Genomic DNA, 86,325 nt, shown 5'->3' on the forward strand with positions numbered 1-86,325 from the left:
TGGAGTGCCGGGGCGCCCGGCACCGGATCGGCCTGGTCGGCGGGGTGCTCGCCCCGCTGGACCACGACCCGGCCGAGATCCGCCGGGAAGAACTCCTGGCCGAGCTGACCGGCACGCCACTGCCCTGTCTGCAAGCCATCGACGAGGCCCACCGTCACCCGGACTGCCTCACCGGCGTCCGTGAACGCCTGGACCACGGCGACATCGCCGGTGCGCTGGCCGTCGTAGAAGGTCTGCTCGGCCCCGACGCGGTGCTGCGCGGCGGCGCCTTGCGCGACGAGCTGGAAAGTGCCGCCCAGCGGCGGATCACCTACGGCCTGTTCAGGGCGGGCCTGACCGGACCCGGCCCCGGTCCGGGATTCGGTGGCTACCGCCCGGACCCCGTCCGTACTCGTGACCACCGTTCCCGCCCGCGCCAGGCGACCTTCCGCTGACCTGGGGACGTTCGCCCCCCCAAAAAAAAGCACCCACTCATGACCAACCCAAAGGTGATCAATCATGGCCCCAGGCATCTCCTTCGCCGTCCCCGAGACCTCCGCCCCCGAGACCTCCGCCCCCGAGACCCCCGCCCCGAAGACCCTCACGGCCCCACCCCACACGCCCCAACTCGACATCGCTGCCCAGCTGTTGACCCTGCTGCGCGACACCACCACCGAACCCCGCCCCGACACCCAACTGGAGGCCCTGACACTTGCCGTGGCCGCCGACCTGCCCGTGCTTCTGTGGGGTGAGCCGGGGATCGGCAAGACCGCGGCCCTGACACAGCTGGCCGCGGCCCTCGACCTTCCCCTCACCACGGTGATCGCGAGTGTCCACGAGCCGTCCGACTTCTCCGGGCTGCCCGTCATCGGCGACGATCCCACGACGCACGGCGTCCCGATGGCCCCGCCGGACTGGGCGGTACGACTCGTACGGGCCGGCCGGGGGCTGCTGTTCCTCGACGAACTGTCCACCGCGCCGCCGGCCGTTCAGGCCGCCCTGCTCCGACTGGTCCTGGAGCGGCGGATCGGCGCCCTCCAACTGCCGCCCGGGGTAAGGATCGTGGCCGCCGCCAACCCCCGGTCCTCGGCTGCCGACGGCTGGGAGCTGAGCCCGCCGCTCGCCAACCGGTTCGTCCATCTCCAGTGGACCCACGACCACGAGGTCGTCGTACGCGGCCTCGGTGGGACCTGGCCGCGGGCCACCCTGCCACGGCTCGCGCCCGAGAAGCTGACGGAGGCCGTGGCCTTCGCCCGCCGCGCGGTGTGCGGGCTGCTCGACGCCCGCCCCAAGCTCGTGCACCTACTGCCGAGCAACGAGACGCGCCGGGGCGGCGCCTGGCCGTCGCCCCGGAGCTGGGACATGACCCTGAGCCTGATCGCCTTCGCGACCGCCGCCGGCTCCTCCCGGGAGGTCCTCTCGCTGCTGGTGAGGGGCGCGGTCGGGGACGGTCCGGGGCTCGAACTGCTGGCGAGCCTGGACCGGATGGACCTCCCGGACCCCGAGTCGCTGCTCGCCGACCCGGCGAGTGCCGTCCTGCCCGAGCGGGGCGACCTGCGCCAGGCCGTGCTGGACGGCGTGGTGGCGGCGGTCCGCGGGCGCCCGGAGAGAGCCCGCTGGGACGCGGCGTGGGCACTGCTGGTCCGGGCGCTGGAGACCGGGGCCCCGGACCTGGTGGTCGTCCCGGCGACCACCCTGGCCTCGCTGCGCCAGGAGGACTGGGACGTGCCGGCGGAGATCGAGAAACTCGCCGGAGTCGTGTCGCTCTCCCGGCGGGCGGACCGGGCGGCGGGCCGCGTGGCCGCTCGGGCAGGGGCAGGGGCAGGGGCGGGAACGAGGGGCGGCCGATGAACGCCGACGCGCCAGGGACCCTGGACCTCGACAAACTCTTCGCCGCCCGGCTGCACGCCGTCCGGGCCCGCCCGTACCTGGCCACGGCACTGTTCGCCCTGCACCCCGTCGAGTCACGGCAGGTCCCGACGATGGCCGTCGACCGGCACTGGCGGTGCTACGTCTCACCGGCGTTCGTGGACCGGACCCCGGTCGAGGAGCTCGCCGGGGTGTGGGTGCACGAGGTGTCGCACCTGCTGCGCGACCACCACGGGCGCAGCGACCGCTTCGCCAGGGAACACGGGCTGACCGGCCCCGGGGAACGGCTGCGGATGAACATCGCCGCGGACTGCGAGATCAACGACGACGTGTTCGGCGACGGGCTCGTATGCCCCGAAGGCGCTGTCGAGCCCGAGGCGTTGGGACTTCCGACGGGGGAGCTCATGGAGGAGTACCTGCGCCGGTTCCGGCTCGGGCCCAACACACTGAGCCTGTCCTGGCTGGACTGCGGCAGCGGCGCCGACGGACTGGGACGGGCATGGGACCTGGGGCCGGACGGCGCGCACGGCCTGAGCGAGCAGGAACGGGACTCGGTCCGGTTCCGGGTCGCGCAGGGCATCGACGGCCGCCCCGGGAACGCCTCGAAGGGGTGGCGGCGATGGGCGGAGGAGGCGTTCCATCCGCCGCTGCCATGGCGGGAGTTGCTGGGAGCGGCGGTCCGCTCGGCGGCCTCCGGCAGCGGCGTGGGCGAGGACTACACCTACGGCCGGCCGGCGCGCCGCTCGGCCGCCCTCCCCGGTGTCGTCCTGCCGAGCCTGCGGCGCCGGCCACCGAGGGTCTGCGTGGTCATCGACACCTCCGGGTCGGTCAGCGACGCCGAACTGGGCAGCGCCCTCCTGGAGGTCGCGGCGATCTCCCGCGCGGTGGGCGGTCGACGGGACCTGGTCACCGTACTGCCGTGCGACGCGTCGGCCCACCTCGTGCACACGCTGTGCCGGGCCGAGGGGATTCCCCTGATGGGCGGCGGGGGTACGGACCTGCGCACCGGCTTCGCCAAGGCGCTGCGGGCGACCCCGCGCCCCGATGTCGTCGTGGTCCTGACCGACGGCCAGACACCCTGGCCGGACACCCGGCCACCGTGCCGGACCGTGGTGGGCCTGTTTCCCCGGCAGCACACGGGCCGGCGGCGCCCCTCGGTCCGTTCGTGGGACGGAGGCGATGACGATGACGACGATCAGTATGTGCCGGACTCGCCGCCCGCCTGGGCGCGAGTGGTCGACATCGGGTCGGCATCCACGAGCCAACAGCACTGAAAGAATGGGCCGATGCGCACCCCCTCATCGCTTCTGTCGGCCTTTCGGCCCCAAGTCCAAGAGCGGCTCTACGACTTCTACGAAGAGCTCCGGAGCGCCGACGACCTCTTCTGGGACCGCCGTACGGGCGCCTGGATCGCCACCGGGCACGCGGTGGTCAGCAGCGCGGCGAGTCACCCGGGACTGTCCTCGGTGCGCTACCCCGACATCGAGGCCGTCCCGGAGGAACTGCGGCCGCTGGCCCGGGTCCTGAGCCGGCAGATGCTCTACAACGACGTCCCCGACCACCCCCGGCTCCGCGCCCTGATCAGCAAGGCGTTCGCTCCGCGCGCGGTGGCGACACTCCGCGCCCGGATCGTCGAAGCCGTCGACCGGATCATCACCGGGGTGGCGCCGGCCGGCCGGATGGACATTGTCGCGGACCTCGCCCGCCCCCTGCCGCTCACCATCATCTGCGACCTCCTCGACGTGCCGGAGGCGGACCGCTCCGCCGTCGCCGCCTGGTCCGAGCCGGTAGCCGAGGCCATCGGCAACTCCCGGCTGGACGCGGACCGCAACCGCGAGGCCTCGCAGAGCATGGCGGACATGCTCGCCCACCTCCGCGAGCTCCTCACCCGCCAGGACACCCCGCCGGCCCCCGGCACCCTGCGTGCGACGGTGACCGCGCAGGCCGGCAACACCGGCCAGGACCTCGACGAACTCCTCGCCAACTGCGCCCTGTTGCTGATCGCCGGCCACGAGACGACCACCCACTTCATCGGCAACGCCACCCTCGCCCTGCTCCGCCACCCGGACGCGGCCGGTCAACTGCGCCGCAGGCCCGAGCTGATGCCCGCCGCGGTCGAGGAACTCCTGCGCTACGACGCTCCGGTACAGCTGATGCTGCGCCGGGCTCGGCACGACCTGGACCTGGCGGGCCGCAAGATCGCCGAAGGGCAGACGGTGCTGTTGGTGTGCGGCGCCGCCAACCGGGATCCGGCCGTGTTTCCCGATCCCCATGTGCTGGACTTCGAGCGGACCGGCTCCGGCGGACGGCACATGGCGTTCGGCCACGGTCCGCACTTCTGCCTCGGCGCGGCGCTGGCCCGGCTGGAGGGCGAGATCGTTCTGGAGGCGCTCCTCACCCGCCTCCCCGACCTGAGGCTCGACGGCACCGAGCCACCGCGATGGCAGCGCAGCCTCAACTTCCGTGGCCTCACCCGCCTGGACGTCGCCTTCACCCCGGCCTCTGACAGCCACACCGGCGCCACGCCCGCCGACGCTGCCGCCTCCGGCCTCGCCCCCGCGCCACACGTCGGCGGCTGCCCGGTCCGGTCTGGGGCCGGCGAAGTCGCGGGCGCGTGACCGCTCGGGAACGGCGTCCCGTGCCGGTTCCGCGCACGGTGAGGGGGGAGCCCGGTTCCTCGGTCGGCTTGATCGCGCCGCTGCGCCGTTGACCGGCGGAAACGTCTGTCACGTCTCGGGGGCTGTGGCCCCGCCCCACCGTCCGACCAGGAATCAGGGTGTGTGGAAGGGGCGGGGCGGGGGACTTGGTTGGTAGGTCAGGTTCGGCGTCCCATGGGGCTGAGCCTGCTCAGGTTCCTCTGGTTCGGACTTTGTGCCGGGGGAGCCGCCTGCCCGGGGTCACGGAAGCTCGCCCTGTTCGCAGACCCGCCGGGCGACCTCGTGGAGCTTGGTGTTGTTCTGCTGCGAGTAGCGGCGCAGCACGTCGAAGGCCTGCTCTTCGGTGATGTGGTGGCGGCCCATGAGGATACCCATCGCCTCGCCGATGACGTGGCGGGTGGCGACGGCCCGTTCCATCTGGGCATGGGTTCGGGCGCTGGAGAAGGCGACCGCCGCGTGGGAGGCCAGCAGCCACCCGGCCAGCTCGCTGGCCTCGGTGAAGGCGCCGGGTCTGCGGGAGTAGAAGTTCAGCGCGCCGAGATCCTCCTCGCTGGTGAACAGCAGGAAACCCATCATGCTGCCCACGCCGAGCGCCTGGGCCTGTGGGGCGTAGGCGGGCCAGCGCGACTGCTCGGCGGTGACGTCGGCGATGCGGAAGACCCGCTCTCCCCGGGAAGTGTGGGCGGTGTCGAAGCACGGCCCTTCACTCAACCGCTCCTGCAGTTGATCGCTGTCCACGACCAGCTGGTCGGTCGGGGCGAGGGTCTCCACCTTGTTGCCCCGCAGCACCAGGATGCCGGCCGCGTCGCAGCCCTCCACCAGTTCGGTGGCCGACTTGGTGATCCGCTGGAGTGTGGCATTGACCGACTCCTGCGCCAGAAGATCCCGCGCCATCGACGCCATCTGCTGTGCGAAGCGTCCCCAGTCCACTTCCTCCGCCTCTCGTCCGGCCCGGACCAGCCTCATACCCAGTTTTTCACGCGCGTCCCGGAGCCGGTCCCGCCGCTCGAAGACGACGTACGGACCCCGTGCCGTGCGGAGCGTGTCCGTTGGCTGGATCTGGCTGGATCCAGCTGGATCTGGTGGGGCGCACGCGGTGTTGTTCGGGCGGGTGGGAGGCGCGCGAACGGGAGTGCGGCATGCGCTCTGTTGGCACACGCCTGGATGGTCCTACAATCACATAACATTTGTTGATCTTCGCGGTGATCCTTCAGAGCGGATGCCGGAGCGGTCCGGGGGAGGGTCGCCGGTCCGCTCGACGGCAGCAGACGCGGAGCGGCGGTGCCGTTCCGGTGGGAGGGGTCCCTGATGCTCACCGATCGGTCGCACAGACGCCTGTGGCGGAAAGTTCGCACCCTTTCGGAGGGGCTCGAACTGCCGGAGCCCTTCGACGCCGAGACCTTCCTGGCCCTCCTGGCCGAACGGCGGGGCCGCCCGATCGAGGTCCTGCCCGTCGCGGTGGACGCGGGGGTCCCGTGCGGTCTGCTGGTGACGACCGACCGCGCCGACTACATCCTGTGCACCCCGGGGACCAGCGCACTGCACCGGCAGCACATCCTCGTGCACGAGGCGGCCCACCTGCTCTGCGGGCACGACCGGTCGCCCGCGCCCGAGGCACCGGGCGTACGCGCGCTGCTGCCCGGACTCTCCCCCGACCTGGTGCGCCGGGTCCTGGGCCGCACCGTGTACGCCGAGCCCGCCGAGCAGGAGGCGGAACTGCTCGCCTCTCTCATCCTGCACCGCGTGCTGAGGGAGGTGTCCGTGCCGGTACGGGATCACGGACGGGCCGGATCCCTCGTCGGGGCGCCCGCCCGCCGCCCCGAGCGGCCACGTGTCTGACCTGCTCGCGTACCTCCCGGCCGTCGCCGCGCTGTGGCTGGGCTGCTACGAACTGCGCCTGCTGCGCACCGGAAGCGACTCGCCCTTCGCGGTGCGCTGCCTGTGCCGCTTCGGATTCTGCATGGCCGCGGCGATGACCCTGCTGGCCGCTCCGACGGTCTACCTGGAGTGGCTGTGGCCGTGGTTCCCGCGGCTGACCCACCTCCTGGGCCGTGAGACGGAGATGGCCGCCCTCGCCTTCCTCCCGCTGACCGTCATCGAGATCGGCCTGCCCCGGCCCCGCCTGCTGACCGGACGGCTGCACATCGGCGTCACCCTGTCGGCCATCGCGCTGTACGCGGTGCTGTTCCTCTCCTCCGGCGTACGCACCCGGGACGGCTCGCTTCTCGCGGAGGGGACCGGAGCGGTGCTGCTCGCCTCCTGCGACGCGGTCTTCACCGCCTACAGCCTGTGGTGCCTGGCCGTGTTCCTGGTCCCGGTGCACCGGTTCACCCGCGGGCTGCGTCCGGGGGCTCTGCGCACGGGCCTGCGGCTGATCACGGCCAGTGTCGCGGTGGGCCTCGTCTGGGCCCTGTGGGGCGTGTCGTCGATCGTCACCATGGCCGTGGACCACCGGCAGGGCGCCGGGCTGGACCTGGTGGGCCGGGTGCTCGGTCTGTGCTGTCTGGTGCTGGGCGTCCTGGGCGGCACCGCCGCGAGCCGGCTCTCCGTCACGACCGCGGTCGGACGGCGGCTGCGGGCCTACCGGACCTACCGTGCCCTGGAGCCGCTGTGGTCGGCGTTGCGGGCCGTCTCCCCCGGGACGGCCCTGGACCTGGGCTGGCCGGCGGTGCGTCTGTTCCCCCTGCACCGCTCCGAGTTCGCCCTCTACCGCCGGGTGATCGAGATCCGGGACGGCTACCTGGAACTCCGCTCCTTCGTTCCCCCCGACGCTCGCGCACTGTCGGCCGCGGCGCTGGACCGGTTCCCCGTGCCCCCCGCGGGCCGCGCGGCGATGGCCGAGGCCGCCGTCATCGCCGCCGCGCTGGAGTCCGCCAGGATCGGCCCCGGCGGCCACGCTTCCCCGGGTGACCGGGACGTCGTGCTCGCCTACCCGGACGACTGCTCGGTCGAGGAGGAGGCGGCGTGGCTGGTCCAGGTGGCCGAGGCGTTCACCGTGGCCGGGCTGGTGGAGCACATGCGCGACCGGGTGGCGCGCTAGGACGGGATGAGCGTCGGCCCGGACAGGGAGGGGGCGGACGGAGGCAGGGCCGTGCGGCGGAACAGGGGCGGTTCCGGTGACGGGCGCAGGCCGGAGTGGTGCATCCAGCCCGCTATCTCCACTCGGGAGGAACAGCCCAGCTTCTTCATCGTGTCCCGGATGTGGTTGACCACGGTCCACTCCGAGATCGCCAGCCGGTGGGCGATCTGCCGGTTGCTCAGACCGGCCGTCACCAGGCGCGAGACCTCGGTCTGGCGTGGCGTCAGCGGCCCGATCCGGGTGCGGGTGTCCGGGGACAGAGGGCCGGCCGGTGTGGCGGCGGGAGGGGCGGGGGCCGGGACGAGGGAAGCCAGGAGCTCCGGGAGCGAGGCCCTGGAGCCCTCGACCAGGGCGCGGGTGAAGGCGGCCTCGCCCAGCAGCTCCCGCACCGGCTCCTCCAGCCGGGCCATGGCGAAGTCGGGCGTGCCCGCGTCCTCCGGGAACGCGCCGCGCCAGGTGTGGAAGGCCCCCAGGCCGCGCGCGGTGCCGGTGGCGCGGTCGACGATGTCGGGCAGGGCGGGGCTGCCCAGGGTGGTGGCGATGGCACCCAGGACGGCCGTCGGGCCCAGGGCGCGCAGGGCCGACACGCCCCGCTCGCAGTAGTGGGCCGTGGCCTGCGCGCGTCCCTCCGCGGCCGCGAAGACGGCCAGGTGGAGCAGGGCGGCACCGGCGACGAGCGTGTCGCGCTCCTGCTGGGCCGCGGCCAGCACCTCCAGTGCGGTGGTCGCCGCGGCCACCGTGTCGCCGAGACGGAATCCCGCGAGTGCGGCCTCCAGCGACACATAGCGGGCCTCGTGGCGGTCGCCGTCGGACCGGTGTCGCTCGGCAGCCCCGACGAGCAGGGCGGTGCCGCGACCGGGGTCGGCGGCCAGGACGCACAGGGCCCGCAGCCGCGTCACCCGCGCGGACAGCCCGGCGGCCTGGGCGGCATCCGCCGTGATCCGGTCCAGCAGGTCCGTGGCGGCCTCGGGCTGGCCCGCCAGGATGCCCGCCTCGGCGAGCAGCAGGTCGGTGCGGATCCGGTCGCGCCGGCCGGCCTGAGTCCACGACGGGTCGAGAAGAGGGAGCCCCTCGGCCCAGGTGCTCCAGCCGCCCGTGGCACGCCAGTGGACGCGGATGCCGTCGACGAGGTCGAGCGCCTCGCCGGTTCGCCCGTGGCGGAGCAGCGTCTCCAGTGCCGTACGGAGGTTGCGTTCCTCGCTCCAGAAGGCGATCAGGCCCGAGCGCTGGCGTCCCGAGACGATCCGCTCGGCGGCGGCGCGGACCAGGTCCCCGTAGTACCGGGCGTGCGCCAGCCGGGCCGCGGTGTCCTCGGGCGGCGGGAGACGGCGCACGGATCTGTCCGGCGGTAACCGCAGCCTGAACCGGGCTGTGCCGTCCAGGCGGCCGGACGGCAGGGTGGAGGCGGTGAGCAGATGGCCGCGCAGCAGGGTTTCCAGCGCCGACGAGAACTCCTCCGGCGCGACGGCCGCGATGTGGCGCAGCGCCTCGGGGCCGAAGCCGCCGCTGAACACCTGGCAGTGCGTCAGCAGCCGGATCGGCGCCCCGTCGGCGTCCCCGGGAGGGCCGCCGCGCCGATCGCCACCCGACACCGCGACGGGGTCGCCGTCCCCGGTGTGGATCGGGTGCGGGACGGTCCGGCCGCCCAGCGAGGCCCACGCCGCCTCGGGGCCCTCCAGCGCGGCGACCCGCGCGGTGCGGCAGAGCGCGCCGGGGTGACCGCCCACCTCCACGCAGCTGCGGGCGATGGCCTGCTGGTTGTGCGGCTGCAGGGAGAACGCGGGGTTGATCGTGCGCAGGCAGGCGAGGTACAGCCGCACCGAGGGAACGCGCGCCAGTGCGCCGAGATCCAGTGCCGAGCAGTCGAGCGGCACGGGCAGCGGGTCCACCGGGAAGGGGACGAGGCCGTGGGCCGCGGGGGGCTGGCGGGCTGTGCCGAGGACCACGACGGACGCGACCGCGCAGGCCCGCAGCAGCCGGGGGTGGTCCGAGCGGTCGAGGTCGTCGACGAGCAGGACCGGCCGGGCCTCTTCCGCGTCCCGGTCGGCGGTGAGGGCGGCGAGGAGTTCGAGCGCGCTGTCCGTGCTGTCCCCGGACTGCTCGGCCGCGGCCTCCACCCGCACGGTGGTGGCGCCGGTCGACGCGCTGTACGCGGCGGCAGCCTCGGCCGCGAGCCGCGTCTTGCCCACACCGGGGACACCGGTCAGCAGCACTCCGGGGGTCGACGGATCCGTCAGCAGCGCCGACAGCGCGGCGAGCTCGCTGTCCCGTCCGACCATGTCGGCGGGGAACTCGGTGGGCCGGCGCGGAGCGGTCGGGCGGGCGTTCTTCACAGGTGAGTGCGCGGGGATCGTCAAGGACGGCTCCGGGAGGTGGACCCAGGCGGGCGGGGGGCGGCCAGGCGGTTCAGCTGAGATGAACGACTGTTTCGCGGTTTTCATATCCGTTGACCGACTCAGCATGGCTGCCGACTCCGGGGGTGTCAACTACAGTGAAAATCAACGGACTTGCTTTCACCTGTGCGGACAGACGTACTGGAGGGCGGCGACAGAAAGGGGTAGGCGGTGGCCGAAACGGAACCCACGCCGTCGTCACTGAGCCGGAAGATCGACGGACTTCTCCGGCTCGCCCGCAGGCCCGACGGCCTGCCGTTCAGCAATGAGGAGGTCGCCGCCGCGTGCCGGGAGGCCACCGGGGTGTCCTTCTCGACCACGTACCTGTGGCAGTTGCGTACCGGGCGCAGGAACAACCCGACCAAGCGCCATCTGGAGGCCCTGGCCGACTACTTCGAGGTCCCGGTCGCCTACTTCTTCGACGACGAGCACGGTGCGAAGATCGCCGCGGAGATCGAACTCCTCGGCGCCCTGCGGGACGCCGGGGTGCGCAGTGTGGCACTGCGCGCGGTGGGGCTCTCCTCCGAGGCGCTAGGCACCGTCAGCGACCTCATCGACGTGATCGCCGTCCGTGAGGCCGCCGCCCGGCGCGCCCGGGGCGCCGGGGAGGAACCGCCCGCGGCGGAACCCGGCGACGACGACCGGGCCTGAGGGACGGACCGTACTGCGCGGACGGCCCGTCCCGGCGGCGGACGGGTGCCGCCGCGGCCCGGTCACTGCGGCAGCTCGGCCGGGCGGCGCAGGAAGAAACCCGCGACGGAGCCGCGGACCCGGTCCCCGGCGTGCGGCTCCACCTTCTTGATCATGTGCGGTACGCCCGACCGCAGGACGACCAGCCGGTTGGGGCGCGGGGCGACGTAGTGTCCGACCCGCGAGGTGAGGTGGGCGTTCTGGTCTTCCGGCCGGGCCCCGGGCGTTCCGCCGGAAATGAGCAGCTCGGCGCCCCAGGGCGCCTGCCACTCGGGGTGCGCGTACAGCACGAACGAGGCCGCCCGGTCGCCGGAGTCGTCGTGCCAGGCCAGCCCGGAGCCCTGCGGGTAGAGGAAGGCGCGGCAGGTGAAGGCGTGCCAGTCCGTTCCGAACCGCCCGGTCCACGGCTCGATACGGGTCGCCTCCTCGGCCAGTTGCTTCACCACGGCGTCGGTCGCCCCGCCGGACGGGTGCAGGGCGTGGTCGGCGAAGCGTCCCGTGAAGTGGCCTTCCGGGTCGTTCAGCGTGCCGGGCCCGCTGAGGGGACTGCCGTCCAGCAGCCCGTAGACCTTGTTCCACGACCCGTCCCGGCGGCCGTGCACGAAGTGGTAGTCCTCGGTGCGCAGTTGCTCCCACAGCGAGGCCGCGGCCCCAGGGGCGAGGAAGTCGTCGAAGACGGCGAAGTCGTCCGTGCTCCAGGTGAGTTCCATGGTGTCCTCCGTGGACGGGGAAGGTGGTACGACAGGGGAGGGGGCGGGGGTACGAAGGCGGGTACGGCCCGGTCAGACGGTGACGGTCCGGACGCCCCCGGTGGCCACCGGGACGGGTGGCCGCGCGCCCGCCTCCTGGAGCAGCCGCCGCGTCATGCCCGCCGCCCGGCTGTCGCCCGAACCCAGAACCAGCCGAAGCATCTCGGCTGCGGGCCCCGAACGCCCGTGCGCGAGGTGCACGGTGGCCACGTTGAGGGGGCGCAGCCAGTCCGGCTGCCGGGCCTCCTTCACCGCCCCTTCGTCGATGAAGGTCACTCCGGGGCAGTCGGACAGCCGGTCCGCGAGGTGGGCCGCCAACTCGCGGGGCGGCATCGGCTCGCAGTACACCAGGGGTGTCAGCAGGTCGGCCGCGGGGACGGTGCGGGCTTCGGCGGTTCCGGTCGTGGAGAGCGGCCCGGCCGCCCGGTACAGGTGCCGGGGGTCGAGAGGTGTGCGGGCCAGCGGGGTGTGCGGGTAGACTCGTAGCCCGCAGGAGTAGCCCACCGACACGCCCCGGTCGGCCAGTCGGCGGATGTGGTCGATCGCGTTCTTCAGGGTGCCGGCCGTCTCGCCGGGCTGGCCGAACAGCACCCCGATCTGTACGTCCATCCACTCCGGCCGACGGCGCAGCAGCAGACCGAAGGTGTCCTCGACGTCGGACATCCGGTAGTTCTTGCGATGACCGCGCAGCATCCGGTCGTCGAAGGCGTCCACCGAGAAACTCGGGCGCACACAGCGGGACCGGATCAGGGCGTCCATCAGCCGCTCGGAGAACGGCCTGACGTTGAAGTAGCCGTGCCAGCTGATCAGTTCGCCGTGACGGCTGCCGGCCAGTGCCTCGCACACCTCGGTCAGCGCGCCTTCGTAGGGCAGGTTGACCTCCGGGGCGGCCAGGTGGAAGTGGGTCAGCGCGTACCGCTCGACGTAGTGCTCCGCCTCGGCGGCGACGGCCTGGGCGGGGCGCGCGTCCACCCGGCCGACGTTCAGCGGATCGACGCAGTACGAGCAGCGCAGCGGGCAGCCCGCGTGGCTGCGCAGCGCGGTGGGGATGGACCGGGCCTTGGCGAACAGCACGTACTCCGGTGCGATCTGCGGCAGCGCGGTGGTGGGCCGGGACACCACGTCGGGCCGTGGCCGCAGGCCGGGTCCCAGGACTCCGTCGGCGGTGCGCACCAGCCCGCCGGGGAGCGTCGACAGCGTCTCGGCGACCGCCCGCCGCCCGCCCCGGGCACCGCCGGCGGCGACCATGCGCGCCAGCAGGGCGGTGAACGCGGCCTCACCGGGACCGGCGAGGCCTAGGTCCAGGCCGAGCCGGTCCATCACCTCCACCGGGCAGGAGGTGAACGCCGCACCGCCCGCCACCACCGGCAGTCCGGGGTCCCAGGCGCGCAGCGTCCCGGTCAGCTCGGCGATCGGCGCCAGGTAGTCCACCACGTCGATCCACCGCCCGTCCGCGCCGGGCACCGTGTCGCAGGCGACCACGGCGTTGTCGATGTTGCGGATCGACAGGGCGACGAGGTCGGGCCGCGTCCGGTCGAGCACCTCCGTCAACAGGCCGGTGTGGTCGAGCGATTCGAGGAACGGGTTGCACACGAACAGCTCGACCGGCAGTCCGGCTTCGGCGACCGCGGCCCGCAGGATCTCCAGGCCGTACGGGCCGACCGGCAGGACCTGGTGGGGGTTGGCGTAGAGGAGGAGGACGCGCACGGGCGGCTGCTTTCTCGAAAGTTCGCTCGCGGGGACAGGTCGTGCGGTGAGGCGGGGTGTGCGGTGGGGTGGCGCGTGTCGCTAGGCCTACGGGGCGCGCACCCCCAGGTCCTGTTTGGCCTTGATCGCCCGCCGCAGCGCGGTGAGCGCCCGCCCGGCCACCGGGAGGCCGGTACGACGGGCGAGGACGGCGCTGCAGAGCAGCGGTGTGATCACCGCGCCACTGCCGCGCACGGTGCCCAGATGACGGACCACGGCGTCCAGGTGCGTCGCGGCCGACTCCGGGTCGTCGGCCCTCAACGCCCGTACGGCTAGGGCCTGCAGGGCGACCGTGTGCTCCGCCCAGGCCTCGGCGGGTGGCACGGCCACCTCGTCGAGCGCCGACCCGCCCCGCGCGCCGCCGGACCGCCCTTCGCCGGACGCCTCCCGGGCCAGCTCGGCCTGCAGGCCGGACAGCGACGCCTGGCGGGCCATGCCGAGGGCGGCGCAGCGGTCGCCCTGGACGGTCCACCAGTCGGCCGCGGCGCCCCAGTCGCCGGACCGGGCCGCCAGGACGGCACGCCAGCCCGCGATGGTCGCGGCCCCGGTGCCCTGCCCCAGGTCGCGCAGTCCTCCCTCGGCCTCGTCCATCGCGGAGTCGGCCGCCGCCCGGTCGCCGGACATGTGGCGCACCAGCGCCAGCGCGACACCGGTGGCCGAGCCCAGCAGCCGGGAACCGGCGACCTCCTGGTGCAGCCGCTCGCAGTCGGCGAGTGCGGCGGGAACCGGGGTGTCGCCGTTGACCAGGGCCATCGCCAGGTTGGCGTAGACCTCGGTCAGGCCCAGGCAGGTCCCGGCGCCGTCGGCCGACCGCAGCGCGGAGCGCAGCGCCCGCTCGGCGGCGGGGTGGTCGCCCGCCCGCAGCGACTGGAGCCCGGCGTACAGGTGCGCCCCGACCCGGGCCTCGGGATCCGGGGAGGCGACCGCGGCGAGGTAGTGCGGATCGTCCGGTACGGCGGGCGCGTCGCCGGTCAGATAGGTGCGGGAGTACAGCGAGTTGAGGCGGGCGTGGATCCGGGCGGCCGGGGCGGCCCGGCCCGGGTCCGACAGCACGCGCTCCACGCGTTCGAGGGCGGCCCGCGGCATTCCCTGGCTGCCTAGGGCGTACGCCTCCAGGACGTCCAGGTCGGCGCCCTGCGCGCGGTCCGCCTCCGCCAGTGCGCGGGCACGGCCGGTGTGCGTCAGCACCAGTTCGGGCCGCCCACGGGAGAGGGCGAAGCGGGCGGCGACTCCGAACGCCGTCACGGCGGACTCGGCGGCCCGGGCCGTCCGGTCGGAGCCGGGCTCCACCCCGCGCAACGCGGTGTGCGCCGCCTCCCAGTGCCCGGCCAGCAACTCGGCGACAGCGGGGCGCCGTTCGGCCACCGGTTCCAGGGAGCGCGCGAGCCTCGCGTGCACGTCGGCGGTCTCGGAGCGTGTCAGCCGCCGCAGTGCGACCTCGGCCACCACCGGGAAGGCGGGGGCCAGCCGGCCCTTGTGGGCGTCGGCGGACTCCACCAGCCCGGCTTCGAGGAGGTCGGCCGCGGCCACGGCGACCCTGTCGGGGGCCATCAGGGTGCCCAGGTCCTCCAGGGACAGGTCCCGGCCGGCGGCGGCGAGCAGCACCAGGAGGTCCCGTGAGCCGGTGTCCAGCCGGTCCAGCCGGGCACCGAGCGCGGCGTGCGCACTGGGCGGCGCCCAGTCGTCGCCGGGCTGGGCGAAACGCCGCAGGACGACCATCTGCTCGATGTAGCGGGGGATGCCGCCGGCCCGCAGGGCGATCTCGTCGGCGGCGGAGTCGGGGGCGAGGGAGGCGGTAGGGGCGGGAGCGGTGGGAGGGGCCGGGTCGTGACCAGGGACCCCGGTGCCGGTGGGCCGGGACGGGGAGTGGTCGGCGGCGGACGTGTCGTGCTGCGCCGCGAGCAGCCGATGGGCCAGCCGCCGCGCGTCGGCCCGTCCGAGCGGCGGCACGGTGAGCCGGTGGTCCCCCCGGTCGGCCAGCGCCTCGGGCGCGGAGACCCCGACCAGGAGCACCACGACCGGCCGCCCCGGCGTAGTGGTCAGCTCGTCGAGCAGGTCCGCCAGTGCCCCGGGGGTCCACTCGCTGTGCTCGACCACCAGAAGCAGGGGCCCCGGACCCCGTAGGCGGTCCAGTGCCGCGGTGAGCGCGCGGCCCAGCTCGCCGCGGTCCTGGGCCGGGGCCTGCTCGGCGCGGGTGGAGGCGCCGGTCAGCTGCACCGTCACGTCCACCCTGTCGCGGCCCTGCCGCGCGGCGTTCTCGATCTCCTCCAGGAACAGGAAGCAGGCCAGCAGGCCGAGTCCGGTCCCGGCGGGTGGACAGCGCAGGACGGCTGTGGCCAGGCCGGTGCAGTGATCGAGAACCTCGGCGACCAACCGGGACTTGCCCACCCCGGAGGGGCCCCCGACCAGGATCAGGGTCGGGCCGGTGGCAGCGGCGGCCGTGCCGATACGGGCGGCCAGCTCGCCGACCAGGCCGGTCCGTCCGACGGTGCCCGTCCCGGGGGCCGGGGCGCCGGCCGGACCGACGATCCAGGCCGGGACGGACTGGGCGAAACCCTTGGCCGTGACCGGTTCGATCGCCCGCAGCGGGAAGTGGTCCTGCAGTTGGAGCCGGGTGGCCAGGTCCACGATCACCCCGTCGTCGGGGGCGTACTGCTGGAGCCGGGCGGCCCGGTTGAGCACCGAGCCGATGACGAAGCTCGACGTCCGGCCGCTGACCGCGACATGGCCGGAGGCGACCGCGGACCGCACCGGGAAGTCGCCGAGCAGCAGCTCGCCCAGGCCCCGCGCGTACTCGCCGGTGCGGTGCCCGATGGCGGTGGCGGCGGAGACGGCCGCGGCGGCGGCCGACTCACCGTGCCCCTCGACGCCGAACACGGCGACGACCGCGTCGCCGATGAACTTCTCCACCTTGCCGCCGTACTGCTCCACCAGCGAGCCGACCAGGGAGAAGTAGCCGTCCAGGACGGCCGCCCACCGGTCGGGTTCGAGCGAGGTGGCCAGTCCGGTGGAGCCGACCACATCGCAGAAGATGACGGAGACGAAACGCAGACCGCTGGCGGGAGTGACAGGTGGGCCGATCCCGGCCCCGCAGGCCATGCAGAAGCGGGCCACCGACGGGTTGTCGACACCGCAGCCGGTGCAGGGGCTCGCGGTGGTTACGATGGGACCGGTGGGCTTGCTCATGCTGTCCTCCCCGTTCACTGAGCGGCAACCGGGTGGTTCACGACGCTTGCTCCGTCGTGAACCACCCGGTCTGTGCTACGGCCCGGACGTCACCGGTCCGGTTGGGTGACCCGGTTCGGGACCGATCTCCGGACGAGGGCCGGCACTACCAGAGGTAGCCGCCGCTGGGGTCGGAGACCGAGTGGCCCTCGACGTCCGAACCCGCGGCCTCGACCCGGGACTTGACGCTCAGCAGGACATTGACCTCGTCCTCGGTGAGGGACTTGAGCACCGCCTGCTGGGCGTCGTTGGCGTCGGTCACGGAGAAACCGGCCTCGGCCAGCTTGTCGATCTTGTCTGCCATGGTGATCTCCTCGGTTGACGAGCCCGCGCGTCTCACACGCGAGGCTCTGGTTTCCCGGTGCGGCGCACCGGAGTTCAGGGGGGCGAGGCCGGACGTCGGCTCCTCGGCCCGGCCGGCACCGTCGTCGTCCGTACCTTCGTCCGCGCCGGACGGCGGTGCCGTGTGCGGTACGTCGCCGAGCCGGACGGCGACCACGACAGCGGTGAGCAGCAGGGCGGCACCCGCCATCAGCAGCAGGTTCCCGAGCCCGGTCCACGCGACCACGGCCGCCGCCAGCGCGGGGGCCAGTACGTTCAGCACGGCGGGCACGGAATTCATCAGTGCCCATACGCGGCCGGTCAGTTCGACCGGCGTCTCGGAATGCACGACGCTGGGGAAAGTGACAAGGATTCCGGCACTCGCTATTCCCAGAAGGAAAATAACACACAGCCATACGGCGGAGTCAATACGTATTTCCCGGACAATGGCGAATCCGATGACGACGATGATGCAGCCGATCACCAGGACCGACCCCGCCATGGTGAGGAAAGGCCGCAGTCGCGCCGCGAAACGCCCCATGAGCAGGGAACCGGCGACCCCGCCCAATCCGACGGCGGACACCATGTAGCCGATGTAGGACGTGCCCATTCCGAGTGCCGGCACGATCAGGGCGGCCATCGAATCATAAAGGAAGACGACGAACATCAGGCTGCACATGACGAACAACAGGGAACGCAGAAGGCGTGATCCGAAAACGTGCTGGAATCCTTCTCCCAGCTCTTTGAGATAGTGCAGGTCCGTATTCTTCGAAGGCGAAGAAGTGGTGCGCAGAGCGCGGGCGGTGATCACCCCGACGAGAAACGTGCACGCGTTGGCCGCGAACACGGCCCGGGGCGACATGAGGGCGACCAGCAGACCACCGAGCGCGGGCCCGAGGATCTTCACCGACTGCATAGCGGTCTGGAGCAGCACGGTGGCGGCCTGGACACCGTCGGGCGGCACCGAGACCCGTAACTGGATCTGGCCCGCGAGTCCGCCGACCGAGCCCAGCGCCGAACGGACCAGCACCAGCCCGGCCGCCCAGTACACCCCGGGGGCGACCACCAGGCCCAGGGTGAGCCCCGCCTGCACGAGGTCGGTGAGGATCAGCACCCGGCGCGACTGCCGGCGGTCCACCAGCACCGCCAGGAAGGGGGTCGCCAGCAGCGGCAGCATGCTCGCGGCCACCACCAGCGCCAGGTCGCCCGCGCCGCCGTGCCAGACCGTGGTGACCAGCACCAGCAGCGCCACCTGGTCCAGCCAGTCGCCCAGACCGGAGACCACCGTGCTGGTGTACAGCAGCCGGAAGTCGCGGCCCGCCAGCGGACCCGGAACCCGCGCGCCGCTCATCCGGCCAGAGCCACCGGGGAGCGGCGGCCGACCCGGCCGAGCACGTCCTCCATCACCTCGATCAGCCCCCTCAGGGAGTGCAGCGCGCTCACCCCGAGCAGTTCCTCCTGCGCCGGGTCGAGCGGCAGCCGGTCGATCAGCCGGTGCACGTCGTCGCGGTGCTGCACGTCCAGCTGGGCGTGCCGGGCGATGGTCCGGAACGACTCGTCCGGCAGGCCGGTCCTGGCCGCCAGGTCACCGGCCAGCCCGGGACCGGGCGGGTTGCCCTCCAGCACCGCGATGTGCCCCACGAGCGCCACCGGATGCACATGGCGCAGCCAGTAGTACTGCGAGCCGACCAGCGAGGCGATGGCCGCCCCCGGCAGCGTCGTGCGCAGCGCCTCGGGATCACCCCCGGCCACCACGTAGTCGTCGGCCACCCACTGGTCGTGCCCGTACTCCTCACGGACGTGCTTGGCCAGGTAGCGGCCCACCAGATCGGCCACCGGGTCGCCCTGACGGACCGTGCACTGCTCGACGGCCGCCAGCATCAGCGGCACCGTGGCCCGGATCGTCCCGTGCAGCGCCTTGAGCCACTCCAGATACACCTGGTCGCTGCGCGGATGGGTCCACATCTGCCGGGACGCGGCGTCCACCGCCGGCATCAGCAGCCCGATCTTGTGGCGCAGCGCCCGCGACCTCGTCTGCTCCTCCACCGTCATCCGCCTTCCCTCAGAGCCGCACCCAGTGCCGTCACGGAGTCCGCGGCCCGCCCCGGGCGGCCCGCGATGTCGTACGCCTTCCAGCAGCCGCCGCAGACGTTCTCGAAACGTTCCTCGCGCAGGGCCTCGAAACCGGGTAGGTCGGCCACCACCCCCGGGCCGAGCTGCCCCACCACCTTCAGCAGCGGGTCGTCCCGGAACCCGGTCAGCGCCCGCGCCACGCCCTCGGGCCGCCGGGTCGGGGCACGCAGCGCGGCCGGCCCGTGACCGGTGATCAGCCCCTCGTTGCAGCAGGGGATCACCACCCCGTCGTAGCGGACCGTGGGCGAGCCGAGCAGGGTGCACGCCGCGAGTGACCCCACGTCGTGCCGGCTCTGGAGGGCGAAGACCCCCGAGCCCCGCCCGTACCGCAGGGGGGTGATCAGCTTGGTCTCCGCCTCGTCGGCCCACCGCGGGCCGAGCGCCTCCAGCAGCAGCCCCTCGGCCACCTGCGCGCCGTCGCCCGTGTCCAGTTCCTGGACGACGATGCGGCAGCCCGCCCGGTGGGCCGCGCGCAGCGCGCCGACGAACCGGTGGTTCGACACACCGCCCTGGTGGAAGCCGTCCGTACTCAGGAAGAGCGTGGAGATCCGCGGCAGCAGCCGCCGCACCCAGCCGGGCGCGGAGCCGTTCTCGCGCGCCCAGTACCCGCTGGTGAAGACGATGGTGTCAAGACCGGCGTCGGCGAACGCCCCGATCGCGTAGGGCAGCGCCCGCTGCTCGGCGAAGGGCTCGCCGCCGGAGACCGCCACCGACCGCAGACCGGGCAGCGCGACGATGCCGGCGACGACGTCGTGGAACGCCTCCCAGTCGGCGACCCTGCCGCCGTCCGCGCGGGCGTCCACCGAGCAGTGGGCGCAGCCGACCGGGCACTGGTCGGTGATGTACAGCAGGACCGACTCACCGCGACGGCGGCGCATCGCCTCGGTGTCGGCAAGCGTGGGGCGGTCGCGCACCGCCTCGGTGTCAGCGTGCGTAGGACGGCTGTTCACGGCCCGCCTCCCAACCCAGGGACACCAGGCCCCCGTAGCGGCCGGAGCGGCGGTCCGAGAAGGCGGTCCCGTCCACCTGCTCGACCATGCGGCGGGCGGCGGCCTCCACCTGCCGCCCGGAGTCGGTGCGCAGATACTCCGTCACCCCGCGCTCGGCCTCGGCGTCGCCGGACAGCGCGACGCAGTTGCCGCACATGCCCTTGTCGCACGGTCCGTCCGAGAACCGGCTCGCCACAAAGCTCGGTCCGAGCACGCGCAGCGCCCGGAACAGCTCCCGGCGCAGGAACTCCTCGCGCAGCTCGGCCCACGACTGGCGGGACGCGTGACCGAGGATCAGGTGCTCCGGCATGCGCCGCTCCACCAGGTCCTGGTTGCAGCAGGCGTACACGGTGCCGTCGTAGGTGACCAGCGGCCAGGTGATCCGGTCGCACGGGTCGACGGGCGCGACCGGGACGCCGGAGGTGGGCGTGGCAGTCAGCCCGCCGAGCTGGCGGCCACGGCCGATCGGACTCAAGGTGCCCACCAGGATGGGCACTTGGTCGTCGAACTCACGGCGCACATCGTCGATCAGGCCCTGGAGGTAGGGATCGTCGTCCCCGCGCCCGGTGAGCTGGAAGCTGACCTGCGGCACCAGTTGGCGTATGCGGTGCATCGCCCGGAAGACGTCGGCCCGGCCCACCTCGCGTTCGTGGAACTCGTCGAGGCTGGCCGCGAAGTGGTCCACCTCGCGGATCGCCGCGGACACCGGGGCCGGTAGCCGCCGGTTCTCCCGGGCGAACCACATGCCCGACAGCACGTACGAACGGGAACCCACGGACCGGGCGGTGCGCGCCAGGTCGGCGACGAGCGCGGCCCGCAGCAGCGCCTCACCGCCGGACATCAGCAGAAGGTCCGGGCGGGTCTCGCGGTCGAAGGACTCCACGAGCCGGCGGAACGGTGTCTCGGGATGCTGTTCGCTGGTGCTGGAGGAGTCGGTGGAGCAGTGGGCGCACGACAACGGGCAGCGGCGGGTCAGGGCCAGATAGAGGCCGGCGGCGGGCTTGTTGCGGATGGCGCCGATTTCCAGCAGGTGCACGGGATCACCCCCTTCTCGATGACAGGGCGCTGGCGATCTCCTCGAGCGAGGCGAGCGTCCGCGCGGCGTTCGGGTCGTCGGTGCTGGCCAGGTCCGCGACCAGGGTGGTCAGCCGTTCGGCGGCTGCCGCATGCCGTCCGGCGGGGCCGGGCAGCGGGCCCGCCAGCGCCAGGGCCGCCGCGCACTGCCGCGCCAGCTCCGAGACCAGCTCCAGGCCGGCGGTCGTGCCGCGCGGGCCGAGCACCGGGTCGAGCACCTCCAGTACGCCGAAGACGGACCCGCCGGTGTCCAGCGGCGCGGCGATGATGGCCTTCGGTATCCGGCCGGTGGAGGCCGCGAAGTCCCGGTTGAACTGCGAGTGGTTGTCGAGGTCGTCGGCGATCACCGCCTCCCCGCTCTGGAAGACCCACCCGGCTATGCCGCTGTAGTCGGGGATGGTCCAGCCCACCAGGCTGTCCTCCCGGGCTTCGGAGATCGCCTCCAGGACGAGTGCCTCGCCCGCCGCGTCGTGCAGGAAGACCGACGAGGCGGGAGCGCTGAAGATCAGTCGGGCCAGCCGTACGGTCGAGCGCAACACCTCGTCGCGCCGCGACAACGGACGGCCGCTGAGGGGGGCGTCATACGCCGGGTTCGTCATGACCGGCTCCTTCGGCGGATGGGGCGGATGGGGCGGATGGGGTGGAGACGGAGGATGGAGCGGGTACGCCGGAAGCGGTGACAGGGATGACAGGGATGACAGGGGTGGGGGCTCGGGGTGGGCCGGACGTGTCGGTGAGGTTGTCCGAGAGGGCGGCGAGAACGTGCTTGACCTCGCTCACCGGAAGATGCGGATGCTTTCCGAGGATGCGGGCCACGAATCCGGTGACATGCGGGGTCGCGAAACTGTTCCCGGAGAGGATCGAACGGCCGCCGCCCACCCAGGGGACCTCGATTCCGACACCGGCCGCGAAGAATTCGACCGGGGGCTGCGGACTGACCTCGATGCGCTCCGCGTCGGCGATCTCGTGCGAGCCGACGGAAATCACCGAGGGAAAGACCCAGGGATAGCTGCGGACCGGGCTGTTGTGCGCCGAGGCCACGATCGCCACCCGGTTGAAGTACGCCTCGTCCGCGATGTCGTGCAGCGAGGCCTTGAAGTCGCCCTTGCGTGAGGACAGACTGAGGTTGACGACATGGAAGCGCTCCGCCACCGCCCAGCGCAGTGCCGCCAGCAGCGCGTTGCCGTCGCCCGCCAGGCGCGGCCCCAGGATCCGTACGCTGGTCAGGCTCACGTCCGGCGCGATCCGCCGGATGATCGCCGCGCACGCGGTGCCGTGACCGGCGGCGTCGCCCTCGTCGTCCGGGACGATCCGGTAGCTCGGCCGGCCGTCGCCCGCGGCGTCCTGCTCGACGCGTTCCACCGCGTACGACCCCTCCAGGGGACCGATCTCGGGATGATCCGGCGTGACTCCGCTGTCGATGACGCAGACCCGGACCCCCGCACCGCGCGACCCACCCCAGGCCCATTCCCGGTCCACCGCCGTGGAGGCCGCGACGAACGACCGGTCGACGAGTTCCCCGGCGTTCATGTGGGCGAACCGGATCGTTGCTCGACGAAACGCTGTAGTGGTCAATGGGGCCTTCCGGTCACTGGTGGCCTCTCGGATGGCGCGATGCCGAACCGTCGGACTGCCGGACCGTCCCGCTGTCGAACAGCTGAGCGGCGCCCGCGGACCGATTCTGTACGAGGTCCCCGGCCCCCGGACATCCCAGTTGTCTGCGGTGCTTTCCGGTCGGAACTGCCCCTCGCGACACGGAAACTGACAGTTCTCTGCGCTGTCGGCCGGATTGTGCGGGGAGAGGGGGCGGCCCGCCGTGGGAGGGAACTCGACCATCTCGCGGGAGAGTTCATGGACAGGGCGGGAGACTTCCGGGCCACCCCGGAACACCTCGGTCCCGGTCCCGTCGATCACCGTCGCGGTGGAGGGCCGCGCGCGATACCGGCGGCCGGTTCGGAGGGAGTGGGCGGCGGTGGATCGGTCCGCGGGGTGGCGGGTTGTGCGGGTGGCGCGGAGGGTGGCGTCAGGGCGCGGCGCCAGGCCGGCTTCCGTCCGTTCTTCGAGGCTTGGCGGGCACCTCGCTCGGACATCGCGGCGGACTCGCGTCCCGACGGTTGCCGAACATGCGTTCAGGTGCGGCTTGGTGGATCACGGAGCAGGACAGGCGGGTCGAATGGCACCCACCCCGCGTCCGGGCGAGCTCCCGGTCGGGGTCCGGCAGGAATTGCGGACCGAAACTGTCCGCAAGTGGAGCTAGCGTGCGGCACATGCAGAACACGGCGAAGCGGAACACGGCGACGACGACCTCGGAGAAGGTGACTTCGGCGACGACAACCCCGGCAACCGCCCCGGCGGCGAGCCCCGGGCCGGCCTCGACCACTGCCCGCGCGCGCACCGCGGCGGCCCCCGTCCTCGGCCCCCGCGCCCTCAACCGCGCCACTCTCGCCCGGCAGCTGCTCCTCACCCGGTCGCCGATGTCCGCCAAGGACGCCCTCGCTCACCTACTCGGTCTCCAGGCGCAGAACGTGAAGCCCCCGTACTACGCCCTCGCCGCCCGCCTCGACGGGTTCGACCCCGAGGAGCTGTCCCGGCTCATGGCCGACCGCGAGGCCGTTCGCATCGTCACCATGCGCTCGACGATCCACACCCACACCGCCGACGACTGCCTCACCCTGCGCCCGCTGGTCCAGCCCGCCCGGGACCGCGAACTCACCTACTTCCGCAAGGGACTTGTAGGAGTCGACCTCGACCGGCTCACCGACCTCGCGCGTGATCTCGTCGAGGCCGAGCCGCGCACGATGAAGCAGCTGCGCGAGGCGCTCCTCGTCGAGTGGCCGGACGCCGATCCGCAGTCCCTGTCCGTCGCGGCCCGCTGCCGGCTCCCGCTGGTCCAGGTCACCCCGCGCGGCCTGTGGGGCCGCAGTGGCCAGGTCGCGCTCACCACCGCCGGACACTGGCTCGGCCGACCGGCCCAGGAGGCGCCCGTGCACGAGACCTCGGCCCTGGACACGACCGTGCTCCGCTACCTCGCCGCGTTCGGCCCCGCCTCCGTGAAGGACATGCAGACCTGGGCCGGTCTGACCCGGCTGCGCGACGCCTTCGAACGCCTCCGCCCGCAACTGCTCACCTTCCGGGACGAGCACGGCACCGAGCTCTTCGACCTCCCCGACGCTCCCCGCCCCGACCCGGACACCCCGGCACCGCCGCGCTTCCTGCCCGAGTTCGACAACCTGCTCCTCTCGCACGCCGACCGCACCCGCGTCGTCCCCACCGACCTCAAGGGCCGTACCTGGACGGGTAATCAGGCGCACCGCGTCCTGCTCGTCGACGGTTTCCTCGCCGGACTGTGGCACGTCGAGGAGCGCACGCTCACTGTCGAACCGTTCGGCAGGCTCACGAAGGACCAGCGGGCGGCGGTGGTCGAAGAGGCCGAGCGGATGCTCGTGACGCTGCACGGGGGAGCGCCGTACGACATCCGGTTCGGTACCGTCGTACGCGAACGGTAACGGGAGCGGGAACGTGGATAGGGGGCGCTGCGGACCGCTCGTGGCCGGTCCGCAACGCCCCCTGGCATTCACCTGAGGGATACTCAGGAGACTGTGGTGGCAGGGCCCTTGCCGCCGCAGGGGCCCGTGGTGACTACCTGCCAGGTGTTACGACGCGACCTGCGTCGCCACCAGGCTCGAGAAGGTGGTCAGCCGGGTGTAGACCCCGGGGTAGCCGGCCTCGGCACAGCCCTCACCCCAGGAAGTAATACCTGCCAGGACGCCGCCTATCATCAGCGGGCCGCCGCTGTCGCCCTGGCAGGTGTCAACGCCACCGGATGTGTATCCGGCGCAGACCATGTCGCTCGCGATGTAGCTGGAGCCGTAGGCGGTGGTGCAGGTGGCGTTGGAGACGGTCGGGACCGTCGCCGTGCGCAGCTGGTTGGAGGAGCTGCCGCTCGAAGAGGTGGTGCCCCAGCCGATGATGCGGGCGGTGGTGCCGGCCGCGTACACACTGGTCTGGGACGAGGTGACGTACGACGCCGTGGTGTACGGCATCGAGGTCGCGAGGGTCAGCACGGCCACGTCGTCGCCGTTGGTGGCGTCGGTGTAGCTCGGGTGGATCCAGATCTTGGTGACCTTGCTGACGGTGCCGTTGGTGCCGTTGCGGTAGGTACGGCCGCCGACGACTCTGACGCTGCTCGTCGTCTCGCCGACCATACAGTGGGCCGCGGTCACGACCTTGGTGGCCGAGACGAGGGTGCCACCGCAGAACTGGTTCTGCGAGGCGTCCGTGATCTGCATGACGTACGGGTACGTTGCCGCGGTGGTCGTGGAACCTCCCACGATGGGCTGGGGCGCGGCGACCGCGGGGGCGGCGATGAGCGCGGTCGATGCGGCGGCAGCGGTGGCCACCAGGACAGCGGCGGCCTTCTTGGCACGGGCGAGCCCGAACATGGGTTCTCCTCTTGTGGGGATTGCCGGTGGGGGGACGCGCGGGTGTGGGGGGTTTCTGCACGGGGCGGTGGTGCTGCTCCGTGTGCCCGGCTAGCGGCACATCCACAAGGTAGGAGCCGGATAAGGCTCCGCCCAATGAGGGAACCCCCTAGGGGAGTCGGGGCAGGGAAAACCCTCGGTCGTACGGGGTCGACGGCACGGTACGGTGAGAGCGCAAGGATGGAATCCGCGCAGGCGCACGACCGTACGGCGGGCGTACGGGCGTTACTTGGGGTGGCGTCCCGCCGCCAGCCTCACGATGTCCACCCGAGACCGGATACCCAGTTTCCGGTACACCCGGGTGAGCGTCGCCTCGACCGTCTTGACGCTGATGAACAGGCGTCCGGCGATCTCGCGGTTGGTCGCGCCCTCCATGACGAGCGCCGCGACCTGACGTTCCATCGCGGCGAGCCCGTCGAGCGCGGCGACCGCCTGCGGCTGCTGAACGAGCGGCTGCGGCGCGGGATTCGGCACGGTGGCCGCGTCAACCCTGCGCAGCCAGGGCAGCGCGCGGGAACGTCTGAACAGGCGTGCCGCCTCGTCGTACGACGTAGGGGCGGGCGTGGGTCCCGGCCCCGGTGGTCCGGTACGCAGCTCGGCCAGCGCGAGGGCGGCCCGCGCCTCCTCAAGTCCGTAGCCCAGCTTGGCGAGTCGGTCCTGCGCGGACGTCAACTGGGCCAGAGCCGCATCGCGTTCACCGCGCGCGGCGCGCACCAGTGCCTCCGACCGGTCGAGCACCGCGAGCACACTCTCGCGCCCCAGCCGCAGCGCGTGGGCGCGCGACACGTCGATGACCTCCTGCGCCTCGTCCAGCTCGCCGACGCGGACCAGCGCCTCCGCGAGGTCGCCTTGCCAGCGTCCGCGCGCCGGGTCGTCGACGCCGAGATCGTGCTCCAACTCCCTTGCCCGGCGCAGCGACTGCACCGCGCCCGGCGCGTCCCCGGCCACCAAGCGGGCGTATCCCAGGGCCGCTTGGGCCCGGGACAGGTACATCAGGTCGCCGTTCTCCTCGGCGTGCTCGACCGACTCCCGGGCCAGCGCGAGCGCCCGGTCCACGTCACCGCCGGACGCCTCCGCCAGCGCGGCGAGCATCCCGGAGGCGACCTCGCCGATGCCGGTGTCCCGGGCCAGCCGCAGGCTCTCCCGGGCCAGGTCGAGCGCCCGGCCGCAGTGCCCGCAGCGCAGTTCGGTCTCGGCGAGGCAGCGCAGGAAGTGCACCTCGCTCTCGACCGATCCGCGTCGGCGCACCTCGCGCAGCAGGGTGGTGATGGTGGCCCGCGCCTCGGGCAGCTGGTCGCTCATGATCAGCCAGCGGAACCGGGCCGAGCCGATGCCGTTGTGATGGACGGTCACCTTCGGGTCCTGGGGCTCCTTCAGGGCGCGCTTGATCGTCGCGGGTGCGTCCGGGTGGCCCATCAGAGTCTCGGTCTGGGCCTGGAAGGAGAGCGCCATCAGCTCCGTGTGCCGGTCGCCGCCCCGCTCGGCGAGTTCGGCCGCCCGCGCCGCCTCCTCACGGCACTCGGCGAAGTCGCCCTCCACGAGCAGTGCCCGCCAGGCCAGTTGGTAGTGGATCAGGGCGAGCAGTTGTGGGTCGTCGCCCGCGTCGGCCAGCGCCTGCGGGAAGACGGCGTCGACCTCCGTCATGGCATGGCCCGCCGTGTCGATCACGATGATCCAGGCCCGCACCCGTTCCGCGGCCACCGTGCTCCGGGCGAGCACCTGGCGGGCGACGTCCCGCGCGAGGTCCAGCTCACCGGCGGTGATCGCGTCCTCGGCGGCCCGCAGCCGGTGCTCGTCGCGGTTCGGCACACTGTCGGCGGGGGCGTACCGGGCGGCGAGCAGCCCGAGCGAGGAGGCCACCGAAGGCGCTCCGCGGTCCCGGGCCAGCGCGGCGGCCTCGGCGAGCCGCACGGCCACCTCAGGATCCGTGCCCTCCGTCGCCAGGGCGAGATGCCGGGCCCGCTCGATGGGGTCGGACGCGGCCGTCGACAGCGCGGCGTGCGCGGCCCGGCGTTCCTGGGCGCTCGCCTCCGCGTACAGCGCGGCCGAGACGAGGGGATGCGCGAACCGTACGGCCGGACCCTCGGGCTCGGTCGCCAGCAGCCCGAGGGCGGCGGCCTGGGCGGTCTCCGCCTCCGCGTTCTCCCGGCCGGCCTCGTGCAGCAGGGCCAGGGTGGGACGGGCGCCGGCGCTCACCACGAGGAGGGTGCGGCGGGCGTCGTCCGACAGCATCTCCAGGCGGCTGAGGACCAGCGCGCGCAGCGAGGTCGGCACCGGCAGCGGCTCGCCCGGGCGCGGGGGAGCGGGGTTCTCGGCCAGGGCCCGGCCCAGTTCGAGGGCGTACAGCGGGTTGCCGGCGCTGATGCGGTGGATCTCCCGCACGGTCGAACGCGGGAGGTCGTAGCCCCGGTGCTCGAGGAGCGCCTCCACCTGGGGGCGGGTCAGCGGGTTGACCCGGACCGCCAGGGTGTCGGGTGTGGACGCGCGTAGATAGCGGTCGTACTCCTGTCCGTCCGTCCGCCCCGCGAACAGCATCCGGATGGGGTCGTCGCCCAGGCGTCGGGCGGCGAAACCGAGGAGTTCGGTGCTCGCGGTGTCCAGCCACTGGAGGTCGTCGGCGACGACGAGGACGGGGCCCTTGGCGGCCAGTGCGCGCAGCGCGGACAGCACGGCCAGCCGCAGCGCGAGTCCGTCACGCTGGAGCGTGGACTCGCCGCGGCCGGTGAGCGCCGCCTCCAGGGCGACACGCTGGGCGACGGGCAACTGTGCGGACACCTCGTCCAGCGCCAGGCCGAGAAGATCGGCGAGAGCGAGGAAGGGGAGATGGGATTCGGACTCGGTGGCGGAGCAACGCAACACGGTCCGTGCCGATTCGCCGTATTCCGCGGCCAATGTCCGCAGGACGGTGGACTTTCCTATTCCTGCCGTTCCGTGCAGTAGTACGCTGCCGCCGCGCGAAAGCTGCTCGCGCGCCGCGATGAGCGCCTCGTCCCGGCCTATGAGCAGGTCGGAGCGGCATCGGCCAGACTCCTGGAAGTCCCGTCGCACGGTCACCGCTCCCCTCCTGTGTCGTGTGTGGCCCAATATTAGGCAACAGATCTTTGAATTTCGGACCGGCGCCCGGGTGAGCCAAATAACAGGACGGTTGAGGCATCGGAAAATTCAAGTCACATGTGAGTGAATACGCCGTATACGTGTGCGGAGCGTGACGACGGAATCGGTCGGGGCCGACGGATTCTCAGGGCAGCAGCCCCGCCCGCCGCGCCGCTACGACCGCCTCCCCGCGCGAGTGGGCGCCCGGTCTGCGCATCGCCGAACGCAGATATCCCTTCACCGTCTCCGGGCGCAGCCCCAGCCGTTCCGCGGTGACCGCGTTGGACGCCCCCGAGGCGACACACGCCAGGACGTCCAGCTCACGCGGTGCGAGTGCGGCCTCGCCCTCGGGCCGCCCGGCGGCCAGCAGACCGCACGCACCGAGCAGCGCGCCCCGCAGCTCCGGATCCGTGATCCGCGGGGCCAGCGCACGCAACGCCGCGTGCGCCTCCCGCACCTGCTCCCACGCCCCGTCGCCAGGCACCCCGGCGCCGGGAGGCTCCGGACGCGCCGCCGCCAGCAGCTCCCGCGCCTGGTCACGTACGACGAGCGCCTGCTCCACGTCCCGGGCCGCCTCGACCGCCGCGCCGATCAGGCGGTCACCCAGGGGCTGGGCGGTGCGCAGGGCGCCGTACAGCACTCCGCGCACCCGGCGCCGTACGACGACCGGGACCGGAGCGTGCACCAGGCCACGTTAGCTCGATCGTGTGATGGTCCGGCTTTTGGGCTTGCGGGAGCGTGGGCCGTTTGGTCTACGGTGGCCACGCGATCTGGGACGCCGGGTACGGCGCCAGCGTGCGGGGCCCCCGCTCCACCGGAGTGATGGTTCGGGGCCTCCTCGTCGCCTCTGGCCGTACCCACCTGGCCAGGTCGTGAGGGAGTCGGCCTCCCGGGCTCGGACCACGCACAGGATGCGTGTCGCCGCCCCGGGGTCGAGTACGTCGGGGACCAGTGCGCCCAAGACCGTTCGGGGCGTGCGGCTGAGCGGGTTTGCCCCTGCTCAGTCTTCAGGAACGGTAGTGAGACCTGCGTCATGGATTACACAATGTTGGAGAACGCCTGGAGGTGAACGACCAGAAGTAGGGGAGAACAGACGGATGACGACAGCGACAGCGAGCTTCCGCAGTGCACGGGACTTCCTGCTGGCCCACCGCGAGGACTACGCCACCGCGTACGAGGGTTTCAGCTGGCCGCGCCCCGAGCGCTTCAACTGGGCCCTGGACTGGTTCGACGTCATCGCGGACGGGAACGACCGCACCGCCCTGCACATCGTCGAGGAGGACGGCTCCGAGGCCAGGGTGTCCTTCGCCGGGATGTCCGCCCGCTCCAACCGGGTCGCCAACTGGCTGCGCGGGCTCGGGATCCGCCCCGAGGACCGCGTCCTCGTCATGCTCGGCAACCAGACCGAGCTGTGGGAGACGGCCCTCGCCGCGATGAAGATCGGCGCCGTCGTCATCCCTGCCACTCCGCTGCTCGGCCCCGCCGACCTGCGCGACCGCGTGGAGCGCGGCCGGGTCGCCCACGTCCTGGTCCGCGCCGAGGACACCGGCAAGTTCGACGAGGTGCCCGGCCGCTACACCCGGATCGCGGTGGGCGGCGCCCCCGAGGGCTGGCAGCCGTACGAGGACGCGTACGCGGCGCCCGAGGAGTTCACGCCGGACGGGCCGACCCACTCCGACGACCCCCTGATGCTCTACTTCACCTCGGGCACGACCGCCCGCCCCAAACTCGTCGAGCACACCCACGCCTCGTACCCCATCGGACACTTGGCGACCATGTACTGGATCGGCCTCAAGCCCGGCGACGTGCACCTGAACATCTCCTCGCCCGGTTGGGCCAAGCACGCCTGGTCCAACCTCTTCGCGCCCTGGATCGCCGAGGCGACCGTCTTCATCCACAACTACACGCGCTTCGACCCCGCCCGGCTGATGGCGGAGATGGAGCGCGCGGGCGTCACCTCCTTCTGCGCCCCGCCGACGGTCTGGCGCATGCTCATCCAGGCCGACCTGACCCAGCTGCGCACCCCGCCGCGCGAGGTCGTGGCCGCCGGGGAGCCGCTCAATCCCGAGGTCATCGAACAGGTGCGCCGATTCTGGGGCGTCACGATCCGGGACGGCTTCGGCCAGACGGAGACCGCCGTCCAGGTCTCCAACAGCCCCGGCCAGCCGCTGAAGACGGGCTCCATGGGCCGGCCGAGCCCCGGCTACCGGGTCGTCCTCCTCGACCCGGTCTCGGGCGCACCGGGCGCGACCGAGGGCGAGATCGCGCTCGACCTCTCCACCCGCCCGGTCGGTGTGATGACCGGCTACCACGGCGACGCCGACCTCACGGCGGAGGCGATGGCCGGCGGCTTCTACCGCACCGGGGACATCGGTTCGCGCGACGCGGACGGCTACATCACGTACGTCGGCCGGTCCGACGACGTCTTCAAGGCCTCCGACTACAAGATCTCCCCGTTCGAGCTGGAGAGCGCGCTGCTGGAGCACGAGGCGGTGGCGGAGGCCGCCGTGGTCCCCGCGCCGGACGAACTGCGCCTGGCCGTACCGAAGGCGTACGTCGTGCTCGCGGCAGGCTGGGAGCCGGGACCCGGCACCGCGAAGGTGCTGTTCGAGCACAGCCGTGAGGTCCTCGCCCCCTACAAGCGCCTGCGCCGACTGGAGTTCGGCGATCTCCCCAAGACCGTGTCCGGCAAGATCCGCCGCATCGAACTGCGCGAGGCGACGGCGGCGGGCTCGGCGGACGAGTACCGCGAGGAGGACTTCCGGTGACCTCATACGCCCACGGGACCAGCGACACCCCGCTGCTGGGAGACACGATCGGCGCCGGCCTGGACCGGGCCGTCGCGAGATGGCCCGACCGTGAGGTGCTGGTCGACGTGCCCTCGGGGCGGCGCTGGACGTACGCCCAATTCACCGCGGAAGTCGACGAGTTGGCGTACGCGCTGATCGCGAGCGGGATCGCCGTGGGCGACCGGGTGGGCATCTGGGCGGTCAACTGCCCCGAATGGGTGCTGGTCCAGTACGCCACCGCGCGGATCGGCGCGGTCATGGTGAACATCAACCCGGCCTACCGCACCCATGAGGTCGAGTACGTCCTCAAGCAGGCCGGGATCTCGCTGCTCTTCGCCTCCCTCAGGCACAAGGCGAGCGACTACCGGGCGATGGTCGGGGAAGTGCGGGGCAAGTGCCCGCAATTGCGGGAGGCCGTGTTCATCGGGGACCCGAGCTGGGACGCGCTGACCGCGCGCGGCACCCCGGTGCCGTTCCCGGAGCTGTCCTGCGACGACCCGATCAACATCCAGTACACCTCGGGCACGACCGGCTTCCCGAAGGGGGCCACGCTCTCCCACCACAACATCCTCAACAACGGTTACTTCGTCGGTGAGTTGATCGCCTACACCGAGCAGGACCGGGTGTGCGTCCCGGTGCCCTTCTACCACTGCTTCGGCATGGTGATGGGCAACCTCGCGGCTACCTCGCACGGCGCGTGCGTCGTGATCCCGGCTCCGTCCTTCGAACCGGCGGCGACCCTGCGGGCGGTGGCCGAGGAGCGCTGCACCTCGCTGTACGGCGTACCGACCATGTTCATCGCGGAGTTGAACCTCCCCGACTTCGCGACGTACGACCTGTCGTCCCTGCGCACCGGCATCATGGCGGGCTCGCCCTGCCCGGTCGAGGTGATGAAACGGGTGGTCGGCGAGATGCACATGGCCGAGGTGTCCATCGCCTACGGCATGACGGAGACCTCCCCGGTGTCGCTCCAGACCCGCCGGGACGACGACCTGGAACACCGCACCGGCACGGTCGGCCGGGTCCTCCCGCACATCGAGGTCAAGGTCGTCGACCCGGCGACCGGAGTGACTCGACCACGAGGCAGCGCGGGGGAGTTGTGCACCCGCGGTTACAGCGTGATGCTCGGCTACTGGCAGCAGCCCGAGAAGACCGCCGAGTCGGTCGACGCGGGCCGCTGGATGCACACCGGCGACCTCGCCGTGATGCGCGAGGACGGCTACGTCGAGATCGTCGGCCGCATCAAGGACATGATCATCCGGGGTGGCGAGAACATCTACCCGCGCGAGATCGAGGAGTTCCTGTACGGCCATCCGAAGATCGCCGACGTCCAGGTGGTCGGTGTGCCGCACGAGCGGTACGGCGAGGAGGTCCTCGCGTGTGTCATCCCGCACGAGGACACCGAACCGCTCACCCTCGCCGAGCTGCGGGCCTTCTGCGAGGGGCGGTTGGCCCACTACAAGATCCCGAGCCGGTTGCAGGTGCTGGACGCCTTCCCGATGACGGTGTCGGGGAAGGTGCGGAAGGTGGAGCTGCGGGAGAGATACGCCGGGGAGCGGTGAGGGCGGCGGTTTCGACGGCCGGGGCCGAGGGCTTACGGAGGCAGGCGGGGCCGACGGTCGAGGCTGGTCTCGGTTTCTGTGGTGCGGATCCTTGGGCAGGGTCTGAGGGGGCCTGTCGGGGGCGCTGGGAGCGGCGGTTTCGGTGTCGGGGGTTGAGGTTCTGCGGTTGCGGAGGCGGGGCGGCCTGGCGTTCGAGTCTGCTCTCGGCCTCTGTGGTGCCGGTCCTTGGGCAGGGCCTGAGGGGGCTTGCCGAGGGCGCTGAGGGCGGGGGTTTCGGTGTCGGGGGTTCAGGGTCAGCGCGTGAAGGGGCGGGGCCTGGCGTTCGAGTCCGGTGCCGGATTCTGGGGTGCGGATTCTTCCGCAGGAGCTGAGAGAGCTCGTCGGGGGCGCTGGTAGCGGGGGTTCTGGCGTCCGGGGTTCAGGGCCTGCGCATGCAGACGCGGGGCCAGCGGTCGAGGCCGTGCTCGGCCTCCAATACGCGGATCTTCCGCAGCCCCGGGGTGAGTTCGGCGTCGTCGAGGGTGCGGAAGCCCAGACGGGCGTAATAGGGCGCGTTCCACGGGACCTCGGTGAACGTGGTCAGGGTGAGGTGGGTCAGGCCTTCGTCGCGGGCACGGTCGGCGGCGTACGTGAGGAGTGCCCGGCCGATGCGCCGGTGCGCGAAGTCGGGGTGGACGGAGACCTGTTCGATGTGGAGGGCGCCGTCCACCGGTTCGGCGATCAGATAGGCCAGGGGGTGGGCATCGTCGTCGGTGGCGACCCAGGCGCGGCCCGCTCGCCGGTAACTCTCCAGTACGTCCAGGGCAGGTGGCTCGTCGTCCGCGATCTCCGCCATCCCGAGCTCGCGGAAGGGATAGCCGGCGGCGCGTTCGACGGCGCGCAGGGCGGGGAGTTCGGCGGCGCGGGCCGGGCGGATGTGCATCTGCACAGTATCCGGCGGGGGCACGCTCCGGGCACGCGGTTATCCGGTCCGAGGCAGAGCTGCCGGGGCCTCAGGCCCCGGTGGCGTCGAGGTCGTCGGCCGGGCTGTTGACCGGCTGCGGGGTGCCGGTGAGGTCGAGGACGAACAGGGGGACGCCGAGGTTCTCGGCGCCGGCGCGGGCCTCGTCCTCGTACCCGGCGAGGGAGAAGTAGACGCAGGCCGAGGACTCCGTCATGGCCGTCAGCCACAGGCACTCGACGTCCCGCAGCGACGCCGGGCTCACCGTCGGGTCGACCTGCGCCAGGACTCCCCGGGCGGCCAGCCCCACACCGGACGGGGGCCGCTGGTCGGCGCGGCGGATGTCCTGGTATCCGAGCCAGCGCAGATAGAGGGCGGCGGCGGTGACCGCGTCGCGTGCGGTGCGGATGGTGACGGGCTGGAAGGCGCGCCGGGGGCGGGGGCGGGGGCGGGGGGCGCGGAGGGCGGCGGGGAGCTTCGCGGCACCGGGCGGGGACCGGTCGTCCTTCGTCCGTGGCCCGGTCGGCTGGGTGTCCGGGACCGGCCGTGTCACCGGGATACGCAGGACCGTGCCGCAGGGGCAGCCCAGTTCGGGGTGCGGCCACTGGTCCCTGCGGCCACAGGCCGCGCAGCGCACGGTGACCCACTGTTCGTCCCAGACGCGGTGGGTGACAGCCGTCGCGGTCGTCCGCGGATCGAGCGACGGTCTCACCGGCGCACCGCACGCGCACGGATAGGACGGCGCCGCGTACAGATGCTCGCGCAGGCAGGCCGGACACCGCACCGGCATGCTCTCGGCCATGGCCAACTCCACTACGTGACGTCGGGGTCAGAGCCCCATCGTGCTGCACGGAACCCCCGCTTGTCCGTCTCTTGACGGCCTTCGCGAGCCCACTTACATTATTTCCAGATAGCGGAACAAAAATTCCACAGTACGGAAAAATCACGGAAGCTTTCTCTCTCCGCGGGGCGCGACGGGAGTACGAATCCGAGGAGTTGCTCCATGGCACGTATGACCGCTGCCCGCGCGGCAGTCGAGATCCTCAAGCGGGAGGGCGTCACGCACGCGTTCGGTGTGCCCGGCGCGGCGATCAACCCCTTCTACGCGGCGCTCAACGCCGCCGGCGGGATCAGCCACACCCTCGCCCGCCATGTCGAGGGCGCCTCGCACATGGCCGAGGGCTACACACGCACCCACCCCGGCAACATCGGTGTCTGCGTGGGGACTTCGGGCCCGGCCGGCACCGACATGATCACGGGGCTGTACTCCGCGACCGGCGACTCGATCCCGATCCTCTGCATCACCGGTCAGGCGCCCACCGCGGTGATCCACAAGGAGGACTTCCAGGCCGTCGACATCGCCTCCATCGCCCGGCCGGTCACGAAGATGGCCACCACCGTGCTGGAGGCCGGCCAGGTCCCCGGCGTCCTCCAGCAGGCCTTCCACCTGATGCGGTCGGGCCGCCCCGGGCCGGTGCTGGTCGACCTGCCGGTCGACGTCCAGCAGACGGAGATCGAGTTCGACCCGGAGACCTACGCGCCGCTGCCCGTCCACAAGCCGGTCGCGACCCGCGCCCAGATCGAGAAGGCGCTCACGCTGCTGAACGCGTCGCACCGGCCGCTGATCGTGGCGGGCGGCGGCATCATCAACGCCGACGCGGCCGAACTCCTGGTCGAGTTCGCCGAGTTGACGGGTGTGCCGGTCATCCCCACCCTCATGGGCTGGGGGGTGCTGCCGGACGGCCACGACCTGAACGCCGGCATGGTCGGCCTCCAGACCTCGCACCGCTACGGCAACGCCACGTTCCTGGAATCCGACTTCGTCCTCGGCATCGGCAACCGCTGGGCCAACCGTCACACCGGCCGGCTCGACGTCTACACGGCCGGCCGTACCTTCGTCCACGTCGACATCGAGCCCACCCAGATCGGCCGCATCTTCGCTCCCGACTACGGCATCGCCTCGGACGCGAAGGCCGCGCTGGAGCTCTTCATTACGGTGGCAAGGGAGTTGAGGGACTCGGGCGGTCTCCCGGACCGCTCCGAGTGGGCGGCGGCGACCCAGGAACGCAGAGCCCGCCTCCAGCGGCGTACGCACTTCGACGACATCCCGATCAAGCCGCAGCGCGTGTACGAGGAGATGAACAAGGCCTTCGGCCCCGAGACACGGTACGTGACGACGATCGGCCTCTCCCAGATCGCCGGCGCCCAGCTGCTGCACGTCCACCGGCCCCGCCACTGGATCAACTGCGGCCAGGCGGGCCCCCTCGGCTGGACGATTCCGGCCGCGCTGGGTGTCGCCGTCGCCGACCCGGAGGCGTCCGTGGTGGCCCTCTCCGGTGACTACGACTTCCAGTTCATGATCGAGGAGCTGGCGGTCGGCGCCCAGCACCGCATCCCGTACGTCCACGTCCTGGTGAACAACTCCTACCTGGGCCTGATCCGGCAGGCGCAGCGGGCCTTCGACATCGACTTCCAGGTCAACCTGGAGTTCGAGAACCTCAACTCGCCCGAGCTGGGAGCCTACGGCGTCGACCACGTCAAGGTCGCCGAGGGCCTCGGCTGCAAGGCGATCCGCGTGACGGACCCGGCGGACCTGGCCACCGCCTTCGAGGAGGCCAAGAAGCTCGCGGCGCAGCACCGGGTCCCGGTGATCGTCGAGGCGATCCTGGAGCGCGTCACGAACATCTCGATGTCGACGACCAACGACATAGGAAACGTGGTGGAGTTCGAGGACATCGCGACTGAACCGAGCCATGCGCCGACGTCGATCAGGACGCTGAAGGTCTGACGCCGAGGCCCTGGCGGCATGGAAGGAGGGGGTGCCCATGGGCACCCCCTCCTTCCATGCCGTTGTTCCCCGTTGTCCCTCCGCGTGAGCTGGATGTGAGGTTTCCGGGCGGCGCCAACGCCTGGGCGCGACAGGACAGTTGTCAGCGGTGGCGCCGCCCGGAAGATCAGAGGAAGGAACGGGGAGAAGGCGTCAGACCTCGGCGCCCGACAGGCGTTCCACGGCCCGCAGCAGGGCCGAGTGGTCCAGACCCCCGTCACCCTGCGCCCGCAGGGACGCGACGAGTTGGGCGACCACCGCGCCGACCGGCAGCGCGGCGCCGACCGTGCGGGCCGCGTCCGTCACGATGCCCATGTCCTTGTGGTGGAGGTCGATACGGAAGCCCGGTGCGAAGTCGCGGTTCAGGAAGTTGTCCTTCTTGCGCGTCAGCACGGTCGAGCCGGCCAGCCCACCGCCCAGCACCTCCAGCGCCGCCTTCAGGTCCACGCCCGACTTCTCCAGGAAGACCACGGCCTCGGCGCACGCCTGGATGTTCACGGCGACGATCAGCTGGTTGGCCGCCTTCACCGTCTGGCCGGAGCCGTGCGGACCGCACAGTACGACGGTCCTGCCGAGCGCCTCGAAGATGGGCCTGGCGCTGTCGAAGTCGGCCTGTTCACCGCCGACCATGATGGACAGCACGGCCTCGACCGCGCCCGCCTCACCACCCGAGACAGGCGCGTCCAGCACCCGGACGCCCCTGTCCGCAGCGGCCTTCGCCAGATCCACCGAAGTCTGCGGGGTGATCGACGACATGTCGACGAGCAGGGCACCGGGCCGCACGTTCGCCAGGATGCCCCCGGGGCCGTACGCGACCGCCTCGACCTGCGGTGACGCGGGCACCATCGTGATCACGACGTCGGCGTCGAGCACGGCGTCGGCGATCGAGGCGGCAGCCGTGCCGCCGGCGTCGACGAGGCGGTCGAGCTTGTCCTGTTCCAGGGTGAAGCCGGTGACGTCGTAACCCGCCTTGATCAGGTTCTCGGACATGGGGGAGCCCATGATGCCGAGGCCTATCCAGGCGACCTTGGGAAGATCGGTCATGACGGGGCGCCTCTCTGCTGCTGTGCTGCTCGGTGATGTCAGAGGTGATGTCAGGGGGATGGCAGGGGGGTGATGTCAGGGGGTTCGGCGTGCTTCGCGCGGCAGCCAGTCGAACGCCTCGGCGCTCGGCCGGTCGCCCGGTTTGTACTCCAGGCCCACCCAGCCCTCGTAACCGGCCTTGCGCAGCCGGTCGAGGTGGTCCGCGAGGGGGAGCGTGCCGGTGCCGGGGGCGCCGCGGCCGGGGTTGTCGGCGATCTGGACGTGCCCCGTCTTCGCGGCGAACCGGTCGATCACCGAGGTGAGGTCCTCGCCGTTCATGGACAGGTGGTAGAGGTCCATCAGGAAGCGCGCGTTGTCGAGGCCGGTCGCCGCGTTGACCCGGTCGACGACCTCCACGGCGGCCGGGGCGCTCACCAGCGGATACCGAGGCGACTCCGGTTCGTTGAGTGCCTCGACGAGGAGGATCGCCCCGATCCGGTTCGCGGCGTGGGCCGCGAGCACCAGGTTCTCCAGCGCCAGCGCGTCCTGCTCCGCCGGGTCCACGCCCTCGGTCCGGTTGCCGTACAGCGCGTTGAGCGCGCCGCAGCCGAGCGACTCGGCCAGACCCGCGGCCACCTCGATGTTGGCGCGGAACCGCTCCGACTCCTCCCCGGGCACCGACAGGGCGCCCCGGTCCGGGCCCGGCAGCTGTCCGGCGTAGAAGTTCAGCCCGGTGAGCCGGACGCCGGCGTTTTCGATCGCGGCCCGCAGCGAGTCCAGCTCGGACTGTGCCGGGGTGGGGGAGTCGAGCCAGGGCCACCACAGCTCGACCGCGGTGAATCCGGCGGCCCGGGCCGCCGCCGGGCGCTCCAGGAGCGGGAGTTCCGTGAAGAGGATCGACAGGTTGACGTTGAAGCGCTGCTCTGTGAATCCCATGGCCGTCGGCGACCCCTCTTAATTCCGTATGGTGGAAATAGCTTTCTGCTTTATGGAAGACTGCCGTCGAGTGTCGGAACTTGTCAAGAGGGGTCTCCCGAGTGGCGGGGCCGGAAGCGGGCGGTTACACAGGGTTCAACGTTCATATGAGCGGGGGTGCACGTTTCTCGTGCGCCAGTGCACTGAAGTTGTGAGGCAAACATGGCCGTCGAGCCATTCCCTGCCTGCCCGGAGAGCTCCGGAACAGGCGAACCCCGTGCGGTGACCCGCATACGCACAAACGACCTGGTGCGCACCGTGGTCGTCGCCAGACCCCTGGACGATGTCGTCCAGCTCGTCACCCTCCTGGAGCAGTCGCCCGACGGCCTGCCGACCGCCGCGACGGTCCTGCGGGTCGCGGCGGTGGCGCGCTCTGTCGAGGACGTCTCACGCCTCGTGGAACTGCTGGGCCCGCCGGCGCACGGTGTCGACCGGATGGACGAGGCGATCCGGACGGCCGCCGAGCAGCGGCCGGTGGCCGAGGTCGGCCGCCTGGTCGCGCTTCTGCACGCGGCCCCGCACTCCGCGCACGCGGAGGCCCAGGCGGTGCGGGCCGCCGCCGGCAGGCCCGTCGAGGACCTCGCGCAGTTGATCGGCCGCATCGGCGACGCCCAGGACCAGGACCAGGACCAGGACCAGGACCAGGACCAGGACCTGGACCGGGACCGGGACCGGGACCTGGGCAGGGGCCTGGATCCCGCGGTCACGAACACCGCGCCTCGGGTCCAGGAGACGGCGGCCGTGGTGCGCGCCGGGAGGCGTGACGTCCTGTGGTTCCGCCGGACTGCCGCCGCTCTCGTCCTGCTCTGCGGCGCGGCCCACTTCCCGCTCGACTGGGTCGACGCGCCGAGGTACGGACCGGCCGCCTCGTTCGGCATTTCCGTACTGTGCCTGCTGGCCGGTGCGGCGCTGTGGTTCGGCCGGTCACCGGCCGTGGCCGCCGCTGCCGCGGTCCTGTCGGGCGCGTTGGCCGCCGCCCATCTGCTGGGCACGCATGTCGACTCGGAGACACTCGCCTACGTACGGCAGGCGGGCGGAGCCGCTTCCCCGCTGCCCGCTCTGGCGGCCTGTGTCGCGACACTCGCCGCGCTGACGGTACTGGCCGTGCCCCTCGCCCGCCGACGGCGTGCCGCCGGTGCCCGTGAGGTTGCCACCGACCCGGTCCTGAAGATGAACTCCCTTCGCTTGTAGGGCAGTTCGGGTACGGACCGCATGCTCTTCGGAGTGGGCGCGCATCCCTGCTGAATGTCGCAGGGGAGTCCGTTAGGGTCGTGTCCCAGCGGCCGGGACGCAAGCGGCTGGGACACGACCTGACGGAAGAATGGGCACAGTGCGACTGCGAGTGGAGTTCACGACCGAGCCCTTCGATCTCGACGAGGCACCCGCGCACGCGCTGGTCGCCCGCGAGGTCATCGAGGCGGCCGAGCTGGACGCGGTGGACGTCGGCCCGTTCGGCAACACCGCCGAGGGCCACGCCGATGCCGTGCTCACCGCCCTGGACGCACTGCTGCGCAGGACCCTGGAGGCCGGCGCGACCCGGATCTCCCTCCAGGTCAACGTGATCGACGGGGAAGGCGGCCGGTGACCGCCGCCGGGGACGGGTCCGTCGCCGCCGCCTTTGTCGCGGCCGTGAAACCGCTGGTCGACGCCATGGGCGGCGAGATGGTGGCGCCCGGCCGGGCCGGCCCCGACGACGTCGTGCTCGCCTGGGAGGGCGCCGACGTGGTCGCCGTACGCCTGCCGCAGCTCTCCGACTCGCTCGATCACATCCTGGCCGCCCTGGAGCGCGGACACGGCAAGCCGCTGGCAGAACTGGACCGCAAGGCCAAGCAGGAGACCGTACGGATACTCGAGGCGCGCGGCGCCTTCACCGTGCGGCACGGGGTCGAGACCGTGGCGAGCGCCCTCGGGGTCAGCCGTTTCACGGTCTACAACTACATCAATTACGTCAATGAGCAGCGGGCCAAGGCACGTGCGAGCGACGAGCAGCCACAGCAGGACGGCTGACCCGGCGCAGCCGCGGACCCCGCCGGTGGGACGGCGTCCTGGACGGGCCACTGCCGCAGGCCGCCGTGGCCCGGCGGCTGCTTGGCTTCCAGGTCACACTCGACCCCGGTCCGACTCCCGGTCCGACCCCCGGTCACGAAACGGGCTCCGGCGCCCGCTCGCCGAGGTAGGCCCGTTCCAGCAGCCCGGGATCCGTGGTGAGCCTCTGGGCGGGCCCGCTCAGCACCGTTTCGCCGTGTACCAGGACCACCGCCCGGTCCGCCACCGCCAGGGCGAGGCGGACATGCTGCTCGACGAGCACGACCGCCGTTCCGGTACCTTCGGCGATCCGCCGGACGACCGGCAGCAACTCCTCGACGATCACCGGCGCCAGCCCCATGCTGAGCTCGTCGATGAGCAGCACGCGCGGATCCTGGATCATGGCCCGACCCAGGGCCAGCATCTGCTGCTCCCCGCCGGAGAGCATCCCGGCCGCGACCTTCAGACGTTTGCCCAGTGCCGGAAAGAAGTCGAGCACGTGGTCCACGGTGCTGCCGTGACGCCTCCGGGCGAGGGTCAGGTTGTCCCGTACGGTCAACTGGGTGAACAGCGATCGGTCGTCGGGGACAAGGACCAGTCCCCTCCGGGCGACCTCGCGGGCTCGGCCACCACGGATCTGCCGGCCGTCAAGGGTGACCGACCCGCCCAGGCGTGGCAGCAGGCCCGCGAGCGTCATCAGCACGGTGGTCTTCCCGGCTCCATTGGGTCCGAGCAGCGCGGTGACCTCGCCGGGGAGCAGCTTCAGGCCGAAGCCGCGCACCACCGGCCGTCCCTTGGTGTAGCCCGCGTCCAGGCCCTCACATGTCAGCAGTTCCTGCCCGGTCACTGGACGACCTCCCCACGCAATTGGTTCGCATCGACGTGGGTCGCACCGAGGTAAGCGGTGGCGACCCGTGGATCGGCCTTGATCTCGGCGGGGGTTCCCTCCGCGATCACCTTCCCGATGTCCAGCACGACGATCCGATCGCACACGTCGAGCACCAACCCCATGTCGTGGTCGATCAGCAGTACGGTCACACCGCCGGCCCGGACGGCACGCAAACGGTCACCCAGCCACCGGCTCTCGGAGCTGTCCAGACCGGCCGCGGGCTCGTCCAGGAGCAGCATCCGGGGACGCCCGGCCAGGGCACGCGCGATCGACACCAACTGCCGCCTTCCTTGGGAGAGTTCACGCGCCGGCTGGGCCCGGAACCGGCTCAGGTGCAGCGTCTCGAACAACCGGTTCCGCAGCTCCAGCCCCTGCATGGTGCCGACATGGTCGCCGCCGTGCCGGGCCGCCGCCTCCCCGACCAGTACGTTCTCCTCCACGCTGAGATCCTCGTAGAGCTCGATGCCCTGGAAGGTGCGCCCGAGGCCTGCCCGGCCCCGCTGATGAGGCTTCAGCGACGAAATCGGCCGCCCGTCGAACTCGACCGTTCCCGTGCTGCGGTGGTATCCGCTGATCGCGTCGAGCAGGGTGGTCTTCCCCGCACCGTTCGGCCCTATCACGCCGACGATCTCACCCGAGCGCACGTCGAAGGAGACCGAGTCGACCGCCACCACACCGCCGTACCGCACCCCGATGTCGCGCACCGAGAGCACCACTTCGCCCGGATCGGGGACCCTCGGGCGGGCGGACGGTGCCGCCTCGGTCAGCATCTCGGTGTCCAACTCGGCGGCGTCGGCGTCGGCGGCGCCGCCGGGCCGGCGCCTGTTTCGCAGCTTGTCCATCAGTTCGTGCGCCGGACCGACGATGCCTTCCGGGTTCATGATCACCGTGAGCACCAGGCCGATGCCCATGATCACGCCGTACCACTCTCCCATTGACAGTGCCCGGTCCAGCAGAACCGGCAGCAGGCCTCCGGCTCCCATCACGCCGGCCACGAGGCCGCCGGACAGGGCGGTGATGCCCGCCAGGTACGCGGTGGCGAACAAGCCCAGACCGCCGATCGCGGTGAACATCTGGGCGTCGGCGACGGTCTGCTGGTAGCCCAGCAGGGCGCCCCCGAGCCCGGCGATGAACGCTCCGATCGCGAAGGCGATGATCTTCGTACGGGCGACGTCGATCCCCGCCGCCGCGGCCGACCGCTCGTTGGCGCGCACGGCCAGCATCGCCGCCCCGAGCCGGCTGCGGCGCAGCCGTCCCACACCCAGGCCGACCCCCAACAGCACCACCAGGCACAGCAACGCGAACGGGATGCGCGGGTAGTCCTCGCCGGCACCGATGCCCAGGTCGATTCCGAACAGGTGTGGTGCGGGGACCTGCGAGCCGTCCAGGCCGCCGTTGAGTTCGGTGTTGCGGAACCAGAAGGCCTCGAGGGCCACCGCCAGCGCGACCGTGACCACCGCCGCGGGCAGACCACGGATCCGCAGGGCGGGAAGCCCGATCACGACGCCGATCACCATCGCCGCCACGGCCGCCAGCAGCGGGGCGAACGGGAAGGGGATCCCCCACCCCGCACTCAGCTTGCTGAGGCTGAACGCGCCGACCCCGGCCAGGGTCAGCTGGGCCAGCGAGATCTGGCCGGCGAACCCGGTGACGACCACCAGCGACAGTGAGATCACCGCCAGGGTCAGCGAGGTGATGACCGCGGCGCGGATGCTTCCGCGGGTGGCGAGGAGAACGACGACACCCAGGCCGGTGCTCACGACGGCCGGGACCAGGATACGGTCGGGCCGCGGCGCGCGGCCCAACGCCTGCTGGACCAGAGAGCCGCGGGTCGGCAGTGGCCGTCCGCGGACCACGAGGTAGGCCAGGATCACGGCCAGCGGCACCAGCTGCGCCGTGCCGGTCTGAGGCAGCCATGACCACTGTCCCTGGAGGAACTGCAGTTCCGACTGCAGCATCCCGATGACCAGGCCGGCTCCCACGGCGGGGACCAGCGCGGTGAAGTTGCCGACCAGGGCCGCGGCGAGGGCCGGCACGATGAACAGGGTGTACGAAATCGGGACCAGGGGCACGATCGGTGCGATCAGGATGCCGGACAGGCCGGCGATGGCCGAGCTCAGCGCCCAGTTCGCCACCGCGATCCGCTCCGGCGACAGCCCGCTGACCAGTGCGCCCTTCTCCGATTCCGCCGCCGCCCTGGCCGTGAGGCCGAACCGGGTCAGCCGGAACACCAGCGCCAGCGCGACCGTCAGTACGACGATGACCGCCGCGAACCACAGCCGGTCGCCGGGGATACGCGAACCACCCCATTCCACCGGGTCGTTCGGCAGAATGGCCTTGACCGACACCTGGGCGGTGCCCACCCGCGCGGCGATCACGGACTGGATCACCAGCATCACCCCGATCGAGGCGACGGCTTTGGCCACCGGCGGCGCGGATCGCAGTTGCCGGAAGACCAGCCCGTACAGAACCACCCCGAACACCGCGGCGAGCACCAGCGAGATCACCATCGCCGGGACCAGCCCGAGCGGTCCGCCGAGTCCGACCGTTGTCGGCAGGCCCGGTATCGGCACCAGCAGCTCACCCCGGCGCAGGAACGCGTAGGTGTACGCGCTGTACAGCGCGATCGCCCCGGTGGCGAAGTTGACCACCCCGGAACTGCGGTAGGTCAGCACCAGTGCCAGCGCGAGCGCGCCGAACACCGCCCCACTCCCCAGGCCCAGCAGCAGAAACACGACGTACTGGCTCATCGGCGAGACCGTCCCTTCCGGCTGCTTCGACTACTGCGCGAACAACGGACTGGGATCGATGACCCGTACCTTGTCCAGCTTGCCGCCGGACATCGTGCCGGTGATCACCTTCGCCGAGCAGGCCGCCTTCATCCCCGGTACCGCCGCGGAGTCACAGGTGAAGGTGGAGCCGTGGCCCACGGGCAACACGACGTCCTTGGCCGAGCTGATGGCCGCGGCGATCGTCCTGGGCGTGACCTCGCCGGTCAGGCCGTGCAGCGCGCGCACCAGGCCGAGCACACCCTGGTACCCGACGGCCGCGTATCCCTGGGTCGGTGTGTCGGGGCTGTACCGCTTCATCACCTGACGGTAGAGCTGGGCCTCGATGTGGTCGCTGGCCGGGTCGAAGCCGCTGAACACCTGCGCGCCGTCCATGCCCGCGCCCACGGCGTCGATGACCTCGGGGGCCACACACGACTGGACGAGCTCCCGCGGGGTGTCGCCGCCGAGCGTGCCGATCGCCTGGAGCACGGAGGTGCACACGGTCGACTCGCCGATGACGGCGACGGCATCGGGCTTCTTCCCCAGCGCGGCACTCACCTGAGGCGACGCGTCCGGTGTGCCCGCCGCTATCGTCACGATCTGCAGGTCGATGCCGGCCTTGGCGAAGAACGGCTTGCCGATGGCCTCCATGCCGCTCACCGCGGCCGGTACGTCGATGACGAACGCGGCGACCTTCTTGTACCCCATTTCCTTGGAGTACGCGGCCATCGCCGTCATGTTCGCCGGGAAACCGCCCGTCCAGGAGAAGGAGTCGGTGCTGGTGGCTTCAGCGTTGCTGGCGCCCACGGCGGTCGCCCAGGGAATGCCGGCCTGGGTCACGATCGGCACCATGGAGTCACCCAGACCGCTGCTCGTCAGTACGACCGCGTCCACCTTCTGCTCGACCATCTGGTTCGCGCAGTCCCGTGCGGCGGCCGGTTCCTCCTTGGTCTTACAGATCACGAAGGTGATCGGTCTGCCCGCGATCCCGCCGAGGTTGTCATTGGCGTACTTCCGGGCCGCTTCCGCGGCCTCCCTGTTCTCGGGCTGGCTGGTACTGGCGCCGCCCTCATTGGTGATCAGGCCGATCCTCACCGGCTCGCCGGTGGCTTTCTTGCCCGGGAACGCGCTCGCCAGCGCGGCTGGTACCTGCGTGCTGTCCGTGGTGGTGACGTCACCACCACCGCCTCCGCATCCTGCCAGCAGGACCGCGCTCGAAATCAGCGCGACCGACACCCGTGACCGGGGCGAGGAGAAGACCGGTCTGACCCACTCATTCATGTCGCTTCCCAAAGTTTCGGCGAGTGTCCGGCACTCGTTGCGATCAGTGGTCGGTAGCGCACCGGGCCGGAGCCGTGGCTGCGCTGCCGTCTGAGAATGTGAAGAGAGAAAGCCGCAAACGGATTTCGAATGGCACGTAGGCAGGGCGGCGCGGCAAACCATGCCGACCGGCGTGGCAGGGACCTCACGACCGGCGATCGGGGTGACCCGCCGGCACGGAACAGGTCATCCGATCCTCTCGATCGGAAACGGGTGCGCGGCAAGGGGCCGGCCATTGTCGTCGAGCCCGAACACGTCCGGTCCCGTTGCCGCGCACCGCTTGTGCCCGGGGCGCAGTTGCGTGTCAAGGGCGATCTTCATCGAATCTGTGGCTCTCTCGGGGAGCCACAGCGTCGAGGTTCATCAGCCCGTCATGGCTGCGGTCAATAACTTCGAGAGGGCGCCCATTTCTGCCGCAGTGTCCCGGCAGGTCGCCAGATCCTGGCGGAGGAACGGCGTGACAGCGTAGGCGCGGCACGCGGATCCGCCGCGGGCGACGATGCGCCGCCCCGTGGTGTTCCCGCCGCTTCTGACTGTGGGGACCTCGAACAAGGTGCTCTCCTCGACACCCATCACGCGGCCTGTCGCAAGCACTCGCGACATCGACTGCGTGATCGCCGGCCTCTGCCCGCCGCGTGTGCGGGCGGACCTGGGGCCGACCGCCGGTAACCGCTCCGCCATCGGCTCACCGGTCCGCCCGGCGTCGAGTAGCCCAATCGTTCCGGCAGCACTCGAACCCGAGGCCACGTCGCCACCTGGCAGTGCGCTCATCTCCGCTCCTTCGCGACAAGATGCTGACCCCGCAGGCCGATGTCGCACTTTCCACGCACAACTGGCTGCAATGCAGAAGAGTATACGTAATTGAAGTCTGGCGGAACCCGTCGCGCAGCCCCTGAAATGCCCCGTGCGGCCCCTGGCTGTTGATGTCAGGCCCTCATTCCGCACGTCGCTGCCGCTGTCATGGCCTGGTCGGCAGCACCGCAGCAACGGGATGCATCTGAAAGCCGCATGTCAGTGGGCTGCTGGGGAACAGCCGAATGATCGGGACCCTCAACCGGTGAGCGGTGCACGCAGGGTCGGTCAAAGGTTCGAGCCCGGAGGTGCGGTCGAGGGGCGCGCCTCGGTTGCTGCCGATGGTGGCGATCCCCATGTGCGGACAGCGCTCGTGCTCGAAATGAGGGGCCGGAATCCATTCGGCCAGTCATGGGAAGCCGTAGGCGCAACGACTGGACGGGGCGTCCCGTCGGGCTGCCTCGGCATGTGCGAAGGAATGGAGCGCAGGTCGGTCTCGCCGATGACCGGCTTCCTGCGGCTGCATGCCCGTCGGCTTCCGCGGCGGGAACCTGCGGGAACCTGCGGGCGCCGCCGCTGCCGTCCGGCTGCCGCAGAGAGTTGGTTCGTGGAGCCGTCCTCGGTGAGCCCCGCTCGCGAGATCACGCCTGAGTGAGGTACTTGTCCACAACTACCTGAACCGCGAGAAGCAGGCCCGACGGGCCAGGGGTGGCGATCGTTGTTACCCAGAGTTTTCAACAAAGTGTTGACGTCTCCTCGCCGGAAGGCGTTAGCTGTGCGCAGCCAGCCCTGAGTGCGTCCAGCACGCACCCCAGTACCCCAGTACCCCAGCACGCCCAAGGCCACGGAGGTCTGCCGTGACGTCGAGTACGACCCCTGGCGGCCTCGCCCGGTTCAACGCCCTGGCGGAGTCCACGGCCCGCGCCGCCCTTCACGAGGTCTGTGCCTCGACCGCCTGGGGGCGGCACCTGCTCGCGAAGCGCCCGTACGCCACCACCGAGGACCTGTACACGGCGAGCGACGCGGCGACGGCCGAGCTGACCGCCGACGACCTCGCCGAGGCGATGGCCGGGCACCCGCCCATCGGCCGTCCCGAGCCCGGTGATCCGACCTCCGCCCGCGAACAGCGCGGCATGGCCGGCGCCTCCGAGGATCTGAAGGCGGAGATGCTCGAACTGAACCTCGCCTACCAGGAGCGGTTCGGCCATGTCTTCCTGATCTGCGCGACCGGCCGGACCGGTGAGCAGATGCGCGACGCGGTTCGGGAACGGATCGGGAACACGCCGGAGCGGGAGCGGGAGATCGTCCGCACCGAACTGGGGAAGATCAACCGCATCCGGCTCGGCAACCTCGTACAGGAAGAGCACTGACAGACATGAGTACCGGCAGCACGGAAACCGCCGACCCCAGCGCCTTCGTCGCCTCCGTGTCCACGCACATCCTGGACACCAGCGTCGGCCGGCCCGCCGCGGGCGTCGCCGTGCGGCTCGCCGCGCGCAGCGGGCGCGAAGCGGACTGGCGGGCACTGGGCGACAGCGCGACGGACGCCGACGGGCGGTGCAAGGACCTGCCGGCGCTGCCGGAGGGCACGACCCATGTGCGGCTCGATTTCGAGGTCGAGCCGTACCTGGAGAAGAAGCAGGCCGATGCGCAGCAGGACGCCCCCGCGAACCGGGACAGCGTTGCGGCGGGAGCGTTCTTCCCGGAGGTGGCGATCACGTTCGCCGTCGTGCCGGGCGAGCACTACCACGTACCGCTGCTGCTCAACCCGTTCGGCTACTCCGTATACCGAGGGAGCTAGCAGCACCATGACCGATTCAGCAGGCAAGGCCCGCCCCGTCTTTCTCGGGCAGAACCAGTACGGCAAGGCCGAGAACCGCGTCGTGCGCGTCACCCGCGACGGCGCCACCCACCACGTCAAGGATCTCAACGTCTCGGTGTCGCTCTCCGGCGACATGGACGAGGTCCACCTCTCCGGCTCGAACGCGAACGTCCTGCCGACGGACACCACCAAGAACACGGTGTACGCCTTCGCCAAGGAGCACGGCATCGACTCGGCCGAGCAGTTCGGCATCCATCTGGCCCGGCACTTCGTGACCACCCAGGAGCCGATCCTGAAGGCGCGCATCCGGATCGAGGAGTACTCCTGGGAGCGGATCGAGGCGGCGGGTGAGGGTGAGCACTCCTTCGCCCGGCAGGGCCAGGAGACCCGGCTGACCCAGATCACGTACGACGGTTCGTCGTGGGAGGTGGTCTCCGGGCTCAAGGACCTGGTCGTGATGAACACGACCGACTCCGAGTTCTGGGGCTACGTCAAGGACAAGTACACGACGCTCCCCGAGGCCTACGACCGTGTCCTGGCGACCCAGGTGTCCGCGCGCTGGCGCTTCAACTGGTCCGACGAGGAAAGGGAGATGCCCGACTGGGAGGAGTCCTACGCGCAGACCCGCAGGCACCTGCTGTCGGCCTTCGCGGAGACCTACTCGCTCTCCCTCCAGCAGACCCTGTTCCAGATGGGTGCCCGGATCATCGAGCAGCGGGACGAGATCGACGAGGTGCGTTTCGCCCTCCCCAACAAGCATCACTTCCTGGTGGATCTGAAGCCGTTCGGGCTGAAGAACGACAATGAGGTGTACTTCGCCGCCGACCGTCCGTACGGACTGATCGAGGGCACGATCCTGCGTGACGGCGCCGAGGCGCGTATCCCCGCCGACCTCACCAACCTCTGACGCGTAACCGGAAGTTAAGGACGGACGAACGATGGTTCAGCGCATCGTCATCGAGAACTGCGCGGTCGCGACCGTGGACGCCGCCGACACCGAGTACGCGTCCGGCCATGTGGTGATCGCCGGCAACCGCATCGAGTCGGTCGGCGCCGGAAAGGCCCCCGAGGGTCTGACGGACGTGGTCCGGCGCATCGACGCGAGCGGGCACCTCGTCACCCCCGGCCTGGTCAACACGCACCACCACTACTACCAGTGGATCACCCGGGGCCTGGCCACCGACCACAACCTCTTCGACTGGCTGGTGGCGCTGTACCCGACGTGGGCGCGCATCGACGAGCCGATGGTGCGCGCGGCGGCGCAGGGCTCGCTGGCCATGATGGCCCGCGGTGGTGTCACGACCGCCATGGACCACCACTACGTCTTCCCGAAGGACTCCGGCGACCTGTCCGGCGCGATCATCGGAGCGGCCCGCGAGATGGGCGTCCGCTTCACGCTCGCCCGTGGCTCGATGGACCGCAGCGAGAAGGACGGCGGCCTGCCCCCGGACTTCGCCGTCGAGACCCTGGAGGGCGCGCTCGCCGCCACCGAGGCCACGGTCGACGAGCACCACGACCCCTCCTTCGACGCCATGACCCAGATCGCGGTCGCCCCCTGCTCACCCTTCTCCGTCTCGACCGAACTGCTGCGCGAGGGCGCGGAGTTGGCGCGGCGCAAGGGTGTACGCCTGCACACGCACGGCTCGGAGACGGTCGAGGAGGAGCAGTTCTGCAAGGAACTGTTCGGCATGGGACCGACCGACTACTTCGAGTCCACGGGCTGGCTCGGCGAAGACGTGTGGATGGCGCACTGCGTCCACATGAACGACTCGGACATCGCCGCCTTCGCCCGTACGAAGACGGGTGTGGCCCACTGTCCGTCCTCCAACGCCCGGCTTGCGGCTGGCATCGCGCGTGTCCCCGACATGCTGGCGGCGGGCGTCCCGGTCGGCCTCGGCGTCGACGGCACCGCGTCCAACGAGTCCGGCGAACTCCACACCGAACTGCGCAACGCCCTTCTCATCAACCGCCTCGGGGCGCACCGGGAAGCGGCTCTGAACGCCCGTCAGGCCCTGCGCCTGGGGACGTACGGCGGCGCCCAAGTGCTGGGCAGGGCAAGGGAGACAGGCTCACTGGAACCGGGCAAGCTCGCCGACCTGGTCCTCTGGAACCTGGACACCCTGGCCCACGCGTCGATCGCCGACCCGGTCATCGCCCTCGTCCTCGGCGCGGCGGCACCGGTCACCGCGTCCTTCGTGAACGGCGAACAGATCGTCGAGAACGGGCGGTTGCTGCACGTCGACGAGGACGAGATCGCCCGCTCGACGCGTGCGGAGGCCCGGCGGCTCGCCGCCATCGCGGCGCGAGCCTGACACCGGAGGCCCTGGGCCCTGGGCCTCCGGGCCTCCGGGCCTGAATAGACCTCCGGCCGAGGGGGACGGCCCTCGGCCGGAGTCCTGCCGTCGCGTGCGGCCGTCACCACCGACCGTCACCACCGACCGTCTCAGCCGGTCAGCCGATGTAGTAACTGTCCCCGTACACCTTCCAGTCGAGCGGCGGATCCAGGTTCAGGTTCCCCTGGTCCAGGAAGACCCGCTGGGCGGTGTCCACGCGGCTGGTGTCCGTGTGGGCCGTCTCCTGCCGCATCGCCCATTCCCGGGCGTCGAGGAAGGCGTTCAGGTACGTCGTCTCGTCGCCGCCGTCTGCCGGGGTGGCCGCGTTCGCGTGGGCCCGCGTGCGGATCCCGCCGAAACTGAGACTGTCCATGCCGGAGCCGTGCATGACCATCGCGTCGTAGTAGGCGAACTGGCCCAGCGTGCCGACGCCGTCCTTCTTGGCGCGGGCGACGGCCGGGTCGAAGTAGACGCGGTCACGCTCGTCGTCCTGGGCCCCGCGGAAGACGGACGTCTTCGCTGCCTTGCGCCAGGCGGCGGGGAAGCCCGGGTCCAGGCCGTCGTGCGAGTCCGTGCCGTCCACCGCGCGCAGCGCGGGCAGGTAGGCGGCCAGGACGTTGTCCGGATCCCGCGCGGTGTACAGCTCGACGAGGGCCAGCATGTCGCTCGTACCGGAGCAGAAGCCGATGATCCCGGCGGTGTAGCCGCGCCCGTCGCCGATGTCCTGGATGTACTTGTACTGCGCCCGCCAGTCCAGGGACGAGTTCTCCGCGCTGCACACCAGCCGCATCGCGATGTCCTTCTTGGCCGGGTCGTCGAGCCCGCTGCCGGTCGCCTCGGTGGTCGCCCCGGACGCGATCCGCTGGGTGGTCAGGATCGCGGTGGCGCCGAGGGCGGCCAACAACGTACGACGGGCGGCGGCTCTGTGCAGCATCGGCACGGGATCTCCAAGAAGGGCGCGGCAAGAAGAGGTCGAGAGTCGCGCACCAAGTTGGGAATGCCGTGGGGTGACGGTAGGAGGTCGCTGTGAGTACCGGTCAGAGTCCGAACAGCCGCGGCTCCGACGCCAGTGCGCGGAAGTACTCCTTCGGGTCCGTGACGAGCTTGCGCGCCTTGAGGTCCATCAGCCCGCCGACCGCCGTGATCTCGGCGCAGACCGTGCCGTCGGCCTTGCGGATCGTCTGCCGGATACGGAATGTCTTGCCCTCGCCCCAGACGAAGTCGCAGGTCACCTCGACCTCGTCGCCGGCGAGCAACTCGCGCTGATAGCGGATGGTGGTCTCCAGGGCCACCGGACCCACGCCCTTGGACGTCAGCCCCGCCTGGCTGATGCCCGCCGCGTGGAGTAACGCCCAGCGGGCGTGCTCCGCGTAGTTGAGGTACACGCTCTGGTTGAGGTGTCCCTGCACATCGGTCTCGTACCCGCGCACGGTCACCGGCACGGAAAACGGTTCGGCCACGACTTCCCCTTCACGACGGCTCGACTTCAGACTTCGCGACTTCACGGCGAACAGGACGGGGCAAGGGTACTGAGCGGTTGCTCACTGCCGTCAACTGCCTTGGCGCACAAGGTCGTTACGTCCGTCGGGGCGACGCCAGCAGATAGCGCGTGCCGGTACGCGGCTCGGTGTACTCGCCGACCTGCCAGCCGGCCTTCTCCAGGGTGGCCGCACAGGCCCGCAGCGCGTCGCCGTCGGGCTCGCGCACGGCGACGGCCTCCGGCTGCGGGGTCGCCCGCACCCGGTAGCCACCACTGGCCCCGCCCCCGCCCCCGCTCCCGTCCTCGGGCCGGTGGCCGGCCGCCTCCAGCGCCAACGCGGCGGCCTGCACCAGATGCGTACGCTCCCAACCGCACGGACGGTCCATGGCTCCGTCCGTATTGGTCATCCGGCGCAGCTCCAGCAGCCCCGTCCAGGCACTGTGCACCTCACGCGTCCGGGCGGCCCCGGCGGCCGGTGTCTCCGTCTCGCCGCCCACCCGCGCGGCGAACACTCCGGTGGTCCCGGAAGCAGGGGGAGCCGCGGGAGCGGCAGGCGTGTCCGCGGGCTGCGCTTCCTCCCGTATGCGATGGCCCGTCGGTGTCAGGAAGTGGTCGTGCGGTGGCCGCGGGTGCCGGAAGGCGAGCCCCCGCGCGACCAGCGCGGCGAGCTGGAACTCCGTTCCCCGCAGCCGTCCCGTGACGGGCTCGGCGGCGCCGATGACGCGTCGCTGGGCGGCGGTCGGCGGTCGTGTCATGGCGCACTCCTCCCCGGTCGTCGGCCGATGCGGGCGCGGGCGATCGGTCGGTCAGCCGTTCGCCCGGTCGATTCGAGCCGTTCCTCGAAGACTACGACCAGGGTCCGACATCGCGAGCCCAGCGCTCCAGCTCGGCGAACTCGCGCTCCCCGAGACCCCTGCGCGGGTCGATCCGCAGCAGCAGTGCCCGCCCAGTGTGGTGCTCGGCCACATGGCGGACATCGAGGTCGGTGATCATGTCGTCGACCCAGACGAAGGGGCGCCCGTCGGCCCACTCCACGACGCGCCGCGTCTTCCAGTACAGCCCGTCGGGTTCCTCGGCGAACAGGTTGGTGAACTCGATGACCGGCAGTGCGGCCGGCAGCCCGATCACCGGGCCGATCATCTCGTTCGCCTCGTGCATCCAGGTCGTGGCCCACGCCAGGTCGTAAGGCAGGGCCAGCAGCCGGGCGCCGTGACCGGGGTGCAGCCGTATCCGCAGGCCCCGCCGAAGCCGCCGGGAGCCCGGTTTCTGCCGGGCGGACCAGTTGGTGGGGTGCACCCGGCGGGTCACATAGCCCCGGTGGCGCAGGAGCCGGGCGCCGAACGGGTTGAGGGGGCCGTCGACGTCGAGGAGGAGCAGTGGTCGGTCCGTCATGGGGAGGGGTTACCCATGACGGACGGCGACTGACCGCCCCCGCGGGCGTTACTGCCGATAACCGCTCAGGAACCGCCCGATCCTGCTGATCGCCACCTCCAGGTCGTCCGCGTACGGGAGGGTGAGGATGCGGAAGTGGTCGGGGGAGGGCCAGTTGAAGCCCGTACCCTGCACGACCTGGATCTTCTCCTGAAGGAGCAGGTCCAGGACGAACTTCTCGTCGTCGTGGATCTTGTGGACGGCCGGGTCGAGGCGCGGGAACGCGTACAGCGCGCCCTTCGGCTTGACGCAGGAGACGCCCGGGATCTCGTTGAGGCGTTCCCACGCGCGGTCGCGCTGTTCGCGCAACCTGCCGCCGGGAGCGGTGAGTTCGTAGATGGACTGCCGGCCGCCGAGCGCGGCCTGGATGGCGTACTGTGCGGGCGCGTTGGGGCACAGGCGCATCGACGCCAGCATCGTCAGGCCTTCGAGGTAGCTGCGCGCGTGCTGCTTCGGGCCGGTGACCACCAGCCAGCCCGAGCGGAAGCCGGCCACCCGGTACGTCTTCGACAGGCCGCAGAAGGTCAGGACGACCAGGTCGGGGGCGAGTGCGGCGGCGGAGTGGTGCACCTCGTCGTCGTACAGGATCTGGTCGTAGATCTCGTCGGCGAAGACCATCAGGCCGTGGCGGCGGGCCAGGTCGAGGATGCCCTCGATGATCTCCTTCGGATAGACCGCGCCGGTGGGGTTGTTCGGGTTGATGATGACCACGGCCCTGGTGCGGTCGGTGATCTTCGCCGCCATGTCGTCCAGGTCCGGGTACCAGTCGGCCTGTTCGTCGCAGAGGTAGTGGACCGCCTTGCCGCCGGCGAGGGTCGTGACCGCCGTCCAGAGGGGGAAGTCCGGGGCGGGGATGAGGACTTCGTCGCCGTCCTCGACCAGCGCCTGGACCGCCATCGAGACCAGTTCCGAGACGCCGTTGCCGAGGAAGACGTCATCGACGTCGACCTCCAGGCCGCGTTCCTGGTAGCGCTGGGCGACGGCCCGGCGGGCGGAGAGAATGCCGCGAGAGTCCGTGTAGCCGTGGGCCTGCGGCAGCATGCGGATCATGTCCTGGAGGATCTCCGGCGGCGCCTCGAAGCCGAAGAGCGCGGGGTTGCCGGTGTTGAGGCGCAGGACGCTGTGGCCCGCCTCCTCCAGTGCGTTGGCGTGCTCGATCACCGGACCGCGGATCTCGTAACAGACCTCGCTGAGCTTGCTGGACTGCCGGAACTCCATGCGCTTACGCCCCTCCGGTTTGTGTGTTGCTTGGTTTTACCAAGTATCAGCTTGGAAAGTCCAACAACATGTCTAGACTGCGTCGCATGTCACCTCGCCGAAGCTACGACCAGTACTGTTCCGTCGCTCGCGCCCTCGATGCCGTCGGCGACCGCTGGACTCTCCTGATCGTCCGGGAGCTGCTGGCCGGTCCGCGCCGCTACACCGACCTGCACGCGGATCTGCCGGGCGTCAGCACGGACGTACTGGCGTCGCGGCTGAAGGACATGGAGCGGGACGGCCTCGCGAGCCGACGCCGGCTGCCGCCGCCGGGGGCCGCTTCCGTCTACGAACTCACCGGCCAGGGCAGGCGGTTGCTGCCGGTGCTCCAGGCGCTGGGGGAGTGGGGCGCGCCCGAGTTGGGCGAGCGACGTGCGACGGACGCCGTACGGGCGCACTGGTTCGCGCTGCCGTTGCTGCGCGGCCTGGATGCGGTGGGCGGCGGGGTGGGCGGCGCAGGGATCGTCGAAGTCCGGCTGGAGGAAGGCGAGTTCCACCTGTACGTGGGCGCGGAGGACGGTCCGGTGTACGGCGCCGGGCCCGCCCCCGAGGAGCCCGACGCCCGCCTGTCGATGGACACCGGGACGTGTGCGGCGATCGGCCGGGGGGATGTCGGCGTGCTGGACGCCGTACGGGACGGGCGCATCGAGGTGACCGGCGAGGGAACACTCGCCAAGGCCCTGCGGGAGGCCTGATCCGCAAACGAGGCCTGATACGGCACATGCCTGCCGCGCGACCTTGCGCGGCAGGCATGGTGACGAACCGTCAGCTGTCGATCAGGCTCCCGGCGGAACCTGCCTCGGCCGGCCCGAGCCGCGCGTCAGGGCGTAGCCGCCGACGCCCGCCAGGGCGGCCAGCGCGCCGCCGAGCGCCGTCCAGACCCAGCGGTCGGACCACCAGCCGCTGGACCAGCCGTCGTCGGGCTCGATGCTCGACAGCACCGCGGACGTCGTCGAACTGTCCTCCGTGTCCTCGGACTTGACCGCGATCCCGGGCACCAGCGGCTCGGCCAGCGAACCGTCCACGGCCGCCGCACCGCCGATGTCCTTCGAGTCGACCCGCACTTCGGCGCCGACCGGGAGGCCGAGGTCGGAGGTCGCGAGGTTCACCGTCGTCAGCCGGAGGTAATAGGTGCCCGGCAGCGGGTCGTTGGCCCACTGCTCCGACCAGGCGCGGACCGTGCGCAGGGTGCACGCCAGCTCCACGGACGCGGTGCCCGAGGCGGCGGTGCGGGTCTGGGCGCCGTACTGGCAGGCCTGGCGGCGCCGCAGACCGTCGTACACGTCGAGCTGCCACGTCTCGGACGCGTGCGTGTCCGGCAGCTTCACCGTCGCCTTGACGGTGGGGCGTTGACCGGCGTCCGCGGGGAACGACCAGTACAGGTAGTCGCCCGCCGAGCCGCTCGCGGTGGCCTGCTGGCCCTGGTCGATCTCCGTCGCCGTACGGAACGACGTGCCCGCGGAGGTGGGGGCCGAGCTCCCGTCCGAAGGACTCGCGGAGGGCGAGGCGTCGGCGACGGCCGGGGTCGCGGCCAGCCCGAGCATCAGCACGGCCGACCCCAACGCGCGTGCACCGCGCGACAGTTGATTCTTGTGAACTCGCATCACTCGCGTCACTCGCATCAGTTGGTCCTCCATACCGAGACCCGCAGACGCGAGATCCAGCCCCACAGGACACCCGTGAGGAAGCCGAACAGGATGAGCGCGCCCAGCAGCCACCAGCCGCGGCCGAGGCCGAAGGAGGCCACGTCGCTCGCCTGGCTCGGGCCGTCGACGACGTCGACGGTCAGTTCGAGCGGCAGACCGGGTGTGGACTTCACACCACTGGCCGCCGAGAAGGAGTTGGTGACCTGGAGACACACGGTCTCGGCCACCGACTCGTCATCCTCGTCGTCGGCCTCCGCCTTCGCATAGCGCAGGCCCGTCGAGATGACGTCGGTACGGCCGGTTCCGTTGCCCTCGCCGCGGACGATCTCACGGCCGTGCGCGGTCACCGCCCGCAGCAGCACCCCGTAGTCGGGGTTGACGGCCCGGTCGGCCGACACGCTCACCGAGGCGCGCAGTTCCTTGCCCGGCTGGACGTCGACGCGGTACCAGCGCTGCTGTCCGAACTCCTCGCGGTCCGTGTACAGACCGGACTTCACCGCCGGAGCGTTCGTGCACCCGGCCGCGCCCTCGACGGCCACCGGCGTCACCACCGGGTCGGCGGCACGGACCACCAACTGGTTGACCTTGTCGGCGAGTTCGTCGGTGTGCTCGACCGACGTGTAGGTCCCGCCGGTCGCCTCGGCGATACAGCTCAGCTGCTGCCGCATCTTGGTGTTCGGGACCAGGCCGAGGGTGTCGATGGTGAGGCCGATGCCCTTGGCCGCGATCTCCCGGGCCACCTCGCACGGGTCGAGCGGTGCGCAGGTGTCCTCGCCGTCGCTGATGAGCACGATGCGCTTGGTGCCCTCACCGCCGTCGAGGTCGTCCGCCGCCTTCAGCAGTGCGGGGCCGATCGGCGTCCAGCCGGTGGGCGTGAGCGTCGCGACCGCCGTCTTGGCCTCGACGCGGTCGAGCGGACCCACCGGGAAGAGCTGCGCGGTGTCCTTGCAGCCTTCCTTGCGGTCGTCGCCGGGGTAGTTGGCGCCCAGCGTGCGGATGCCGAGCTGGACCTCCTCGGGTGTCGCGTCCAGCACCTCGTTGAACGCCTGCTTCGCCGCGGCCATCCGCGACTGGCCGTCTATGTCCCGGGCTCGCATCGAACCGCTGACGTCGAGGAGGAGGTTGACCTTGGGTGCGAGTGCGGTGGTTTCGTCGGCGACGGCTTCGGCCGGGACCGCGATCCCGGCCGCCAGGGCGGTGAGCAGGGCGCAGGCGCCCGCCGCCAGCCGTTGTCTTGTGATCATCGATGGATCCTATTGACACTGGGTGACCCGCTTCAAAACGGGGCCCATCAGTGGCCACCCCGCTTCACCCCTCCCGCCACCTCGCCCAGAGGGCTGGGCAGTTGGGTCCACAGGTCGCCGGGCGTGTTCGGTGACAGCCGCATCAGGGTCAACGCCTTGGTGGGCAGGGGCTGTTCGCGCAACGCCAGGAGATCCGGCGTGCGCGGCAGCCCTCGTACGGCCGTCTCCAACGCCTCCCGCAGTGCCGTCTCCGAACCGGCCGTCGCACCCAGTGCCCCCGCCACCAGCGAGCCGAACAGCTTGCGGCGCAGGGTGATTTCGTCGTCGGTGACGATCCGTCCGGTCAGCTTCGGCGCCGGGATGCCGTGCCGGGCCAGCCGGGCCGGACTGACGCGGATGTCGGCGAGGTCGCGGTAGACCAGCCGCAGGGGGTCCCCGGTCGCCGACAGCACGACGAGGAGATTCTGACCGTGTGCCTCCAGGGCGACGCCCAGATCGAGCAGCCGCAGCCCGACGGTGAGCGCGAGACGCGTGAACTCGGCCAGCCAGGAGGGTGATCGGGGAAGCTCTGTGGCGGCCAGGGCCCCGACCGGAACGACGTACTCGCCCGCCCCCGAGTCCGCGTACAGGTCCGGCGGTTCCCTCAACACCGCCGCCAGATCGGGGGAGTCGGCGGTGACCGCGCCGAGCGTGCGGGTGATGTGCAGCAGCCCGTCGAGACGCGCGGCCATCGACTCCATGAACGCCGACACCGTCGCCGCCGTCTCGATCGAGTACGGCGAGATGTCCCGTACCGAGGAGGTGAGCCGAGCGCTCAACGCGGTCTTGAGGTGCGGTCCGCCGTCCGGGAGGGCGAGGCTGCGCAGGGACATCAAGGGATGCGCCGACAGGCGGCCCGCGCTCGGGAGTCGGAGCACATGTGCCCCCTGCCAGGGGTGCACCGGAATCAGCGGACGTCCCCCGTCCCGCAGCCACGCGGGCCACTCGCCCCGCACGGCACAGTCGTCCGCCGCCACCAGCGCCAGCTCCACGACCGGCCGGTGCTCGGGCCCGTACGCGAGCTGCTCGGCCACCGAGAACCCGGGCCGGGAACGGCAGTTGGGGTGGAAGGGGTGACCGTCGACGACCCGCTGCTCCCACTCCCAGCCGGTCACGGGGGCATGCAGGGCACTGTCCTGGCCGGCGCGTGACAGGGCCAACGAGGCGACACTGTGGCCGAGTTCGGCCGCGAAGGCGGGTCCGTGCGGGACGGCCAGGTCCGTCATCAGCCGCGCCGGATCGTCGTACGACACCGTCCCGAGCCGAACGTCGGTGACACGGCCGTCGACGGCGTACGGATCGGCGTACGGGCCCTCGAGCCGGCGCCCGTCCGTCAGCAGGAGACCTGTGCCGTTCTCGCGGTGGGTGATCCACGGCAGCGGTTCGTGGACCAGCGCCCGCCACAGCCGGGTCAGCACGGCGGCCCGGGCGCCGGGCAGCTCGGCCGCGTACCGCGACACGAGCTCGGGTCGGACGGCGGCCAGTTCGTCGGCGACCTCGGCCTCTGCGCTGGAGGGACGGTGCACGGCGGGCTCCTCGGGTGGGGGTACGGGTGCGGGTTTGGGCGCGGGTATGTGCTGGTGAACGGGCGTGGACGACGACAGACATACTTGATCGACAGTGCACCGCGGGAAACCGCGAGCGTAGGAGAGCACCGTAAGAAACGAGGGAACGCGTGGACCCCACCAGGCCCCCCACCGCCCCCCCGGCCCCCACCGCATCCCCAGCCGCCGCTGCACCCCCGGCTCCCACCGCACCTCCGGCCATGCCCGCGCACGACGGCATCGGAGCGCGCGCCGACGCGTACGCGACCGCGCCCCTGCTCAACTGCCTGCTCCGGGAGGTGGCCCAACCGGTCCCCGGCCCGGGCGAGCCGCGCGTGTACCGGCTGCCGAGCGGGGAGCGCCTGCTGCGTGTGCGCGGCGCACGGCGGCCCGCGGCGCCCGAGGTGAACACGGGCGACGGCGTCTGGCACCCGGTCGGCCACGCCGAACTCGTCAAGCTCGTGGCCGAGGCACTCCAGGCGTACACCGGCCTGTCCAACCCCGAGCTGCCCGCCGAGATGGCCGACAGCCGGGACGCGGTCGCCGCGCTGCTCACCGCTCGCGACCGCACCACGCCGCCCGAGGACCGGTACCGGCGCTCCGAGCAGTCCCTTCTCACCGGGCACCCCTACCACCCGGCGCCCAAGGCGCGCGGCGGCGGCCCGGTCGCGGGCTGGCTGCCGTACGCGCCCGAGGCGTACGCCGCCTTCCCGCTGGTGCTGCTGGGCGTGCGGGAGGACGCGATGGCCGAGGAGGGCGATGTGTCCGCCCTCGACGCCTTCGGCACGGCCCCGCCCGGTTACCGGCTGCTGCCCGTCCACCCGTGGCAGCTCGACCTCGTCGGCCCGAGCCTGGCGGACGCCTTCTCGGACGGACGGCTGATCCGGCTGGGCACGACCGCGTTCGACACCTGGCCCACGGCGGCGATCCGCACGCTGTACGCGCCCGAGCACGACGTCTTCGTCAAGTTCAGCCTCGACGTCCGCATCACCAACGACGTACGCCGGCTGTGGCGCCACGACCTGCTGGCACTGCGCCGCACGGACGCGGCGGTCGTCGCCGCTGCCGAGGGCCGGCCGGTCTGGCTCAGCGATCGGGGCTACCGCACCGCCGACTTCGCCTTCGAGGAGCTGGCGGTCCTGGTCCGCGACGGCCTGCGCGACCATGTCGTGCCGGGCGCCACGCCGCTGCTCGCCGCCGCGCTGGTCGAGGGCTTCGACGGCAACCCGCTCGACGGGCTCGCCGACCCGGCCGCCTGGTGGACGGCGTATCTGCGCTGTGCCGTGCCACCGGTCGTCGAACTGTTCGCACGGTACGGCGTCGTCATCGAGGCCCACCTCCAGAACTGCCTGATCGTGGTCGACGCCCATGGAACCCCCGTACAGGCCCTGTACCGGGACGCGGAGGGCGTGAAGCTGCTGCCGGACGTGACGCGGGCGGCGGGCTGGGAGCGGCTCGTGTACTGCCTGGTCGTCAACCACCTCACGGAGGTCGCGGAGGTGCTGAGGGAACGCCACCCGGGCTTCGACCCCTGGCAGGCCGTACGCCGGGAGCTGTCCCGCCACGACCTCCCCGAGGTCGCCGCACTCCTCGCCTCGCCCACCCTGCCCGGCAAGACCAACCTGCTGCTGCGCTGGACCGGAGCCGACGGCGCCGACGCCCGCTATCTGCCGCTGCGGAATCCGCTGGCGGGGTGAACCGGAGGGGGAAGGGGAACCGTTTCGGACCCGATGACGTCATGAGCGGAACATCTAGACTGATGTCCGGCAATGGGGAGCCTCGCGGCTGATCACGGCCGCTCGACGGGGACGGGGGTCGGGACGATGAGTTCCCGCAGCCGGGCCGCAGAGGTGAGATGGGGGAGTCATGAAACCGCTCGGAGCAGGTGATCCCGCCTCTGTCGGGGACGGCAGATACCGGCTGGTCGGACGGCTCGGCCAGGGCGGAATGGGCGTCGTCTACTTCGGCCGGTCGCGGTCGGGCCGGGCGGTGGCCGTCAAGGTCGTACGGCCCGAACTGAGCACGGATCCGGGCTTCCGGCGCAGATTCGCCGACGAGGTGGCCGCGGCCCGCCGAGTCGGCGGCTTCCACACCGCGCCGGTCGTGGACGCCGACCCGGAGGGCGAGCCGGCCTGGCTGGTGACGGCCTACGTACCCGGCCCCACGCTGCGGGACCTGCTCGACCAGGTGGGCCCCCTTCCCACGGACACGCTCACCGTGCTGGCCGCCGGCCTCGCCGAGGCACTGGCCGCCATTCATCAGGCCGGGGTCATCCACCGCGATCTGAAGCCCGCCAACATCATCGTCGCGGAGGACGGCCCCCGGGTCATCGACTTCGGCATCGCGCGGGCCCTCGACGGTTCGGCCCTCACCCAGACCGGGTTCCAGATCGGCACGCTCGGCTTCCTCGCGCCGGAGCAGCTCACCGGCGGCACGCTCACTCCCGCGGTGGACATGTTCGCCCTGGGCGTGGTGCTCAGCCAGGCGGCGGGCCGCGCTCCCTTCGGCGACGGGGGGTCGGCCGCCTGGCCCTACCGCGTCGTCCACGAACAGCCGGACCTCACGGACGTGCCCGACCTGCTGCGCGGACTGGTCGCGGCCTGTCTGGCCAAGGACCCGCTCGACCGCCCCGGCCCGTCGGAGTTCCTCGACCAGCTCACGGTCCGGCATCCGTCGGACGCCTGGCTCCCCGCCGAGGCGACCGCGATCATACGGAGGCAGGCCCCTGCGGCGTACCTCACGGCGGCGGACCGCCCGTCGGCAGTGCCCACCGATCCGCGCACGACCGTGTCGGCGCCTCCGGCCGGCGAAGGACAGACGCCGGCCATCGATCCGCGTACGACGGTGTCCGCGCCGCCGGTCACCGATGGACAGGCCCTGGCCACGGACCCGCGCGCGACCGTGTCCGCGCCACCGGTCGCCGAAGAGCAGACCCTGGCCACCGACCCGCGCCCCGCCACGTCCGCCCCGCCGACGCCTGCCGAGGGCCGGACAGTGGCCTCCTACCCCCTGACCGTCCAGTCGCCGCCCGGCCCCGGTTTCGGGCCCCCGCCGGTCCTCGCACCGGCCCCGGTCCCGCCCGGCGGTGCCGGGGTACGGAGGGGGCGCCGAGGGGCGGTCGCCGTAGCGGCGCTGCTGGTCGCGGCGGCCGTCGCGGGGCTGCTCGTGTGGCAACCCTGGAACGGTTCCGGCAAGGGCGGCGACGCCGATGCCGACACCGGGGGAGCCTCGCCGTCGGCCCGGCGATCGACCCCCGCCGCGTTCCCCGACGACCCGCTGCTGGTCCGGCTGGACAGGGACCCCGGATCGTCGGAATGTCACAGCGTGATCGGCCGCCGCGACTCCACCACGGACAACCCCAAACAGCTGATCGACGGGACCTGCGACGCCCTTCCGCAGTGGTCCCCCGACCACGAGTCGTTCGCGTTCACCCGTAAGACGGCGGACGGGTCGGCCGTGTGGACGGCGAAAGCGGACGGTTCCGGCGTCCGCCGGATCGCCGCCATCTCGGGCGGCCGTGTCTCCTGGTCCCCGGACGGCAAGCGACTGGCCGTCCTGCGCCGCGCGGACGATGTGCAGCAGCTGTTCGCCGTGAACGTCTCGGACGGCTCCGCGCAGCAACTGACCACCGGCTCCGGGAAGGTGGAGGACCCGGCCTGGTCCCCCAACGGCAAGCTCATCGCCGTCTGCCTGCAGAAGACGTCGGGCTGGCAGGTCCACGTCGTCGATCCGGCAAAGCCGGGCGCCGAACCCCGGCAGGTGACCCACCAGTCCCGGCGGGCGCTGGACCCCGTCTGGTCCCCGGACGGCCGCTACTTCGCGTACACCGCCGGAGCACCCGGCGAGGGGACGGGGGGAGACATCCGCATCGCCAAGGCCGACGGCAGCGAAGACATGTCACTGGTGCAGACGGCCGCCCAGGAGATGGACCCGGTCTGGTCACCGGACGGCAAGTGGGTGGCCTTCGTCCGAGGGCCCTTCGAGCGGCCGGCGGTCTGGGCGGTCCGCGCGGACGGCACAGGTGAACGCAAGCTCACCACCGGCAGCACACCGGAGGGGCATCCTTCCTGGAACTGAGGCCGGTGCCCGGTCGATCGCTGCCCTGCCCTGCCCTGCCCCGGCCCGGCGCAGCGCCTCGGCCGGTGTCTTGCGGATCCGCAGCGCGTTCAGGACCGCTCCGGCGAGTGCCTGCCGGGTGCCGGGCAGTGCGGTGAGGAAAGCGGTCGTCTTCTCGGCCCACATGTGGTCGTCCACAGCGACACGGGCCTTACGGCCGGGCAGCCGGGCGGCGATCAGGGCGTACGGGTCCTCTGTCTCGGTCCAGCCGGTGATCCCGGTGGTCTCCGGCGGCGGCCGAACGGGGCCGATCGGCCTCTTGTCCGGGCCGATGGGCCCTGCTCCGGTACGTGGTGTGTGTGCGACCGTCGCTGAGGGGCACCCGTGCCGCCGTGTTCGGAAAGCGGGGTCGGCCATGGGCACGAAGGTGAGGTGGTGGCGGTGGCGGCGCAGTCCGCTCAGGCGCCGCTCGGATGCCGTCGAGGCATGGGTGGTCCTGGTGACGTCCGTGGTGATGGCGGTGGGAATGCCACTGGCCGGAGCCTTGTGCTCGGTGCGGGTCGGCAGCGTGCTGTTCCAGCAGCGCCAGGAGTGGCACCGTACCTCCGCCGTGCTGACCGAGGACGCGGGTGATCCGGGGCCCGGCACGTATGCCCGTACCTGGGCGGTTGTGCGGTGGACGGCGTCCGACGGCTCGGTCCGTACGGCGGGGGTACGGGTCGGGGCGGGCAGCGGGGCGGGCACCAGGACCGTGATCTGGACGGACGGGCGGGGCCGACTGGTCAGCGCGCCGCTCACTCCGGGGCAGGCCGTCGCACTGTCCGCGTTCGCCGGGATGCTGTCGGCGAGCGGTGTCGCCCTGTTGCTGCTGGCCGGCCGTCAGGCCGTACGGATGGGGCTGGACCGGCACCGTGCGGGGCGGTGGGAGCGGGAGTGGGCCCTCACCGGTCCCCGGTGGAGCGGAAGCAGGCCTGACAAGGCACCGGGCTCCGGGCAGGAGGGCCCGACGGTTCCGCCGCCGTGACGGCGGCGGACAGCAGTGGTGATCGCGTGCCGGGACCGGCACGCACCCCGCGAATGCCGGGTGCACGCCCCCGAGACCGCGCACTACCGGCGGCACCGTATCGAACCCGGAGAGAACCCATGACAGCTCAGTCGGCGCCTGCCCCCGGCCTCGCGCCCCCGGCGGGTCTCACCGACGACCAGGCCGCCGGGCGGCTGGCGGAATGCGGGCCCAACGAGCTGGGCGCGCAGCGCCGGATAGCGCTGCGGTCGCGGATCGGCGCGCAACTGCGCGATCCGATGATCCTGATCCTGCTCGCGGCCGTGGTGCTCACCCTGGCTACCAGGGACTACGCGGACGCGGTGGTCATCGCCCTGGTGATCGTGGCGAACACCGCCGTGGGGGTGGCCCAGGAGGTACGCGCGGACAACGCTGTCGCGGCGCTGTCCGCCATGACCGCCCCGACAGCCCGCGTGCTGCGAGGCGGCACCGAGCGCGAGGTGGCCTCCGCCGTCGTCGTACCGGGCGACGCGCTGCTGCTCGGCGAGGGTGACATCGTCGCCGCCGACGCGGCGCTGGCCGAGTCGTCGGCGCTGCTGGTCGACGAGTCGGCGCTGACCGGGGAGTCGGTGCCGGTGGACAAGGACGTGCGGGCCGACGACCCGGACGCCGCACGGCTCCGGGCGGGCACCGTCGTGGTGCGGGGCCGGGCCGTCGCCACCGTCACCGCGACCGGGCCGCACAGCGCTCTCGGCCGTATCGCCGCCCTGCTGCACCCCCACCTCGAACCCACCCCGCTGCAACGCCGACTGGCCGGTCTCGGCCGGGTGCTGGCCCTGGTGGCGGTGGGTCTGTGCCTGGTCGTCTTCGTTCTCGGCCTGGTCCGCGGCCAGTCGCCGCAGGCCATGGCGGTCGTCGCGATCAGCCTCGCCGTGGCCGCCGTACCGGAGTCGCTGCCCGCTGTGGTCACCCTCGGACTGGCGCTCGGTGCCCGGCGGATGGCCGCCCGCCACGCGCTGGTACGGCGGCTGGCCGCGGTGGAGACCCTCGGCTCGGTCACCATGCTGGCCACCGACAAGACCGGCACCCTCACCGAGGGCCGCATGGTCGTGGAACGGGTCTGGACCACCCGGGGCACGGCCGCGCTCACCGGTTCCGGCTACGGGCCCGCCGGTGAGGTCCTGGTCGCCGGCGGGCCCCCAGACCCCGCCGCGCTGCGTGCCGTACAGGACCTGCTCACGGCGGCGGCACTGTGCAACGACGCCTCGCTGCGGCCACCCGGGAACGGCAGTACGAAGGGCGCGGACGGGGCTGAGGGCACCGACAGCTGGACCGCTCTCGGGGATCCCACCGAGGCCGCGCTGCTGGCCGCCGCGGTCAAGGCGGGCCGCGACCGCGACGAACTGCTGCCCGCGCGCCCGCGTATCGGCGAGGTGCCGTTCGACAGTCTCCGCAAGCGCATGACCACCCTGCACCGCGCCCCCTCCGGCCAGGTGGAGGTCTGTCTCAAGGGCGCGCCGGAGGCAGTGCTCGACGGCGTGACCCTGGACGAGAGCCCCGACCTGCTGGAACGCGCACGCAAGGAGGCCGCCGCGCTCGCTGCCGAGGGCTTCCGCGTCCTGGCCGTGGCAACGGCCCTGCGCGCGGACCTCCCGGCCCGGTACGAGGACGCCGAGACCGGGCTGCGGCTGCTGGGCCTGGTGGCCATCAGCGACCCGCCCAAGGAGGCGGCCGAGGCGACCGTCACGGCCTGCCGACTGGCCGGCATCACCCCGGTACTGATCACCGGCGATCATCCGGCCACCGCCCGCGCCATCGCGACCAGGGTCGGCATCCTCGGCCCCGGCAACGGGGTTTCTGGCGACACCGCCTCCGACGAGGTGGTCACCGGCCGGCAGCTGGCCGCCGGTGAGGTCCTGGACCTCACCCGGGTCCGGGTGTTCGCCCGCACCACTCCTCAGCAGAAGCTGGACATCGTCCAGGCATGGCGCGTCGGCGGTGCCGTCACCGCCATGACCGGCGACGGCGTCAACGACGGCCCGGCGTTGCGGCAGGCCGACATCGGTGTGGCCATGGGCCGCCGGGGAACCGAAGTCGCCCGGCAGGCCGCCGACCTGGTGCTCGCCGACGACGAACTGTCCACCGTGGTCACGGCGGTGGAGGAGGGCCGCAGGGTCTACGACAACATCCGCCGCTTCCTGCTCTACGCCCTGGCCGGCGGCGTCGCGGAGATCCTCGTCATGCTGCTCGGCCCGCTGTTCGGCCTCGCCCTGCCCCTGCGGGCCGGCCAGATCCTGTGGATCAACCTCCTCACCCACGGTCTGACGGGCGTCGCCATGGGCGCCGAGCCGGTCTCCCGGCACGCCATGCGCCGCCCGCCGCGCCCGCCCGGGCAGCATGTGCTCGGCGGCGGGCTGTGGCAGCGGATACTGCGCCTCGGCACGGTGGCCACCTGCACGAGCCTCGCCGCGGGACTGTGGGTCCGGCACACCGGGCAGCCCTGGCAGACCACGCTGTTCCTCGCGTTGCTGGCCGCCCAGCTCGGCGTTGTACTGGGGCTGCGGGAGCGGTTGTTCACCCGTGAGAACCCCTTCCTGCCCTGGGCGGTGCTGGCCGCGGTGGGGCTGGCGGTCGCCGCGCTGTACGTGCCGTTCCTGCGGGCCGTTCTGGAGACCTCGCCGCCGTCCTGGCCCGGTCTGGCAGCGGCTCTCGCCGCGGGTCTGGCCGGATTCGGCACCGCCCGCGCGGAGAGCCGGTCCACCCGGACCGTCGGGAGCCCGGACGGTTCCCACCCCGTGACCGGTGCCCGTCCCATGACCGGCGAGTGACCGGCGAGTGACAAGGTGAAGGGAAGTGATCGGCCGTGTCGGAACCGATGAGGAACCCCGGAGACATCGGGCGGCGGGTGGTGGCGCGGCGTGAGGAGCTGGGGCTCACCAGGGAGCAGGTGGCGGCGCGGGCGGGTACGGCTGCGGACTACCTGCGGTACGTGGAGGAGCGGCCGACCGCGTCGCCGGGCACGGGTTTCCTGATTCGGCTGGCCGCAGCGCTGGAGACCACCGTGGCCCAACTGCGCGGCAGCGACGCGGACTTGCCTCCCGGTATCGGGCGGGCGGCCTACCACCCCGAGCTGACGGAGCTGGACCCCGGGGAGTGCTGGGCCCGGCTGTCCACCCACGGCGTGGGACGCGTCTCGGTGTCCACGCCCGACGGCCCGGCCATCGTCCCGGTCAACTACACGGTCGTGGACGGCGCGGTCGCCTTCAGCACCGCGCGCGGCACCACGCCCGCTCTGGCCGCCGGAGCCGAGGCCGCCTTCGAGGTGGACCACATCGACGAGGCGCTGAGCGAGGGCTGGAGCGTCCTGGTCGTCGGCCGTGCCGAATGGGTCACCGACCCCGCCGCCACCGGGCGCCTCGTCGGCGCGGCCCACTCGGCTCCGTGGGCGGGCGGCGACCGCGAACTGTGGGTACGCATCACCCCGGACCGGGTCACCGGACACCGGATCACCGCCCGCTGACCCGTTGCGGAGTGGGCGCACGGGCCCCGGGTCGCCCGGATCGGCCGCAGCCGCGAGGTCAGCGGCCGGGGAGGTCAGCGGCCCGGGAGGTCGAGCCTGCGGGTCGCGCCGGGTGGGACCGTGATGTCGCTGCCGTCGACGGAGACGTGGACGGGCGTCCGGTCGGAGGCCGGGACGCTGATGCGCAGGTGTCCGGCGCGCATGCTCAGGCCGATGCCCCGGTGGCCCCGGTAGCGGACGGAGAAGCCGTACTCGGCCAGTTCCGGGAGGGGCGCCGGATCGAACCACAGGGCGTCGTCGCGGGTCTCCAGGCCGGTGAGGCCGCGTTGGACGAGGTCGAGGGTGCCGGCCATCGCGCCGAGGTGGATGCCTTCGGCGGTGGTGCCGCCCTGGAGGTCGGCGATGTCGCCGGTGAGGGCTTCCTGGACGTACTTCCAGGCCCCGGCGGGCCGGGTGCGGGCCAGTACCCAGCCGTGGACCAGGCCGCTGAGGGTGGAGCCGTGGCTGGTGCGGGCCAGGTAGTGGTCCACCGTCGTGCGCCAGGTGTCGTCGTCGAGGGTGTGGCCGAGTCGGGCGAGGAGCCCGGAGAGCTCGGCGGGTGAGAAGAGGTAGCCGAGCATCAGTACGTCGGCCTGTTTGGACGCCTGGTAGCGGTTGACGGTGTCGCCCTCGGCCTCCAGGATCCGGTCGAGGCGGCGGATGTCGCCGTAGCGCTCGCGGTAGCCGTCCCAGTCCAGTTCGGCGAGGTCGCCGTAGCCCTCGAACTGGCTGATGACGCCCCGGTGGAAGGGCACCCGCAGCCGGCGCGAGACGTCCTCCCAGAGTTCGAGTTCCGCCGGGTCGAGCCCGATGCGCCCGAACAGTTCGTGGCGGCGCGGGGCGGGCAGCGCGGCGGCGAGGTCCAGGGCGCGGCACAGCACCCAGGCGGCGGTGACGTTGGTGTACGCGTTGTCGTCGAGGCCCGGCACGGCGGCGCCCGGGTACGCGTCGTGGTACTCGTCGGGGCCGACCACGCCCCGGATCCGGTAGCGGTCGTGGGCCGGGTCCCAGACGGCGCTGCCGGCCCAGAAGCGGGCGATCTGGAGCAGCATCTCCGCGCCGGGACCGTGCAGGAAATCGGTGTCTCCGGCGGCCTGGGAGTACTGCCAGATGTTGTAGGCGACAGCGGAGCCCACGTGGTGCTGGAGCCGGGAGTGGTCGGGCAGCCAGCGGCCCGAGCGGGGGTTGAGGTGCAGGGTCTGGGTCTCCTCACGGCCGTCGCTGCCGCTCTGCCAGGGATACATGGCGCCGGTACGGCCGGCCTCGGCCGCCGCGCCGACCGCCCGGCCCAGCCGGCGGTGGCGGTACATCAGCAGTGCCCGGGAGACCTCCGGGAGGTGCAGGTTCAGAAAGGGCAGGACGAAGAGTTCGTCCCAGAAGACATGTCCCCGGTACGCCTCGCCGTGCAGCCCGCGTGCCGGTACGCCCGCGTCGAGCCGGGCGGTGTGCGGCGACAGGGTCTGCAGCACATGGAAGAGGTGCAGCCGCAGGATCCTGCCGGCCTCGCCGGGGACGTCCAACTCCGTTCGCTGCCACAGGTGTTCCCACGCGGCGCTGTGGGAGGCCAGCAGCCCGGCGAAGTCGGCGGCTCCCCGCACCCGGCCGATCGCGGCGTGCAGCGGATCGCCGGACGCCGGGTCGCGCGAGGTGTGCAGGGCCACCGTCTTCTCCACGGCGACGGGCCGGCCGGGCCCGATCGGCAGTGTCAGCAGGTGTGCGACGCCGCGCTCCGCCGGGAGGAGCCGCACCGCCGCCGGGGTGTCGGACACGGTCCGGCTGCGGGCGGCCATCGCGACACGGATGCCGGATTCGGAGGTGCGGCAGTCCAGCCATATGGTGTCGGGCTCTGCGGGCCCGGTGCGCCACTCGGTGAGGTGACGGCCGTCCAGGTCGCGGTAGCGGTCCACGCCCGCGTTGGTGATGTCGCCGTCGAGCGCGGACTCCACCTCCAGCTCACCCGTCCAGCCCTCGGCGGTGAACTCCGTGCGCAGCGCCGCCAGATGGGGATCGCCCATGTGCACCAGACGGACCTGGTCGACCGTCAGCAGGCGGCCTCGGGTGTCCCGCAGCCGCATCCGCCGGGTGAGGGTGCCGCGACGCAGGTCCAGCGTCTGCCGGTACTCGATCAGCGAGCCGTCGTCCGGCGAGAACCAGGGTCCTGGCCGGTCGCCGCCGGTGCCCAGGGTGCGGAAGCGCAGCGGCAGCCAGTTCGGGAGGTTGACGATGTCCTCGTTGTCGACCTGCCGTCCGGCGACGGTCGAGGTCAGCCGGTTGTAGACGCCTGCGACGTAGGTGCCGGGGTAGTGGGACGGGCCTGCCGCCGTCTCCGGGGCGGCGCCCCGGGTGGCGAAGTAGCCGTTGCCCAGCGTGCACAGCGCCTCGCGCAGCCGCTCGTCCGCCGGGTCGTAGCCCTCGTAGCCCAAGGTCCGGTCGTCCGGCATCGTCACGCCTCCGTGGTGGTCAGCAACTCGGCGAGGTCCGCGACCACCAGGTCGGCCCCGTGCTCGCTCAGATCGTCGGCGCTGGTCGGCCCCGCGGTCCGGTCCACGCCGACCACCAGGCCGAAGCCGCCGCGCCGGCCGGCCTCGACACCGGCCAGCGCGTCCTCGACGACGGCCGCATCCCCGGCCGGTACGCCCAGTCGCCGGGCCGCCTCCAGGAAGATCGCCGGGTCGGGCTTGCCGGGCAGCGCGAGGCGGGCCGCCTCGTTGCCGTCCACCACGGCCTCGAACAGGTCTCGTACTCCCGCGCCCGTCAGCAGTTCCGGCGCGTGCCGGGAAGCCGAGATCGCGGCGCACGGCACGCCCTCGGCACGCAGCGCGTGCAACAGGCGTACGGTGCCGGGCCAGGCGGCGATCGAACCCGCCGCCAGCCGTCGTGCGAACAGCTGCTCCTTGCGGGCGGCGACGGCCCGCACAGTGCCGGTGCCGGGCGGGTCGTCGGGGGTGCCGGGCGGCAGCCGCAGGCCGCGCGCGGTGAGGAAGGCGGCGGCGCCGTCCAGCCGGGCCCTGCCGTCGACGTAGCGCCGGTAGTCCTCCACCGGGTCGAACGGGCGCTGCTCACCCGCCGCCTCCAGGCAGGCGTCGAAAGCCTCCTGCCATGCGGCGGCGTGCAGCCGGGCCGAGTCGGTGATCACCCCGTCGGTGTCGAACACCACGGCCCGGACCGCCCGCAGGCGCGGTACCAGCGTCTGTCCGGCGGTGGCGGTCACCGGCGGGTGGCGGCGTGTTCGGTGATGGAGAGGAGGTCGGTGAGGATGAGGAGGTCGAGGAGGCGGTTGTCGCGGCCCGTGCGGCCGAAGTCGTCGATGCCTGCGTATACGGTCATGGCGGTGCCTCTGCTTGCCGTCGAGGGCGGGGTCCCGGGTGTGCGGGCGGTGTGTCAGCGGAGCCAGGTGTGGTCGCGGACGACGGGGAGGCGGGCCCAGGTCCTGCCGAGTCCCCAGGTGGTGCCGGCGGAGGCGACGGCGAGGGCGATCAGGACGGCGGCGTACAGGACGTGGTAGTCGACGATCGGGTTGGTGGACATGCTCGGGGTGCCGTCGGACAGCGCCTTGGCGGGCGGCCATTCGGCGATCCACATGAACGCCATCAGGGCGGTCCCGGCGACCGCGGCGAGCCGCAGCGCGATGCCGCTGACCAGGGCGAGGCCGACGCCGAGCAGGCCGAGCATGAACAGCCAGTTCGCCCAGCCGGCCCCGGCCCAGGAGTGGAAGGTGGACTCCATGGGCCCGGCGGCGACGCCGCTGAGGAAGCCCTTGGTGGGCGAGCCACCGTCGATCCAGCCCTTGCCGGACGCGGTGGCGTAGCCCCAGCCGAAGGCCTTGTCGAGGAACGCCCACAGGAAGACGAACCCGGTGACGATCCGCAGCCCCGCGAAGACCCGGGCGCGGGTCGCCGCGGCGGTCGTGGTCGTCGTGTCGGTCGTGTCCGCCGTGGTGTCGTCGGCCTTTCGGGCCGTCCCGGCCCGGTGTCGCGACGGGAGGGGGAAACCCGTGTGCGGGCCGGGAGTTTCGTGTACCGCCATGATGCTCATCCCTGTCCGGGGCTCTGGTAGGCGTGGCGCGGTATCTGTCCGCGTGCCGTCGTCGTCCTGAGTTCAATGTCCCGTCCGGAACCGTCGGACCATCAGGGGCCGACAGGTACCGTCACGGGGCCGAACGTCCCTGTTCGGAAACGGACCGGCAAGAGCTCGTGACCGAGCACGTCCGCCATGTCACGGCCGCCCTCGGCGACGACCGCCCGCCTGATGCGCTCCCTGCGGGCGGACCCCACCGAGGTACCGGCACCCGCACCCGAGCTCGCCGGCCTGTCACCCCGCGAGCGGGACATCCTCGCGCTGTTCGGGGACGGGCTCACCAACCGTGAGATCGGCAAGAAGCTCTGCCTGTCCGAGAAGACGGTGAAGAACCACATCTCCCGGCTGCCGGCCAAGCTCGGTGTCCAGCGCCGCGTCCAGGCGGCGGTCCTGGCCGGCCATCTCGAACAGCCCGCCTCACCCGACCGCCCGGCGCGATGAGTCCGCGCTGTCCTGTCCTGTCCTGGCCTGCCCTGACTCGCACCGCCTCGTCGTCCGGACCGGCGGGGCCGCGGACTTCCGCGGTCAGGCTCGTTCGCGGTCAGCCCCTGCCCGTGACACCGTCCGCACTCACGGGAACCCGCCACACCAGCCGGGTGCCGCCGCCCTCCGGCCGTTCGCCGAGTGTCAGGGTTCCGCCGAGGGCGGCGGCCCGCTCCTTGATGTTCTTCAGCCCGCTGTGTCCGGCGTCCCCCGGCACCCCGCAGCCGTCGTCCGTCACCGTGAGCGTCAACTCGCCCCTGGTGCACTGAAGCCGGACGTCCACCGCCTGTGCTCCGGAGTGCCGGGCGGCGTTGCTGAGGGCCTCGCCGAGCACGGCGACCGCGTGGTCGGCGATGTCGCCGGGGACATCGGTCTCGACGAGCCCCTCGATGCGCAGTGCGGGCGGGAAACCGAGTGACGTGGCCGAGGCACTCACCACCTCGGCCACCCGGCCGCGCAGGCCGTCGCTCTCGCGCCCGACCCCGCTGTGGGTGCGCAGTCCGAAGATCGTGGACCGAATGATCTTGATGGTGTCGTCGAGGTCGTCGACGGTCCGCGTCAGCCGCTCCATGCCCTCGGGGTGCTCCATGAAGCGCTGGGTGCTCTGCAGGGTCATGCCGGCTGCGAAGAGCCGCTGGATGGCGAGGTCGTGGAGGTCGCGGGCGATGCGGTCGCGGTCCTGGAGCAGCGTGAGCTGCTCCGCGTCCCGCCGTCGTTCGGCCAGCTCCAGGGCGAGTGCCGCCTGGTCGGCGAACCCGAGCAGCGGCCCGGTGTCCACGTCGCCGAACGGCGTGCCGGTCGGCACGCGACCGAGCAACAGCACGCCCCGCGCCTTGCCGCCGGCGCCGAGCGGCACCGCGACCACGGGTCCGAGCCCGGCCCACTGGGCTTCGTCCTCGCCCGTGCGCGCGTCGTGCTCGATGTCGGTGCTGACCACCGGCGCCGCCGCGCCGAGTGCCGCTCCGACGAAACCGTCCCGCGCGGACAGCACCAGAGCGCTGCGCTCCTCTCGGCCCAGGCCGACAGCCAGGGCCGGCCGCAGTGTCTCCTCGCCCGGTACGTGCTCCGCGATCAGTCCCATGTCGGCGGATACGATCTTCCGGGCCTCGTCGACGATCAGTTCCAGCACGTCCACGCTCGGCGCGCCGGTCAGGAGCATGCTGGTGACCTTGCCGCTGGCCCGCTGCCAGCGTTCGCGCAGCATGGTCTCCTCGTACAGCCGCGCGTTCTCGATGGCCACTCCGGCGGCCACCGCCAGCGTCGACAGTACGGACTCGTCCTCCACGTCGAATTCCCGGGCGCTGCGCTTCTCGGTGAGGTAGAGGTTCCCGAAGACCTCGTCGCGCACCCGGATCGGTACGCCGAGGAAGGAGTGCATCGGCGGGTGGTGTGCCGGGAAGCCGTACGACGCCGGATGCTCCGACAGCTCCGGCAGCCGCAGTGGCGACGGGTGCCGGATCAGCTCTCCGAGGAGCCCGTGCCCGCTGGGCAGCGCCCCGATCTCCGAGCGACCCTCCTCGCCGATGCCCACGGTCAGGAACTCGGACAGCTTCTGGTCACCGCCGATCACGCCCAGCGCCCCGTACTCGGCGTCCACCAGCACCACCGCGGCCTCGACGATACTGCGCAGCACCTGTGGCAGGTCGAGCTCCCGCCCGACCGAGAGGACGGCCTCCAGCAGGCTGTGCAGGCGGTCCCGGGTCCCGCGTACCGCGTCGATGCGCACCTGCAGCTCGCCCAGCAGCTCATCGAGCCGCAACTTGGGCACATGCTCCTCGGTACCGCCGCGTCGATCCTCGCTCATGACTTCCTCCGACCGACACAGCAGACAGGGCGGATCGAACCGGTTGCCCTGTCTTCACCGTACTGTCCGGGGGGCCTCCACATGGCCGCCGGACGGGCCGAGGTCAGGTTGGCATCTCGGTGGCGCGGACCGTTCCTTCAAGCACGACGCCCGTTCCAGCACGCCGTCTCGCCGTCTCGCCGTGCTTCACGGGTGACGCACCGACGTGCCCGTGAGCGTCGAGGCCGTGGACGTCGAGGCCGAGTGGGACGACCGCAGCTCCTCGGCGAAGCGGCTGCGGTCGTGTCCTCCGGCGCGGCGCACGGGGACGGGGGAGGCCTGCCTGGTTCAGATCCTCTGCGACTCGGCCGTGAACCCGGCGCCGATCCGTGTGGCCCACGCCTCGACCTGGTCGAAGTCGCGGAAGTCTCCGCCCTTCCCGGAGGAGACGATCTTCCGCGCGACGAATCCCTTCGCTCCCTCTTCGAGGCAGCCCCCGAAGGTGACGTGTTCCCTGGCGTCGAGCCGGACCATGGCCCGCTTCACTCCGGGTACGGGCGGGATGTTCCGCTCCGAGGCCGAGGCGTCGAGCGGGCCGCTGCTGAAGAACCACAGCGGGCGCCCGGCCAGCGTTCGGCCGTGCCGGCGGACGAAGCGGCGGGCGTCCTTGTGCCAGCGCCCCGCGTACAGCCCGCCGCCGACCACCACCGCGTCGTACGACTCCACGTTCGTCACGGACCGGGCCGGAACGGCCTCGGCCGACACTCCCTCCTTGCGCAGGACTTCTGCGATGGTCTCGGCGATCCGCGCGGTCGAACCGTTCGTCGTTCCGTAGGCAACCAGCACTTTGTTCGGCATGACGGTGCGCCTTCCTCTCATGGCCTTGTCGTGCCTCATGTCTGCCCTCCTCTGCTGCTCCTTCTCTGCTCCCCTCCTCCTCAGCGCAGTCGGCGCAGATAGGGGTCCTGAACCGTGCGTGGCAGCAGGCGGACTCGTGCGTCGAGCACCGTGACCGCTTCAGGCGTCGTGAGTACGGGGTCGAAGTCGGCCTCGGCGAGTTGCGGAAGGTCGACCGCGAGGCGGGACAGGCGCAGCAGCAGCTGTTCCAGACCCTGGAGGTCGACGGGTCCGCTGCCGTGCGCGCCGAACAGGAGCGGTGCGCACCGTGGCGCGGTGATCAGGTCATGGACGTCGTGGTCGGTGAGCGGGGCGAGGCGGGCGGCCTGGTCGGCCAGGACCTCGGTCGCGGTGCCGCCGAGCCCGAACAGTACGAGCGGGCCGAAGACCTCGTCCTGGACGACTCCCGCGAACACTTCGGTGCCGCGTGCGGCCAGCGGCTGGACGACCACCCCGGTCATCAGGCCGGCGAACCGTGTCTCGAAGTCCCTGAAAGCAGAGCGCACTTGGGCGTCACCTTCGAGATCGAGGTGCACGGCATGCTGTTCGCTCTTGTGCAGTTGGCCGGGCCAGTGGGCCTTCATGACCACCCGCCCGTCGGGGCCCCGCAGCCGTTCGGCCGCGATGACGGCGTCGTCCTCGGTCTCCGCCCAGGACCACGGGAGTTGGGGAATGCCGTAGCAGCTGAGGAGTTCGGCGCAGGTGCGCGGATCGAGCCAGCCGCCGTCCGGGTGGGCCGCGAGATAGGTCTCGGCGACCGTGCGGGCCCGGGCCGTGTCGACCTCCGCGACCTCAGGGAGTTCCGGCACGGTGCCCGCGGGCCGGCTCAGCCAGGCCGCACGGCGGGAGGCGTGCGCCAACGCCCGCGCCGCCGAGCCCGGTTCGGCGTACGACGGGATGGCGCCGCCGTCCCGCGTCGGCAGGAGCCTGACCGGCAGGTCCTGCTCCAGGCGTACGACGGCGACCGGAAGGGCGCGGTGTGCGGGGCCGTTGGTGAGGGCCCGCACCAGGTCGTCGCCGGTCGCGGCGGCGACAGCCGTGGGGACGAGGGCCACGAGGACGGCGTCGATACCCGGGTACCGCATGATCAGGTCCACGCAGTCTCCGAGCTGCTCCTCCGTGACGGCCGCGCCGGCGTCGACGAGGTTGCCGACGGTGGAACCGTCGGGCAGTACGGCATACAGGCTTTCGACCACCGAGGGCGTGAGCGCCGGAAGCGACAACCCCGCTTCCACGCAGGCGTCCGCGGCCAGGACACCCGCGCCGCCCGCGTTGGTGACGATGGCCACGCGGCTGCCCTTCGGGAGCGGCTGGGAGTGCAACAGGGCTGCGGTTTCGAGGAGTTCGCCCACCGAGCGGGTCGCGGTGATCCCCGCCTGGGTGAACAGGGCCTGCCGGGTCATCGTCGGGGTGGCGGCGGCAGCGGTGTGCGAGGCGGCGGCGCGGCGGCCGGCGTCGGTACGGCCGGCGTCGACCGTCAGCACGGGCATACGACGGGTCACACGCCGTGCGGTACGGGAGAACGCGCGCGGGTTGCCGAAGGACTCCAGGTGCAGCAGGGCGAGGTCGGTGCGGCCGTCGCTCTCCCACCACTGGAGCATGTCGTTGCCGCTGACGTCGTACTTGTCGCCGAGTGAGGCGAAGGACGACACGCCGATACCCAGGCGGGACAGTCCGTCGAGCAGGGCGATCCCGACGCCGCCGGACTGCACGGCGACGCCTGCCGTGCCGCGGCGCGGATGATCCGCCGCGAAGGTGGCGTCGAGGGAGAGCGCCGGGTCGGTGTTGGTGATGCCGAGGGAGTTGGGGCCGACGAGCCGCATGCCGTACGTACGGCACGTGGCCATGAGGGCTTCCGCCTGCCGGCTGTCGAGGCCCGCCGAGACGACCAGCAGCGCCCGTACTCCGGCCTTGCCGCACTCCTCCGCGGTGTCGGGGAGGGCCGCTGCGGGCACCGCGAGGACCGCGAGATCCGGGACCTTGGGCAGCGCGCTGACCGAGGGGTGGGACGGCACGCCGAGGATCGACGTGGCACAGGGGTTCACGGCGAAGAGCCGCCGGGTGAAGCCGCCCTCGTGCAGATGGTGGAGGAGAGCCCGTCCCACCGATCCGGGCCTGCGCCCGGCGCCCACAACGGCGACCGCTTTCGGCCGCAGCAGCGGCTCCAGACTGGCCACGTCGGCGGCCCGGCCACGGGCCTCGACGGCGGAGAGATAGCCGTCGTCCTCGTTCAGTTCGATGACGCAGCGCACCTCCGGACCATCGAAACGGCGTGTGGTGCGCAGGCCCAGGTCGGCGAAGAGCCGAAGCACCTCGTGGTTCTCCGCGAGCGCGTCCGCCGTGAACGTGGTGATGCCGTCAGCGCGTGCGGCGGACACCAGGTGCTCGACGAGGAGCGTGCCGACGCCGTGGTGGTGCAGGGTGTCGGCCACGGCGATGGACATCTCGGCCGAGGCCGCGTCCTCAAGGACCTCGTACTCGGCCAGCCCGATCACCTGCCCCCGCGACTCCGCCAGCAGCGCCCGGTAGCCGGATCCGGGGCGCGGTGGCGCGCAGGCCCGGTCGGCGGCCATCGCGGCGGAACGCCGGCTCGCCGCGAAGAACCGCAGCCGCAGATTCTCCGCGGACATGTCCTCGTAGAGCCCCTGCAATTGCTTGTGATCGCCTGGCAGCACAGGACGTACGCACACCGTGGTGCCGTCCGGGAGCAGGGCATGGACCGTGGGTCGGCTGAGCGTGTCATCCGTCATCGTGGGTCTCCTCCAGGCATTTCACCACTTCGAGCATCCAGCGGATCGGGCAGAGATCCCATGGGCTGTCCGGGGGTGCGTGGGGGGCCGGTCGGCCCTAAAACCTGGGCCGGGGCGGGGGCACGCCGGCCTGGGGTTCGGTGTCCTCAGCGGTCGGCAACCAGTGCCGTGGCGTCGAGGAGCCAGTTGGCGCGGTCCCACTCGTTGTCGTACCGGCCGAAGACCTTGACCAGGGTTCCGGTCACCTGGGTCGGTGCGGCCCGAAGACGCAGGACGAGGGGTCGCCATGACGTCGCGGGCGACGACGGGCGCCGTCGACATGTGGAGGATGCCGTGCGTGCGACAGGGCTGTTCAGGTGCTGCCCGTCCCGGGTGCCGTGGGGGCATCGGCGGGGCCGAGCCATTCGCAGATCAGGATGGTGGCATCGTCCTGGAGTTGGCCGTCGTGGTAGTCGCGGAGTGCGTGGATGAGACGGCGCAGCGTTTCGGGGACGGGCAGTCCGTCGGCGTGGTGGCGGATCAGGAAGTCGGTGAAGCGTTCCACACCGAGTTCGATGTCGCCGCTGCCGCGGGCTTCGGTGATGCCGTCGGTGTAGAACACGATGCGGTCACCGGGTTCCAGCTGTTCACGGCACATCGTGGCTTCCAGCCCCAGGTCGGTGCCCATCGGGTGGGCGGGTTTGCAGCTCAACTCGCTGCTCGAACGGCCCGCTCGAATGAGAACCGGCGGCATGTGGCCCCGGTTGACCCAGGTCAGGACGCCGGTGTCCGTGTCGAGATCGGCCAGGATTCCGGTGACGTATCGCGTCTGGTGGTACTGCTTGATCAGTGCGTCCTCGATCGCTTCGCCGATGTCCAGCAGGCTCCCGCCCTGGCGGCGGGTGTTGCGGCAGGTACCCATGGCCAGGGCCGCGGTCAGGCCGGCGGCGGTGTCGTGGCCCATCGCGTCGAAGATCGATACGTGCACCACCGAGCCGGCGGTGGCGTAGTCATAGGCGTCGCCACTGATGTGGTGCGCCGGCTCCATCGCGGCGGAGATCGCCACGCGGCTGTCGGAGTAGGTGGGAGGCGGCATCAGATGCCACTGCATCTCGGCGGCGATGTTCAGCGGTCCCGTGCGCATCAGCCGGGCATAGGAGTCACTGCTCTGCCGTTTGCTGACGATGATCAGTGCGATCAGGGAGGCGAGCAGTTCCATGTTCTCCCGCGTGCGCGCGTCATCGGCTCGCGTGGTGAGGCGCAGTACGCCCAGGCGCTCGGTGCCGTTGAGCAACGGCACCCACCACAGCTGTTCCTCGGAATCCGAGCGGCCACCGCGCAGTATCTGCCCGTACTGGTATGCCCGGCCCGGCAGCGTGCCCTCGATCCTGATCCCCGGCTCCTCGGCGCCGGCTTCACCCGCGGCGTCCAGTCCGTGGCCGGTCAGCAGTTGCAGCACCTCGCGCTGCAGGTCCGCCAGATAGATCAGTGCCTGGGTGAAACCCGCGGACGCCGCATGCTCGGCCGTCTTCGCCGACAACCACTCAAGGGGTATCAGCTGGCTCGACGCCAGCAGACCGGCCAGCATCTTCCAGCTACCCCGGTGCTGATCATTCACAGGAGCTTCTCCCACCCCGCAGCCCCAACCGAACCCCGGCACACCGCTGGGTAAGGGACAGGCATGCTGACTGTAGTCGTCCTTGTGACCGTGCCGCGCTGTGGCGGGGAGAGCTCGGGGTTAATCGCCCCGTCAACCCCCAGCATGCTCGCCCGTACGACCAGGGGCATTGTCGTTGAATCCGAAATGATTGGGTTCGACGTCGAACGACTCGATTCACTCGGTCGCAGGTGGGCGGGTGCCCACGGTTCACCATCGATCGTGGCGGTACGGGCCTCAGGGGCGGGGCGCCGGCCGACCGGCGGAGCGGGGCGCGCCGGTGGCCGCTCTCGCGTCTGTGGGATGTCGTCGGCACAGCCGCACTCAGGCCGCGCAAGGCCGGCCGATGAGGCGTGACAACGCATTGGCCTGTATCAAGCTGTCCAGTTCCACCGGGGGAACTTCACCCGGTGGGGACGACGACCACGGGACAGTGCGAGTGGTGCAGGAGGGCGTGTGCGACCGGCCCCAGGTGTCCGCCGTGCCGGCTGCCCGGCCGGTGCGATCCGATGACCACGACGACGGCATCCCGGGTGGCCTCCACCAGGTCCTGCGCGGGGGCGGTGCGGACCGTCCGACGCTCGACCTCCGTTCTGGGGTGGCGCTCGTGTCCCGGGCTCGTCGCCGGTGTCAGCGAGGACAGTTCGGGGCTCGGGTGCCGGTGCGTCCAGGAGTGCAGGACACGCAGGTGTGCGCCGCGCCGCTCCGCCTCCTTGATGGCGTAGAGGGCCGCGTCCGCGCTGATGTCGCGCTCCAGACCGAGCAGCACCTCGCGGGGGTCGTCGTGCGGACGTTCCCCGCGTACGACCAGCAGCGGACCGTGCGCCTGCGCGGCGAGCCGTGAACTCACCGCTCCGCACGCCCAACCGGCCAGTCCACCGAGTCCCCGCGAGCCCACGACCGTGAGAACCGCGTCCGTGCTCTCGCGGGCCAGCGCCCGCACGACGCCGCCCTCCTCGGCCCTGGTCTCCACGGGCACGGAGGGGTGGCGTGCGCGTACGCGCGAGGCGGCGGACGCGAGAACCGGGCCGGCCTCGTCGCGGTCGGGCACGGCGTACACCACGCGCAGCGCGATGCCGCGCCGTGCCGCTTCCTCCGCGGCCTGGTCCAACGCCCGTACGGAGACCAGTGAGCCGTCCACTCCGACGACCACGTGTTGGAGAGTCATGGGCCTGCTTCCCTTCCGCTCTGATCGCTCCGGATACAGGGGCGCCGCCGCCCGACGATCCGGGCCGGAGTGCCTCCACCGACGATGCTCGTCGTCCGCCGGCCCGCGGGGCAGGAGCCATCAGTACCCGTCAGAACGCCGAACGGCCCCTTGGGACAGGGCCGTTCGGCTTGCGAGGCGGGGCGGAGGGTTCCTCGGCCCCGCTGACGGCCGGGGGCGCGACCAGCCGCCGCGCCCCCGGCGCTCACTCCCGCTCGGGCACGATGACGACCGGGCAGGCGGAGCGGTGCAGCACTCCGTGGGTCACCCGGCCCAGCTGGAGCCCGTGGTGCCCGGGGCGGCGCCTGGCTCCGATGATCAGGAGGTCGGCGTCCCGTGAGGCGTCCACGAGCACGGTCCGGGTGTGGCCTTCGACCGCGCGGCGGTGTGACTCGACGTCGGCGGGGGCGTCCTGGAGCGCCGTTTCCAGGGTCTCCACCGCCTGCTGCTCGTGCAGCCGGGCGGGTTCTCCGGTGAGGAGAGGATGGTCGGTGCTCTCGTGCGCCGGCCACCGCCAGGCCCGTACGGCGTCCAGCGGCACCCCGCGTCGCCGCGCCTCCTCGAAGGCGAAGCGCACGGCCGCCGAGCCCGCCGGTTTCTCTCCGACGCCCACGACGACGCGGCCGTGCGTCGCGGTCCGGGCCTGGTTGTCGTGGTTGCCGCGTATCACGATCATCGGGCACTGCGCGTGCCCGGCCACGGTGAGGCTCACGGAGCCCAGCAGCGCCTCGGCGAGGCCGCTGCGGCCACGGCTGCCCGTCACCAGCAGTGTGGCGCTGCGGCTCTCCCGCACCAGTGCGTACTCGGGTTCCTCGGGCAGCACGTCGGTGGAGACCTTCAGGTCGGGCCGGCGCCGGAGGGCGCGCCGGGCGGCGGTCTCCACGATGTCCTCGGCCAGCACCTGCTCGGACGGCTTGCCGACGTCCTGGGCGAGCGAGGTGCCCTCGTACCGCTCCCACAGCGACGCGTACACCACCCGCAGCGGCAGCCCGTGCAGTACGGCCTCGTCGGCCGCCCAGTCGACGGCCCGCAGGCTGGGCTCGGAGCCGTCGACTCCGACGACGATCGGGAGGTCCATCGTCGTCACCGTCCCGTACCGAGGTCGAAGACGATCCGTGCCTTGATCTCGCCGCGCAGCAACTCGTCGATGGACTCGTTGACGGCGGCCAGCGGACGGGTCTCGCAGATGACCTTGGTCTGTCCGGCCGCGTGCAGCTGCAGGACCTCGGCGAGATCCTGCCGGGTGCCGACGATCGAGCCGATCACCGAGGTGCCGTTCAGTACGGTGTCGAAGATCGGGACCTGGATCGTGCCGTGCGCGGGCAGCGCCACCATGACGAGCTTCCCGCCGCGCCGCAGGCCCGAGTTGACGGCCCCGAACGCGGCCTCGTTCACGGCCAGCGCGATAGCGGCATGCGCTCCGCCGTGCTGTTTGAGAACCTGGCCGACATCGTCCTTGCGGGCGTCGATGACGAGGTCCGCGCCGAGTTCGGCGGCCAGTTCGAGTTTCTCGTCGGTGACGTCGATCGCGGCGACGGTCGCCCCGGCGATCTTCGCGTACTGCACCGCCAGGTGGCCGAGCCCGCCGATCCCGGAGATCGCGACGAGCTGCGCGGGCCGCACACCGGCGACCTTGAGCGCCTTGTACGTGGTCACCCCGGCGCAGGCCAGCGGGGCGGCGTCCACGGCGTTCACACCATCGGGCACCGGCTGGGCGAAGTCCGCCCAGGCCAGCATCTTCTCGGCGTGCCCGCCGTCGCAGCCGTAGCCGGTGTTGATCTGCTGCTCGCACAGCGTCTCCCAGCCGGTCAGGCAGTGCTCGCACCGGCCGCAGGCCCAGCCGAGCCACGGCACGGCCACCCGCTGCCCGACGGACAGGTGGGTGACGCCGTCGCCGAGCTTCTCGACGAGTCCGACGCCCTCGTGGCCGGGGACGAAGGGCGGGGTCGGCTTGAGCGGCCAGTCGCCGTGGGCGGCGTGGATGTCGGTGTGGCACAGCCCGGACGCCTCGACGCGCACACGCACCTGGCCGGGGCCGGGCTCGGGGTCGGGGCGGTCCTCGATGACCAGGGGTTCGCCGAAGGCTCGGACAACCGCTGCCTTCATGATTGCTGCTCCTTGGGATGGGTGATGGGTGATGGCTGATGGGTCAGCCGTGGGAGACGACGGCGACGGGGGCGGTGGAGTGGTGCAGGACGGCGTGGGTGACGGAGCCGATGCGGGCGCCGAGCGGGCCGCGGCGGCCACGACGGCCGACGACGACCAGGGAAGCCTTGTGGGAGGCGTCGACGAGATGGTTGCCGGGGCTGCCGTAGTGGCACTCCTCGGTGACCTCGGTCTCCGGGAACTTCTCGGTCCACGGGCGCAGTACCTCGGTGAGGGCGGTGGATTCGCGCACCGCCAGGGCGCCGTGCAGTTCGAGATCGATGGACAGGCCGTGGGAGTAGTAGGCGGGCGGATTCCAGCCGTGCACGACGCGCAGGGAGGTGCCGCGGCGGGCGGCGGCGGCGAACGCGAAGCCGATCAGTCCGTCGTCGGGGCGCTCGATGTCGAGGCCGAGGACGACGGGCCGGAACGGAGTCGCCGCGGACGGAGTGTCGACCGGGTCCGTCTCGTGTTCGTCGGCTGCCTGTTCCCCGGCGCGGACGAACACGACCGGCCGGTCGGCATGCGCCACGACGGACAGCCCGACCGAGCCGACCAGGAACCCGCCGATCCCGCCCAGCGCGCGGGAGCCGAGAACGAGCAGCTCCGCGTCCTTCATGGCGCCCACCAGTACATCGGAGGGCCGGCCGGACAACTGTTCGCTGGTCACGTCGAGACCGGGATGGCGCAGCCGGATCCCTTCGCTCGTCTCGCGGGGAATCCTCTCGGTCCAGTACCGCTGCCTCTCGGCGCTGAGCAACGGTGCCTGCGCCATGGGCGGCGGCACCGGCTCCCAGACCTGGACCAGCTTCAATGGCAGGCCGAGCAGTTGCGCCTCGTGGGCGGCCCACTCGGCCGCCGCGCGGCTCTCGGCTGAACCGTCGAGGCCGACGGTGACGGTGCGGGGCATGATGCCCACCTCTCGGATCGGGGTCCTGGGCGAGAGCCTCGTCCTCGTACTAGTCGCCCGGCAGGGGCCGCAGGTCCCTGCCGGGGACCGAACGGCCCTGGCACGTGTCCGGCGCGGCGGGCCAACCGACGAGCCCGCAGCCCCTCCCGCGATCACCGCGGCCGGCGGCTGCGGCGGCCCCTGCTGTACCTGGCGTCGCGCTCAGTAGGCCGGCAGGCCATGCGCCCGGAACTGTTCACAGACACGTTCGACCAGTTCGGAGGTGGGGCGGGAGTGTCGCGCAGCGAGAACGGAACGCCGAGGGCCTCGTACTTGGCGGCGCCCAGCTTGTGGAACGGCAGGACGTCCACGCGGTCGACCGAGCCGAGACCCGCCACGAAGTCGGCCAGACCCGCCACGGACTCCGCATCGTCCGTCCAGCCCGGTCCCAGGACGTATCTGATCCACATCCGGACGCCGAGCCGGTCGAGACGCGTGGCGAAGTTCAGGATGGGCGCGAGTCCGCCGCCCGTCCGCCGGCGGTAGGTCGTGATGTCGAAGGACTTGATGTCCAGGAGCACCAGGTCGCGCAGCGGACACCCGGAGACGAAGAGGACGAACCGGGTCCCGGGGCCGTCCACGCCGGTGGACAGGTCCCAGGAGTGGATCCGGCCGGCCGTCACAGCCCGGACGGTGCTCACAGCGATCCGTGGACCGGGCCGTCCGGCCCCCTCCTGCCGGGGCCGGACGGCCCTCCGGCCGGCGACCGTCACACGACGGGCGGGTCCGGGCGGACGAGCGTGCCCGACCTGCCGTGGACGATCTCGTACGCCGCGTCCAGGGCACCGATCGCGGCCAGTGACCCGGTCCGTTCGACGAACCGGGCGGCGGCCTCGGCCTTGGGACCCATCGAGTCCTCGGGGAAGTCGCCCCGGCGCAGTTCGGCGGGGGTGGCGCGGAGGACGGGCCGCTGGTCGGGGGTCCCGTAGCCGGTGTAGACGCAGGGCACGTCGGTGAGGATGAGCAGGAAGTCGGCCTTCAGGTCCTCGGCGAGCAGCGCCGCCGTGAGGTCCTTGTCGACGACGGCCTCCACCCCGGTGAGCGCGCCGGTGCCGGGGTCGGCGGTGACGGGGACACCTCCGCCGCCGGCGCAGATGACGAGCGTGCCGCCGCTGACCAGTTCGTGGACGGTCTCCGCCTCCAGGATCCGTTCGGGTGCCGGGGAGGGGACGACGCGACGCCGGCCGGTGGTGTCGGCGGCGATACGCCGGCCACGTTCGCGGGCGAGCGCGGACGCGATGTCGTGAGGATACGCCTGACCGACGAACTTCGTGGGGTGCCCGAAGGCCGGGTCGTCGGCCCGGACGAGGGTGTGGGTGACCAGCGCCGCGATCCGGCGTCCGGGCAGGGCGTCGTGCAGGGTGCGGACCAGCAGGGAGCCGATCATGCCCTGGGTCTGGGCGCCGAGCAGGTTCAGCGGGTAGGGGGCGCTCAGAGCGGGGTCGGCCGCGCTCTCCACGGCGAGCAGATCGATCTGGGGGCCGTTGCCGTGGGTGATGACGATCTCGTGATCGTGGGCGAGGGCGGCGATCGCGGTGGTCACCCGGTCGATGTTCGCCTCCTGGACAGCCGCGTCGGGGTGCTCGCCGCGGTGCAGCAGGGCGTTGCCGCCGAGAGCGATGACGATGCGCATGGCTCAGTCCTCCAGGGTGGCGACGAGTACGGCCTCGATGGTGTGCAGGCGGTTCTCCGCCCGGTCGAAGAGGGTCGGCCTCCCCACCGACCCGGTAAGGGACGAGCAGCCCGATCCGCCGACGACCTTCGGAGGTCGGGAGGGAGCGAGGCAGGTACCCACAGCTCGCCCCTCCACCGAGGGGGTCGTCTCACGTACTCATGGAACAGCCAAGGCGCCGACGCCGCAGCATGCCGGAAGTCCCCTGGTCGGAGCCGAGTGGCCCGGCCGATGGACCGGGTGGCCCATGGGCTGTCGCCGGGCGTCGGGTACACGCTGGTCATGACAGCCCACGTCCCGTCGGGAGGCACGCCATGATCACCGCCCCCACACCCAGCATGCCGCGCGCACTGCCTGCCGAGCACCGGCTGCGGCTCATGCGCTTCGCCCACGAGGTCTCCTTCCCGCGGGGGACGCGCCTGTTCGAGGAGGGCAGCCGGGCCGACCGGTTCTGGATCATCCGCACGGGCACGGTCCAGCTCGACATGCATGTGCCGGGCCGCCGCGCGGCCGTCATCGAGACCCTCCGGCACAACGAACTCGTCGGGGTGTCCTGGCTGTTCAGCCCGCACGCCTGGCACCTGGGCGCCGAAGCGACGACCCCGGTGCGGGCGTACGAGTTCGATGCCGCGGCCGTCCGCCTGATGTGCCAGGAAGACCCGGCCATCGGCAACACCATCGCCCAGTGGGTCGGTGACGTGCTCGCCCATCGTCTCCGCTCCGCCCGGACTCGGCTGCTGGATCTGTATGCCCCGTACGGTGCCGACGGACGGGTCTGAGCGTGCCGGGGTTCAGCCGTCTCAGGCCGCGGCCTTCGGGTTCGCTGACTCGACTGTGCTGGGGCGGTGTTCGGTGTTGATGCGTTGGGCTTCTTGGAGCTGGTCTTCGAGGATGATGATGCGGCAGGCGGCTTCGATGGGG

67 protein-coding genes and 5 pseudogenes (1 of these 72 cut by a window edge) are annotated in these 86,325 nt (G+C 71.9%); 26 read left to right on the forward strand and 46 right to left on the reverse strand.

The window, feature by feature from the left end:
- From G3I71_RS30835 to G3I71_RS30850, 4 genes are all read left to right on the forward strand, one after another.
- A protein-coding gene (locus G3I71_RS30835; protein ID WP_164319687.1) for a hypothetical protein crosses the window boundary here: on the forward strand, positions 1–434 show its 3' end. The gene continues 1,285 nt to the left of window position 1, outside the view; 434 of the gene's 1,719 nt are visible here — the last part of the coding sequence; the start codon falls outside the window, past its left edge; it ends in the stop codon at positions 432–434.
- Between the two features lie 64 nt (positions 435–498).
- Entirely contained in the window at positions 499–1,830 is a 1,332-nt protein-coding gene (locus G3I71_RS30840; RefSeq protein ID WP_164319689.1) for an AAA family ATPase, read from the forward strand.
- Positions 1,827–3,122, forward strand: coding sequence for a VWA-like domain-containing protein (locus G3I71_RS30845; protein ID WP_164319691.1), 1,296 nt, complete (start codon positions 1,827–1,829; stop codon positions 3,120–3,122). The genes G3I71_RS30840 and G3I71_RS30845 overlap by 4 nt, the downstream gene beginning before the upstream one ends.
- Positions 3,123–3,134: 12 nt before the next feature.
- On the forward strand, positions 3,135–4,466 hold the full coding sequence (locus tag G3I71_RS30850; protein WP_164319693.1) for a cytochrome P450: 1,332 nt from the start codon (positions 3,135–3,137) through the stop codon (positions 4,464–4,466).
- Positions 4,467–4,745: 279 nt separating this feature from the next.
- On the opposite strand, the gene G3I71_RS30855 is transcribed toward G3I71_RS30850, so the two are convergent.
- Positions 4,746–5,471, reverse strand: a complete 726-nt coding sequence (locus G3I71_RS30855) for a GAF and ANTAR domain-containing protein (protein ID WP_239149437.1) — start codon at positions 5,469–5,471, stop codon at positions 4,746–4,748.
- Positions 5,472–5,813: 342 nt separating this feature from the next.
- On the opposite strand from G3I71_RS30855, the gene G3I71_RS30860 reads away from it, so the two are divergent.
- Together G3I71_RS30860 and G3I71_RS30865 are read left to right on the forward strand one after the other, a co-directional pair.
- Complete coding sequence (locus G3I71_RS30860) at positions 5,814–6,344, forward strand: ParH-like protein (protein WP_239149438.1); 531 nt, start codon at positions 5,814–5,816, stop codon at positions 6,342–6,344.
- Positions 6,337–7,545, forward strand: a complete 1,209-nt coding sequence (locus tag G3I71_RS30865) for an MAB_1171c family putative transporter (RefSeq protein WP_164319695.1) — start codon at positions 6,337–6,339, stop codon at positions 7,543–7,545. The genes G3I71_RS30860 and G3I71_RS30865 overlap by 8 nt, the downstream gene beginning before the upstream one ends.
- Here G3I71_RS30865 and G3I71_RS51460 read toward each other — a convergent pair.
- Positions 7,542–9,941, reverse strand: coding sequence for a LuxR C-terminal-related transcriptional regulator (locus G3I71_RS51460; protein ID WP_239149439.1), 2,400 nt, complete (start codon positions 9,939–9,941; stop codon positions 7,542–7,544). The genes G3I71_RS30865 and G3I71_RS51460 overlap by 4 nt on opposite strands.
- A gap of 207 nt (positions 9,942–10,148) precedes the next feature.
- Between G3I71_RS51460 and G3I71_RS30875 the strand changes: the two genes are divergently transcribed.
- The gene (locus G3I71_RS30875; RefSeq protein ID WP_164319696.1) at positions 10,149–10,628 is read left to right on the forward strand and encodes a helix-turn-helix transcriptional regulator; all 480 of its coding nucleotides are present in this window, start codon (positions 10,149–10,151) and stop codon (positions 10,626–10,628) included.
- Between the two features lie 62 nt (positions 10,629–10,690).
- Here G3I71_RS30875 and G3I71_RS30880 read toward each other — a convergent pair whose 3' ends face one another.
- From G3I71_RS30880 to G3I71_RS30920, 9 genes are all read right to left on the reverse strand, one after another.
- Positions 10,691–11,377: a 2OG-Fe(II) oxygenase gene (locus tag G3I71_RS30880; RefSeq protein ID WP_164319698.1), complete on the reverse strand. Its 687-nt coding sequence runs from the start codon at positions 11,375–11,377 to the stop codon at positions 10,691–10,693.
- 72 nt (positions 11,378–11,449) lie between these two features.
- Positions 11,450–13,123 carry a radical SAM protein gene (locus G3I71_RS30885; RefSeq protein ID WP_164319700.1) on the reverse strand — a complete coding sequence of 558 codons (1,674 nt, stop codon included), beginning with the start codon at positions 13,121–13,123 and terminating at the stop codon, positions 11,450–11,452.
- An 87-nt stretch (positions 13,124–13,210) separates the two neighbouring features.
- The gene (locus tag G3I71_RS30890; RefSeq protein WP_164319702.1) at positions 13,211–16,348 is read right to left on the reverse strand and encodes an AAA family ATPase; all 3,138 of its coding nucleotides are present in this window, start codon (positions 16,346–16,348) and stop codon (positions 13,211–13,213) included.
- A gap of 145 nt (positions 16,349–16,493) precedes the next feature.
- Positions 16,494–18,059, reverse strand: a complete 1,566-nt coding sequence (locus G3I71_RS30895) for an MFS transporter (protein WP_164319704.1) — start codon at positions 18,057–18,059, stop codon at positions 16,494–16,496.
- Positions 18,056–18,760 carry an iron-containing redox enzyme family protein gene (locus G3I71_RS30900; protein ID WP_164319707.1) on the reverse strand — a complete coding sequence of 235 codons (705 nt, stop codon included), beginning with the start codon at positions 18,758–18,760 and terminating at the stop codon, positions 18,056–18,058. The genes G3I71_RS30895 and G3I71_RS30900 overlap by 4 nt, the downstream gene beginning before the upstream one ends.
- Entirely contained in the window at positions 18,757–19,791 is a 1,035-nt protein-coding gene (locus tag G3I71_RS30905; protein ID WP_164319709.1) for a radical SAM protein, read from the reverse strand. The genes G3I71_RS30900 and G3I71_RS30905 overlap by 4 nt, the downstream gene beginning before the upstream one ends.
- Positions 19,766–20,866: an SPASM domain-containing protein gene (locus G3I71_RS30910; protein WP_164319711.1), complete on the reverse strand. Its 1,101-nt coding sequence runs from the start codon at positions 20,864–20,866 to the stop codon at positions 19,766–19,768. Before G3I71_RS30910 ends, G3I71_RS30905 begins: the two co-directional genes overlap by 26 nt.
- Before the next feature lie 4 nt (positions 20,867–20,870).
- A complete protein-coding gene (locus G3I71_RS30915; RefSeq protein WP_164319714.1) occupies positions 20,871–21,503 on the reverse strand; it encodes a GAF domain-containing protein in 633 nt (210 codons plus the stop codon).
- Positions 21,484–22,434, reverse strand: a complete 951-nt coding sequence (locus G3I71_RS30920; RefSeq protein ID WP_164319716.1) for a S8 family serine peptidase — start codon at positions 22,432–22,434, stop codon at positions 21,484–21,486. The genes G3I71_RS30915 and G3I71_RS30920 overlap by 20 nt, the downstream gene beginning before the upstream one ends.
- A 737-nt stretch (positions 22,435–23,171) precedes the next feature.
- On the opposite strand from G3I71_RS30920, the gene G3I71_RS30925 reads away from it, so the two are divergent.
- Positions 23,172–24,410: a winged helix DNA-binding domain-containing protein gene (locus tag G3I71_RS30925; protein WP_164319718.1), complete on the forward strand. Its 1,239-nt coding sequence runs from the start codon at positions 23,172–23,174 to the stop codon at positions 24,408–24,410.
- Between the two features lie 147 nt (positions 24,411–24,557).
- Here the strand turns inward: G3I71_RS30925 and G3I71_RS30930 are convergent, their stop codons facing one another.
- The 3 genes and pseudogenes from G3I71_RS30930 to G3I71_RS30940 all read right to left on the reverse strand — a co-directional run.
- Complete coding sequence (locus G3I71_RS30930) at positions 24,558–25,346, reverse strand: serine protease (protein ID WP_164319720.1); 789 nt, start codon at positions 25,344–25,346, stop codon at positions 24,558–24,560.
- Positions 25,347–25,610: 264 nt separating this feature from the next.
- Positions 25,611–28,439 carry an AAA family ATPase gene (locus G3I71_RS30935; RefSeq protein ID WP_164319723.1) on the reverse strand — a complete coding sequence of 943 codons (2,829 nt, stop codon included), beginning with the start codon at positions 28,437–28,439 and terminating at the stop codon, positions 25,611–25,613.
- A 184-nt stretch (positions 28,440–28,623) separates the two neighbouring features.
- A pseudogene (locus tag G3I71_RS30940) lies at positions 28,624–29,151 on the reverse strand (response regulator transcription factor); the annotation flags it as partial.
- 424 nt (positions 29,152–29,575) lie between these two features.
- Here G3I71_RS30940 and G3I71_RS30945 point away from each other — a divergent pair.
- Both G3I71_RS30945 and G3I71_RS30950 read left to right on the forward strand, forming a co-directional pair.
- Positions 29,576–31,246: an AMP-binding protein gene (locus G3I71_RS30945; protein ID WP_164319725.1), complete on the forward strand. Its 1,671-nt coding sequence runs from the start codon at positions 29,576–29,578 to the stop codon at positions 31,244–31,246.
- Positions 31,243–32,829 (forward strand): AMP-binding protein, encoded by a 1,587-nt coding sequence (locus G3I71_RS30950; RefSeq protein WP_164319727.1) that lies wholly within the window; start codon positions 31,243–31,245, stop codon positions 32,827–32,829. Before G3I71_RS30945 ends, G3I71_RS30950 begins: the two co-directional genes overlap by 4 nt.
- Positions 32,830–33,247: 418 nt before the next feature.
- Here the strand turns inward: G3I71_RS30950 and G3I71_RS30955 are convergent, their stop codons facing one another.
- Together G3I71_RS30955 and G3I71_RS30960 are read right to left on the reverse strand one after the other, a co-directional pair.
- The gene (locus tag G3I71_RS30955) at positions 33,248–33,751 is read right to left on the reverse strand and encodes a GNAT family N-acetyltransferase (RefSeq protein WP_164319729.1); all 504 of its coding nucleotides are present in this window, start codon (positions 33,749–33,751) and stop codon (positions 33,248–33,250) included.
- A gap of 70 nt (positions 33,752–33,821) precedes the next feature.
- The gene (locus G3I71_RS30960; protein ID WP_164319731.1) at positions 33,822–34,571 is read right to left on the reverse strand and encodes a hypothetical protein; all 750 of its coding nucleotides are present in this window, start codon (positions 34,569–34,571) and stop codon (positions 33,822–33,824) included.
- A gap of 201 nt (positions 34,572–34,772) precedes the next feature.
- Here G3I71_RS30960 and gcl point away from each other — a divergent pair, with 201 nt between their 5' ends.
- A complete protein-coding gene (gene gcl / locus G3I71_RS30965) occupies positions 34,773–36,557 on the forward strand; it encodes a glyoxylate carboligase (protein ID WP_164319734.1) in 1,785 nt (594 codons plus the stop codon).
- Between the two features lie 192 nt (positions 36,558–36,749).
- Here the strand turns inward: gcl and G3I71_RS30970 are convergent, their stop codons facing one another.
- Entirely contained in the window at positions 36,750–37,640 is an 891-nt protein-coding gene (locus tag G3I71_RS30970; RefSeq protein ID WP_164319737.1) for a 2-hydroxy-3-oxopropionate reductase, read from the reverse strand.
- Between the two features lie 75 nt (positions 37,641–37,715).
- Entirely contained in the window at positions 37,716–38,555 is an 840-nt protein-coding gene (locus tag G3I71_RS30975) for a TIM barrel protein (protein ID WP_164319739.1), read from the reverse strand.
- A gap of 261 nt (positions 38,556–38,816) precedes the next feature.
- Between G3I71_RS30975 and G3I71_RS30980 the strand changes: the two genes are divergently transcribed.
- The 3 genes from G3I71_RS30980 (at position 38,817) to G3I71_RS30990 (ending at position 40,601) form a co-directional block, all read left to right on the forward strand.
- Entirely contained in the window at positions 38,817–39,785 is a 969-nt protein-coding gene (locus G3I71_RS30980) for a hypothetical protein (RefSeq protein WP_164319741.1), read from the forward strand.
- A gap of 139 nt (positions 39,786–39,924) precedes the next feature.
- A complete protein-coding gene (locus G3I71_RS30985) occupies positions 39,925–40,179 on the forward strand; it encodes a hypothetical protein (protein ID WP_164319743.1) in 255 nt (84 codons plus the stop codon).
- Between the two features lie 65 nt (positions 40,180–40,244).
- Positions 40,245–40,601: a helix-turn-helix domain-containing protein gene (locus G3I71_RS30990; RefSeq protein WP_164319818.1), complete on the forward strand. Its 357-nt coding sequence runs from the start codon at positions 40,245–40,247 to the stop codon at positions 40,599–40,601.
- Between the two features lie 133 nt (positions 40,602–40,734).
- Here the strand turns inward: G3I71_RS30990 and G3I71_RS30995 are convergent, their stop codons facing one another.
- From G3I71_RS30995 to G3I71_RS31010, 4 genes are all read right to left on the reverse strand, one after another.
- Complete coding sequence (locus G3I71_RS30995; protein ID WP_164319745.1) at positions 40,735–41,466, reverse strand: ABC transporter ATP-binding protein; 732 nt, start codon at positions 41,464–41,466, stop codon at positions 40,735–40,737.
- Positions 41,463–44,258: a branched-chain amino acid ABC transporter permease/ATP-binding protein gene (locus G3I71_RS31000; RefSeq protein ID WP_164319748.1), complete on the reverse strand. Its 2,796-nt coding sequence runs from the start codon at positions 44,256–44,258 to the stop codon at positions 41,463–41,465. Before G3I71_RS31000 ends, G3I71_RS30995 begins: the two co-directional genes overlap by 4 nt.
- Positions 44,259–44,288: 30 nt before the next feature.
- A complete protein-coding gene (locus G3I71_RS31005) occupies positions 44,289–45,560 on the reverse strand; it encodes an ABC transporter substrate-binding protein (protein WP_203731822.1) in 1,272 nt (423 codons plus the stop codon).
- A gap of 402 nt (positions 45,561–45,962) precedes the next feature.
- Positions 45,963–46,370: a hypothetical protein gene (locus tag G3I71_RS31010; protein ID WP_164319750.1), complete on the reverse strand. Its 408-nt coding sequence runs from the start codon at positions 46,368–46,370 to the stop codon at positions 45,963–45,965.
- An 878-nt stretch (positions 46,371–47,248) separates the two neighbouring features.
- Between G3I71_RS31010 and uraD the strand changes: the two genes are divergently transcribed.
- Genes uraD through G3I71_RS31030 form a run of 4 tightly spaced genes read left to right on the forward strand, consistent with a single transcriptional unit; the run spans position 47,249 to position 50,525 of the window.
- Positions 47,249–47,761, forward strand: coding sequence for a 2-oxo-4-hydroxy-4-carboxy-5-ureidoimidazoline decarboxylase (gene uraD / locus G3I71_RS31015; protein ID WP_164319752.1), 513 nt, complete (start codon positions 47,249–47,251; stop codon positions 47,759–47,761).
- A gap of 5 nt (positions 47,762–47,766) precedes the next feature.
- Complete coding sequence (gene uraH, locus G3I71_RS31020; RefSeq protein WP_164319754.1) at positions 47,767–48,192, forward strand: hydroxyisourate hydrolase; 426 nt, start codon at positions 47,767–47,769, stop codon at positions 48,190–48,192.
- Between the two features lie 7 nt (positions 48,193–48,199).
- The gene (gene pucL, locus G3I71_RS31025; RefSeq protein ID WP_164319756.1) at positions 48,200–49,120 is read left to right on the forward strand and encodes a factor-independent urate hydroxylase; all 921 of its coding nucleotides are present in this window, start codon (positions 48,200–48,202) and stop codon (positions 49,118–49,120) included.
- A gap of 31 nt (positions 49,121–49,151) precedes the next feature.
- The gene (locus tag G3I71_RS31030; protein ID WP_164319758.1) at positions 49,152–50,525 is read left to right on the forward strand and encodes an 8-oxoguanine deaminase; all 1,374 of its coding nucleotides are present in this window, start codon (positions 49,152–49,154) and stop codon (positions 50,523–50,525) included.
- 139 nt (positions 50,526–50,664) lie between these two features.
- Here G3I71_RS31030 and G3I71_RS31035 read toward each other — a convergent pair whose 3' ends face one another.
- The 5 genes from G3I71_RS31035 to G3I71_RS31055 all read right to left on the reverse strand — a co-directional run bounded on the left by G3I71_RS31035 (position 50,665) and on the right by G3I71_RS31055 (position 54,675).
- Positions 50,665–51,480: a chitosanase gene (locus G3I71_RS31035; RefSeq protein WP_164319760.1), complete on the reverse strand. Its 816-nt coding sequence runs from the start codon at positions 51,478–51,480 to the stop codon at positions 50,665–50,667.
- 103 nt (positions 51,481–51,583) lie between these two features.
- On the reverse strand, positions 51,584–52,006 hold the full coding sequence (locus G3I71_RS31040) for an acyl-CoA thioesterase (protein ID WP_164319762.1): 423 nt from the start codon (positions 52,004–52,006) through the stop codon (positions 51,584–51,586).
- Positions 52,007–52,121: 115 nt separating this feature from the next.
- Positions 52,122–52,781 carry a hypothetical protein gene (locus tag G3I71_RS31045; protein ID WP_164319764.1) on the reverse strand — a complete coding sequence of 220 codons (660 nt, stop codon included), beginning with the start codon at positions 52,779–52,781 and terminating at the stop codon, positions 52,122–52,124.
- Between the two features lie 91 nt (positions 52,782–52,872).
- A complete protein-coding gene (locus tag G3I71_RS31050; protein WP_164319766.1) occupies positions 52,873–53,418 on the reverse strand; it encodes an HAD domain-containing protein in 546 nt (181 codons plus the stop codon).
- 48 nt (positions 53,419–53,466) lie between these two features.
- The gene (locus G3I71_RS31055) at positions 53,467–54,675 is read right to left on the reverse strand and encodes a pyridoxal phosphate-dependent aminotransferase (protein WP_164319768.1); all 1,209 of its coding nucleotides are present in this window, start codon (positions 54,673–54,675) and stop codon (positions 53,467–53,469) included.
- Between the two features lie 86 nt (positions 54,676–54,761).
- On the opposite strand from G3I71_RS31055, the gene G3I71_RS31060 reads away from it, so the two are divergent.
- On the forward strand, positions 54,762–55,409 hold the full coding sequence (locus G3I71_RS31060) for a helix-turn-helix domain-containing protein (RefSeq protein ID WP_164319769.1): 648 nt from the start codon (positions 54,762–54,764) through the stop codon (positions 55,407–55,409).
- A gap of 81 nt (positions 55,410–55,490) precedes the next feature.
- On the opposite strand, the gene G3I71_RS31065 is transcribed toward G3I71_RS31060, so the two are convergent.
- Genes G3I71_RS31065 through G3I71_RS31075 form a run of 3 tightly spaced genes read right to left on the reverse strand, consistent with a single transcriptional unit; the run spans position 55,491 to position 59,169 of the window.
- Complete coding sequence (locus G3I71_RS31065) at positions 55,491–56,336, reverse strand: hypothetical protein (RefSeq protein ID WP_164319771.1); 846 nt, start codon at positions 56,334–56,336, stop codon at positions 55,491–55,493.
- Entirely contained in the window at positions 56,336–57,604 is a 1,269-nt protein-coding gene (locus G3I71_RS31070) for a VWA domain-containing protein (protein ID WP_164319772.1), read from the reverse strand. Before G3I71_RS31070 ends, G3I71_RS31065 begins: the two co-directional genes overlap by 1 nt.
- Before the next feature lie 47 nt (positions 57,605–57,651).
- Positions 57,652–59,169, reverse strand: coding sequence for an IucA/IucC family siderophore biosynthesis protein (locus G3I71_RS31075; RefSeq protein WP_164319774.1), 1,518 nt, complete (start codon positions 59,167–59,169; stop codon positions 57,652–57,654).
- A 239-nt stretch (positions 59,170–59,408) separates the two neighbouring features.
- Here G3I71_RS31075 and G3I71_RS31080 point away from each other — a divergent pair, with 239 nt between their 5' ends.
- Together G3I71_RS31080 and G3I71_RS31085 are read left to right on the forward strand one after the other, a co-directional pair.
- A complete protein-coding gene (locus G3I71_RS31080) occupies positions 59,409–60,884 on the forward strand; it encodes an IucA/IucC family siderophore biosynthesis protein (RefSeq protein WP_164319776.1) in 1,476 nt (491 codons plus the stop codon).
- A gap of 169 nt (positions 60,885–61,053) precedes the next feature.
- The gene (locus G3I71_RS31085) at positions 61,054–63,264 is read left to right on the forward strand and encodes a protein kinase (protein WP_164319777.1); all 2,211 of its coding nucleotides are present in this window, start codon (positions 61,054–61,056) and stop codon (positions 63,262–63,264) included.
- Positions 63,265–63,273: 9 nt separating this feature from the next.
- Here the strand turns inward: G3I71_RS31085 and G3I71_RS51465 are convergent.
- Positions 63,274–63,519 (reverse strand): annotated as a pseudogene (locus tag G3I71_RS51465) (aminopeptidase P family protein); the annotation flags it as partial.
- Between the two features lie 139 nt (positions 63,520–63,658).
- Between G3I71_RS51465 and G3I71_RS31090 the strand changes: the two are divergent.
- The 3 genes from G3I71_RS31090 to G3I71_RS31100 all read left to right on the forward strand — a co-directional run bounded on the left by G3I71_RS31090 (position 63,659) and on the right by G3I71_RS31100 (position 67,766).
- Positions 63,659–64,267: a hypothetical protein gene (locus G3I71_RS31090; RefSeq protein ID WP_203731824.1), complete on the forward strand. Its 609-nt coding sequence runs from the start codon at positions 63,659–63,661 to the stop codon at positions 64,265–64,267.
- A 119-nt stretch (positions 64,268–64,386) separates the two neighbouring features.
- Entirely contained in the window at positions 64,387–67,074 is a 2,688-nt protein-coding gene (locus tag G3I71_RS31095; RefSeq protein WP_164319779.1) for a cation-translocating P-type ATPase, read from the forward strand.
- Between the two features lie 35 nt (positions 67,075–67,109).
- Positions 67,110–67,766 carry a pyridoxamine 5'-phosphate oxidase family protein gene (locus tag G3I71_RS31100; protein WP_343243123.1) on the forward strand — a complete coding sequence of 219 codons (657 nt, stop codon included), beginning with the start codon at positions 67,110–67,112 and terminating at the stop codon, positions 67,764–67,766.
- 74 nt (positions 67,767–67,840) lie between these two features.
- Here the strand turns inward: G3I71_RS31100 and G3I71_RS31105 are convergent, their stop codons facing one another.
- The 3 genes from G3I71_RS31105 to G3I71_RS31115 form a co-directional block, all read right to left on the reverse strand.
- Entirely contained in the window at positions 67,841–70,246 is a 2,406-nt protein-coding gene (locus tag G3I71_RS31105) for a glycoside hydrolase family 65 protein (RefSeq protein WP_164319781.1), read from the reverse strand.
- 2 nt (positions 70,247–70,248) lie between these two features.
- Entirely contained in the window at positions 70,249–71,016 is a 768-nt protein-coding gene (locus G3I71_RS31110; RefSeq protein WP_343243124.1) for an HAD-IA family hydrolase, read from the reverse strand.
- Positions 71,017–71,186: 170 nt separating this feature from the next.
- Positions 71,187–71,831, reverse strand: a complete 645-nt coding sequence (locus tag G3I71_RS31115) for a DoxX family membrane protein (RefSeq protein ID WP_164319783.1) — start codon at positions 71,829–71,831, stop codon at positions 71,187–71,189.
- A gap of 204 nt (positions 71,832–72,035) precedes the next feature.
- Here G3I71_RS31115 and G3I71_RS31120 point away from each other — a divergent pair.
- Positions 72,036–72,323 (forward strand): annotated as a pseudogene (locus G3I71_RS31120) (helix-turn-helix transcriptional regulator); the annotation flags it as partial.
- Between the two features lie 100 nt (positions 72,324–72,423).
- Here G3I71_RS31120 and G3I71_RS31125 read toward each other — a convergent pair.
- The 11 genes and pseudogenes from G3I71_RS31125 to G3I71_RS31180 all read right to left on the reverse strand — a co-directional run bounded on the left by G3I71_RS31125 (position 72,424) and on the right by G3I71_RS31180 (position 85,527).
- Entirely contained in the window at positions 72,424–74,169 is a 1,746-nt protein-coding gene (locus tag G3I71_RS31125) for a GAF domain-containing protein (RefSeq protein WP_164319784.1), read from the reverse strand.
- Positions 74,170–74,496: 327 nt separating this feature from the next.
- Positions 74,497–75,006, reverse strand: a complete 510-nt coding sequence (locus G3I71_RS31130; RefSeq protein WP_164319825.1) for a flavodoxin domain-containing protein — start codon at positions 75,004–75,006, stop codon at positions 74,497–74,499.
- A gap of 80 nt (positions 75,007–75,086) precedes the next feature.
- Positions 75,087–77,795, reverse strand: a complete 2,709-nt coding sequence (locus G3I71_RS31135; RefSeq protein WP_164319786.1) for a bifunctional GNAT family N-acetyltransferase/acetate--CoA ligase family protein — start codon at positions 77,793–77,795, stop codon at positions 75,087–75,089.
- Positions 77,796–78,147: 352 nt separating this feature from the next.
- Positions 78,148–79,362, reverse strand: a complete 1,215-nt coding sequence (locus G3I71_RS31145) for a PP2C family protein-serine/threonine phosphatase (RefSeq protein WP_164319827.1) — start codon at positions 79,360–79,362, stop codon at positions 78,148–78,150.
- A 472-nt stretch (positions 79,363–79,834) separates the two neighbouring features.
- Positions 79,835–80,599, reverse strand: coding sequence for a universal stress protein (locus G3I71_RS31150; RefSeq protein WP_203731826.1), 765 nt, complete (start codon positions 80,597–80,599; stop codon positions 79,835–79,837).
- A gap of 244 nt (positions 80,600–80,843) precedes the next feature.
- Positions 80,844–81,716: a universal stress protein gene (locus G3I71_RS31155; protein WP_164319787.1), complete on the reverse strand. Its 873-nt coding sequence runs from the start codon at positions 81,714–81,716 to the stop codon at positions 80,844–80,846.
- A gap of 5 nt (positions 81,717–81,721) precedes the next feature.
- Positions 81,722–82,744: a zinc-dependent alcohol dehydrogenase gene (locus tag G3I71_RS31160; RefSeq protein ID WP_164319789.1), complete on the reverse strand. Its 1,023-nt coding sequence runs from the start codon at positions 82,742–82,744 to the stop codon at positions 81,722–81,724.
- 43 nt (positions 82,745–82,787) lie between these two features.
- Entirely contained in the window at positions 82,788–83,693 is a 906-nt protein-coding gene (locus G3I71_RS31165; RefSeq protein ID WP_164319791.1) for a universal stress protein, read from the reverse strand.
- Positions 83,694–83,894: 201 nt separating this feature from the next.
- Positions 83,895–84,373, reverse strand: a pseudogene (locus G3I71_RS31170) (pyruvate-formate lyase activating enzyme).
- Between the two features lie 68 nt (positions 84,374–84,441).
- Positions 84,442–85,365, reverse strand: a complete 924-nt coding sequence (locus G3I71_RS31175; protein WP_164319793.1) for a carbamate kinase — start codon at positions 85,363–85,365, stop codon at positions 84,442–84,444.
- A 3-nt stretch (positions 85,366–85,368) separates the two neighbouring features.
- On the reverse strand, positions 85,369–85,527 hold the full coding sequence (locus G3I71_RS31180; protein WP_164319795.1) for a hypothetical protein: 159 nt from the start codon (positions 85,525–85,527) through the stop codon (positions 85,369–85,371).
- 191 nt (positions 85,528–85,718) lie between these two features.
- Between G3I71_RS31180 and G3I71_RS31185 the strand changes: the two genes are divergently transcribed.
- Complete coding sequence (locus tag G3I71_RS31185; RefSeq protein WP_164319796.1) at positions 85,719–86,183, forward strand: Crp/Fnr family transcriptional regulator; 465 nt, start codon at positions 85,719–85,721, stop codon at positions 86,181–86,183.
- Between the two features lie 21 nt (positions 86,184–86,204).
- Here G3I71_RS31185 and G3I71_RS51470 read toward each other — a convergent pair.
- Positions 86,205–86,325 (reverse strand): annotated as a pseudogene (locus G3I71_RS51470) (MerR family transcriptional regulator); the annotation flags it as partial.

Source organism: Streptomyces sp. SID12501, assembly GCF_010550245.1.
Lineage (GTDB): Bacteria > Actinomycetota > Actinomycetes > Streptomycetales > Streptomycetaceae > Streptomyces.

Excerpts from the sequence above, each read along its gene's own strand:
- G3I71_RS30840 (WP_164319689.1), top strand. The coding sequence starts at position 499 with ATGGCCCCAGGCATCTCCTTCGCCGTCCCCGAGACCTCCGCCCCCGAG.
- G3I71_RS30845 (WP_164319691.1), top strand. The coding sequence starts at position 1,827 with ATGAACGCCGACGCGCCAGGGACCCTGGACCTCGACAAACTCTTCGCC.
- G3I71_RS30850 (WP_164319693.1), top strand. The coding sequence starts at position 3,135 with ATGCGCACCCCCTCATCGCTTCTGTCGGCCTTTCGGCCCCAAGTCCAA.
- G3I71_RS30855 (WP_239149437.1), bottom strand. The coding sequence starts at position 5,471 with ATGAGGCTGGTCCGGGCCGGACGAGAGGCGGAGGAAGTGGACTGGGGA.
- G3I71_RS30860 (WP_239149438.1), top strand. The coding sequence starts at position 5,814 with ATGCTCACCGATCGGTCGCACAGACGCCTGTGGCGGAAAGTTCGCACC.
- G3I71_RS30880 (WP_164319698.1), bottom strand. The coding sequence starts at position 11,377 with ATGGAACTCACCTGGAGCACGGACGACTTCGCCGTCTTCGACGACTTC.
- G3I71_RS30890 (WP_164319702.1), bottom strand. The coding sequence starts at position 16,348 with ATGAGCAAGCCCACCGGTCCCATCGTAACCACCGCGAGCCCCTGCACC.
- G3I71_RS30895 (WP_164319704.1), bottom strand. The coding sequence starts at position 18,059 with ATGAGCGGCGCGCGGGTTCCGGGTCCGCTGGCGGGCCGCGACTTCCGG.
- G3I71_RS30900 (WP_164319707.1), bottom strand. The coding sequence starts at position 18,760 with ATGACGGTGGAGGAGCAGACGAGGTCGCGGGCGCTGCGCCACAAGATC.
- G3I71_RS30915 (WP_164319714.1), bottom strand. The coding sequence starts at position 21,503 with ATGACGAACCCGGCGTATGACGCCCCCCTCAGCGGCCGTCCGTTGTCG.
- G3I71_RS30920 (WP_164319716.1), bottom strand. The coding sequence starts at position 22,434 with ATGAACGCCGGGGAACTCGTCGACCGGTCGTTCGTCGCGGCCTCCACG.
- G3I71_RS30925 (WP_164319718.1), top strand. The coding sequence starts at position 23,172 with ATGCAGAACACGGCGAAGCGGAACACGGCGACGACGACCTCGGAGAAG.
- G3I71_RS30930 (WP_164319720.1), bottom strand. The coding sequence starts at position 25,346 with ATGTTCGGGCTCGCCCGTGCCAAGAAGGCCGCCGCTGTCCTGGTGGCC.
- G3I71_RS30945 (WP_164319725.1), top strand. The coding sequence starts at position 29,576 with ATGACGACAGCGACAGCGAGCTTCCGCAGTGCACGGGACTTCCTGCTG.
- G3I71_RS30955 (WP_164319729.1), bottom strand. The coding sequence starts at position 33,751 with ATGCACATCCGCCCGGCCCGCGCCGCCGAACTCCCCGCCCTGCGCGCC.
- G3I71_RS30960 (WP_164319731.1), bottom strand. The coding sequence starts at position 34,571 with ATGGCCGAGAGCATGCCGGTGCGGTGTCCGGCCTGCCTGCGCGAGCAT.
- gcl (WP_164319734.1), top strand. The coding sequence starts at position 34,773 with ATGGCACGTATGACCGCTGCCCGCGCGGCAGTCGAGATCCTCAAGCGG.
- G3I71_RS30970 (WP_164319737.1), bottom strand. The coding sequence starts at position 37,640 with ATGACCGATCTTCCCAAGGTCGCCTGGATAGGCCTCGGCATCATGGGC.
- G3I71_RS30975 (WP_164319739.1), bottom strand. The coding sequence starts at position 38,555 with ATGGGATTCACAGAGCAGCGCTTCAACGTCAACCTGTCGATCCTCTTC.
- G3I71_RS30990 (WP_164319818.1), top strand. The coding sequence starts at position 40,245 with ATGGGCGGCGAGATGGTGGCGCCCGGCCGGGCCGGCCCCGACGACGTC.
- G3I71_RS31000 (WP_164319748.1), bottom strand. The coding sequence starts at position 44,258 with ATGAGCCAGTACGTCGTGTTTCTGCTGCTGGGCCTGGGGAGTGGGGCG.
- G3I71_RS31005 (WP_203731822.1), bottom strand. The coding sequence starts at position 45,560 with ATGAATGAGTGGGTCAGACCGGTCTTCTCCTCGCCCCGGTCACGGGTG.
- G3I71_RS31010 (WP_164319750.1), bottom strand. The coding sequence starts at position 46,370 with ATGAGCGCACTGCCAGGTGGCGACGTGGCCTCGGGTTCGAGTGCTGCC.
- uraH (WP_164319754.1), top strand. The coding sequence starts at position 47,767 with ATGAGTACCGGCAGCACGGAAACCGCCGACCCCAGCGCCTTCGTCGCC.
- pucL (WP_164319756.1), top strand. The coding sequence starts at position 48,200 with ATGACCGATTCAGCAGGCAAGGCCCGCCCCGTCTTTCTCGGGCAGAAC.
- G3I71_RS31030 (WP_164319758.1), top strand. The coding sequence starts at position 49,152 with ATGGTTCAGCGCATCGTCATCGAGAACTGCGCGGTCGCGACCGTGGAC.
- G3I71_RS31035 (WP_164319760.1), bottom strand. The coding sequence starts at position 51,480 with ATGCTGCACAGAGCCGCCGCCCGTCGTACGTTGTTGGCCGCCCTCGGC.
- G3I71_RS31045 (WP_164319764.1), bottom strand. The coding sequence starts at position 52,781 with ATGACACGACCGCCGACCGCCGCCCAGCGACGCGTCATCGGCGCCGCC.
- G3I71_RS31050 (WP_164319766.1), bottom strand. The coding sequence starts at position 53,418 with ATGACGGACCGACCACTGCTCCTCCTCGACGTCGACGGCCCCCTCAAC.
- G3I71_RS31055 (WP_164319768.1), bottom strand. The coding sequence starts at position 54,675 with ATGGAGTTCCGGCAGTCCAGCAAGCTCAGCGAGGTCTGTTACGAGATC.
- G3I71_RS31060 (WP_164319769.1), top strand. The coding sequence starts at position 54,762 with ATGTCACCTCGCCGAAGCTACGACCAGTACTGTTCCGTCGCTCGCGCC.
- G3I71_RS31065 (WP_164319771.1), bottom strand. The coding sequence starts at position 56,336 with ATGCGAGTGACGCGAGTGATGCGAGTTCACAAGAATCAACTGTCGCGC.
- G3I71_RS31070 (WP_164319772.1), bottom strand. The coding sequence starts at position 57,604 with ATGATCACAAGACAACGGCTGGCGGCGGGCGCCTGCGCCCTGCTCACC.
- G3I71_RS31080 (WP_164319776.1), top strand. The coding sequence starts at position 59,409 with ATGCCCGCGCACGACGGCATCGGAGCGCGCGCCGACGCGTACGCGACC.
- G3I71_RS31085 (WP_164319777.1), top strand. The coding sequence starts at position 61,054 with ATGAAACCGCTCGGAGCAGGTGATCCCGCCTCTGTCGGGGACGGCAGA.
- G3I71_RS31090 (WP_203731824.1), top strand. The coding sequence starts at position 63,659 with ATGGGCACGAAGGTGAGGTGGTGGCGGTGGCGGCGCAGTCCGCTCAGG.
- G3I71_RS31095 (WP_164319779.1), top strand. The coding sequence starts at position 64,387 with ATGACAGCTCAGTCGGCGCCTGCCCCCGGCCTCGCGCCCCCGGCGGGT.
- G3I71_RS31105 (WP_164319781.1), bottom strand. The coding sequence starts at position 70,246 with ATGCCGGACGACCGGACCTTGGGCTACGAGGGCTACGACCCGGCGGAC.
- G3I71_RS31115 (WP_164319783.1), bottom strand. The coding sequence starts at position 71,831 with ATGGCGGTACACGAAACTCCCGGCCCGCACACGGGTTTCCCCCTCCCG.
- G3I71_RS31125 (WP_164319784.1), bottom strand. The coding sequence starts at position 74,169 with ATGAGCGAGGATCGACGCGGCGGTACCGAGGAGCATGTGCCCAAGTTG.
- G3I71_RS31130 (WP_164319825.1), bottom strand. The coding sequence starts at position 75,006 with ATGCCGAACAAAGTGCTGGTTGCCTACGGAACGACGAACGGTTCGACC.
- G3I71_RS31135 (WP_164319786.1), bottom strand. The coding sequence starts at position 77,795 with ATGACGGATGACACGCTCAGCCGACCCACGGTCCATGCCCTGCTCCCG.
- G3I71_RS31145 (WP_164319827.1), bottom strand. The coding sequence starts at position 79,362 with ATGCTGGCCGGTCTGCTGGCGTCGAGCCAGCTGATACCCCTTGAGTGG.
- G3I71_RS31150 (WP_203731826.1), bottom strand. The coding sequence starts at position 80,599 with ATGACTCTCCAACACGTGGTCGTCGGAGTGGACGGCTCACTGGTCTCC.
- G3I71_RS31155 (WP_164319787.1), bottom strand. The coding sequence starts at position 81,716 with ATGGACCTCCCGATCGTCGTCGGAGTCGACGGCTCCGAGCCCAGCCTG.
- G3I71_RS31160 (WP_164319789.1), bottom strand. The coding sequence starts at position 82,744 with ATGAAGGCAGCGGTTGTCCGAGCCTTCGGCGAACCCCTGGTCATCGAG.
- G3I71_RS31165 (WP_164319791.1), bottom strand. The coding sequence starts at position 83,693 with ATGCCCCGCACCGTCACCGTCGGCCTCGACGGTTCAGCCGAGAGCCGC.
- G3I71_RS31175 (WP_164319793.1), bottom strand. The coding sequence starts at position 85,365 with ATGCGCATCGTCATCGCTCTCGGCGGCAACGCCCTGCTGCACCGCGGC.
- G3I71_RS31185 (WP_164319796.1), top strand. The coding sequence starts at position 85,719 with ATGATCACCGCCCCCACACCCAGCATGCCGCGCGCACTGCCTGCCGAG.